The sequence below is a fragment of the Streptomyces sp. NPDC006140 genome (assembly GCF_040628815.1).
Lineage (GTDB): Bacteria > Actinomycetota > Actinomycetes > Streptomycetales > Streptomycetaceae > Streptomyces.
Genome location: NZ_JBEXTS010000001.1, coordinates 743,025 through 856,769, shown reverse-complemented (window position 1 = coordinate 856,769; position 113,745 = coordinate 743,025). Strand labels below are relative to the sequence as shown.

102 protein-coding genes, 1 pseudogene and 2 riboswitches (2 of these 105 running past the window's edge) are annotated in these 113,745 nt (G+C 72.3%); of the genes and pseudogenes, 44 read left to right on the top strand and 59 right to left on the bottom strand.

Annotation, left to right across the window (positions count from 1 at the left end; all coding sequences use genetic code 11):
- The 4 genes from ABZ386_RS03980 to rsmH all read right to left on the bottom strand — a co-directional run.
- Positions 1 to 304, bottom strand: partial view of a UDP-N-acetylmuramoyl-L-alanyl-D-glutamate--2,6-diaminopimelate ligase gene (locus ABZ386_RS03980; protein WP_351331903.1) — the 5' portion only. Its footprint begins 1,217 nt before the window's first position; the window shows 304 of its 1,521 coding nt (coding positions 1-304); it begins with the start codon at positions 302 to 304; its stop codon lies beyond the left edge, outside the window.
- Positions 305 to 486: 182 nt separating this feature from the next.
- Entirely contained in the window at positions 487 to 2,448 is a 1,962-nt protein-coding gene (locus tag ABZ386_RS03975; RefSeq protein WP_351331905.1) for a penicillin-binding protein 2, read from the bottom strand.
- Positions 2,449 to 2,797: 349 nt separating this feature from the next.
- Positions 2,798 to 3,253, bottom strand: a complete 456-nt coding sequence (locus ABZ386_RS03970; protein ID WP_355724843.1) for a septum formation initiator family protein — start codon at positions 3,251 to 3,253, stop codon at positions 2,798 to 2,800.
- Positions 3,254 to 3,284: 31 nt separating this feature from the next.
- Positions 3,285 to 4,241 carry a 16S rRNA (cytosine(1402)-N(4))-methyltransferase RsmH gene (gene rsmH / locus ABZ386_RS03965; protein WP_355724840.1) on the bottom strand — a complete coding sequence of 319 codons (957 nt, stop codon included), beginning with the start codon at positions 4,239 to 4,241 and terminating at the stop codon, positions 3,285 to 3,287.
- Positions 4,242 to 4,616: 375 nt separating this feature from the next.
- On the opposite strand from rsmH, the gene ABZ386_RS03960 reads away from it, so the two are divergent.
- From ABZ386_RS03960 to ABZ386_RS03945, 4 genes are all read left to right on the top strand, one after another.
- Positions 4,617 to 5,168 (top strand): carbonic anhydrase, encoded by a 552-nt coding sequence (locus ABZ386_RS03960; protein ID WP_351331910.1) that lies wholly within the window; start codon positions 4,617 to 4,619, stop codon positions 5,166 to 5,168.
- A 280-nt stretch (positions 5,169 to 5,448) separates the two neighbouring features.
- Positions 5,449 to 6,489: a MoxR family ATPase gene (locus ABZ386_RS03955; RefSeq protein ID WP_351331912.1), complete on the top strand. Its 1,041-nt coding sequence runs from the start codon at positions 5,449 to 5,451 to the stop codon at positions 6,487 to 6,489.
- The gene (locus ABZ386_RS03950) at positions 6,489 to 7,850 is read left to right on the top strand and encodes a DUF58 domain-containing protein (RefSeq protein WP_351331914.1); all 1,362 of its coding nucleotides are present in this window, start codon (positions 6,489 to 6,491) and stop codon (positions 7,848 to 7,850) included. Before ABZ386_RS03955 ends, ABZ386_RS03950 begins: the two co-directional genes overlap by 1 nt.
- Positions 7,850 to 10,243 (top strand): DUF3488 and transglutaminase-like domain-containing protein, encoded by a 2,394-nt coding sequence (locus ABZ386_RS03945; RefSeq protein ID WP_351331916.1) that lies wholly within the window; start codon positions 7,850 to 7,852, stop codon positions 10,241 to 10,243. The genes ABZ386_RS03950 and ABZ386_RS03945 overlap by 1 nt, the downstream gene beginning before the upstream one ends.
- Positions 10,244 to 10,468: 225 nt before the next feature.
- Here ABZ386_RS03945 and ABZ386_RS03940 read toward each other — a convergent pair whose 3' ends face one another.
- The 3 genes from ABZ386_RS03940 to ABZ386_RS03930 all read right to left on the bottom strand — a co-directional run bounded on the left by ABZ386_RS03940 (position 10,469) and on the right by ABZ386_RS03930 (position 12,723).
- On the bottom strand, positions 10,469 to 10,870 hold the full coding sequence (locus ABZ386_RS03940; RefSeq protein ID WP_037765734.1) for a DUF3040 domain-containing protein: 402 nt from the start codon (positions 10,868 to 10,870) through the stop codon (positions 10,469 to 10,471).
- 279 nt (positions 10,871 to 11,149) lie between these two features.
- Positions 11,150 to 11,947, bottom strand: coding sequence for a methyltransferase (locus ABZ386_RS03935; protein WP_355728194.1), 798 nt, complete (start codon positions 11,945 to 11,947; stop codon positions 11,150 to 11,152).
- A 212-nt stretch (positions 11,948 to 12,159) separates the two neighbouring features.
- A complete protein-coding gene (locus tag ABZ386_RS03930) occupies positions 12,160 to 12,723 on the bottom strand; it encodes an SAV_6107 family HEPN domain-containing protein (RefSeq protein WP_351331921.1) in 564 nt (187 codons plus the stop codon).
- A 166-nt stretch (positions 12,724 to 12,889) separates the two neighbouring features.
- Between ABZ386_RS03930 and ABZ386_RS03925 the strand changes: the two genes are divergently transcribed.
- The 4 genes from ABZ386_RS03925 to ABZ386_RS03910 all read left to right on the top strand — a co-directional run bounded on the left by ABZ386_RS03925 (position 12,890) and on the right by ABZ386_RS03910 (position 18,514).
- Positions 12,890 to 13,642, top strand: a complete 753-nt coding sequence (locus ABZ386_RS03925) for an ATP-binding cassette domain-containing protein (protein WP_358963488.1) — start codon at positions 12,890 to 12,892, stop codon at positions 13,640 to 13,642.
- A complete protein-coding gene (locus ABZ386_RS03920; RefSeq protein ID WP_358963485.1) occupies positions 13,614 to 15,698 on the top strand; it encodes a YhgE/Pip domain-containing protein in 2,085 nt (694 codons plus the stop codon). Before ABZ386_RS03925 ends, ABZ386_RS03920 begins: the two co-directional genes overlap by 29 nt.
- A gap of 47 nt (positions 15,699 to 15,745) precedes the next feature.
- Complete coding sequence (locus tag ABZ386_RS03915; protein WP_355727349.1) at positions 15,746 to 16,375, top strand: TetR/AcrR family transcriptional regulator; 630 nt, start codon at positions 15,746 to 15,748, stop codon at positions 16,373 to 16,375.
- A 648-nt stretch (positions 16,376 to 17,023) separates the two neighbouring features.
- Positions 17,024 to 18,514 carry an NAD(P)/FAD-dependent oxidoreductase gene (locus ABZ386_RS03910; protein WP_358963483.1) on the top strand — a complete coding sequence of 497 codons (1,491 nt, stop codon included), beginning with the start codon at positions 17,024 to 17,026 and terminating at the stop codon, positions 18,512 to 18,514.
- A 56-nt stretch (positions 18,515 to 18,570) separates the two neighbouring features.
- Here ABZ386_RS03910 and ABZ386_RS03905 read toward each other — a convergent pair whose 3' ends face one another.
- From ABZ386_RS03905 to ABZ386_RS03885, 5 genes are all read right to left on the bottom strand, one after another.
- Positions 18,571 to 19,533, bottom strand: coding sequence for a hypothetical protein (locus tag ABZ386_RS03905; protein ID WP_355726659.1), 963 nt, complete (start codon positions 19,531 to 19,533; stop codon positions 18,571 to 18,573).
- A gap of 56 nt (positions 19,534 to 19,589) precedes the next feature.
- Positions 19,590 to 20,513 carry a methylenetetrahydrofolate reductase [NAD(P)H] gene (gene metF, locus ABZ386_RS03900; protein WP_114251560.1) on the bottom strand — a complete coding sequence of 308 codons (924 nt, stop codon included), beginning with the start codon at positions 20,511 to 20,513 and terminating at the stop codon, positions 19,590 to 19,592.
- 95 nt (positions 20,514 to 20,608) lie between these two features.
- The gene (gene thiE / locus ABZ386_RS03895) at positions 20,609 to 21,268 is read right to left on the bottom strand and encodes a thiamine phosphate synthase (protein WP_351331932.1); all 660 of its coding nucleotides are present in this window, start codon (positions 21,266 to 21,268) and stop codon (positions 20,609 to 20,611) included.
- Between the two features lie 262 nt (positions 21,269 to 21,530).
- Positions 21,531 to 21,896, bottom strand: a complete 366-nt coding sequence (locus tag ABZ386_RS03890) for an Rv2175c family DNA-binding protein (protein ID WP_086855209.1) — start codon at positions 21,894 to 21,896, stop codon at positions 21,531 to 21,533.
- 90 nt (positions 21,897 to 21,986) lie between these two features.
- The gene (locus ABZ386_RS03885; RefSeq protein ID WP_358963480.1) at positions 21,987 to 23,228 is read right to left on the bottom strand and encodes an FAD-dependent oxidoreductase; all 1,242 of its coding nucleotides are present in this window, start codon (positions 23,226 to 23,228) and stop codon (positions 21,987 to 21,989) included.
- A 193-nt stretch (positions 23,229 to 23,421) separates the two neighbouring features.
- Positions 23,422 to 23,533: riboswitch (TPP riboswitch) on the top strand.
- On the opposite strand from ABZ386_RS03885, the gene thiO reads away from it, so the two are divergent.
- The 5 genes from thiO (at position 23,531) to ABZ386_RS03860 (ending at position 28,662) form a co-directional block, all read left to right on the top strand.
- Positions 23,531 to 24,700: a glycine oxidase ThiO gene (gene thiO / locus ABZ386_RS03880; protein ID WP_355721484.1), complete on the top strand. Its 1,170-nt coding sequence runs from the start codon at positions 23,531 to 23,533 to the stop codon at positions 24,698 to 24,700. Its footprint overlaps the riboswitch before it by 3 nt.
- Positions 24,697 to 24,897, top strand: a complete 201-nt coding sequence (gene thiS / locus ABZ386_RS03875; RefSeq protein WP_355721481.1) for a sulfur carrier protein ThiS — start codon at positions 24,697 to 24,699, stop codon at positions 24,895 to 24,897. The genes thiO and thiS overlap by 4 nt, the downstream gene beginning before the upstream one ends.
- Before the next feature lie 2 nt (positions 24,898 to 24,899).
- Entirely contained in the window at positions 24,900 to 25,697 is a 798-nt protein-coding gene (locus tag ABZ386_RS03870; RefSeq protein ID WP_351331940.1) for a thiazole synthase, read from the top strand.
- Positions 25,698 to 25,791: 94 nt separating this feature from the next.
- The gene (pknB, locus tag ABZ386_RS03865; RefSeq protein ID WP_358963477.1) at positions 25,792 to 27,726 is read left to right on the top strand and encodes a Stk1 family PASTA domain-containing Ser/Thr kinase; all 1,935 of its coding nucleotides are present in this window, start codon (positions 25,792 to 25,794) and stop codon (positions 27,724 to 27,726) included.
- Positions 27,727 to 27,783: 57 nt separating this feature from the next.
- On the top strand, positions 27,784 to 28,662 hold the full coding sequence (locus tag ABZ386_RS03860) for a deoxyribonuclease IV (protein WP_351331944.1): 879 nt from the start codon (positions 27,784 to 27,786) through the stop codon (positions 28,660 to 28,662).
- A gap of 39 nt (positions 28,663 to 28,701) precedes the next feature.
- Here ABZ386_RS03860 and ABZ386_RS03855 read toward each other — a convergent pair whose 3' ends face one another.
- Positions 28,702 to 29,361 (bottom strand): sulfite oxidase-like oxidoreductase, encoded by a 660-nt coding sequence (locus ABZ386_RS03855; RefSeq protein ID WP_114251568.1) that lies wholly within the window; start codon positions 29,359 to 29,361, stop codon positions 28,702 to 28,704.
- Positions 29,362 to 29,535: 174 nt separating this feature from the next.
- On the opposite strand from ABZ386_RS03855, the gene bfr reads away from it, so the two are divergent.
- Positions 29,536 to 30,012, top strand: a complete 477-nt coding sequence (bfr, locus tag ABZ386_RS03850; protein WP_351331947.1) for a bacterioferritin — start codon at positions 29,536 to 29,538, stop codon at positions 30,010 to 30,012.
- Here bfr and ABZ386_RS03845 read toward each other — a convergent pair.
- Together ABZ386_RS03845 and ABZ386_RS03840 are read right to left on the bottom strand one after the other, a co-directional pair.
- Positions 30,009 to 30,242 carry a (2Fe-2S)-binding protein gene (locus ABZ386_RS03845; protein WP_114251570.1) on the bottom strand — a complete coding sequence of 78 codons (234 nt, stop codon included), beginning with the start codon at positions 30,240 to 30,242 and terminating at the stop codon, positions 30,009 to 30,011. The two genes, bfr and ABZ386_RS03845, sit on opposite strands and share 4 nt — an antisense overlap.
- A gap of 149 nt (positions 30,243 to 30,391) precedes the next feature.
- A complete protein-coding gene (locus ABZ386_RS03840) occupies positions 30,392 to 31,744 on the bottom strand; it encodes a class II 3-deoxy-7-phosphoheptulonate synthase (protein WP_351331951.1) in 1,353 nt (450 codons plus the stop codon).
- Between the two features lie 96 nt (positions 31,745 to 31,840).
- On the opposite strand from ABZ386_RS03840, the gene ABZ386_RS03835 reads away from it, so the two are divergent.
- Positions 31,841 to 31,897 (top strand): trp operon leader peptide, encoded by a 57-nt coding sequence (locus ABZ386_RS03835; RefSeq protein WP_078602827.1) that lies wholly within the window; start codon positions 31,841 to 31,843, stop codon positions 31,895 to 31,897.
- Between the two features lie 115 nt (positions 31,898 to 32,012).
- On the top strand, positions 32,013 to 33,878 hold the full coding sequence (locus ABZ386_RS03830) for an anthranilate synthase family protein (protein ID WP_358963475.1): 1,866 nt from the start codon (positions 32,013 to 32,015) through the stop codon (positions 33,876 to 33,878).
- Positions 33,879 to 33,931: 53 nt separating this feature from the next.
- On the opposite strand, the gene ABZ386_RS03825 is transcribed toward ABZ386_RS03830, so the two are convergent.
- The 4 genes from ABZ386_RS03825 to ABZ386_RS03810 are packed head-to-tail and all read right to left on the bottom strand — an operon-like array spanning position 33,932 to position 37,726.
- Entirely contained in the window at positions 33,932 to 34,960 is a 1,029-nt protein-coding gene (locus tag ABZ386_RS03825; protein WP_351331955.1) for a 6-phosphofructokinase, read from the bottom strand.
- Between the two features lie 53 nt (positions 34,961 to 35,013).
- A complete protein-coding gene (locus ABZ386_RS03820) occupies positions 35,014 to 35,703 on the bottom strand; it encodes a response regulator transcription factor (protein WP_351331957.1) in 690 nt (229 codons plus the stop codon).
- Positions 35,700 to 36,926: a DUF5931 domain-containing protein gene (locus ABZ386_RS03815; protein ID WP_351331959.1), complete on the bottom strand. Its 1,227-nt coding sequence runs from the start codon at positions 36,924 to 36,926 to the stop codon at positions 35,700 to 35,702. The genes ABZ386_RS03820 and ABZ386_RS03815 overlap by 4 nt, the downstream gene beginning before the upstream one ends.
- A 23-nt stretch (positions 36,927 to 36,949) precedes the next feature.
- Positions 36,950 to 37,726, bottom strand: a complete 777-nt coding sequence (locus tag ABZ386_RS03810) for a lysophospholipid acyltransferase family protein (protein ID WP_351331961.1) — start codon at positions 37,724 to 37,726, stop codon at positions 36,950 to 36,952.
- Positions 37,727 to 37,928: 202 nt separating this feature from the next.
- Between ABZ386_RS03810 and ABZ386_RS03805 the strand changes: the two genes are divergently transcribed.
- Both ABZ386_RS03805 and ABZ386_RS03800 read left to right on the top strand, forming a co-directional pair.
- Positions 37,929 to 38,726 (top strand): alpha/beta fold hydrolase, encoded by a 798-nt coding sequence (locus ABZ386_RS03805; protein WP_351331963.1) that lies wholly within the window; start codon positions 37,929 to 37,931, stop codon positions 38,724 to 38,726.
- The gene (locus tag ABZ386_RS03800) at positions 38,719 to 39,330 is read left to right on the top strand and encodes a hypothetical protein (protein ID WP_351331966.1); all 612 of its coding nucleotides are present in this window, start codon (positions 38,719 to 38,721) and stop codon (positions 39,328 to 39,330) included. Before ABZ386_RS03805 ends, ABZ386_RS03800 begins: the two co-directional genes overlap by 8 nt.
- Here ABZ386_RS03800 and ABZ386_RS03795 read toward each other — a convergent pair.
- The 6 genes from ABZ386_RS03795 to ABZ386_RS03770 all read right to left on the bottom strand — a co-directional run bounded on the left by ABZ386_RS03795 (position 39,327) and on the right by ABZ386_RS03770 (position 44,477).
- On the bottom strand, positions 39,327 to 40,085 hold the full coding sequence (locus ABZ386_RS03795; protein WP_351331969.1) for an endonuclease/exonuclease/phosphatase family protein: 759 nt from the start codon (positions 40,083 to 40,085) through the stop codon (positions 39,327 to 39,329). The genes ABZ386_RS03800 and ABZ386_RS03795 overlap by 4 nt on opposite strands.
- Before the next feature lie 105 nt (positions 40,086 to 40,190).
- Positions 40,191 to 41,144 (bottom strand): ROK family glucokinase, encoded by a 954-nt coding sequence (locus ABZ386_RS03790; RefSeq protein ID WP_094052469.1) that lies wholly within the window; start codon positions 41,142 to 41,144, stop codon positions 40,191 to 40,193.
- Positions 41,145 to 41,277: 133 nt separating this feature from the next.
- Positions 41,278 to 41,778, bottom strand: coding sequence for a DUF5304 domain-containing protein (locus ABZ386_RS03785; RefSeq protein ID WP_355726007.1), 501 nt, complete (start codon positions 41,776 to 41,778; stop codon positions 41,278 to 41,280).
- Between the two features lie 44 nt (positions 41,779 to 41,822).
- A complete protein-coding gene (locus ABZ386_RS03780; RefSeq protein WP_358963472.1) occupies positions 41,823 to 42,992 on the bottom strand; it encodes an ArsA-related P-loop ATPase in 1,170 nt (389 codons plus the stop codon).
- 135 nt (positions 42,993 to 43,127) lie between these two features.
- Complete coding sequence (locus tag ABZ386_RS03775; protein WP_351331978.1) at positions 43,128 to 43,568, bottom strand: SRPBCC family protein; 441 nt, start codon at positions 43,566 to 43,568, stop codon at positions 43,128 to 43,130.
- Positions 43,569 to 43,679: 111 nt separating this feature from the next.
- On the bottom strand, positions 43,680 to 44,477 hold the full coding sequence (locus ABZ386_RS03770; RefSeq protein WP_351331980.1) for a metallophosphoesterase: 798 nt from the start codon (positions 44,475 to 44,477) through the stop codon (positions 43,680 to 43,682).
- A 296-nt stretch (positions 44,478 to 44,773) separates the two neighbouring features.
- Between ABZ386_RS03770 and ABZ386_RS03765 the strand changes: the two genes are divergently transcribed.
- Complete coding sequence (locus tag ABZ386_RS03765; RefSeq protein WP_351331983.1) at positions 44,774 to 46,570, top strand: AMP-dependent synthetase/ligase; 1,797 nt, start codon at positions 44,774 to 44,776, stop codon at positions 46,568 to 46,570.
- Between the two features lie 13 nt (positions 46,571 to 46,583).
- On the opposite strand, the gene ABZ386_RS03760 is transcribed toward ABZ386_RS03765, so the two are convergent.
- A complete protein-coding gene (locus ABZ386_RS03760; RefSeq protein WP_356501230.1) occupies positions 46,584 to 48,170 on the bottom strand; it encodes a GMC oxidoreductase in 1,587 nt (528 codons plus the stop codon).
- 166 nt (positions 48,171 to 48,336) lie between these two features.
- Positions 48,337 to 49,479, bottom strand: a complete 1,143-nt coding sequence (locus ABZ386_RS03755; protein WP_358963469.1) for a glycosyltransferase family 4 protein — start codon at positions 49,477 to 49,479, stop codon at positions 48,337 to 48,339.
- 118 nt (positions 49,480 to 49,597) lie between these two features.
- Between ABZ386_RS03755 and ABZ386_RS03750 the strand changes: the two genes are divergently transcribed.
- Positions 49,598 to 50,833 carry a glycosyltransferase family 87 protein gene (locus tag ABZ386_RS03750; protein WP_358963467.1) on the top strand — a complete coding sequence of 412 codons (1,236 nt, stop codon included), beginning with the start codon at positions 49,598 to 49,600 and terminating at the stop codon, positions 50,831 to 50,833.
- On the opposite strand, the gene ABZ386_RS03745 is transcribed toward ABZ386_RS03750, so the two are convergent.
- Positions 50,794 to 52,116 carry an MATE family efflux transporter gene (locus ABZ386_RS03745; protein WP_358963465.1) on the bottom strand — a complete coding sequence of 441 codons (1,323 nt, stop codon included), beginning with the start codon at positions 52,114 to 52,116 and terminating at the stop codon, positions 50,794 to 50,796. The two genes, ABZ386_RS03750 and ABZ386_RS03745, sit on opposite strands and share 40 nt — an antisense overlap.
- A gap of 124 nt (positions 52,117 to 52,240) precedes the next feature.
- Here ABZ386_RS03745 and ABZ386_RS03740 point away from each other — a divergent pair.
- A pseudogene (locus ABZ386_RS03740) lies at positions 52,241 to 52,765 on the top strand (PadR family transcriptional regulator); the annotation flags it as partial.
- A 98-nt stretch (positions 52,766 to 52,863) separates the two neighbouring features.
- Here ABZ386_RS03740 and ABZ386_RS03735 read toward each other — a convergent pair.
- The 5 genes from ABZ386_RS03735 to ABZ386_RS03715 all read right to left on the bottom strand — a co-directional run bounded on the left by ABZ386_RS03735 (position 52,864) and on the right by ABZ386_RS03715 (position 58,221).
- Positions 52,864 to 54,048: a hypothetical protein gene (locus ABZ386_RS03735; protein WP_351331997.1), complete on the bottom strand. Its 1,185-nt coding sequence runs from the start codon at positions 54,046 to 54,048 to the stop codon at positions 52,864 to 52,866.
- Positions 54,049 to 54,081: 33 nt separating this feature from the next.
- Positions 54,082 to 55,095: an NlpC/P60 family protein gene (locus ABZ386_RS03730; RefSeq protein WP_351332000.1), complete on the bottom strand. Its 1,014-nt coding sequence runs from the start codon at positions 55,093 to 55,095 to the stop codon at positions 54,082 to 54,084.
- 211 nt (positions 55,096 to 55,306) lie between these two features.
- A complete protein-coding gene (locus tag ABZ386_RS03725; protein WP_351332003.1) occupies positions 55,307 to 56,347 on the bottom strand; it encodes an NlpC/P60 family protein in 1,041 nt (346 codons plus the stop codon).
- Between the two features lie 247 nt (positions 56,348 to 56,594).
- Positions 56,595 to 57,944, bottom strand: a complete 1,350-nt coding sequence (locus ABZ386_RS03720; RefSeq protein WP_351332005.1) for an NYN domain-containing protein — start codon at positions 57,942 to 57,944, stop codon at positions 56,595 to 56,597.
- Between the two features lie 37 nt (positions 57,945 to 57,981).
- On the bottom strand, positions 57,982 to 58,221 hold the full coding sequence (locus tag ABZ386_RS03715) for a hypothetical protein (protein ID WP_003989675.1): 240 nt from the start codon (positions 58,219 to 58,221) through the stop codon (positions 57,982 to 57,984).
- A gap of 160 nt (positions 58,222 to 58,381) precedes the next feature.
- On the opposite strand from ABZ386_RS03715, the gene ABZ386_RS03710 reads away from it, so the two are divergent.
- From ABZ386_RS03710 to ABZ386_RS03680, 7 genes are all read left to right on the top strand, one after another.
- A complete protein-coding gene (locus ABZ386_RS03710) occupies positions 58,382 to 59,134 on the top strand; it encodes a rhomboid family intramembrane serine protease (RefSeq protein WP_358963462.1) in 753 nt (250 codons plus the stop codon).
- Positions 59,131 to 59,412, top strand: a complete 282-nt coding sequence (locus tag ABZ386_RS03705; RefSeq protein WP_351332010.1) for an Lrp/AsnC ligand binding domain-containing protein — start codon at positions 59,131 to 59,133, stop codon at positions 59,410 to 59,412. Before ABZ386_RS03710 ends, ABZ386_RS03705 begins: the two co-directional genes overlap by 4 nt.
- Positions 59,413 to 59,515: 103 nt before the next feature.
- A complete protein-coding gene (locus ABZ386_RS03700) occupies positions 59,516 to 59,839 on the top strand; it encodes a small secreted hydrophilic protein (protein ID WP_358963459.1) in 324 nt (107 codons plus the stop codon).
- A gap of 58 nt (positions 59,840 to 59,897) precedes the next feature.
- A complete protein-coding gene (locus ABZ386_RS03695; protein ID WP_358963681.1) occupies positions 59,898 to 61,280 on the top strand; it encodes an ATP-binding protein in 1,383 nt (460 codons plus the stop codon).
- Positions 61,277 to 61,936, top strand: coding sequence for a response regulator transcription factor (locus ABZ386_RS03690; protein ID WP_020272949.1), 660 nt, complete (start codon positions 61,277 to 61,279; stop codon positions 61,934 to 61,936). The genes ABZ386_RS03695 and ABZ386_RS03690 overlap by 4 nt, the downstream gene beginning before the upstream one ends.
- A gap of 138 nt (positions 61,937 to 62,074) precedes the next feature.
- Complete coding sequence (locus ABZ386_RS03685) at positions 62,075 to 63,490, top strand: SLC13 family permease (RefSeq protein WP_351332014.1); 1,416 nt, start codon at positions 62,075 to 62,077, stop codon at positions 63,488 to 63,490.
- A 10-nt stretch (positions 63,491 to 63,500) separates the two neighbouring features.
- Complete coding sequence (locus tag ABZ386_RS03680) at positions 63,501 to 64,694, top strand: glycerate kinase (protein WP_351332017.1); 1,194 nt, start codon at positions 63,501 to 63,503, stop codon at positions 64,692 to 64,694.
- Here ABZ386_RS03680 and ABZ386_RS03675 read toward each other — a convergent pair.
- The 6 genes from ABZ386_RS03675 to ABZ386_RS03650 form a co-directional block, all read right to left on the bottom strand.
- Positions 64,649 to 66,016 carry an aminotransferase class V-fold PLP-dependent enzyme gene (locus ABZ386_RS03675; protein ID WP_358963457.1) on the bottom strand — a complete coding sequence of 456 codons (1,368 nt, stop codon included), beginning with the start codon at positions 66,014 to 66,016 and terminating at the stop codon, positions 64,649 to 64,651. The two genes, ABZ386_RS03680 and ABZ386_RS03675, sit on opposite strands and share 46 nt — an antisense overlap.
- 145 nt (positions 66,017 to 66,161) lie before the next feature.
- Positions 66,162 to 66,278: riboswitch (SAM riboswitch) on the bottom strand.
- A 73-nt stretch (positions 66,279 to 66,351) separates the two neighbouring features.
- Positions 66,352 to 67,416, bottom strand: coding sequence for an anthranilate phosphoribosyltransferase (trpD, locus tag ABZ386_RS03670; RefSeq protein ID WP_356501221.1), 1,065 nt, complete (start codon positions 67,414 to 67,416; stop codon positions 66,352 to 66,354).
- Positions 67,417 to 67,552: 136 nt separating this feature from the next.
- On the bottom strand, positions 67,553 to 69,175 hold the full coding sequence (locus ABZ386_RS03665) for a cytochrome bc complex cytochrome b subunit (RefSeq protein ID WP_351332025.1): 1,623 nt from the start codon (positions 69,173 to 69,175) through the stop codon (positions 67,553 to 67,555).
- Positions 69,172 to 70,245: a Rieske 2Fe-2S domain-containing protein gene (locus ABZ386_RS03660; RefSeq protein WP_351332027.1), complete on the bottom strand. Its 1,074-nt coding sequence runs from the start codon at positions 70,243 to 70,245 to the stop codon at positions 69,172 to 69,174. Before ABZ386_RS03660 ends, ABZ386_RS03665 begins: the two co-directional genes overlap by 4 nt.
- The gene (locus tag ABZ386_RS03655) at positions 70,242 to 71,054 is read right to left on the bottom strand and encodes a c-type cytochrome (protein WP_351332030.1); all 813 of its coding nucleotides are present in this window, start codon (positions 71,052 to 71,054) and stop codon (positions 70,242 to 70,244) included. Before ABZ386_RS03655 ends, ABZ386_RS03660 begins: the two co-directional genes overlap by 4 nt.
- A gap of 81 nt (positions 71,055 to 71,135) precedes the next feature.
- Complete coding sequence (locus ABZ386_RS03650) at positions 71,136 to 71,756, bottom strand: heme-copper oxidase subunit III (RefSeq protein ID WP_114251608.1); 621 nt, start codon at positions 71,754 to 71,756, stop codon at positions 71,136 to 71,138.
- Positions 71,757 to 71,901: 145 nt separating this feature from the next.
- On the opposite strand from ABZ386_RS03650, the gene ABZ386_RS03645 reads away from it, so the two are divergent.
- Positions 71,902 to 72,303, top strand: a complete 402-nt coding sequence (locus tag ABZ386_RS03645) for a hypothetical protein (protein WP_031115829.1) — start codon at positions 71,902 to 71,904, stop codon at positions 72,301 to 72,303.
- Positions 72,304 to 72,396: 93 nt separating this feature from the next.
- On the opposite strand, the gene ABZ386_RS03640 is transcribed toward ABZ386_RS03645, so the two are convergent.
- From ABZ386_RS03640 to coxB, 4 genes are all read right to left on the bottom strand, one after another.
- Positions 72,397 to 73,653 (bottom strand): Ig-like domain-containing protein, encoded by a 1,257-nt coding sequence (locus ABZ386_RS03640; RefSeq protein WP_358963453.1) that lies wholly within the window; start codon positions 73,651 to 73,653, stop codon positions 72,397 to 72,399.
- 131 nt (positions 73,654 to 73,784) lie between these two features.
- Entirely contained in the window at positions 73,785 to 74,183 is a 399-nt protein-coding gene (locus tag ABZ386_RS03635; RefSeq protein ID WP_114251611.1) for a cytochrome c oxidase subunit 4, read from the bottom strand.
- Positions 74,180 to 75,916, bottom strand: coding sequence for a cytochrome c oxidase subunit I (ctaD, locus tag ABZ386_RS03630; protein ID WP_114251612.1), 1,737 nt, complete (start codon positions 75,914 to 75,916; stop codon positions 74,180 to 74,182). Before ctaD ends, ABZ386_RS03635 begins: the two co-directional genes overlap by 4 nt.
- Positions 75,913 to 76,878, bottom strand: a complete 966-nt coding sequence (coxB, locus tag ABZ386_RS03625) for a cytochrome c oxidase subunit II (protein ID WP_351332041.1) — start codon at positions 76,876 to 76,878, stop codon at positions 75,913 to 75,915. Before coxB ends, ctaD begins: the two co-directional genes overlap by 4 nt.
- 287 nt (positions 76,879 to 77,165) lie before the next feature.
- Between coxB and ABZ386_RS03620 the strand changes: the two genes are divergently transcribed.
- Positions 77,166 to 78,545, top strand: coding sequence for an aminotransferase class V-fold PLP-dependent enzyme (locus ABZ386_RS03620; protein ID WP_358963450.1), 1,380 nt, complete (start codon positions 77,166 to 77,168; stop codon positions 78,543 to 78,545).
- Positions 78,546 to 78,605: 60 nt separating this feature from the next.
- Here the strand turns inward: ABZ386_RS03620 and ABZ386_RS03615 are convergent, their stop codons facing one another.
- On the bottom strand, positions 78,606 to 79,580 hold the full coding sequence (locus ABZ386_RS03615) for a carbohydrate kinase family protein (RefSeq protein WP_114251616.1): 975 nt from the start codon (positions 79,578 to 79,580) through the stop codon (positions 78,606 to 78,608).
- A 132-nt stretch (positions 79,581 to 79,712) separates the two neighbouring features.
- Between ABZ386_RS03615 and ABZ386_RS03610 the strand changes: the two genes are divergently transcribed.
- Positions 79,713 to 79,922: a hypothetical protein gene (locus ABZ386_RS03610; RefSeq protein WP_351332047.1), complete on the top strand. Its 210-nt coding sequence runs from the start codon at positions 79,713 to 79,715 to the stop codon at positions 79,920 to 79,922.
- A gap of 146 nt (positions 79,923 to 80,068) precedes the next feature.
- Positions 80,069 to 82,030, top strand: coding sequence for a hypothetical protein (locus ABZ386_RS03605; RefSeq protein WP_358963448.1), 1,962 nt, complete (start codon positions 80,069 to 80,071; stop codon positions 82,028 to 82,030).
- A gap of 90 nt (positions 82,031 to 82,120) precedes the next feature.
- Here the strand turns inward: ABZ386_RS03605 and ABZ386_RS03600 are convergent, their stop codons facing one another.
- Complete coding sequence (locus ABZ386_RS03600) at positions 82,121 to 82,477, bottom strand: iron-sulfur cluster assembly accessory protein (RefSeq protein ID WP_010037217.1); 357 nt, start codon at positions 82,475 to 82,477, stop codon at positions 82,121 to 82,123.
- 283 nt (positions 82,478 to 82,760) lie between these two features.
- On the opposite strand from ABZ386_RS03600, the gene nadA reads away from it, so the two are divergent.
- The gene (nadA, locus tag ABZ386_RS03595; RefSeq protein ID WP_355720293.1) at positions 82,761 to 83,945 is read left to right on the top strand and encodes a quinolinate synthase NadA; all 1,185 of its coding nucleotides are present in this window, start codon (positions 82,761 to 82,763) and stop codon (positions 83,943 to 83,945) included.
- Positions 83,946 to 83,963: 18 nt separating this feature from the next.
- On the opposite strand, the gene ABZ386_RS03590 is transcribed toward nadA, so the two are convergent.
- From ABZ386_RS03590 to ABZ386_RS03565, 6 genes are all read right to left on the bottom strand, one after another.
- Positions 83,964 to 86,186, bottom strand: a complete 2,223-nt coding sequence (locus ABZ386_RS03590; RefSeq protein ID WP_358963444.1) for a protein kinase — start codon at positions 86,184 to 86,186, stop codon at positions 83,964 to 83,966.
- Positions 86,187 to 86,303: 117 nt separating this feature from the next.
- Positions 86,304 to 89,420, bottom strand: a complete 3,117-nt coding sequence (locus ABZ386_RS03585) for an efflux RND transporter permease subunit (RefSeq protein WP_355720287.1) — start codon at positions 89,418 to 89,420, stop codon at positions 86,304 to 86,306.
- A 160-nt stretch (positions 89,421 to 89,580) separates the two neighbouring features.
- Positions 89,581 to 90,264, bottom strand: coding sequence for a response regulator transcription factor (locus tag ABZ386_RS03580; protein ID WP_356519338.1), 684 nt, complete (start codon positions 90,262 to 90,264; stop codon positions 89,581 to 89,583).
- Positions 90,261 to 91,481, bottom strand: coding sequence for a sensor histidine kinase (locus ABZ386_RS03575; protein WP_351332060.1), 1,221 nt, complete (start codon positions 91,479 to 91,481; stop codon positions 90,261 to 90,263). Before ABZ386_RS03575 ends, ABZ386_RS03580 begins: the two co-directional genes overlap by 4 nt.
- A gap of 59 nt (positions 91,482 to 91,540) precedes the next feature.
- The gene (locus tag ABZ386_RS03570; protein ID WP_351332062.1) at positions 91,541 to 91,819 is read right to left on the bottom strand and encodes a hypothetical protein; all 279 of its coding nucleotides are present in this window, start codon (positions 91,817 to 91,819) and stop codon (positions 91,541 to 91,543) included.
- Between the two features lie 23 nt (positions 91,820 to 91,842).
- A complete protein-coding gene (locus ABZ386_RS03565; protein ID WP_269803199.1) occupies positions 91,843 to 92,628 on the bottom strand; it encodes a PspA/IM30 family protein in 786 nt (261 codons plus the stop codon).
- A 318-nt stretch (positions 92,629 to 92,946) separates the two neighbouring features.
- Here ABZ386_RS03565 and ABZ386_RS03560 point away from each other — a divergent pair, with 318 nt between their 5' ends.
- Both ABZ386_RS03560 and ABZ386_RS03555 read left to right on the top strand, forming a co-directional pair.
- The gene (locus ABZ386_RS03560; protein WP_114251634.1) at positions 92,947 to 93,546 is read left to right on the top strand and encodes a DUF3043 domain-containing protein; all 600 of its coding nucleotides are present in this window, start codon (positions 92,947 to 92,949) and stop codon (positions 93,544 to 93,546) included.
- A gap of 83 nt (positions 93,547 to 93,629) precedes the next feature.
- Positions 93,630 to 94,331 (top strand): methyltransferase domain-containing protein, encoded by a 702-nt coding sequence (locus tag ABZ386_RS03555; protein WP_358963441.1) that lies wholly within the window; start codon positions 93,630 to 93,632, stop codon positions 94,329 to 94,331.
- Positions 94,332 to 94,380: 49 nt separating this feature from the next.
- On the opposite strand, the gene ABZ386_RS03550 is transcribed toward ABZ386_RS03555, so the two are convergent.
- Positions 94,381 to 94,593 (bottom strand): hypothetical protein, encoded by a 213-nt coding sequence (locus ABZ386_RS03550; protein WP_031115848.1) that lies wholly within the window; start codon positions 94,591 to 94,593, stop codon positions 94,381 to 94,383.
- Positions 94,594 to 94,786: 193 nt separating this feature from the next.
- Between ABZ386_RS03550 and ABZ386_RS03545 the strand changes: the two genes are divergently transcribed.
- Positions 94,787 to 95,995, top strand: coding sequence for a bifunctional adenosylcobinamide kinase/adenosylcobinamide-phosphate guanylyltransferase (locus tag ABZ386_RS03545; protein WP_358963438.1), 1,209 nt, complete (start codon positions 94,787 to 94,789; stop codon positions 95,993 to 95,995).
- 84 nt (positions 95,996 to 96,079) lie between these two features.
- Here the strand turns inward: ABZ386_RS03545 and ABZ386_RS03540 are convergent, their stop codons facing one another.
- The gene (locus ABZ386_RS03540; RefSeq protein ID WP_358963435.1) at positions 96,080 to 97,126 is read right to left on the bottom strand and encodes a class I SAM-dependent methyltransferase; all 1,047 of its coding nucleotides are present in this window, start codon (positions 97,124 to 97,126) and stop codon (positions 96,080 to 96,082) included.
- A 177-nt stretch (positions 97,127 to 97,303) separates the two neighbouring features.
- On the opposite strand from ABZ386_RS03540, the gene cobT reads away from it, so the two are divergent.
- Positions 97,304 to 98,413 (top strand): nicotinate-nucleotide--dimethylbenzimidazole phosphoribosyltransferase, encoded by a 1,110-nt coding sequence (cobT, locus tag ABZ386_RS03535; RefSeq protein WP_356501205.1) that lies wholly within the window; start codon positions 97,304 to 97,306, stop codon positions 98,411 to 98,413.
- A 144-nt stretch (positions 98,414 to 98,557) separates the two neighbouring features.
- Positions 98,558 to 99,256, top strand: a complete 699-nt coding sequence (locus ABZ386_RS03530; RefSeq protein WP_358963432.1) for a hypothetical protein — start codon at positions 98,558 to 98,560, stop codon at positions 99,254 to 99,256.
- Here ABZ386_RS03530 and ABZ386_RS03525 read toward each other — a convergent pair.
- The gene (locus ABZ386_RS03525) at positions 99,196 to 99,960 is read right to left on the bottom strand and encodes a hypothetical protein (RefSeq protein ID WP_114251644.1); all 765 of its coding nucleotides are present in this window, start codon (positions 99,958 to 99,960) and stop codon (positions 99,196 to 99,198) included. The genes ABZ386_RS03530 and ABZ386_RS03525 overlap by 61 nt on opposite strands.
- Positions 99,961 to 100,020: 60 nt before the next feature.
- Here ABZ386_RS03525 and ABZ386_RS03520 point away from each other — a divergent pair, with 60 nt between their 5' ends.
- The gene (locus ABZ386_RS03520) at positions 100,021 to 100,803 is read left to right on the top strand and encodes an adenosylcobinamide-GDP ribazoletransferase (protein WP_358963429.1); all 783 of its coding nucleotides are present in this window, start codon (positions 100,021 to 100,023) and stop codon (positions 100,801 to 100,803) included.
- A 51-nt stretch (positions 100,804 to 100,854) separates the two neighbouring features.
- On the opposite strand, the gene ABZ386_RS03515 is transcribed toward ABZ386_RS03520, so the two are convergent.
- The 5 genes from ABZ386_RS03515 to ABZ386_RS03495 form a co-directional block, all read right to left on the bottom strand.
- Positions 100,855 to 101,634, bottom strand: a complete 780-nt coding sequence (locus tag ABZ386_RS03515) for an endo alpha-1,4 polygalactosaminidase (RefSeq protein ID WP_355728110.1) — start codon at positions 101,632 to 101,634, stop codon at positions 100,855 to 100,857.
- A complete protein-coding gene (locus ABZ386_RS03510) occupies positions 101,631 to 102,281 on the bottom strand; it encodes a spherulation-specific family 4 protein (RefSeq protein WP_356616178.1) in 651 nt (216 codons plus the stop codon). Before ABZ386_RS03510 ends, ABZ386_RS03515 begins: the two co-directional genes overlap by 4 nt.
- A complete protein-coding gene (locus tag ABZ386_RS03505; protein WP_356501199.1) occupies positions 102,278 to 103,786 on the bottom strand; it encodes a hypothetical protein in 1,509 nt (502 codons plus the stop codon). Before ABZ386_RS03505 ends, ABZ386_RS03510 begins: the two co-directional genes overlap by 4 nt.
- Positions 103,783 to 105,333 carry a GT4 family glycosyltransferase PelF gene (gene pelF / locus ABZ386_RS03500; RefSeq protein WP_351332092.1) on the bottom strand — a complete coding sequence of 517 codons (1,551 nt, stop codon included), beginning with the start codon at positions 105,331 to 105,333 and terminating at the stop codon, positions 103,783 to 103,785. Before pelF ends, ABZ386_RS03505 begins: the two co-directional genes overlap by 4 nt.
- A 114-nt stretch (positions 105,334 to 105,447) precedes the next feature.
- Complete coding sequence (locus ABZ386_RS03495; protein WP_358963425.1) at positions 105,448 to 107,481, bottom strand: hypothetical protein; 2,034 nt, start codon at positions 107,479 to 107,481, stop codon at positions 105,448 to 105,450.
- A 55-nt stretch (positions 107,482 to 107,536) separates the two neighbouring features.
- On the opposite strand from ABZ386_RS03495, the gene ABZ386_RS03490 reads away from it, so the two are divergent.
- From ABZ386_RS03490 to ABZ386_RS03470, 5 genes are all read left to right on the top strand, one after another.
- Positions 107,537 to 107,662 (top strand): hypothetical protein, encoded by a 126-nt coding sequence (locus ABZ386_RS03490; RefSeq protein WP_351332098.1) that lies wholly within the window; start codon positions 107,537 to 107,539, stop codon positions 107,660 to 107,662.
- Positions 107,663 to 108,001: 339 nt separating this feature from the next.
- Positions 108,002 to 109,528 (top strand): leucyl aminopeptidase, encoded by a 1,527-nt coding sequence (locus tag ABZ386_RS03485; RefSeq protein WP_351332100.1) that lies wholly within the window; start codon positions 108,002 to 108,004, stop codon positions 109,526 to 109,528.
- A gap of 346 nt (positions 109,529 to 109,874) precedes the next feature.
- On the top strand, positions 109,875 to 111,263 hold the full coding sequence (lpdA, locus tag ABZ386_RS03480) for a dihydrolipoyl dehydrogenase (protein ID WP_114251660.1): 1,389 nt from the start codon (positions 109,875 to 109,877) through the stop codon (positions 111,261 to 111,263).
- Between the two features lie 61 nt (positions 111,264 to 111,324).
- Positions 111,325 to 113,133 carry a 2-oxoglutarate dehydrogenase, E2 component, dihydrolipoamide succinyltransferase gene (sucB, locus tag ABZ386_RS03475; RefSeq protein ID WP_351332104.1) on the top strand — a complete coding sequence of 603 codons (1,809 nt, stop codon included), beginning with the start codon at positions 111,325 to 111,327 and terminating at the stop codon, positions 113,131 to 113,133.
- Between the two features lie 233 nt (positions 113,134 to 113,366).
- Positions 113,367 to 113,745 carry the 5' portion of a GntR family transcriptional regulator gene (locus ABZ386_RS03470; protein WP_114251664.1) on the top strand. Its footprint extends 245 nt past the window's final position, so the window shows 379 of its 624 coding nt (coding positions 1-379); it begins with the start codon at positions 113,367 to 113,369; its stop codon lies beyond the right edge, outside the window.

Genomic DNA, 113,745 nt, shown 5'->3' with positions numbered 1-113,745 from the left:
GCCCGCGCGGGTCGTCGACGACCAGGACCGGCAGCCCGGAGGCGGCGGCGCGCTCGGCGCCCGTGGGGTCCGTCAGCACGGCGGCGGCGCCCAGGCCCGCGGCCTGGTCGACGAAGTCGGCGCCGTGCAGCCGGGCGCCCGGGAGGGCGGCGTACAGATCGCCGGGGCGCACGGCGCGGGAGTCATGGGTGATGCCCGTGACCTCGGCGGCGCTCTCCGGCGCGGGAGCACCCAGCTGATCGGCGAGTTCCGCGAGGGATGTGGCGGAGACCTGCACCGGCCTGGGCGGCCCGGGGTATGTCACGGGATGGCCCTTCTGGGTGGTTTGGGACTGATCAGCGTGTGGCACGGCGGTGAGCGTACCGGGCGTACCCGCCTCCGGGCGAAGTGAGGGGCCGGGGGTGCTCTGGTTCCCGGGGTCGGGGGTGATCGTCGTCACGAGGTGGTTCCTGGCTGGTTTCCATGCTGACCTGGGCTTGCGGCCGGTCAGCGCCTGAAGGTGACCGGGAGCTTCGCGGGCTTGGCTCCGGTCGGCGGGACCTGGAGGGACTTCAGTGCGAACTCCATGACCTGCTTGTAGACGGGGCCGCAGATCTGCCCGCCGAAGTAGCTGCCCCGAGTGGCGTTCTGAATGGCGCAGTACACGGTGACGCGGGGCTTGTCGGCGGGCGCGAACCCGGCGAACGACGAGGTGTAGCCACGGTACTTGCCGGTGGCCGGATCCACACGGTTGGCCGTGCCCGTCTTGCCCGCGACGCGGTAGCCGGGGATGCGGGCCTTGGTTCCGGTGCCCTCCTCGTCGTCCACGACGGACTCCAGCATCTGGGCGAGGGTCTTCGCCGTCCTGTCGCTCACGACCCGTGTCTTCTTGGGCTTGGGGGCGGGGGTGAAGCGGCCGTCGGGGCCCTTGGTGCCGCGGACGAGCGTGGGTTCGACGCGGACGCCGCCGTTGGCGATGGTGGAGTACACGGACGCCGCCTGCATGGCGTTGATGGAGACGCCCTGGCCGAAAGGGATCGTGTACTGCTGCGAGGTCGACCACTTGTCGGGCGGGGCGAGGATGCCCGGGGTCTCGCCGGGGAAGCCGAGGCCGGTGTAGTGGCCGAGGCCGAACTTGCGCAGGTAGTCGTAGAGGACCTTGTTGGCCTGGGACTGGGTCTTGCCGAGCTGGCCGGTGGCGAGGATGGTGCCGATGTTGCTGGACTTGGCGAGGACGCCGTTGAGCGTCAGGTACCAGGTCGGGTGGTCGACGTCGTCCTTGAAGAGCCGGTCGCCGCGGTGCAGCCGGTTGGGCACGACGACGTGGGTCATCGGGGTGGCGGCGTCCTCCTCCAGCACGGCCGCCATCGACATGACCTTGGCGGTGGAGCCGGGTTCGAAGGCGTCCTGGAGGGCGGCGTTGCCGAGGGCGGCCGGGTCGGCGTCGGACAGGTCGTTCGGGTCGAAGCCGGGCGAGTTGGCCATGGCCAGGATCTGCCCGGTGCGGGTGTCCTGGACGATGACGTAGCCGCGGTCGGCGGCGGACTCCTTCACCTGGTCGGTGATGGCCTTCTGGGCGGCCCACTGGATGTCGCGGTCGATGGTGAGTTCGACGTCGCTGCCGGGCACGGCGGGGGTCTCGGTGGCGCCCCCGGCGGTGGGGACGAGCCGGCCGCCGGACTGGGCGTAGCGGATCTTGCCGTCCTTGCCGGCGAGCTGCTTGTTCAACTGGAGCTCGATGCCGCCGCCGGGCTTGCCCTCGCCGTTGACCCAGCCCAGTATCCCGGCGGCGAGGTCGCCGTTGGGGTACACGCGCTTGCTGGTGGCGACGGAGAAGACGCCCGCGAGCACGTTGTGCACGGACTTGTCCCTCTCCGCCTTCTTCGCCAGCGCGGACTTCAGGTCCTTGATCTGCTTCCAGACCTGCGGGGTCTGGCGGGAGGCCAGCTTGACGTAGCGCAGGGCCTTGTTCTTCGGCCGCAGCTTCTCGACCAGGGCCTCCTGCTCCTGGCCGAGGATCGGCGCGAGCAGGGCGGCCGCCTGTTCGGGCCCGTCCCCGATCTTCAGCATCTTCGGGGCGAACATCGTGGGATCGGCGGTGATGTCGTAGGCGTCCTCGCTGGTCGCCAGGGCGACACCGCTGCGGTCGGTGATCTCGCCCCGGTCCGCGGCCAGCACCTGCCCGACGTAGCGGTTCTGCTCGGCCTTGGCGGCGTACGTGCTCGCGTCGACGGCCTGCACCTGGAACAGCCGCACGACGAAGGCGATCAGCACGAGCGTCAGCGCGAGCCCGACCAGCCGCAGCCGGGGGCGCGGGCTGCCCAGCCGCAGCGGCCTGGGCGCCGCCGGGCGCCCAGGCCCCGGCCGCCGGGCCGGCCGGGCACCGGGCCCGGGCCGCCGCCGCGCATCGGGCCGCGCGGGCCGCGCGGGTCCGGGCACACGACGGCGCGGGGGTTCCCTGTCGGACACTTCCGTCACCTGCCGGGGGTCGGGGTGGGCTGGGGACTGGCGGACGCGGTGGCGGCCGGACGCGCCCCGGGACGGCTGCCGACCGCAGGGCACACGCCACGGCGGCCCCGGGCCTCGGGACCGGCGACCCTGGCGAAGCCGGGCGCACGGCACGGCAATGGCCCGGCGGGCACCCGGCAGCACGGCGACAGCCCGGGGGGTACCTCCGCCGCCCGGCCGAGCGCCCGGTCCGCCGCGCGCCGGCGAGCGGAAGGAGCGCCGACCGGACGAACGCCGGCTCCAGGAGGGCAGCCGGGCCTGGTGAGGCCCGGTGCGCGACGGCGCGGGGGTTCCCTGTCGGACACTTCCGTCACCTGCCGGGGGTCGGGGTCGGGGCGGGGCCGTTGGGCATGGCTTCGGGGGCGAGGACCAGGGGGATGTGGGCGGTGGTCTGCCGGACGCCGGAGGCGGGGCTGGGGACGCCCTTGACCGTGCCGTCGGGCTGGAGGAAGGCGGGATCGCCGCCGGGGACCATGCCGAGTTCGCGGGCGCGGCGCTGGAGGGCCTCGGGCGCGGAGTAGGCGTCGATGTCCCGCTGGAGGGCCTGTTCCTCGTCGGTGAGGTTCTTCGTCTCGCGCTGGAGGTCGTCGAGCTTGAACGCGCCTTCGCTGAGGGCCGAGTTCAGCACCAGCAGGGCGATGAGACCGCCGCCGAGGAGGAGGACGACCAGGAGGACGAAGGGGGTGCGGGCCGCCTGCCCGGGGCCGGTCGGGAAGAGCCGGGCGAGACGCGCCGCCCTCCCCTTCAGTTCGGGTGTGCTGCTCACTCGCGCTCCCTCGGTCCGGCCTGCACGCGCCTCACTCGACGTCCTCCCTGATGCGCTCGGCCCCGCGCAGCCGCGCCGGCGCCGCCCGCCGGTTCTCGGCGATCTCCTCCTCGGTGGGGAGTTCGGCACCGCGCGTGAGCAGCTTGAGCCGCGGCTGGTAGCGCTCGGGCACGACGGGCAGCCCGGGCGGCGCGGTGGTGGCGGCACCCGCCGCGAACACCTGCTTGACCAGCCGGTCCTCCAGCGAGTGGTACGACAGCACGGCGATCCGCCCGCCCACGTCGAGCGCCTTCACGGCGGCCGGGATCGCCCGCTCCAGGACGGCGAGTTCGCCGTTGACCTCGATGCGCAGGGCCTGGAACGTGCGCTTGGCGGGGTTGCCGCCGGTGCGCTTGGCGGCCTGCGGCAGGGCGTCCCGGATCAGTTCGACCAGCCGCGCGCTGTTGCTGAACGGCTCCTTCTCCCGCTCCCGCACGATCGCGGCCACGATCCGCTTGGCCTGCTTCTCCTCGCCGTACGCCCGGAGGATGCGGACGAGTTCGCCCGGCGGGTACGTGTTGAGGACCTCGGCGGCGCTGACGCCGGTCGTCTGGTCCATGCGCATGTCGAGCGGCGCGTCCTGGGCGTAGGCGAAGCCGCGGTCGGCCTCGTCGAGCTGCATGGAGGAGACGCCCAGGTCGAACAGGACGCCCTGCACGCGCGCGATGCCGAGCCTGCTCAGCACCTCGGGGAGTTCGTCGTAGACGGCGTGGACGAGCGTGGCGCGCTCGCCGTGGGACGCGAGGCGCTCGCCGGACAGGCGCAGCGCCTCCTTGTCGCGGTCCAGGGCGACGAGGCGGACGCCGGGGAACCGCTCCAGGAGCGCCTCGCTGTGGCCGCCGAGCCCGAGGGTGCAGTCGACGACCACCGCGTCCGGCCCTTCCAGGGCGGGTGCCAGCAGGTCCAGGCACCGCTGGAGCATCACCGGGACGTGTCGACTCTGGCTCAAGGGGCCCTCTCAGATCCGGCGGGCCCGTACGCACCGCCGGGTCCCCGCCCGCTCGTGAAGGGGACGGCCTGCCGGCGCCGGAAGCGTCAGCCGACCGGGAGCGGGAGGAGGCCGAGCCGCACGTACGCGCCGCGCACGCGGGGAGATCTCCGGTCGTCGCCGGGGTCTCCGAAGAAATCAGTCCAGCGGGGAGAGTCTCGCCTCCCGCTTCGCGTCACTTTAGTCCACCCTGTCTCCCGGTCAATCAACCGGCCTGCGCGTCGCGACCCCCGGCACACCACCCCTGTGGGTTACCTCACAGCCCCGCCTCGCTGACATTCTTTGTCCAGTCTCACAAGGGGCCAGGACGGGGTGTGACCAGTAACGTCAGTGGTTATGACGACTTCTGCATCGGTTTCCTCAGGTCCGGAGAGCGCCACAGCCGCGGGCGGCACGGTCACGGACCGCATCGTCGAGGCGAACACCCGGTACGCCGCCGCCTTCGGGCATGCCGGGATGGACGCCAAGCCCGCCCTCCACGTAGCCGTCGTGGCCTGCATGGACGCCCGCCTCGACCCGCTCGCCGCGCTCGGTCTGGAGCTCGGCGACTGCCACACCATCCGCAACGCCGGCGGCGTCGTCACCGACGACGTGATCCGCTCCCTCACCATCAGCCAGCGCAAGCTGGGCACGCGCAGCGTCGTCCTCGTCCACCACACCGGCTGCGGTATGGAGACCCTGACCGAGGACTTCCGGGGCGAGCTGGAGGCCGAGGTCGGCCAGCGCCCGGCGTGGGCGGTGGAGTGTTTCTCGGACGTCGACCAGGACGTACGGCAGTCGATGCAGCGCGTGCGGACCTCACCGTTCCTGCTGCACACCGACGACGTGCGGGGGTTCGTCTTCGATGTGAAGTCCGGCCTGCTGCGAGAGGTCGACCCCGCCGCCTGACCTGCTCGCCCACCCCGGAAAACCACCTGCTGTAGCTGTCGAAAGCCTGTCAGTCACGCGTTCGAACAGTCGCAAGACCGACATATCGCGGCCAGTTGTCCCCAGTCGAGTGACACGAATCGGTAACGGCAGCAAGAATGCGGGGAGTGGCGTCACGCTGAACATCTCTCGCGTGGTGTCCGTGGTTCGGGGTGGGCCGGCCCGCGTCGTGGGGCGTCGGCCCGGGAAAATGGGGTATCCCGTGCTTCCTGGGAGCAGGGGAAAGGCCGAGGAGGGCCGGGTGACGACCTATGACGATCGAGCGAGCCTCACTGATCTGACCGCCGTGGTGGAGCGCGTGCGGGAGTCGGTGGAAGGCGTGATCGAGGGAAAGCCCGAGGTCGTACGGCTCTCGCTGACCGTGCTGCTCGCCGAGGGACATCTGCTGATCGAGGACGTCCCGGGAGTCGGCAAGACGATGCTGGCCAAGGCGCTGGCGCGGTCCATCGACTGCTCGGTGCGGCGCATCCAGTTCACGCCCGACCTGCTGCCGTCGGACATCACCGGTGTGTCCATCTGGGACCAGCAGCGCCGTGACTTCGAGTTCAAGCCGGGCGCGATCTTCGCACAGGTGGTGATCGGCGACGAGATCAACCGCGCCTCGCCCAAGACGCAGTCCGCGCTCCTGGAGTCGATGGAGGAGCGCCAGGTCACCATCGACGGCAAGACCTACGAGCTGCCCAGCCCCTTCATGGTGGTGGCGACGCAGAACCCGGTCGAGATGGAGGGCACCTACCCGCTGCCGGAGGCCCAGCGCGACCGCTTCATGGCCCGGGTCTCGGTCGGCTACCCGAGCGCGGAGGCCGAGCTGCAGATGCTGGACGTGCACGGCGGTGTCTCGCCGCTGGAGGACCTCCAGCCCGTGGCGCACGCGCACGAGATCCTCAAGCTGATCGAGGCGGTGCGCGGCGTCCACGTCGCCGAGCCGGTCCGGCGCTACGCGGTCGACCTGGTCGGCGCCACGCGTACGCACCCCGACCTCAGACTGGGCGCCTCGCCGCGCGCGACGCTGCATCTGCTGCGCGCGGCGAAGGCGACCGCGGCCCTCAGCGGCCGGGAGTACGCGCTGCCGGACGACGTGCAGGCCCTCGCCGTCGCCGTCCTGGCCCACCGCCTGCTGCCCACCGCCCAGGCCCAGCTCAACCGCCGCACGGCCGAGCAGGTCGTCGAGGAGATCCTGCAGCGCACCCCGGTGCCGGCGGCGCCCCAGCAGCAGAGCGGCTTCGGCGCCGTGGGCCGCACCGCTCCGGCCTACCCCTCGCACCCGCCGCGGAGGCTGTGATGACCACCGCGGGGACGGGGCACGCGGAGGCCGACCGGGGCGAGAAGGGCGGCATCCGCACCGCCCTGGCCGGTCTGACCACCCGCGGACGCTCCTTCCTGGCCGCCGGCGTCGCGGCCGCCATCTGCTCGTACGTGCTCGGGCAGAGCGACCTGCTGCGCGTCGGCCTGCTGCTGGCGGTGCTGCCGCTGGTGTGCGCCACCGTGCTGTACCGCACGCGCTACCGGGTCGCGGGCAGCCGCCGGCTCTCCCCCGCGCGCGTGCCCGCCGGCAGCGAGGCCCGGGTCCACCTGCGGATGGACAACGTCTCGCGGCTGCCCACGGGCCTGCTGATGCTCCAGGACCGGGTGCCGTACGTGCTCGGCCCCCGGCCCCGCTTCGTGCTCGACCGGATGGAGGCGGGCGGCCGGCGCGAGGTGTCCTACCGGGTCCGTTCCGACCTGCGCGGCCGCTACCCGCTGGGCCCGCTCCAGCTGCGCCTGACCGACCCGTTCGGCATGTGCGAACTCACCCGGTCCTTCTCCACGTACGACACCCTGACGGTGATCCCGCGCGTGGAACCGCTGGCGCCGGTGCGCCTGAGCGGTGAGGCGAAGGGGTACGGCGACGGGCGGCAGCGCTCGCTCGCCCTGGCCGGCGAGGACGACGTCATCCCGCGCGGCTACCGCTACGGCGACGACCTGCGCCGCGTCCACTGGCGCTCCACGGCCCGCTACGGCGAGCTGATGGTGCGCCGCGAGGAGCAGCCCCAGCGCGCCCGCTGCACGGTCCTGCTCGATACCCGGGGCATCGCCTACCGGGGCGCGGGCCCCGACTCGGCCTTCGAGTGGGCCGTCGCCGGCGCCGCCTCCGTGCTGGTGCACATGCTCGAACGCGGCTTCTCGGTACGGCTGCTGACGGACACCGGCAACGCGGTGCCCGGCGAGGGCGGTGACGGCTTCGCGGGCGCGCACCAGGAGTCCGCCGACGCGGCCGGGCTCATGATGGACACCCTCGCGGTGATCGACCACTCCGACGGCGCGGGTCTGTCCCGGGCCTACGACGTGCTGCGCGGCGGGAACGAGGGGCTGCTGGTGGCCTTCCTCGGCGACCTGGACGAGGAGCAGGCGGCGGTGCTGGGCAGGATGCGGCAACGCAGCCCGGGCGCGGTCGCCTTCGTGCTGGACAGCGACACCTGGATGCGGGAACCGAGCGACGTGCCCGGTCCGTTGGACGGGAGCGGGGAGCGGCTGCGCATGCTGCGCGAAGCGGGCTGGACGGCCCTCGGCGTGCCGCGGGACGCCTCGCTGGACGAGCTGTGGCGGCAGGCCGACCGGGAGCGCAGGGGGATGGCCGCCGCGAGCGGCGGGGAGGGGCCGTGATGAGCGGGCGGGTACGACTGACGCTGGGCGCGTGGGCGGCCACGCTGATGGCCGCGTGCGCCCTGCTGCCCCTCGTCCAGCCGGCCACGTGGATCGTGCAGGCGGCCTTCCTGCTGGGCATCCAGTCGGGTGTGGGGGCGGCGGCCCGCCGGGTGCCGCTGGCGCGCCCGCTGACGGTGGCGGCGCAGGCCCTGGTCACCGTGGTGCTGCTGACCTTCGTGTTCGCCCGTGAGCAGGCCCTCGCCGGGCTGATCCCCGGGCCGCAGGCCATCGACCGCTTCGCGCTCCTGCTCCAGCAGGGCGGGGACGACATCGCTCGGTACGCGATTCCCGCCCCCCTGAGCTCCGACGGCATCCGGCTGATGCTCATCGGCGGCGTCCTGGTCATCGGGCTGCTGGTCGACATCCTGGCGGTGACCTTCCGCAGCGCCGCCCCGGCCGGCCTGCCGCTGCTCGCCCTGTACTCGGTGGCCGCGGGGCTGTCCGACGGGGGCACGGACTGGCTGTGGTTCCTGGTCGCGGCGGCCGGCTATCTGATGCTGCTGCTGGCCGAGGGCCGGGACCGGCTCTCCCAGTGGGGCAGGGTCTTCGCCGGGGCCTCGCGCACGGCCGGTGGGGAGCCGAGCGGCGCGGTCGCCCCGATCCGCACCGGCCGGCGCATCGGCGTGGTGGCGCTGGGCATCGCCCTGGTGGTGCCGCTCGGGCTGCCCGCGATGAACGGGGGTCTACTGGACTCCGTGGGAGCGGGCGCGGGCCGCGGCACGGGCGGCGGCGGCACGATCTCCGCCGTGAACCCGCTGGTGTCCCTGCGCGACAGTCTGAACGCGGACGAGGACCAGCAGGTCCTGTCCGTGCGGACCGAGATGCCGGACGTCTCGGACCTGTACCTGCGGATCGTGTCCCTGGACGACTTCGACGGCACCACCTGGAAGCCGTCCCGGCGGTCCATCACCGCCGTCCCCGACGGCACGTTCCCGCCCCCGATCGGCCTCAGCCCCGACGTCAAGCGCGCGGAGGTCGACACCACCATCTCGGCGGCCGACTGGTACGCCCAGGACTGGCTGCCCATGCCGTACCCGCCGAGCGGCGTGACCATCAGCGGCAACTGGCGGTACGAGCCGCTGGGCATGACCCTGGTCGGCGACCACGGCCAGAACACGCGCGGGCTGAAGTACCAGGTCAAGAGCCTGGACGTGGAGCCGACGGCGGAGCAGCTGGCCTCGGCGGGGCCGCCGCCCGCGGCCATCAAGCGGGACTTCACGGAGCTGCCCGACTCCCTGCCGGCGATCGTGGCCCGCACCGCCCGCCAGGTCACCGCGGGCGCCACCAACCCGTACGACCAGGCGGTCAAGCTCCAGGACTGGTTCGCCGTGACCGGCGGCTTCGAGTACGACACGCAGGTGCAGGTCGGCAGCGGCTCGCAGGCGATCGCCCGCTTCCTGAAGGACAAGCAGGGCTTCTGCGTGCACTTCTCCTTCGCGATGGCGGCGATGGCCCGCTCCCTGGGCATACCGGCCCGGGTCGCGGTGGGTTTCGCGCCCGGCTCCCCGCAGGCGGACGGCTCGGTGTCGGTGGGGCTGCGGGACGCGCACGCCTGGCCCGAGCTGTACTTCGAGGGCGTGGGCTGGACCCGCTTCGAGCCGACGCCGAACCGCGGCTCGATGCCCTCGTACACCCTGCCGGACACCCCGGGCAGCTCCGTGCCGGACCCGGCGCGCCCGACCCAGTCCACGTCGGCGGCGCCCTCCCCGACGCCCTCGGCGCGTGAGTCCTGCACGCCGGAGCAGAGGAGGCTGGACGGCGGCTGCGCGAGCGAGACCCCGGCGGCGGCGCTGCCCACGGACGACAACGGCCCGAAGTGGTACGCGATCCTGGCCTGGGCCCTCGCCGGCCTCGCGGTCCTGGTCCTCCCGCTGGCACCGATGCTGTGGCGCATGCGGACCCGCTCGGTACGGCTGGGGGCACACGGCCGCGGCGACGCTGACGCGGTGCCGCACACGCTGGCCGTCTGGCAGGAGCTGACGGACACCGCGTGGGACTTCGGCATCGTGCCGGACGAGTCGCAGACGCCGCGCAAGGCGGCCGCCCGCATCGTCCGGCTGGGCAGCCTCGACGCGACGGCCGCGGCCTCGGTGCACCGAGTGGCGAACGCGGTGGAGCAGGTCCTGTACGCGCCGCACCCCCGCCCGACGGCGGGCCTCACGGACGACGTCCACCGTGCGACAGCGGGCCTGAGCGCCGCGGTCGGCCGCCCCACCCGACTCCGCGCACTGGTGGCCCCGCGCTCCACCGTCCGCGTGCTGTGGGCGGGATCGGCCTGGTGGTCGGGGGTCCGGGAACGGGCTCTGGCGCTGCGGCCGACGTGGCGGAAGGCATCGGGGCAGCAGGGCTGACGACAGAGACGGCCGGGGCCGGCCGGCCGCGGGGTGCGTGCGGCTGCCCGCGGCTCGGTCGGCCGCGCTGCCCCTGCACCCGCCCCTGCCCAGTCTCTTCTCCCGGCAGCCGTCCAGGGACGTGGGCATACCGCCGCACAGGCATGCGTCAGGGGGTGACCACCTGGTCGGTGGTCACCCCCTGACGTACGTGTTCACGTAGTCCTGGCGAGCTGTGGGGGCTGGCTAATGGCCGCCCTGCTCGTCGCGGCGCTTCTGCCAGCGCTGCTCGATGCGGTCCATCATGGAGCGGCGTTGCCTGCCCTGACGGCGGGCCTGCGGCCCTCCGGCGGCACCGGCGGCCTGTTCGCCCGGCTTGGGGGCCTTGCGCCAGCCGGTCACGGCGAGCACCGCACAGCCCAGCATGACGAGGAAGCCCACGACGCTGAGCCAGACCTGCTTGGCGACCATACCGGCCATGAGGAGCGCAATACCTACGAGGAAGCCCGCGACCGCCTGGTAGACCCGCCGCCGGGTGTACGTACGCAGCCCGCTTCCCTCGAGCGCCGACGCGAACTTGGGATCTTCGGCGTACAGCGCTCGCTCCATCTGCTCGAGCATGCGCTGCTCGTGCTCCGAGAGCGGCACGGAGTCCTCCTCATCGTGCAGTCGCCGGGGCGACCCGGGGGGTCTCTTCAGGATAGGCAGGGAATCGCCCCCGTGAAACCCGCCCCTCTGCGCCAATTGGCCAACCGGAATCCGCCATGGACGTCCCGGCTCGCTGAGGCTTCCATTCCCCGGCGGCCGACCCGTCATGCCGGAACGGTCTCCCTCGATCATACGGCGCTCAGCCGCCATTCGGGGGGCCTGTGGCGTACTCCATCCACAGCCCAGGCGCTGATCAGCGGCGGTGACTCAGGAAGCGGCTCAGGCCCCGGCGGCCCCACTGGCCTCATCGGTCTCGATCGCCGCCTGCGTCTCACCGAGCACATGAAGCTGCGTGGCCACCGAGTGGAAGGCCGGCAGCTCGGCCGCGGCCTCCTCCAGCTTCAGCAGCGCTTCCAAAGCTCCGGGCTCGGTGTCGACGAGGACGCCGGGCACGAGGTCGGCGAAGACCCGCACGCCGTGCACGGCGCCGACCCGCAGGCCCGCGGCCTCGACCAGCGTCGTGAGCTGCTCGGCGGTGAAGCGGCGCGGCACGGGGTCACCCGCGCCCCATCGTCCGTTCGGGTCGTCGAGCGCCTGCCGGGCCTCCTTGAAGTGGCCGGCGAGGGCGCGGGCCAGCACGGCACCGCCGAGTCCGGCGGCGAGCAGGCTGAGGACACCCTCGGGGCGCAGGGCGGCCACCGCGTTGCGGACGCCCTCGGCCGGGTCGTCCACGTACTCCAGGACGCCGTGGCACAGCACCGCGTCGTAGCCGCCGCGCTCGGCGACGTCGAAGAGGCCGTGGGCGTCGCCCTGCACGCCCTTGACCCGGTCGGCGACGCCGGCCTCGGCGGCGCGGCGCTCCAGGGCGAACAGCGCGTTCGGGCTCGGGTCGACGACGGTGACCCGGTGGCCGAGGCGGGCGACGGGCACCGCGAAGTTGCCGCTGCCGCCTCCGGTGTCGAGGACGTCCAGCGACTCCCGACCCGTGGCCTTGACCCGGCGGTCGAGGGCGTCCTGGAGGACCTCCCAGACCACGGCGGTACGGAGTGAGGCGCGGGGGCGCATCGGGTCCGACACGTCAGTTGACTCCTCGGCGCGGCACCGCCTCTTGCGCGGCGGAGCGGAACGGGGTGCCTTCCCGGCCCCGGCCACGGGGAGGGAAGACTTCAGGCGTCCCCCACCCTATTGCCTCGGGCGCGGCGGCCGGCATGACCCGGTGCCGTAACCATGACCAGCCGGTCAGGTGCTCTAGCCACCAGCCGGCAGGTGCCATGACCGTGCCCGGCCGGTCAGCCCGCGTCCGGCATGTCCCTCCCCGGCCCGGGGTCCTCCGGCCGCTCCTGGTCGGGGCGCGGCTGCGGGAGGACGGGCTGGAGGACGAGCATGCGCTCGACGAGCCGGAGGAACATCGCCACGTCCCGTATGAGGTCGTCGGCGTCCCGGCCGGTGGCCGCGCCCTGGATGCCTGCCTCCGCGCGGGCGCGGCGCCGGGCGCCGGAGGCGAACAGCGCGCTCCACTCGGTCAGTTCGGGCGCGATCTCGGGGAGCACTTCCCAGGCGCTCCGGATCTTGGCCCGGGCCCGGGGCGAGGTCTCCGGCCGCCCCCGGGCGGCGAGCACGGCGGCGGCCGTGCGCAGGGCGGCGAGGTGGGCGGTCGCGTAGCGCTCGTTCGGGGTTTCCAGGGCGTCGGCCTCGTCCAGTCCGGCGCGGGCCTGGGCGAGCAGGTCGAGGGCGGCGGGCGGGGCCGTGGCCCGGCGCAGGACGGGGTGCACGTCGCTCGCCGGGCCGGTCAGTGAGGGGGCAGGGCCGGTGGCACGGCGCCGGCGGGCGGCTGCTGCGTGGTAGCTGGCCATGACGAACCTCCTGTCGTCTGTGTGACGGCACGTCCGTCAGGAGTGCCGTATGTGACCCATCGTGAGGTATGGCACTGACAATCCGTTCTGACCTGCGGTTTTGCCTCGATCGTAGGTTCGGAGTAGTTTTTGCACTGACCAGTCAGTTCAAATTCAGGGGAGACTCGTGGGGGAAGGGACGGCAGGGGTGCGGATCGCCGCCGAAGGCCTGGGGATCAAGGGGCCGAGGGGATGGGCGGTCCGCGGGATCTCCGTCGACGCCGAGCCGGGGTCGCTCATCGCGGTCGAGGGCCCGTCCGGGTCCGGCCGGACGTGCCTGCTGCTCGCGCTGACGGGGCGGATGAAGGTCACGGAGGGCACGGCGGTGGTGGGCGACGCCCGGCTGCCCAAGCAGCTGTCGGCGGTGCGCCGGGTCAGTGCCCTGGCGCACGTCCCGGGGGTCACCGACCTCGATCCGGCCCTGACCGTCGGGGAGCACCTGCGGGAACGGGCGCTGCTCCAGCGGCGCTTCGGTGACTCCCTGCGCGGGCTGCTGCGGCCCCGGAGCGAGCGGGCGGCCGAGGCCGGACAGCGCACCGACGCGGCGCTCGCCGCCGCCGGTCTCGACCTGGAGGCGCTGCCCAAGGGTCCGCGTACCGCCGTCCGCGATCTGGAGCGCCTGGAGGCCTTGCGGCTGTCGGTCGCCCTGGCCCTCGTCGGCCGGCCCCGGCTGCTCGGCGTCGACGACACCGACCTCAAGCTCTCGGACGGCGAGCGGGCGGAGGCCTGGGGCCTCCTCAGGTCCCTCGCCGACGCCGGGACGACGGTCCTGGCGGTGTGCAGCGAGGCCCCGGAGGGCGCCCTCCGGGTGTCCACTCACGAGAACCCCGACCAGGGAGAGGAGAAGGCCGATGCGCTCGCCGAGACTGGCCGCGCTTGAGCTCCGCCGCTTCGGCCGGGGGAAGCTGCCGCGCGCCGCGCTGGTCGCGCTGCTGGTGCTGCCGCTGCTGTACGGCGCGCTGTACCTGTGGTCGTTCTGGGACCCGTACGGCCGGCTGGACCGGATCCCCGTGGCGCTCGTGAACGACGACAAGGGGGCCACCGCCGACGGGAGGAGGATCACCGCCGGCGACGACATCACCAAGGGCCTGCGCGACAGCAAGACCTTCGACTGGCGCGAGGTGAGCGCCGCCGAGGCCCGCAGGGGCGTCGAGGACGGCAGCTACTACCTGTCGCTCACCATGCCCGCCGACTTCAGCGAGCGGATCGCCTCCAGTTCCGGGAACTCCCCGGAGACCGGCGCCCTCCAGGTGCGTACCAACGACGCGAACAACTACATCGTCGGCCAGATCTCCCGGACGGTGTTCGGCGAGGTGCGGCAGGCCGCGTCCACGAAGACCTCGCGGTCCTTCCTGGACCGGATCTTCGTCTCGTTCTCCGACATCCACGGCCGGACGGTGAAGGCGGCGAAGGGCGCCGACCAGCTCAAGGGCGGCATCGGCAAGGCCGAGAAGGGCTCCAAGGACCTCGCCGACGGCCTGAAGGACGCCAAGGGCGGCAGCGGGAAGCTGGCCAAGGGCCTGAAGAAGCTCCACACGGGCGCGGGCGACCTGGAGGACGGCTCGAAGCGGGTCGCCGACGGCACGCGGGCGCTCGCCGACAAGGTCAACCGGACCGCCGGGAAGGTGGGCCCGTTCCTCAAGGACAACGAGAAGACCATCGGCGACACGGCCCGGCTCGTCGCCGACTCCTCCGGCGTGATCCGCAAGCACCTGGACACCCTGGTGAAGACGGCCCCGACCGCCGCCAAGGGCGCCCGCGCCGCGTCCGGCACGCTGAGCGACGTCTACGCCAGGCGCTGCACGGATCCCGTCCTGCCCGACGCCGCCTGCGCCGACCTGAAGAAGGCCAAGGACGCGGCCGCCGACGTCACCCTCATCGCGGACGACCTCAACACGCTGATCGCGGACCAGGACGGCGACCTGGCGAAGCTCGACAAGAACCTCGCCACCCTGCAGAAGCAGTCCCAGGCCCTCGCCGACCGCGCGCCGCACCTCTCCGAGGACCTCGATGACGCCGTCAAGAAGATCAACAAGCTGAACGACGGGGCGGCCGAGGTCGCCGCCGGGGCGAAGAAGCTGCACCAGGGCATCGGCACGGCCAGGACGGGCGCCGTCGACCTGGACAAGGGCGTCGGCGAGCTGAAGACGGGCGCCGACGATCTCAACGGCGGCATCTACAAGCTCGTCGGCGGCTCCGGGAAGCTCGCCGGCGGTCTGCACGACGGGGCGGAGAAGATCCCCGACTACGACGAGCAGGACCGCGACCGGCGCACGGAGGTCATGGCCGACCCGGTCCGGCTCGCCTCCCACGACCTGCACAAGGCCCCCAACTACGGCACCGGCTTCGCGCCGTACTTCATCCCGCTGTCCCTGTGGGTGGGCGCGATGGTGGCGTACATGCTGATCGCGCCGATGAACCGGCGGGCGCTCGCCGCGGGCGCCTCCGCCTGGCGGATCGCGCTGGCGGGCTGGCTGCCGGTGGTGGCGATCGGGGTGCTGCAGACGACGGCGCTGATGTCGGTGCTGCACTGGGCGATCGGCCTGGAGATGGCCCGGGCGGCCGGGACGGTCGGCTTCCTGTTCCTGGTGACGGCGTGCTTCGCGGCGATCGTGCAGTGGCTGAACGCGCGCTTCGGGGCGGCGGGCCGGATCCTCGTCCTCGCCCTGCTGATGCTCCAGCTGACCTCGGCGGGCGGCACGTACCCCGTGCAGACCAGCCCCGGCTTCTTCAACGCCCTGCACCCCTTCCTGCCGATGAGCTACGTCGTGGAGGCCCTGCGCAGGCTCATCACGGGCGGTGGTCTCGAACCGGTGTGGCACGCGTGCGTGGTGCTGACGGCGTTCACCGCCGGTGCCCTCGCGCTGACCGCCGTGGCGGCCCGCCGGCGCCAGGTGTGGACGCTGGACCGGCTGCATCCGGAGCTGAGCCTGTGAGTCCTTCCGTCACGTCTCCCGGAAAGGTTCCTGTGACAATCAGGGCCATGGAAAGCAGCAGTGCCGCGTCGGGCGGCAGCACGCGCCGCGAGGCCACCCGGCAGAAGCTCTACGAGGCGGCCGTCACGCTCATCGCCGAGCAGGGGTTCTCCGCCACGACCGTGGACGAGATCGCCGAGCGTGCCGGAGTCGCGAAGGGCACCGTCTACTACAACTTCGCGAGCAAGTCCGTCCTCTTCGAGGAACTGCTGCGGCACGGGGTGGGGCTCCTCACCGCCTCCCTCCGGGAAGCGGCCGAGCGGACCGCCCGGGAGGGCGGCGGCAAGGTCGACGCCCTGGACGCGATGATCCGCGCCGGGCTGGTCTTCATCGACCGCTACCCGGCCTTCACCCAGCTGTACGTGGCCGAGCTGTGGCGCACCAACCGGGCCTGGCAGTCCACGCTGATGGTGGTCCGGCAGCAGGCCGTGGCGGTCGTGGAGGGTGTGCTGCGCGACGGCGTGGCGGGCGGTGAGTTCAGCGCGGAGATCGACATCTCGCTGACGGCGTCCGCGCTGGTCGGCATGGTCCTGGTGGCCGCGCTCGACTGGAAGTCCTTCCAGCCGGAGCGTTCCCTGGACGACGTCCACGCGGCGCTGTCCCGGTTGCTTCAGGGGCGAGTGAGCGGCTGCCGCTGACAGCGCGGCTGGTGCCGTCGGCCGGTGCGAGCGCAGCCCATGCCTGCGCGGTCGGTGCGAGCGCGGCCGATGCCAGGCGCAGCCCATGCCTGCCCGGCCGATGCCTGCGCGGCCCATGCCAGGCGCAGCCCACGCCCGCGCGGCCCATGCCAGGCGCAGCCCACGCCCGCGCGGCCCATGCCAGGCGCAGCCGATGCCGGCGCGGCCGATGCAGACGTGAAAGCGCCGGTCCGACGTGGCCGCATCCCCCGCGGGCCACCTCGAACCGGCGCCTTCCGTGCTCCCCCGTTTTCCTGCTCCCCCGTACGTCCCCCCGCAGGACCCCCGTTGCGGTCGTCCCCCGGTTCTCCCCCGTGCCTCGCTCCCGCCGACACCGTCGGCGGAAGGAGCGGATCGTGGGCCGGCCCCGTTCCGGCGCCCCGTGTCGCCGGTGCCGGAGCCGTGCCCCTCTCCGTGTCTCCACTCTCTCGTTTTCGCAGGTCGGCCCCCATCCGCGCGCGTACTCAACTCCCCCACTAGGTACGAATACTCAGTGCTGCGCACCCGGCCCCAGAGCGCTCCCCGGGCCACTGGTCACGATCGCCTCCGCGCCCGTACTCGGACGGTGGCCGGCGAGGGCTGTCGGTGGGGGCGGATAAAGTCCCTGGCATGGCACGGATTGCGGTGATCGGCGCCGGGATGGGCGCGCTGTCGGCCGCCGCCCGGCTGGCCGTCGCGGGCCACCGGGTGGCGGTGTACGAGCGGACGGACACGTACGGCGGGGCGCTGCGCCGCTTCGAGCGGGACGGGTTCTCCTTCGACACGGGCCCCGGCCTGCTCCCGCTGCCCGCCGTCTACCGCGACCTGTTCGTCAAGACCGGCAGGGAACCGCTGGAGGCGTGCGTCGAGCTGGTCCAGGTGGACCCGTCGTCCCGGCACGTGTTCGCGGACGGCACGCGGGTGTCCCTGCCCAACGCCTCGCGCGCGGGCGTCGTCGCCGCCTTGGACGAGGCCCTCGGCTCGGGCGCGGGGAAGCGCTGGGGCGACTTCCTGGTCCGGGCCCGCGAGGCCTGGGACCGGACCCGCCGGCCCCTCCTGGAGGAGCCGCTCTGGCCGAACTGGCAGGTGCTGGCGGAGCGCGAGCCCTATCCGGCGGTGCCCCACAAGCGACTGCTGCGCACCCGCCGGGCGGGCACGCTGGCCGAGGTCGGCGCCTGGGAGCTGCGCGACCCCCGGCTCGCCGCGCTGCTCGAGGGGTACGCCCTCGCGCAGGGCCTGGACCCCCGGGTCACCCCGGCGAGCGCGGCCGTACTGCCGTACATGGAGCACGCCTTCGGCACCTGGTACGTGCGCGGGGGCATGCGCGAGCTGGCGCGCGCGGTGTACGAGCGATGCCTGGCCCGGAAGGTCGAGTTCCGTTTCGGCGCCGAGGTCACCGGCGTGCTGGAGAAGGACGGCCGGGCCTCGGGGGTGGAACTCGCGGGCGGGACGGTCGCGGAGGCCGACTTCGTGGTGGCCGGAGTCGCGCCCGGCGTGCTGGACCGGCTCACGGCGGGCTATGCGGTGCGGGGCGACGGCGAGGTGCCCGCGCAGCGGACGGCGGCCGGCCGGCTGACGGTCCTGCTCGCCCTGCGCGGCGGCCGCCCCGAGGGCACGGCCCACCGCACGGTGGTCCATGCCCGGGACCGCGAGGCCGAGTTGGACGCCCTGTTCGGTGCGGCGGCGCAGCCCGGGCATCCGACGGTGACGGTCCTGCGGCCCGACGACCCGGGGTCGGCCCCGGAGGACCACGAGGCGGTCACCCTCACGGCGGTGGTGCCCGCGCGGCCCGACCGGTCCTGCGACGACCTCGCCGCACGCATGATCACGGTCGCCGAACAGGCCGTCCCCGACCTGCGCGACCGCCTCCTCTGGCACGAGGTGCGCACCCCGGCCGACATCGCGGACGCGACGGGCGCGGAGGACGGGTCGGTGCCCGTACCGGCGCTGGCGGCGGTCGGCGGGCGCCTGCTGCACCCGTCCAACAACACTCGGATGCCCGGCCTGTTCGCGGTCGGCGGCTGGGCCCACCCCGGCGGCGGACTGCCGCACGCGGGCATGTCGGGCGCGCTCGTCGCGGGACTGATCGTGGAGGGACCGGACTTCCGGGGCTCACAGTGACGGCCTCGCCGTGACGGGCCTCGCGGTAACCGGCCTCGGCCGCACAACCAGAGGCTTCAGAAACGGTACTGCTCGTCGAAGCCGTTCCCGTGCGTCTGCTGCTGCCCGCCGCTCTGGTACGGGTACGGCTGCTCCGGCGGCAGTTCCTGCCCGTACTCGTCGGTGTTGCGCTGCTGCGGGACCCAGACGCCGCCGGGCGGGGTCTCGCCGCCGTAGGTGCCGGCGTACTGGTCCTGCGCGTAGCCCTGCTGCTGGCCGTAGTACTGCTGGTCGCCGTAGCCACTGTCGTACTCGCCCGAGCCGTAGGTCGACGAGCCGATGTAGGGGTCGGAGTAGGCGGCGTACTGCTGCTGGCCGGTGGCGTCGTAGCCCTGCTGCTGGCCGTAGCCCGAGTAGTCGTAGGCGTAGGACTGGTCGGTGGCCTGCGCGGCGTACTGGTCGTGGGGCTGGTCGTGGGACTGGCCGTGGTACCCGGTGTCGCCGTAGACGCCGTAGGAGCCGGTGTCGTCCGGCACGGGCTGCGGCTCGTAGACGGCGGTGGTCTCGGCGTCAGCCGGCCGGACCGGCCGCGACGGCGTGAAGACGTCGTCGCGGTCGTAGTCGTCGCCGTCGTAGTCGTCGCCCTGGCCGTAGGCGACGCTGTCGCGGCCGTGGTCGGCGCCCTCGTCGCCGTAGCCGCCGTCGGCCGCCTCCAGGCCGGAGACCTCCAGGGTCGGCTCCTGGCGGCCGCGCTCACCGCGGCGGCGCTTGCTGCCGCCCAGCATCGGGGCGTTCATCGCCCAGCCGGACGCGAAGCCGCTGCGGAACGACAGGGTGACGTATGTCTGGCCGACCGCGAAGGCGGCCGCGCCCAGCCCGATCACGACGACCGACGGGATCAGGACACCGACCACGACACCGAGGAAGCCGACGAAGGCGAGCAGTCGCCAGCGCAGCCGCGCCTTGTACTGCAGCAGCACCTCGCCCAGCAGCCACAGCGCGACGACGCCGAACGCGATGTAGAGGACCGCCCAGCCCATGTACGCCCCTCTCCCAGTGGCCGCTACGCAGTGTGTCGTATACCGGTGCGAACGGTCTAGGCCTGCGCCGGGTGGTGCAGGCCCAGGTTCTCGTAGATTTCCAGTGTCGCGGTGGAGTTGTTGAGCGTGATGAAGTGCAAGCCGGGCACGCCCTCGGCGAGCAGCCGCGCACAGAACTCCGTGGCGAATTCGATCCCAATGGAGCGTACAGCGGCCGGATCGTCTTTTGCTGTGAGGATCCGCTCTTTCAGGGCGGCCGGGAACGCGGCGTTGGTGAGGGACCCGATCCGCTCCAGCGTCTTCACGCTGGCGATCGGCATGACCTCGGGGATGATCGGGGTGTCGCAGCCGGCGGCCGAGACCCGGTCGCGCAGCCGGAGGTAGTCCTCCGGGTGGAAGAACATCTGCGTGATGGCGTAGTCCGCGCCGGCGCGGCACTTGTCGACGAAGTGGCGGACGTCGGTGTCCCAGTCGGTGGAGCGCGGGTGCATCGCCGGGAAGGCGGCGACGCCCACGCAGAAGTCGCCGGACGCCTTGATCAGCTCGACGAGTTCGGCGGCGTAGGCCAGGCCCCGGGGGTGCGGCACCCACTCGCCCATCGGGTCGCCGGGCGGGTCGCCGCGCAGGGCGAGCATGTTGCGGATCCCGGCGTCGGCGTACTGCCCGATGATGTTGCGCAGGTCGGCCACCGAGTGGTCGACGGCGGTGAGGTGGGCGATCGGCGTGAGGGTGGTGTCGGAGGCGATCGCCTCGGTCGCCTTGACCGTGCCCGCGCGGGTGGAGCCGCCGGCGCCGTAGGTCACGGAGACGAAGTCGGGGGCCACCGCCTCGACCCGGCGCAGCGCGTTCCACAGGTTCCGCTCGCCCTTCGGGGTCTTGGGGGCGTAGAACTCGAACGAGTACGTCGTCTTGCCGGTCGCGAGCATGTCGCGGACGGTGCGCGCGTGGTCCGATCTGATGGATGCGGTGCCGAGGGCCATACCGGCAGGTTAGCCAGGGGCGGTCGCTCTCCCAACCGAACGCGGATATTTGACCTATTTGTCTACTTGCTGTCCACCCCTTGGACAGTCCGGCGTCACTCCGTCTCGCGCAGCCGTTTCGCGAACTGGGATGCCGCCGCGCCCGGGTCGTCGGCCTCGGTGATCGCCCGTACGACGACCACGCGCCGGGCCCCGGCTTCCAGGACCTGGTCGAGGTTGCCGAGGTCGATGCCGCCGATGGCGAACCAGGGCCGGTCGGTGCCAAGGGCCGCGGTGGACCGGACGAGGTCCAGGCCGGGGGCGTGGCGGCCGGGCTTGGTGGGGGTCGGCCAGCACGGCCCGGTGCAGAAGTAGTCCACGCCGTCCTGGACGGCGGCCGCGGCGGCCTCGGACTCGGCGTGGGTGGAGCGGCCGATCAGGACGTCCTCGCCGAGGATCGCCCGGGCCGCGGGGACCGGGAGGTCGCCCTGGCCGAGATGCAGCACGTCGGAGCCGGCGGCGTGGGCGACGTCCGCCCGGTCGTTGACCGCGAGGAGCTTGCCGTGCCGGGCGCAGGCGTCGGCGAAGACGGCCAGGTGCTCCAGCTCCTCGGCGGCCTCCATGCCCTTGTCCCGCAACTGCACGATGTCGACCCCGCCGGCCAGCACGGCATCGAGGAACTCCGCGAGGTCGCCCTGCCGCTTGCGGGCGTCGGTGCACAGGTAGACCCGGGCGTCGGCGAGCTGGGCCCGTGCGGTGGTGGCGGTGCCGGACATGCGTGTCCCCCCTGGGTGTCGGTGGCGCGGGCGGGCCCGCGGGTACGTCGGTGCCGTACGGGTGCGGGAGCGCCCCTGTCCCGCCACGACACCTCGGGCACCCTACGCCCACCCCGGGCCGGTCGGCCGGGGCGCTCACGGCCTCGGACGGGCGCGGCCCACCCTTGGGCCGTGACCCCCACGGGCCACGGCCCACACCGGGCGGTTGTCCAGGCCCGGCCCCGCTCGCACGGCGCCGGACGGTTGTTCGGTCGCGGTCGGGTCAGACCGCGAGCGCCTGGGCGCGGCGCTTCACCTCCGTGCCGCGATTCTCGCTGAGCGCCTGCGCCGGTGTGCCGGGCAGGCTGGGGTCGGGGGTGAAGAGCCACTCCAGCATCTCTTCGTCCGTGAAGCCGTCGTCCCGCAGGAGCGTCAAGGTGCCGGACAGGCCCTTGACGACCTTGTCCCCGTCGATGAAGGCGGCGGGGACGTGCAGCGCGCGGTTCTCACCACGGCGTACGGCGATGAGCTGGCCGTCCTTGACCAGCTGCCGCACACGCGTCACCTCGACGCCGAGCTGTTCGGCGATGTCGGGGAGGGTGAGCCAGGCGGGGACGAGAGCATCGATCTTCGCGTCAATCTCGGTCACGGAAACCAGCCTGCCATCCCCCACTGACAGTCGGAAGTCAGCCCCGTCCACCTGGGCGGACGCGCCGGGCCGGGCCGGGCCCCCAGGCCCTCAAGCCGTGGCCGCTTTCAAGGGTCTCGCCGGGTCCTGGAGCAGCGCCGGGTTCATCGGCGTGCCCGCCTCGATCAGGCGGCGGCCCTGCGCCAGGTCCCGGGGGCGGCCCACGGCCAGCAGCGCCACCAGCCGGTCCCCGCGCAGCCAGCAGACCGTCCAGGCGGGGCCGGACGGATCGCCCCGCCACAGCAGGGTGTCGGCGGCCGCGTGGTGCCCGGCGTACTGCACGAACCGCCCGAACTGCTCCGACCAGAAGTACGGCACCGGGTCGTAGACCGCGGGGGTCTCGCCGGTGGTCCGGCCGATGATGTTCACCGCGACCGTGCGCGGCCCCTGGAGGGCGTTGTCCCAGTGGTGCACGAGCAGGCGCTCGCCGTAGCGGCCCGAGGGGAAGGAGGCGCAGTCGCCGACCGCGTAGACGTCCGGCGCGGAGGTGCGCAGGTGCTCGTCGGCCACGATCTCGCCGTGTGCGCCGAGCTCGACCCCGGAGCCGGCCAGCCAGGCCGTCGCCGGGCGGGCGCCGATGCCGACGACGACCGCGCCGGCGGGCAGCCGGGAGCCGTCGTCGAGGAGCACCGCGCCGGGCTCGACGCCCGCCACGCGCGCGTGGGTGCGCAGCACGGCCCCCGCGTCGGCGTACCAGCGGGCCATCGGGGCGGCGACCTCGGCGGGCAGCGCCCCGGCGAGCGGCCGCTCGGCGGCCTCCACGACGGTCACCGCGCAGCCCGCCTCGCGCGCGGCCGTGGCGAACTCCGCGCCGATCCAGCCGGCGCCGACGACCACGATCTCGTGCCGGCGGGCCAGCACCGGGCGCAGCCGCTCGGCGTCGTCCAGGGTGCGCAGCAGATGCACGCCGGGCACGCCCTCCGCGCCGGGCAGCCGGACGGGTTCGGCGCCGGTCGCGACGACCAGGACGTCGTACGGCACGGGCCCGTCCTCGGTGTCCAGCTCGTGGTCTTGCGGGCGCAGGCCGAGCACCTCGCAGCCGAGTCGCAGCTCGATGCCGAGGGCCTCGAAGTCGACGTCGAAGGCGGAGCCCTCCGCCTTGCCGAGGAGGACGGCCTTGGACAACGGGGGCCGGTCGTACGGCTGGTGGGGCTCTGCGCCGATCAGGAGCACGGTGCCGGTGAAGCCCTGCTCGCGCAGGGCGACGGCGGTCTGCACACCGGCCATGCCCGCGCCCGCCACGACCACGCGCCGCGGCGCGGACGAACCTGGTTCCTGCGTCTGCTCGCTCACCTGATCACCATAGACAACTGACATTTCGTCAGTCAGTGCTCATGCGCCGTGACCTGCTGCACAGCGCCTCTCCCGCCGCCCGTTCCTGCCTTTCCGGGTACCCGCGAACGGCCCGGGTACGACCCCGCCACGCCCGGGCGGGGACGGAGGCTCCCTTACTGCGGCACACGGCCTCCGGCTAGGCTGGCCGACGTAGAGCACTCGCGGGAGCCCGGACGCACCGGGCTGAGAGGGAGGCTGGCGGCCTCCGACCGTACGAACCTGATCCGGGTCATGCCGGCGAAGGGAGGGGCTGGACGCCCATGTCGCGTACGCGCACGTCAGACGTCCTCGTCGTCGGGGGCGGGATCATCGGGCTGGTCACCGCGTGGCGGGCCGCGCAGCGCGGGTTCGCCACGGCCGTGGCGGACCCCGAGCCGGGCGGCGGGGCCGCGCAGGTCGCGGCCGGGATGCTGGCCGCCGTCACGGAACTGCACTACGGCGAGCAGACCCTGCTCGGCCTGAACCTCGCCTCGGCCCGGCGCTACCCGGACTTCGCGGCCGAGCTCACCGAGCTGACCGGCCACGACCTCGGCTACCGGCGCTGCGGCACGCTCGCCGTGGCGCTGGACGCCGACGACCGGGCCCACCTGCGCGAACTGCACGCCCTGCAGCAGCAGTCGGGCCTGGACTCGCAGTGGCTGTCGGGGCGGGAGTGCCGCCGCCTGGAGCCGATGCTCGCGCCGGGCGTGCGCGGCGGGCTGCGGGTCGACGGCGACCACCAGATCGACCCGCGGCGGCTGGCCGGGGCGCTGGTGGCCGCGTGCGAGCGGGCGGGCGTGGTCTTCCACCACGCGTGGGCCGAGCGGCTGACCGTCGCGGGTGACCGGGCCACCGGTGTGGTCACCGCCGACGGGACCGAGCTGGGCGCCGGGCAGGTCGTGCTGGCCGGGGGCAGCCTGAGCGGGCGGCTCGCGGGCGTCCCGGAGGAGGTGCTGCCGCCCGTGCGGCCGGTGAAGGGGCAGGTCGTACGGCTGACCATGCCGGAGCGGCACGGGCCGTTCCTCAGCCGGACCGTGCGCGCGGTCGTGCGCGGCAGCCACGTCTACCTGGTGCCGCGCGAGAGCGGCGAGCTGGTGATCGGGGCGACCAGCGAGGAACTGGGCTGGGACACCACCGTCACCGCGGGCGGCGTCTACGAGCTGCTGCGCGACGCCCACGAGCTGGTCCCGGGCATCACCGAGCTGCCGCTCACCGAGACCCGGGCCGGACTGCGCCCCGGCTCGCCCGACAACGCGCCGCTGCTCGGCCCGACCGGCCTCGACGGACTGCTGCTGGCCACCGGGCACTACCGCAACGGCGTCCTGCTCACGCCGGTCACCGGCGACGCCCTGGCGCACGCCCTGGCGACGGGCGAACTCCCCGAGGAAGCCCGCCCCTTCACGCCGAAGCGCTTCAGTACCGCCACCGCACTCACGGAGCAGCCCGCATGAACATCTCCGTCAACGGAGAGCCCCGGGACGTCCGGCCCGGCACGGCTCTCGACACCGTCGTGAAGTCGCTGACCACCTCACCCTCGGGAGTGGCCGCCGCCCTCAACGAAACCGTCGTCCCGCGCACGCAGTGGCCGTCCACACCCCTGACCGAGGGGGACCGCGTGGAAGTCCTCACCGCCGTCCAAGGAGGCTGACCATGGCCGACGATCCGTTCGTCCTCGGGGGTACGTCCTTCACGTCCCGCCTGATCATGGGCACGGGCGGGGCGCCCAGCCTCGACGTGCTGGAGCGGTCGCTGGTCGCCTCCGGGACGGAGCTGACGACCGTCGCGATGCGCCGCGTGAACCCCTCGGTGCACGGCTCGGTGCTGTCCGTCCTGGACAAGCTCGGCATCCGCGTCCTGCCCAACACGGCGGGCTGCTTCACCGCCGGTGAGGCCGTCCTCACGGCCCGGCTCGCGCGCGAGGCCCTCGGCACCGACCTGATCAAGCTGGAGGTCATCGCCGACGAGCGCACGCTGCTGCCGGACCCGATCGAGCTGCTGGAGGCGGCCGAGACGCTCGTCGACGACGGCTTCACGGTGCTGCCGTACACCAACGACGACCCGGTGCTGGCGCGCAAGCTGGAGGACGTGGGCTGCGCGGCGGTCATGCCGCTCGGCTCGCCCATCGGCTCCGGGCTCGGCATCCGCAACCCGCACAACTTCCAGCTGATCGTCGAGCACGCGCGCGTGCCGGTGATCCTGGACGCGGGCGCGGGGACGGCGTCGGACGCGGCGCTGGCGATGGAGCTGGGCTGCGCGGGTGTGATGCTCGCCTCGGCGGTGACGCGGGCACAGGAGCCGGTGCTGATGGCCGACGCCATGCGGCATGCCGTGGAGGCCGGGCGGCTGGCGTACCGGGCGGGGCGGATCCCGCGGCGGCACTTCGCGGAGGCGTCGTCGCCCGCGGAGGGCATGGCGGAGCTGGACCCGGAGCGGCCCGCCTTCCGGTGAGGGTGCGGCGGGCACGTCACAGGTCGGCTGCAGTACCGGTGCGATCTTCGGCGGGCTGCGCGGGGTGACAGTGGTGGCTCGTACACTCGCCTGCGTGGACACGACCCTTCAGGACCCCTTGGTCGGGCAGGTGCTCGACGGCCGGTACCGCATCGACGCGCGGATCGCGGTCGGCGGGATGGCCACGGTCTACCGGGCCGTGGACACCCGGCTCGACCGGGTCCTCGCGCTCAAGGTGATGCACCCCTCGCTCGCGGTCGACGGCTCGTTCGTCGAGCGGTTCATCCGCGAGGCGAAGTCGGTGGCCCGGCTGGCCCATCCGAACGTGGTGCAGGTCTTCGACCAGGGCACCGACGGCTCCTACGTCTACCTCGCCATGGAGTACGTGGCGGGCTGCACCCTGCGGGACGTGCTGCGCGAGCGCGGCGCCCTGCAGCCGCGTGCCGCCCTGGACATCCTGGAGCCGGTGCTGGCCGCCCTGGGCGCCGCCCACCGCGCCGGGTTCGTGCACCGGGACATGAAGCCCGAGAACGTCCTGATAGGGGACGACGGCCGGGTCAAGGTCGCCGACTTCGGACTCGTCCGGGCCGTGGACACGGTGACGAACACCACCGGCACGGTCCTCGGCACGGTCTCGTACCTCGCCCCCGAGCAGATAGAGAACGGCACCGCCGACCCCCGCGTCGACGTGTACGCGTGCGGCGTGATGCTCTACGAGATGCTGACCGGCGACAAGCCGCACGACGGGGACTCCCCCGCCGTCATCCTCTACAAGCACCTGCACGAGGACGTCCCGCCGCCCTCGGCCGCCGTGCCCGGCCTGGCGTACGAGCTGGACGAGATGGTCGCCTCGGCGACCGCCCGCACCCCGGAGATCCGCCCGTACGACGCGGTGGCGCTGCTCGGGCAGGTCCGCGACGGCCGCAGCCGGCTGAGCGCGGACCAGCTGGACGTGGTCCCGCCGCAGGCGCTCACCGCGGAGCACGACAACGCCGACGACCGGACGAGCGTGATCCCGCGCGCGCTGACGATGCCCCGCCCGCTGCCGGTGAACGAGGACGACGAGGCCGCCGGGGCGGCGCTCAACCGCACCAGCCGCTTCCAGTCCCCGCCGCCCCCGCCGCCCCGGCGCCGCTCCGGGCCCCGGCGCGGTCCGATGGCGATCGTCGTCGCCGTCCTGCTCGCGCTCGGCCTCGGCACGGGCGTCTGGTACATCAACTCGGGCCAGTTCACCGAGGTCCCCCCGCTGCTGTCGAAGACGCAGGACCAGGCCGAGGACCGGCTGCGGGACGCGGGGCTGGAGCTCGGCAAGGTGGAGCACGCCTACAGCGACACGGTGGAGCGCGGCCAGGTCATCAGCAGCGACCCGAAGGCCGGCACGCGCATCCGCGGCAACGACGCGGTGAGCATCACCCTCTCCGACGGCCCGGAGACCGTGCGGGTGCCCGCGCTGGAGGGCCAGAAGCTGGACAAGGCGCGGGCCCAGCTGAAGGAGGACGGGCTGGAGCCGGGCATGGTCACCCGCGCGTTCAGCGAGGACGTCCCGCGCGGCTCGGTGATCTCCGCGCGGCCGGCGGACGGCACGCAGGTGCGCGCGGGCACGGCCGTCGCGCTGGTGGTCAGCAAGGGCAGCCCCGTCGACATCCCCGACGTCACCGGTGACGACCTGGCCGACGCCCGGGCCGAGCTGCAGGACGCCGGCCTCAAGGTGAAGATCGCCACCGAGCGGGTCACCTCCTCCGAGTTCGACAAGGGCCAGGTCGCCCGGCAGAGCCCGAACCCCGGCGGCCGGGCCGCCGAGGGCGACACGATCACGCTGACGCTGTCCAAGGGCCCCGAGATGATCGAGGTCCCGGACGTGGTCGGCGACAGCGTCGACGACGCCCGGCAGGCGCTGGAGGGCGCCGGGTTCCAGGTCGAGGAGGACCGCGGTCTGCTCGGCCTGTTCGGCGACACCGTCAAGGGCCAGTCGGTCGAGGGCGGCGAGACGGCGCCCAAGGGCTCGACGATCACGATCAAGATCAGGTGACGGCCGGGCACGGAGCCCGTGGGCAGGGCACGGTCGGGCGCATGACACCCTGAACGGGTGAACAAGCAGCTGTCCGGCCCGTCCCGCAACCCCGTGGGCGGCCACGTCCCCGTGGCCGGCGGGCTCCACTCCGTCGGCGTGTCGTACGCCCGTGACCTGAAGGCGGAGACCGTGCAGGTCTTCGTCGCCAACCCGCGCGGCTGGGCCACGCCGGCCGGGAACCCGAAGCAGGACGAGGCGTTCCGCGCCGCGTGCGAGGCCGAGTCGATCCCCGCTTACGTGCACGCCCCCTACCTGATCAACTTCGGCTCGCACACCGAGGCCACCGTGGAGCGGTCGGTGGAGTCGCTGCGGCACTCGCTGCGGCGCGGGCGGGAGATCGGGGCGCTGGGCGTGGTCGTGCACACGGGCAGCGCGACCGGCGGCCGGGAGCGGTCCGTGGCGCTGAAGCAGGTCCGCGAGCACCTGCTGCCGCTGCTCGACGAGCTGACCCACGACGACGACCCGTACCTGCTGCTGGAGTCGACCGCCGGCCAGGGCGCCTCCCTGTGCTCACGGACGTGGGACTTCGGCCCGTACTTCGAGGCGCTGGAGGCCCACCCGATGCTGGGCGTGTGCCTGGACACCTGCCACATCTTCGCGGCGGGGCACGACCTCACGGGCCCGAGCGGCATGCACCAGACGCTGGACCTGCTGGTGGACACGGTCGGCGAGGGCCGGCTGAAGCTGATCCACGCCAACGACTCCAAGGACGTGGTGGGCGCCCACAAGGACCGGCACGAGAACATCGGCGTCGGCCACATCGGCGAGGACCCGTTCCGGGCGCTGATGACGCACCCCGCGACCGAGGGCGTGCCGCTGATCATCGAGACGCCGGGCGGCAAGGAGGGGCACGCGGCCGACGTGGAGCGGCTGAAGAAGCTGCGCGACGGCTGACGGCCTCGAAGACCCGGAGGCGTCGAAACCCCCAAGGCCTCAGAGGTCGGGGCCGTCCCCCGGTCCCTCCTGGTACGAGTAGCGCTGCTCCCGCCAGGGGTCGCCGATGTTGTGGTAGCCGCGCTCCTCCCAGAAGCCCCGCCGGTCGGCGGTCATGTACTCCACGCCGCGCACCCACTTGGGGCCCTTCCAGGCGTACAGGTGGGGCACGATCAGGCGCAGCGGGAAGCCGTGCTCGGCGGTGAGCAGCTCGCCGTCCTTGTGGGTGGCGAACAGGACGTGCTCGTCGGCGAAGTCGGACAGGCGGAGGTTGGAGCTGAATCCGTACTCGGCCCACACCATCACATGGGTGACGTCGTCGGCGGGCGGCGCGAGGTCGAGGATCGTGCGGGCGGGGATGCCACCCCACTCGGCGCCCAGCATGCTGAACTTCGTGACGCAGTGCAGGTCGGCCACGACGCTGGTGTGCGGCAGGGCCGTGAACTCCTCGTGGGACCAGCAGTGCTTGCCGCCGTCGGCGGTGGCGCCGAAGACCCGGAACTCCCAGCGGTCGGGCCGGAACTTGGGGACGGGCCCGTAGTGCGTGACCGGCCAGCCGCGCTGCACCCGCTGTCCCGGCGGCAGACCGGGCTGCGTCGCTCCCGCTGCTCCTGCTGAGTCGCGCCCTTCTCCCGATTCGTGTTCCAGCGGCTGACCCATGACTCCATCCTGACAGACCCCGGGTGATGCCCCCGACCGGGGCCCCTCCAAAACGGGGCAAACAGAACTAAGCATGCCCTTACTTACTAAGTGAAGACTTACTGGACGATCTTCGTCGCCGGTGGAATCATGCGGCGCATCCTGCCAGTTCCCCCCATGGAAGGAGCCTCTGCGATGCAGGGCGACCCCGAGGTCCTCGAATTCCTCAACGAGCAGCTGACCGGCGAGCTGACGGCGATCAACCAGTACTGGCTGCACTACCGGATCCAGGACAACAAAGGCTGGACCAAGCTCGCCAAGTACACGCGTGAAGAGTCCATCGACGAGATGAAGCACGCGGACAAGATCACCGAGCGCATCCTCATGCTGGACGGTCTGCCCAACTACCAGCGGCTCTTCCACGTACGGGTCGGCCAGACGGTCACCGAGATGTTCCAGGCCGACCGGCAGATCGAGGTCGAGGCGATCGACCGCCTCAAGCGCGGCGTCGAGGTGATGCGCAGCAAGGGCGACATCACGTCCGCGAACCTCTTCGAGGAGATCCTCGCCGACGAGGAGCACCACATCGACTACCTGGACACGCAGCTGGAGCTGATCGACAAGCTCGGCGAGGCCCTGTACCTCGCGCAGCAGATCGAGCAGCCGAGCTAGGCGGCGTCTTCCAGCTCCGCGAGCACCGGCTGGCCCCGGTCGGCCAGTTCACGGCGAGGGCACGCACCCCTGCCCAGGATCGCCTGAATGCGACGTACGCACGACCCGCAGTCCGTACCCGCCTTGCATGCGGAGGCTATCTGCCGAGGGGTGCAGGCGCCGCCGTCCGCGTGTTGCTTGACCTGCTGCTCGGTGATCCCGAAGCAACTGCACACGTACACGCGGTCCACCTCCCGACAGGTCGTTCCAAGGCGCCATCCCCGTTGATCGGTGAGGCTAACCTAACCTTACCCGCCGGGTCGGAGACGCAAAAGTCGACTGGGGCGCGGATCGTATGTGATCCGCGCCCCAGTCGCTGTCGGTGTAACAGGCGAAACCGTTACTGGTCCCTGTACATCTCGGCCACGAGGAACGCCAGGTCCAGCGACTGGCTGCGGTTGAGCCGCGGGTCGCAGGCCGTCTCGTAGCGCTGGTGCAGATCGTCGACGAAGATCTCGTCGCCGCCGCCCACGCACTCGGTGACGTCGTCGCCGGTCAGCTCCACGTGGATGCCGCCCGGGTGCGTGCCCAGCTCCTTGTGGACCTCGAAGAAGCCCTTGACCTCGTCGAGCACGTCGTCGAAGCGGCGGGTCTTGTGCCCGGAGGCCGCCTCGAAGGTGTTGCCGTGCATCGGGTCGGTCACCCAGGCCACGGTCGCGCCGGAGGCGGTGACCTTCTCGACCAGCTCGGGGAGCTTGTCGCGGACCTTGTCGGCGCCCATGCGGACGATGAACGTCAGCCGGCCCGGCTCCCGCTCCGGGTCGAGGCGCTCGATGTACTGCAGCGCGTCCTCGGCCGTGGTCGTCGGGCCCAGCTTGATGCCGATCGGGTTGCGGATCTGCGAGGCGAACTCGATGTGCGCGTGGTCCAGCTGCCGGGTGCGCTCGCCGATCCACACCATGTGCGCGGAGACGTCGTACAGCTGCCCGGTGCGCGAGTCGACCCTGGTCAGGGCGGACTCGTAGTCGAGCAGCAGCGCCTCGTGCGAGGAGTAGAACTCGACCGTCTTGAACTCCTCCGGGTCGGCCCCGCAGGCGTGCATGAAGTTCAGCGCGTTGTCGATCTCGCGGGCGAGCTGCTCGTAGCGCTGCCCCGACGGGGACGACTTCACGAAGTCCTGGTTCCAGGCGTGCACCTGGCGCAGGTCGGCGTAGCCGCCGGTGGTGAAGGCGCGCACCAGGTTCAGCGTGGAGGCCGAGGCGTGGTACATCCGCTTCAGCCGCTCGGGGTCCGGGATCCGGGCCTCTTCGGTGAAGTCGAAGCCGTTGACGGAGTCGCCGCGGTAGGTCGGCAGTGTCACGCCGTCGCGGGTCTCGGTCGGCTTGGAGCGCGGCTTGGAGTACTGGCCGGCGATGCGGCCGACCTTCACGACCGGCACGGACGCGGCGTACGTGAGCACGGCGCCCATCTGGAGCAGGGTCTTCAGCTTGTTGCGGATGTGGTCCGCGGACACCGCGTCGAAGGCCTCGGCGCAGTCGCCGCCCTGGAGGAGGAACGCCTCTCCCTTGGCGACGGCCGCCATCCGGGCGCGCAGCTGGTCGCACTCGCCCGCGAAGACGAGCGGCGGATACGACTCGAGGTCCGCAACGACTGCGCGCAGAGCCTCGGGGTCGGGGTACTCGGGCTGCTGCGCCGCGGGCAGGTCTCGCCAGGTGTTGCCAGCACTCGCGCTGGTCTTAGCGTTCACGGTCACGACCTCAACATTACGGGGTCGTGTCGGGCGTCCTGACCCATGCCCAGTAATTGAGACACCGGGTACACCCCTCGGACATGGGGTAGGGTGCGTCGCATGTTCGCGCACTCGATCCAGACCTGGTGGTGGACCGCTCATCCGGCGGCCCGCTGACTGCGCGTACTCAAGACTTCGCGAAGGCCGCCCGAGGGGCGGCCTTCGGTGTTTCCCGGGTCGTTCCTCACCGACATCGACGTGATTCACGACGTGATTCGACGGAAGAGGAACCATGGACCTGGCACAGCTGCTGGACGACCCCCGTCCCTTCGCCCTGCTCCGCCGCCGCACGCCCGGCCACGACCACGATCTGGTCGAGGTCCTGATCGGCCCGGTCGCCGCGTACGACCGGCTCGCCGGCCTCCCCGAGGAGAGCCTCGCGCTCGTCCCCTTCCGGCAGATCCGCGAACGCGGCTTCGACGTCCGCGACGACGGCACGCCCCTGCTGGCGCTCACGCCCCAGGAGTCGTACGGCGTCCCGCTGGCTGACGCCCTGGAGCAGCTCCCGGCGCATGACGTGCGCGTCGACGGCGAGGGCTTCGACGTGGACGACGAGGAGTACGCGCGGATCGTCGGGCGGGTGCTGGAGGAGGAGATCGGCCGGGGCGAGGGCGCCAACTTCGTGATCCGCCGGACGTACGAGGGTGAGATCCCCGGCTTCGGGCGGGCCGACGCCCTCGCGCTGCTCCGGCGGCTGCTGGTGGGCGAGCGGGGCGCGTACTGGACGTTCGTCGTGCACACCGGGGACCGCACGCTGGTCGGGGCGAGCCCCGAGGTGCATGTGCGGATGTCCGGCGGCACGGTCGTCATGAACCCGATCAGCGGCACCTACCGCTATCCCGCCGAGGGGCCGACGCCCGAGCACCTGCTGGACTTCCTCGCCGACGGCAAGGAGATCGAGGAGCTGTCGATGGTCGTCGACGAGGAGCTCAAGATGATGTGCACCGTCGGGGACATGGGCGGGGTCGTGATCGGCCCCCGGCTGAAGGAGATGGCGCATCTCGCGCACACCGAGTACGAACTGCGCGGCAGGTCCTCGCTCGACGTGCGGGAGGTGCTCAAGGAGACCATGTTCGCGGCGACCGTCACCGGCTCGCCGGTGCAGAACGCCTGCCGGGTCATCGAGCGGCACGAGACCGGCGGGCGCGGGTACTACGCCGGTGCCCTGGCCCTGATCGGCCGGGACTCGGGCGGGGCTCAGACCCTCGACTCCCCCATCCTGATCCGCACCGCCGACATCGCCTCGGACGGCCGCCTGCGGGTTCCGGTCGGCGCCACGCTGGTGCGGGGTTCGGATCCGGCGAGCGAGGTGGCCGAGACCCACGCGAAGGCGGCAGGGGTGCTGGCGGCCCTGGGCGTCCGTCCGGCCCGGCCGCGCGCGGAGGCCGCACGGCCGAGGCTGGCTGAGGACCCGCGGGTCCGGGCCGCGCTGGACGGACGCCGGGCCTCCCTCGCCCCGTTCTGGCTGCGGATGCAGGAGCGGTCCGCGGAACTCGCCGGGCACGCCCTGGTCGTCGACGGGGAGGACACCTTCACGGCGATGCTCGCGCACGTGCTGCGCGCCGGTGGCCTGGAGGTGACCGTGCGGCGGTACGACGAGCCGGGGCTGCGGGAGGCGGTGCTCGGGCACGAGGGGCCGGTGGTGCTCGGGCCCGGGCCGGGCGACCCGTCCGACCTGGCGGATCCGAAGATGCGGTTCCTGCGTGCCCTGACCGCCGAGGTGCTCCGGGGCGAACGGCAGGGCGTGCTGGGCGTCTGCCTCGGGCACGAGCTGATCGCGGCCGAGCTGGGGCTGGACATCGTACGGAAGGAAGTGCCCTACCAGGGGGCGCAGACGGAGATCGAGCTGTTCGGGCGGCGGGAGACCGTCGGGTTCTACAACAGCTTCGTGGCGCGCTGCGACGACGAGGCGGCGGCCGAGCTGGCGGCCCACGGCGTCGAGGTCTCCCGCGCCGCGAACGGGGAGGTGCACGCCCTGCGCGGGCCCGGGTTCGCGGGGCTGCAGTTCCACCCGGAGTCGGTGCTGACGCTGAACGGGGCGCGGGTGGTGCGGGAGTTGGTGGGGCAGCTGCGGGGCACGAGCGCGCCCTCGGTCTGACACCGGTGCCGGTCGGGGCCGCGCGGCCCCGGCCGGCAGCGGAGGCGGAGCGGTCAGCCGAAGAACACCCCGACCTCCTCGTACAGCTTCGGGTCCACCGTCTTCAGGCGGGCCGTCGCCTCCGCGATGGGGACGCGGACGATGTCGGTGCCGCGCAGGGCGACCATCGTGCCGAAGGCGCCGTCCCGGACGCAGTCGATGGCGTGCAGGCCGAAGCGGGTGGCGAGCCAGCGGTCGAAGGCGCTGGGGGTGCCGCCGCGCTGGACATGGCCGAGGACCGTGGTGCGGGCCTCCTTGCCCGTGCGCTTCTCGATCTCCTTGGCCAGCCACTCGCCCACGCCGGACAGCCGGACGTGCCCGAAGGAGTCCAGGGACTGGTCCTTGAGGACCATGTCGCCGTCCTTCGGCATCGCCCCCTCGGCGACGACGACGATCGGCGCGTACGACGCCCGGAAGCGGGAGGTCACCCAGGCGCAGACCTGCTCGACGTCGAAGCGCTGCTCGGGGATGAGGATGACGTTGGCGCCGCCGGCCAGGCCCGAGTGCAGGGCGATCCAGCCGGCGTGCCGGCCCATCACCTCGACGACCAGGACGCGCATATGGGACTCGGCGGTGGTGTGCAGCCGGTCGATGGCCTCGGTGGCGATGCCGACGGCGGTGTCGAAGCCGAAGGTGTAGTCGGTGGCGGACAGGTCGTTGTCGATGGTCTTGGGGACGCCCACGCAGGGCACGCCGTGTTCGCCGGACAGGCGGGCGGCCACGCCCAGGGTGTCCTCGCCGCCGATGGTGATGAGCGCCTCGACCTCCAGCGCGGCGAGGTTCTCCTTGATCCGGCGGATGCCGTCCCGTTCCTTCAGCGGGTTGGTCCGCGAGGAGCCGAGGATGGTGCCGCCGCGGGGCAGGATGCCGCGCACGGCGGGGATGTCGAGCCGGACGGTGTCGTTCTCCAGGGGCCCTCGCCAGCCGTCCCGGAAGCCGGTGAAGTCGTAGCCGTACTCCTGCACGCCCTTGCGGACGACGGCCCGGATGACGGCGTTGAGGCCGGGGCAGTCGCCGCCTCCGGTCAGTACTCCGACGCGCATGGAACAGTCCCTTCGCCGCAGGTGCCTGACGAAGGGTCAGTGTGACGTGCGCCTCACTCGTCGTCGAGGCCGCGCTCTATCGCGTACCTGACGAGTTCCACGCGGTTGTGCAACTGGAGCTTGCCGAGGGTGTTCTGGACGTGGTTCTGCACCGTGCGGTGGGAGATGACCAGGCGTTCGGCGATCTGCTTGTAGCTCAGGCCCTTGGCGACCAGGCGCAGCACCTCGGTCTCGCGGTCGGTGAGCCGGGGCGCCTTCGGTTCGTCGGTGTCCTGGGCGGGGGCGGGTTCGGAGGCCAGGCGGCGGTACTCGCCGAGGACCAGTCCGGCGAGGCCGGGCGTGAAGACGGGGTCGCCGACGGCCGTGCTGCGGACCGCGTCCTGGAGTTCCTCCGTGGAGGCCGACTTCAGCAGGTAGCCCGTCGCGCCGGACTTCACCGCCTCCAGGACGTCGGCGTGCTCACCGCTCGCGGACAGCACCAGGACGCGCAGCGCCGGGTTGGCGGCCACGACCTCCTTGCAGACCTGGACGCCGGGCTTGCCGGGCAGGTTCAGGTCGAGCACCAGGACGTCCGGGACGGCGGCCTTGGCGCGGCGCACGGCCTGCTCGCCGTCGCCCGCGGTCGCCACCACCTCGAAGCCCGACTCGGCCAGGTCCCGGGCGACCGCGTCGCGCCACATGGGGTGGTCGTCGACCACCATGACCTTGATCGGGTCCCGCCGGTCCCCGCCGCTGTCCGTCATCGCCGCTCCGCCTTCCCCCGGGTGTCCTTCACGTCCTTCGGTACCTTCAGCTCGACCTCCGTGCCCTGCCCGGGCACCGAGATCAGGTCCGCGCTGCCGCCGAGGTCGCGCAGCCGCCCGCGGATCGACAGGGCGACACCGAGCCGGCCTTCGCCCTCGGCCTGGGCGAGCCGCCCCTCCGGGATGCCGGGCCCGTCGTCCCGGACGGTGACGATCACCTCGTCCGGCTCGTCCTCGACCAGGATCCAGGCGCGCGCCTGCTCCCCGGCGTGCTTGCGGACGTTGTCCAGGGCGGCCCCGACCGCGGCGGCCACCTCCCGGGCGGCGGCCGGCGCCAGCGGCACGGGCGCGCCCGGCTCGGCGAGGCTGACCCTGGCCCCGGCGTACGGCGCGAGCAGGGCGCGCAGGTCGACGGGGCCGCTCTCCTCGGGCTCCTCCTCGACGGCGCGGACGAGCGCGCCCTCGGCGGCGTCCTCCGAGACCCGGGAGACGGGCACCAGTCCGCCGGAGACCAGGGTGCGCAGCGCGACCTCCTGCTCGCCGGCCATCCGGCCCAGCTCGGCCGCCTCGCCGCCGATCACCGCTCCGCGGCGCTGCACCATCGCCAGCACCTGGAGCACGCTGTCGTGGATGTCCCGGGCCAGGCGCTCCCGCTCGCGCGTCGCGGCCTCGATCTCCAGGGCGCGGGCGAGGGTGCGCTCGGAGGCGCGGGCGACCTCCACGACGTAGCCGATGGCGATGGAGGCGATGCAGACCAGGATGACGTTGTGGACGGTGTCGCGGGCCGGGCTGCCGCGCTCGACCAGATTGGCGGCGGCCACCAGGCTGGAGGCGAGGGCCGCCCAGCGCCAGCCGCCCTTGAGAGCGAAGGCCAGGACGGAACCGGCGGTCCATATCGACGGCAGTGTCGGGCCGCCGGCCTGGACCCGCTCGTGCGCGTCGGCGACCGGCGTGAGCAGGATGCCGGTGAGGGCGATGGTGAGGTCGGCGGTGAGGAACCGCTTGGTGCAGCGGGCGGCGTTCGCGACCCTGGGCAGGGTGGCCAGCGTCCACACCCCGAGCACGGCGTAGTAGGCGACGGCGACCCAGGGGCGGGGGAACTCGTCGTGGGCGGTGGCGAACAGGCCGACCGCGTACAGCATCGTGAGCACCCGGTAGGCGGTCAGCGCACGCCACAGCGGCTGCTCGACCGACATCCTCATGACCCGCTCGCGCTTCGCCATCTCCCCCGCCCCTGGCTCGAGCCCTAGGGCTCGGTCCGCCGCTCCGACTGCTTTTCCTTCTCGGCCTGTTCCTTCTCCGCCTTCGCGAGCGCGGCCCTGGCCGCCTTCTCGGCTTCCTTCTCCGCCTTCGCCGCGTCCGCGAGCTGCCGCTTCATGGCCGTCGCGTACATGTCGACGTACTCCTGGCCGGAGAGCTTCATGATCTCGTACATGACCTCGTCGGTCACCGCGCGCAGCACGAAGCGGTCGTGCTCCATGCCCTGGTAGCGGCTGAAGTCCAGCGGCTCGCCGATGCGGATGCCGGGCCGCATCAGCTTCGGCATGATCTTCCCGGGCGGCTGGATCTTCTCCGTGTCGATCATGGCGACCGGGAGGACGGGCGCGCCGGTCGCGAGCGCCACGCGCGCGAGGCCGCCCGGCTTGCCGCGGTAGAGCCGCCCGTCGGGCGAGCGCGTCCCCTCCGGGTAGATCCCGAACAACTCGCCGCGCTCCAGCACCTCGATGCCGCTCTTGATGGCGGCCTCGCCGGCGCCGCGCGCACCGGAGCGGTCCACGGGCAGCTGGCCGACACCCTTGAAGAAGGCGGCCGTCAGCCGGCCCTTCACGCCGGGCGTGGTGAAGTACTCGGCCTTCGCGATGAAGGTGACCTTGCGGTCGAGGACGGCGGGCAGGAAGAACGAGTCGGAGAACGACAGGTGATTGCTCGCCAGGATCGCCGGGCCCTCGGCGGGTACGTTCTCCAGGCCCTCCACCCAGGGTCTGAAGGCGAGCTTCAGCGGACCCCCGACGGTGACCTTCATCGCGCCGTACAACAACCGAGTGCCTCCCGTATGTGTCGTTCAGACCTTAACCCGGAGCGCTGTCAAAGGCGCCGACGGCCCTGGTCGGTGTCAGTGCGGTCGCGTACGGTGAAGGTCCCGCGAACGACGTGCGACGCCTTCCATGACGTTCCGTGACTATCCGTGATCGTGTCAGTCCCTTCTCACGACCAGGAGGCCGAAGGTGCCGGTCCTTGCCGGAGCCGAGCCGTTCCACCACGAGGGCGGGGAGGTCGCCGTCCTCCTCTGCCACGGCTTCACCGGATCACCGCAGTCGCTGCGCCCCTGGGCGGAGCACCTCGCCGAGCACGGCCTGACCGTCTCCCTGCCGCTGCTGCCCGGGCACGGCACGCGCTGGGAGGACCTGCGGATCACCGGCTGGCAGGACTGGTACGCGGAGGTGGACCGCGAGCTGCGCCTGCTGTGCGAGCGCCGCGAGAAGGTCTTCGTGGCCGGCCTGTCCATGGGCGGCGCCCTGGCCCTGCGGCTGGCCGGGAAGCACGGCGACGCCGTCAGCGGCGTCCTGCTCGTCAACCCGGCGAACAAGGTGCACGGCCTGGCCGCGCACGCCCTCCCGGTGCTTCGCCATGTCGTCCCGGCGACGAAGGGCATCGCCAGCGACATCGCCAAGCCGGACAGCAGGGAGCTGGGCTACGACCGGGTGCCGCTGCACGCGGCGCACTCCCTGCGGCAGTTCTTCCAGGCCGCCGACCGCGAGTTGCCGCAGGTCACGCAGCCGGTGCTGCTGATGCGCAGCCCCCAGGACCATGTGGTGCCGCCCGCCGACTCGGCCCGCATCCTCAGCCGCATCTCGTCGACCGACGTGAAAGAGGTCATCCTGGAACAGAGCTACCACGTGGCCACGTTGGACCATGACGCGGACCGGATCCACGAGGAGAGCCTCGCGTTCATCGACCGGCTCGCACCCGGCCTCGTCAAGGAGCCCGGTCTCGGCAAGGAAGGGACGACCGCAGGTGGCTGAGCACGACTCCGACCGCGAGGGCCGGGAGCCGGACGAGAAGGGCGTCCCGTTGGACGAGGAGGCCGCCTGGGCGGCGATCGTCGCCGGGTACGGCGAGGAGCCGCCGGACCCGCCGGGCGCCAAGCCGTTCAAGTCCGTCGAGGACCTGGCGCTGCTGGAGCCCGCGACCAACGACGACCGGGTGGACACGGCCGGGGAGGCCGCGAAGCCCGCCGAGCCCGAGGGCCCGGAGGCCAAGGAGCCCGGGGAGAAGCCGGCCAGGCCGCTGGGCGGCTCCGTCTCCTTCGCGCCCGGCGTCGGCCCGCGTGACTACTCGACGCCGGAGCCCACCGAGGACGACTTCGACGAGGACGACGAGGGCCATTTCGTGCCGCCGGAGCCGCCCCCGCTGCCGACCGCCGATGTCACCGCGAAGTTCGCCTGGCTCGGGGTGCTCGGCGGGCCGGTGCTGCTCCTGCTGGCCGTGCTGCTCGGCTGGGACATGACCTGGTGGCTGGCCACGCTGGGGATCGGCGGCTTCGTCGGCGGTTTCGCGACGCTGGTGACGCGGATGCGGACGGACGACGAGGAGGACGACGACCCGGGGCGCGGGGCGGTCGTCTAGGAAACCCCCTGCTCTGCGGGAACCCTGAGGGCAGCCAGGACCGGGAGGTGGTCCGTGGCCGCCCTCAGGTCTGCCTCGGTCACCCCGGGCTGCCCGAGCGGTACGCCGCAGCCCAGTACCTCGATGCCCTTGGTCGCGAAGATCGCGTCGATGCGCTGGTAGGGGTCGGCGGGGGTCCAGGTGTGCTCGCCGCCCCAGGGTGCGGCGGCCCGGCAGTCGGTCAGGCTGTCGGCCAGCAGACGGAAGGCCGGGCCGTCGGGGCGTTCGTTCAGGTCGCCGCCGGCGATGGCGTGTTCCACGCCCAGGCCGGCCAGGCGGTCCAGGAGCACGCCGGCCTGGTCGTGGCGCTCGTCCTTCTGGAGCGACAGGTGGCAGCTCAGGACGCCGAGGCGGGTGCCGGCGATGCGGACGACCGCGGTGGCGAAGCCGCGGCGGTGCAGGCCGGGGGTGCGCGGCAGGAGGACGTCCTCCGTGCGTTCGACGCTCGCCCGGAGCGAGCTGAGGATCGCCGGGCCCGTGGTGGTGGCGCCCCCGGTGACGACGACCAGGTCGGAGGTGCGGGCCAGGCGGGCGAGTTTCTTGCGCCAGCGGAAGAAGCGGGGGGCTTCCTGGATCAGGACCAGGTCGGGGGCGCAGGCGCGGATGACACGGGCCAGGGCGTCGGTGTCGTCGCGCATGGAGCGGATGTTGTAGCTGAGGACCCTGATGACCGCGGAACCGTCGGGTTCTGTACGGGAGTTGGGGAGCAGGGGCATGTGATCAATTTACGCCCAAGGGGTCGGGGCGCGGGGTTCGTGCGCGAGTGCCGGTTGTTCGTGGTTGTTCGCGCAGTTCCCCGCGCCCCTGAACATCAAGGGCGCTTACATGATCGGGTCGGGCTCCCGCGCCAGGTCGGCCGCGCCCACCAGGCCCGCCTTGTTGCCCAGTTCCGCGGCGCGGACCTCGGCGACCGGGCGCCAGTTGCCGCCGACCAGCCAGCGCTTGTAGGACTTGCGGATGGGGCCCAGGACCAGTTCGCCCTCGTCGGAGAGGCCGCCGCCGACGATGAACGCCGAGGGGTCGAAGAGGGAGGCGAGGTCGGCGAGGCCCGCGCCGACCCAGCGGGCCAGCTCGCGGTAGGAGTCGACGGCCACGCGGTCGCCCTGGCGGGCGGCCATGGAGATGTGCTTGCCCTCGATGCCGTCGGGCGTGCCGTTGCCGAGGCCGAGCAGGATCTCGGCGTTCTCGGGGGTGGCGTTGGCGCGCTGCTTGGCGTACCGGACGAGGGCGCGGCCGGAGGCGTACTGCTCCCAGCAGCCCTGCGAGCCGCAGCCGCAGAGCAGGCCGTCCGGCACCATGCGGATGTGGCCGAACTCGGCGGCCACGCCGAAGTGCCCGCGGCGCAGCTTGTTGCCGATGATGATGCCGCCGCCGAGGCCCGTGCCGAGCGTGATGCAGATGACGTTGCGGTGGCCCTTGCCGGCGCCGAACTTGTACTCGCCCCACGCCGCGGCGTTCGCGTCGTTCTCGACGACCACCGGGAGGCCCACGCGGGCCTCGACCTTCTCCTTGAGCGGCTCGTTGCGCCAGTGGATGTTGGGCGCGAAGTAGACCTCGGAGCGCTGCCGGTTCACGTAGCCGGCGGCGCCGATGCCCACACCGACGATGTCGTGTCCGACGCGTGCGCCGTCCACCGCCGAGGCGATGGCGTCCACGATGCCCTCGGGCGTGCCCGGGGTCGGCACCTTGTGGGTCGAGAGGATGTTGCCTTCCTCATCGACCACGCCGGCCGCGATCTTCGTGCCGCCGATGTCGACGCCGATGGTGAGTCCCATGAATCCCTCAGTTTCGGTCGAGCCCCGCTACGGCCAACGGTACCCGAGGCCCCGCCGTCGGGTTCGCCGTCGTCCGCACGCTGGGCACACCGGGCGGCGTCGCGCTGTCCGCCGCCTCGCCGGGGGCCGGGGCTCAGTCCAGGTCGATGCGCTCCCCGGGGCCGCCCTCGTCACCTTTGTCACGGCGTTCGTCCAGGTCACGGGGGTCGTCGCGGTCGTCGCGGCCGGTCCAGCGCCGTTCCTGGGCCTGGACGGCGGAGCGGTAGGCGGCGAGCAGTTCGTTCCCGGCGGCGGCCAGGTGGTCGAAGACGTCCGGGTTGCGTTCGATGACGGGTTCCACGGCGTCCTTGGCCTGCTGGACGACCTGGCGTACGACCTGCTGGGCGGCGGGTCCCGCGACCGCGCCGAACAGGGGGGACTGGATGCCGGACAGCTTGTCCGCGACGGCGTCGACGAGCTTCTTCAGTTCCTCGGCGGCCGAGCCGGGGGGCGGGCCGTACTGGGTGCGGCGGCGGGCCTTCTCCGCCTCGAGGTCCTCGGCGCACGCGGTGGCCCAGGCGTCGGCGTCGGTCGCCCGCTCCTCGTCCACGGCGTCTTCGCGGGCCTCGCCAGGCGGGGGGAGCTCTTCGCTCATGACGGACTCCTGACTACGGTTCGTCCCTACGACGTTACCCCCTCTCACCGCGTCTGCGGCCAGAGCTCCGGGTCGGGTGCGAAGCGGATGCGCAGCTCGCCCTCGCGCAGGGCGGCGCCGTCGACGGTGCAGCGGCGCAGCGCCGAGGGCAGCGGGACGACACGGCGGAACCGGCCCGCCGTGACGGCGAGTTCGTCGCCGCGCCGGACGAGGTCCAGTTCGTCGCGTATGGCGCCGGGCAGCGGGATGTGCCAGACGAGCACGCCGTCCGCGCCGAGCCGGTCGGTCACGGGCCAGTCGACGGCGGGGGCGTCCGCGCCGGGGCCGGGCACGGCCAGGGCGGTGAGGTCGTCGGTGCCGCGCGGGTCGCGGCCGAGGTGGGCGACGGTGCGGACGTCGTACGACTCGCGCCACTCCTCCAGCGTCTTGCGCTGCTGGGCGACCGGGCCGGCCAGCCAGGTGTCCGGGGACGCCTCGGGCAGGACGCGGTTGGCGACCACGAAGTCGGTGCGCAGGCCGCGCAGGGCGAGGCCGAGGCCGGCGGTGCGGACGGCGTCGGCACCGGCCGGGCCGGGTTCGGCGACGAGGCGGACGACGGTGTCGCGGTCGGCGACGACGGCCTCCACGGCGGCCAGCTCCAGGTCCCAGCGGGCCGCCGTCTCGTACAGCCACTCCGCGGGCATCGGGACGCCGGCGAGCCGGCCGAGGACGGGGCGCAGGGCGCGGGCCGCCTGCCGTTCGGGCGGGAGCAGCCGGCGCAGACAGCGGCGGAGTTCCTCGGGCAGGGCGAGCAGGGCGAGGGCCTGCGGGGCCGGGGGCAGGTCGACGACGAGGAGGCCGTGCTTCTCCGACAGCGCGGCGTCGCGCAGGGCGCGCAGCAGGGCGAGTTCCTCCGCGCCGGGCAGCGGGGTGAGTTCCTCCGGGTCGAGGCGGGAGGCGCCGAGGAGGTCCAGTGCGGAGGAGGCGCGCTCCTGGAGGGCGGTGAGGTCCCGGCGGAAGTCCTGGGCGGGGTCGGGGCGCCAGGCGGTGAGGTGCGGGGCGGCTTCGACCGGGGCCGGGCCGGTCGGGACGCCGAGGGCGGCACCGAGGGTGTCCGTGGGGTCGGCGGACAGGACGAGGGTGTCCGTGCCGCCGGCCGCCGCGGCCAGGGCGGTGGCGGCCGCGAGGGTGGTACGACCGCTGCCGCCGGGGCCGGTGATCAGGAGGGTGCGCATGGGGTTGAACGTACCCCGGGGTGGCCGACGCAGGGGCGCGGGGAACTGCGCGGCCGGCCATGACGGGCCCGCACCCGGCACGACGCGGGCACCGCTACGGCGTCCGGGACGAACCGGAGCGCCGCTTCGAGACCCCTACTTGCCCGATTCCACGCGCTTCTTCAGCCCGGCCAGCGCCCGGTCGATGATGACCTTCTCCGCCTTGCGCTTGATCATGCCGAGCATGGGGATCTTGACGTCGACGGTCAGCGCGTACGTGACCTCCGTGCCCCCCGCCCCGGCCGGCTTCAACAGGTACGTACCGTCGAGGGACCGCAGCATCTGGGACTTCACCAGCGTCCAGGAGACCTCGTGTTCACCGGTCCAGGTGTACGCCAGCACCTGGTCGTCCTTGATCGCACCGGCGTCCATGACGAGCCGGACCTGCTCGGCGCGGCCCTGCTCGTCGGTCTTGAGGACCTCCGCCTCCTTCACCTCGCCCGTCCAGTCCGGGTAGCGGGCGAAATCGGCGATGACCGTCATGACGTCGGCCGGGGCCGCCTCGATGGTGATGCTCGAGCTGGTGTGTTCCGCCATCGCCGTGGCTCCTCCAGATACGGGCCGGTAAGAGGTCGTCCTGCGCACGTGTGTGCAGCGTGAAGGCTACCGCGCACGGGACCCGCCGATCTCACCCGACCTGGGCGGCCCTCACCATTCCAGCGCCCACGGTGTCCCGGTCCCCGCGAAGTGCCCCACATTCACACACTCGGTTGCCCCGATCCGCATCCTGCGCACCAGCGGCTGGTGCACGTGACCGAAGAGGGAGTAGCGGGGCCGGGTGCGGCGGATGGCGTCCAGCAGGGCCCGGCTGCCGCGCTCGAAGCGGCGCGCGACGGTGTCGTAGACCAGCTCGGGGACCTCGGGCGGGATGTGCGTGCACAGCACGTCGACCTCGCCGACCGCCTCGATCTTCGCCGCGTACTCCTCGTCGCTGATCTCGTACGGCGTCCGCATCGGTGTGCGCAGGCCGCCGCCGACGAAGCCGAAGACCCGGCCGCCGATCTCCACGCGCTGGCCGTCGAGGACGGTCGTGCCGGGGCCGGCGTACTCCTGCCACAGGGGTGGCATGTCGACGTTGCCGTAGGTGGCGTACGTCGGTGTGGGGAACGCGGCGAACATCTCCGCGTACTGCTTGCGCACCGCCTTCTCGATCACCGCGGCCCGGTCCCCGCCGATGCCGGCCCACAGCCGCGCCCCGAACTCCCTGGCCTCCTCGAAGCGCCGGGCGGTGCGCAGCGCGACGATGCGGTCGGCGTTCTCGACGCCGAACAGGTCGGGGAAGATGCCGCGCGAGTGGTCGGCGTAGTCGAGGAAGAGGACGAGGTCGCCCAGGCAGATCAGCGCGTCGGCGCCCTCGCCGGCTCTGGCCAGGTCACGGGCGTTGCCGTGCACGTCGCTGACCACGTGCACACGTGTCCTTCTGTCTGCGGCGGGTGTGGGTGCCATGACGATCAAGCGTAAGCGTGTGCGGCATACGTGAACAGTGGCGGCCCTACCTGCGGTTACTGGCCAGTCATTTAGTCCGTGGACTACTGTGCGCGAAGGAATACCCAACTGTGTGACGCAGCGAACATCTCGACGGGCCCCCCTGTCGGAGACGCCATACCGGCGGGTAACGTCCGGGCAGTCCAGTCGTGCTCTGCATTTCAACAAGTGAATGCCCGAGCACCCGCCCGAGCCTTGGACCGCACCGTCGCAGCACACACCGTCGTGGCGCCGGCGCCCTATGAGGAGCAGCAGTCTTGCGCGAGTTCAGCCTTCCGGCCTTGTACGAGGTCCCCGCGGACGGGAACCTGACCGACATCGTCCGCAGAAACGCCGCGCAGCACCCGGACGTCGCCGTGATCGCCCGCAAGGTCGGGGGCACCTGGCAGGACGTCTCGGCCACCGCCTTCCTCGCCGAGGTGCGCACGGTCGCGAAGGGCCTGATCGCCGCCGGGGTCCAGCCGGGCGACCGGGTGGGCCTGATGTCCCGCACCCGGTACGAGTGGACGCTGCTGGACTTCGCGATCTGGAGCGCGGGCGCGGTGACCGTGCCGGTGTACGAGACCAGTTCGCCGGAGCAGGTGCGGTGGATCCTCGGCGACTCGGGGGCGACCGCCTGCGTCGTGGAGACCGACGCCCACGCGACCGCCGTCGAGTCGGTGCGCGACGGGCTGCCGGCGCTCAAGCACGTGTGGCAGATCGAGGGCGGCGGCCTCGACGAGCTGGGCCGGCTCGGCCAGGACGTCACGGACGAGACGGTCGAGGAGCGCAGCTCGATCGCCAAGGCGGACGACCCGGCGACCATCGTCTACACCTCGGGCACCACCGGCCGCCCCAAGGGCTGTGTGCTCACCCACCGCAGCTTCTTCGCCGAGTGCGGCAACATCGTGGAGCGGCTGCGTCCGCTGTTCCGCACGGGCGAGTGCTCGGTGCTGCTCTTCCTGCCGCTCGCGCACGTCTTCGGGCGGCTGGTGCAGATCGCGCCGATGATGGCGCCGATCAAGCTCGGCTGCGTCCCGGACATCAAGAACCTCACCGACGAGCTGGCCGCGTTCCGCCCGACGCTGATCCTCGGTGTGCCGCGCGTCTTCGAGAAGGTCTACAACTCGGCGCGCGCCAAGGCGCAGGCCGACGGCAAGGGCAAGATCTTCGACAAGGCCGCCGACACGGCGATCGCGTACAGCAAGGCGCTGGACACCCCCTCGGGCCCGTCGTTCGGCCTGAAGATCAAACACAAGACGTTCGACAAGCTCGTCTACAGCAAGCTCCGCGCGGTCCTCGGCGGCCGGGGCGAGTACGCCATCTCCGGCGGCGCCCCGCTGGGCGAGCGCCTCGGCCACTTCTTCCGCGGCATCGGCTTCACGGTCCTGGAGGGCTACGGCCTGACCGAGTCCTGCGCGGCCACCGCGTTCAACCCCTGGGACCGGCAGAAGATCGGCACGGTCGGCCAGCCGCTGCCCGGCTCGGTGGTCCGGATCGCCGACGACGGCGAGGTGCTGCTGCACGGCGAGCACCTGTTCAAGGAGTACTGGAACAACCCCGGCGCGACCGCGGAGGCGCTGGCCGACGGCTGGTTCCACACCGGTGACATCGGCACCCTCGACGAGGACGGCTACCTCCGGATCACCGGCCGCAAGAAGGAGATCATCGTCACCGCGGGCGGCAAGAACGTCGCCCCGGCCGTGATCGAGGACCGCATCCGGGCGCACGCGCTGGTCGCGGAGTGCATGGTGGTGGGCGACGGGCGGCCGTTCGTGGGCGCGCTGGTCACCATCGACGAGGAGTTCCTGGGCCGCTGGTGCGCGGACCACGGCAAGCCGGCGGGTTCCACCGCGGCGTCGCTGTGCGAGGACCCGGACCTGCTGGCCGCGATCCAGGCGGCGGTCGACGACGGCAACGCCGCGGTGTCGAAGGCGGAATCGGTGCGGAAGTTCCGCATTCTGTCCTCCCAGTTCACGGAGGAGTCGGGCCACCTGACGCCCTCGCTGAAGCTGAAGCGGAACGTGGTGGCGAAGGACTACGCGGACGAGATCGAGGCGATCTACGCGAAGTAGCGCGCGGGCGGAGTCATGGCGCGGTGTCCTCGGCGAGGACCCGCGCCATCGTGCGTTCGGCGAGCGCCGTGATGGTCACGAAGGGGTTGACCCCGAGCGACCCGGGCACGAGCGAGCCGTCCGTGACGTAGAGCCGGGAGTACCCCTTCACCCGGCCGTAGTTGTCCGTCGCCCGGCCCAGTACGCAGCCGCCCAGCGGGTGGTAGGTGAAGTCGTCGGCGAAGACCTTGCTGCCCGGTCCGAAGAGGTCGTAGCGGTAGATCGTCGAGTTGGCCGCGTTGATCCGGTCGAACAGCTTCCTGGCCATGGCGACGGAGACGGCGCTGTGGGCGGCGGTCCAGCCGAGGCGCAGTTCGCCCGAGCCGGTGTCGTAGGAGAACGACGCCCGCTCCGGGTTCCCGGTGATCGCCAGGTAGAGGCTGACCCAGTGCTCCAGGCCGGTCGGCAGCGGGGCGATCTCGGCGAACACGCGGTTGGCGGTGTTGGCCCAGTCGTCGATGCCCATGACCGGCATGGTCGACTGGTTCGCGCCGACCGTGTCCCACAGGTGGTTGGCCCGGCCGAGCATCACGTTGCCGTTGGTGCCCCAGCCGGTGCCGACGCTCGCCGGGAGGTCGGGCAGGGTGCCCGTCTCCCGGGCGCGCAGCAGCAGTTCGGTGGTGCCGAGGCTGCCGCCGCCGAGGAAGAGGTAGGTGCAGCCGTACTCCTTGGTCTCGACGACCCGGCCGGTGGCGTCGATGCGGTCGGCGGTCAGGACGTAGCCGCCGTCCGGCGCCCTGCTGATCGCGCGCACCTTCTCCAGGGTGTGGACGGTGACCTTGCCGGTGCCGAGGGCGGCGGCCAGGTAGGTCTTGTCGAGGCTGCGCTTGCCGTGGTTGTTGCCGTAGATGACCTCCCCGGCGAGCGCGGACTTCGGGGCGGAGCCTGCCGCCTCGCGCTCCATGTGGCCGAAGTCGTAGACGCTCGGCACGAAGGTCGTCCGCAGGCCGGCCTTCTCGGCGTGCTTGCGGGAGACGCGGGTGAAGCGGTACCAGTCCGTCGACTCGAACCAGGCCGGGTCGACGGTGTTGACGCCGAGGGCGGCGCGGGCGCGCGGGAAGTACGTTCCGTACATCTCGCCGGCGTCGACGCTGGGGAACTGCTCGGCGAAGTACGCGCGGGGCGGGGTGACCGCCATGCTGCCGTTGACCAGGGAGCCGCCGCCGACGCCCCGGCCGACGTACACCGACATCTCCGCGAAGTGGACGCGGTCCAGGACACCCGGGTAGCGGCTGATGTCGCGGTTGACGACGTCCAGCCAGAGGAAGGTGCCGAGGGGCGCCTCGGTGCGGGTGCGGAACCACATGGAGCGCTGGTCCGGGGTGCGGGTGGAGCAGAAGACGTTGCCGTCGGGGCCGGGGGTGTTCCAGAGGCGGCCCATCTCCAGGACCAGGGTGCGGATGCCGGCCTGGGCGAGACGGAGGGCGGCGACCGCGCCGCCGTAGCCGGAGCCGACGACGATGGCGGGGGCGGTGTCGACTGCGTCGGGCTGGGCGGCTCGGGCGCTTTCGAGGCCTATGCGGGTGAAGCCGAGGGTGGCTGCGGTTTGCAGAGCTGCCATGCCTAGGATTTGACGTCTTGTCAGGTGACGATGCATCAGGTTTGATGTCATGGGCGCAGCATCGGCGGTATCCGGGGTTCCGCCTAGTGGGGTGCCGCTTGATCCTTGACGGCGGGTGCGGGTTCGCTGTGGCCGGTCGCGCAGTTCCCCGCGCCCCTGAGGGCACTTACAGCAAGTCCCTCAGTTGCTCCGCCAGCAGGTCCCAGCGCCACTTCTCCTCGACCCACTCTCGGCCTCGCTCTCCCATCCTGCGGCGCAGCTCCGGGTCGCCGAGGAGGGTGGTGACGCGGTCGGCCGTCTCCTCGGGGGAGGCGCCGCGTACCACCCAGCCGGTTTCGCCGTCCAGGACCGCGTCGGGGGCGCCGCCCGAGTCGCCGGCGACGACCGGGAGGCCCGTCGCGGAGGCCTCCAGGTAGACGATGCCGAGGCCCTCGACGTCCAGGCCGCCGCGGCGGGTGCGGCAGGGCATCGCGAAGACGTCGCCGGCGCCGTAGTGGGCGGGCAGCTCGGACCAGGGGACCGAGCCGGTGAAGCGTACGGCGGAGGCGACGCCGGTCTCGTGGGCGAGGCGGCGCAGGTCCTTCTCGTAGGGGCCGCCCCCGACGATGAGCAGCACCGTGTCCGGCTCGGCGGCGAGGATCCGGGGCATGGCCCGGATGAGGGTGTCCTGGCCCTTGCGGCGGACCAGGCGGGAGACGCAGACCACGACCGGGCGGTCCGTGAGGCCGAGGCGGGCCCGGATCTCGTCGCCGCCCGAGCCGGGGTGGAAGGTCTTCTCGTCGACGCCCGGCGGCAGCTGGACCATGCGCGCGGCCGCCTCGGGCGTCAGGGCGGTGGCGATCCGTGAGCGCGTGTACTCGCCGAGGTAGGTGATCGTGTCGGTGGAGTCCCCGATGCGGCGCAGCAGCTGCCGGGCGGCGGGCAGCTGCGCCCAGCCGGCCTCGTGGCCGTGCGTGGTGGCGACCAGCCGCTCGGCGCCCGCGGCGCGCAGGGCCGGCGCCATCAGGCCGAGGGGGGCCGCCGCCCCGAACCACACCGACGTGCACCCGAGTTCCCGCAGCAGCCCGACGGCCCGCCGGGTGGCGCCCGGCGTCGGCAGCAGCATGGTCGTACGGTCGCGTACGACGGTGAAGGGCTGCTCGGCGTCGAAGGCGCGGGTCGCCTCGACGCCCTCCCGGCTCCGCTTCCAGGTCGACGCGTAGACGACCAGTTGCCGGGGGTCGAGCCGCAGCGCCATGTTGTGCAGGAACGCCTGGATGCCGCCGGGCCGGGGCGGGAAGTCGTTGGTCACGATCAGGGTCTTGCGCACGCCGCCGACCCTACCGAACCGCCCCTCGCGGCCCTGCGCGGCGGCACGTATGGCACGCTCACAGCCGGCGGGCCCATCATGGCCCCCTCGACACGGCACGCGGACAGGCAGGGATCACGTGAAGACGACGGGCGCGAGGCGGTCCCTGGCATGGCTCCCGGTGATCTGGTGTCTCACGAGAACGGTGCTGCTGCTGTTCGTGCTGAAGGTGTACGTCTTCCCGGGCCCGGACGTCACGAGCGACGTGCACGTGATCTACCAGGGCTGGTACGGCGTCCTGCGCACCGGAACGTTCCCTCTGGAGGACGTCACCTGGCAGTACCCGCCCGCCGCCACCCTGGCGATCCTCTCCCCCGCTCTGCTGCCCTTCCTGGAGTACGCGACCTCCTTCTTCGTCCTGGTCTGCGTGACCGACCTGGCCGTGCTGGCCCTGCTGACGTACGCGGGGCGCCGCCCGGGCCGGTCCCTGCGCGGCGCCTGGGTGTGGGTGATCGGCGTGCCGCTGCTCGGGCCGACGGTGTACGCCCGTTACGACGTGATGGTCACGGCGGTGGCGGTGGCCGCGCTGCTCGCGGGTGCCCGGCACCCGAGGGCGATGGGGGCCCTGGCCGCCTTCGGCGCGCTGCTGAAGGTGTGGCCGGCGATGCTGCTGCTGGCCGCACGGCGGCGCAGCGCCTGGGTGTCGGCCCTGGTGACCGGTGTCGCGGTGACGGGCGTGTTCGCCCTGGCGATGCCGGGCGCGTTCGCCTTCCTGACGTTCCAGCGCGACCGGGGCACCGAGGTGGAGTCGCTGGGCGCGCTGGTCTTCCATGTCGCCCGGCACTTCGGCTGGCGGGGCGAGGTGAAGCTGAACTACGGCTCGATCGAGTTCCTCGGGCCGTATGTGAGCGAGGTGAGCATCGGCGCGCTGTTCCTGACGGGTGCGGCCTTCGGCTGGCTGGTGCTGTGGCGGCTGCTGGCCCGGCGCTTCGAGGAGCACACGCTGGCCGACGCGGCGTTCGTGGCGGTGCTGATGTTCACCACCACCAGCCGGGTGATCAGCCCGCAGTACATGGTGTGGCTGGTCGGGCTGGCGGCGGTGTGCCTGTACTTCCCGGGGAGCCGGATGCGGCTGCCCGTCCTCCTCGTCCTCGTGGCGTGCTTCGTGACGGTGCTGGAGTTCCCGCTGTACTTCGCCAATGTGGTGGCCAGCGACGGCCTCGGGATCACCCTGCTGTTCCTGCGCAACGGCCTGCTGGTGGCCGCGACGCTCCTCGCGGCGCGTGCCCTGTGGCGCGCGACGGTGCCGCGCACCCTCACCGCTCCCGCACCGGCTCAGCCCGTCCGCGCCGGCGAGACGCCCGTCTCCTCCTGAACCGGGGCCCGCCGGAACAGCAGCCCCGCCGACGCGCACTGCACGGCCGTCGCGAGCGCCATCGCGAGACACACCCCGGGCAGCCCCAGCCCCGTCAGGGCGTACGCGAGTCCCAGCTGGACGGCCGTCCCGAGCACGGTCACCCGCAGCAGCGTCGAGGCTCGCCCGCTGCCCTCGAAGACCCCGCCGAGCGCGATGAGGCACCCCAGCAGCACCAGATAGGGCCCGACGCAGCGCAGGAACAGCACGCCCTCGCCCGCGATCCGGGGCCCGGCGCCGAAGGCGGCCATGATCCAGGGGGCGGTGACGGCCAGGAGCACGGCCGCGCCGAGCCCGAGGGCGCCGGAGAGCAGTACGGCCTGCCGCCCGATCGCCCGCCGGGCGTCCTGACCGGCGCCCCGCGTGTGCGCGGTGTGGATGGAGGCGGCCTGACGGACCGCGTAGAACGCCATGGTCGCCACGTACAGGGACTTGTAGGCGATGGCGTACGCGGCCACCGCCGTCACCCCGAGCCGTGCCACGACCGCGACCAGGACCAGGGCGCCCGTCTGCCGCACGGTGAAGTCGGCCGACATGGGCAGGCCGGTCGTCAGCGTCCGGCGCCGGGAGCCGGCCAGGGGCTCCCCCGGCGCCGTCCCGCGGGCCGTCCGGAGCAGTGCGTCGCGCCGGAGCGCGACCAGTCCGGCCGCGAGCGCCACGCAGCGGGACAGCACCGTCGAGACGGCGGCGCCCTGGACGCCGCAGAGGTGGATGAGGAACGGGTCGAGGACCAGGATCAGGCCGTTGGACAGCAGGGCGAGGCGCATCGGGGTGCGGGTGTCACCGGTGCCCTTGAGGATGCCGTCGACGAGCTGCTGGGCGAAGAAGACGGCCGTGCCGGGCATGGCGAGCGTGAAGTAGGCGACGGCGAGCGGGAGGGCGGCGCTGTCGGCCCCGCCCAGCACCAGCCGGGCCAGCGGTTCGCGCCACATCAGGCCGCAGACCACCACCACCGGCGTCACCACCGCCCACAGCGCCCATCCGCCGCGCACGGCGGCCCGGACGGCGGCGGGGTCGCGGGCGCCCCGGGCGTGGGCGACCAGCACGGTCGTGCCGGAGCCGAAGACCAGGGCGATGCCGAGCAGCACGTTCTCGGTGGTGGTCGCCACGGCCACGGCGGCCACGGCCGGGCCGCCCAGCCGGGCGACCCAGACGGTGTTGACGATCCCCGCGGCGACGGAGGCAAGGAGCGAGAAGTAGACGGGGCGGGCGAGCAGGACGAGCTGCTCGCGGTGGGCGTTCACGGTGGCTGTTCCCCCCGAGTCACGGTGACCCTCGATACGAGTGGTGACCCTCGATGCGAGCTACCTCGGTTAGAGGTAGCTCGTTAAGAGGTAGCATGCGCTGTACGCGTCCGCAAGGAGGACCATGCTGGAGCTGTCGATCCTGGGCTTCCTGGCCGAGGAGCCCCTGCACGGCTATGAGCTGAAGGAGCGCATCAAGGCGCTGACCGGCCATGTCCGGCCGGTGAGCGACGGCGCGCTCTACCCGGCGATCACGCGCCTGGTCGGGGCCGGCCTGCTCGACCAGCGCACCGAGCCGGGTGCGAGCGCGGCCCCCCGCCGGATCCTGGCCCTCACCCACCAGGGCCGCGCGGAGCTGCTGGAGCGGCTGCGCCACCCGAAGCAGACCGAGATCACCGACCAGGTCCGCTTCAACACGGTCCTGGCGTTTCTGCGCCACCTGCCCGACCGGCACGAGCAGGCCGCGGTGCTGCGCCGCCGGCTGGACTTCCTGGAGACACCGAGCAGCTTCTTCTACGACTCCGGCAAGCCGGTCCGGGCCGAGGAGGCGGACGACCTGTTCCGCCAGGGCATGCTGCGGGTCGCCCGCGCGACGGGCGAGGCGGAACGGACCTGGCTGCGGGAGGCGATCGCGCTGCTGGACGAATCCGGCCGGGATCAGGCCGACCGAGACCAGCCCAGCCGGAATCCGGCAGGCCGGGATCCGGCAGGCCGGGATCAGGCAGGCCGGGATCAGGCAGGCCGGAATCAGCCCAGCTGACCCCGCAGATACTCCCGCCACTGCGCCGTGAAGGCCTCCGGTGTCGTCCCCAGCACCTCGCGCATCGCCTCCTCCACCGCCCCGGCCCGTTCCCGGTGCTCGCCGACGGCACGGTAGAACTCGCGCAGCCGCGACTCGCCCCAGCGCTCGGCGATCAGCCGGCACGCCGTCCAGCCGCTCTCGTAGGCCCGGGCCAGCCTGCTCGCGTCACCGGTGAAGCCGAAGTCCTCGTCGTCCGGGAGCCCCTCCGGGACCCGCCCCGCGCTCACCGCCCGGGACAGCTCGGGCGCGGCGTCGACGGGGCTGCGCCCGACGGCGCGGTAGCCGACCCAGTCGGCGTAGCCCTCGGACAGCCACAGGGGCGTCGCGGGGGTGGTGGCGGCCCGGGTGGCCACATGGGTGGTCTCGTGGGTGAGGACGACCTGCTCGCCGAGGCCGCCGAGGAGGGCGAACGCCTCCGGGTTGACGATGATCCGGTCCGCCGGCGCCCGGGCGGGCGCGCCCGTCTCGCCGGTGGTGACGGCCGCGATCCCGCGGTAGGAGGAGGCGGGCGAGCCGAGCAGCCCCGCCATCCCCTCCAGCGACTTCGGTACGAGCACGACGACGCGGCGGCTCCAGTCGGCGCCCCACGCGTCCGACACGGCGGGCACGGCCCGGTCGGCCAGATCGGCGAAGTCGCGCAGCGACCGGCCCGACTGCCCGACGCCGAGGACGAGGCTGTGGGCGCCCCGGACGGCCTGCACCGCCCCCTGGTCCCAGAGTTGCTGGGCGGACTTCTTCGCGGGCCGGTCGGCGTCGACGGACCACCGCCCGTCCGCGTCCCGGCCGAGCCGCAGGGTGCGCCCGGCGGTCACCGGCGCCCGGTCGTGCCCCGCGAGGCGGTAGCGCAGTTCGACGTCGGCGGTGGCCGTGTCGCCGGTGCGGTGCACTCCGGTCACGCGGTACGACCAGTCGGACAGGGGCACCGCCCGCAGTGCGGCGAAATCGCCCCCGGTGCCCGTCCGTTCCCAGGCCCGCTCGTCGTGGTCGAGGACCGCCGCGGCCCGCCGGTCCAGGAGCCGCTGGACGTCGGCCGTGGCGCTGTCGGCCGCGGTGGGCCCGCCGCACCCCACCAGGGCGACGAGCAGCAGAACGAGCGCCACCACCGCGGACCCCGACCTTCGACCAGCCACGCTCCTGATCGTACGGGCGCGGGGCCGAGCCGGTCAGACCCTGGTGACCGACGAGACGGGCATCATCCCGACCGGGTCGTAGCGCACGGGCGCGCCGGGGTAGGGCGCGTGGATGACCTGCCCGTTGCCCATGTACATCCCGACATGGCTGGCGTCGGACCGGTAGACGACCAGGTCGCCGGGGCGCGCCTCGGAGAGCGGGACCTGCCGGCCGGCGAACCGCTGGGCCTGCGAGGTGCGCGGCAGGGAGACCCCGGCCTGCGCGTACGACCACTGCATGAGGCCGGAACAGTCGAAGCCGGTGGGCCCGTTGGCGCCCCAGACGTAGGGCTTGCCGAGCGCGCTGCGGGCGGCGGCCACGGCGGCGGCCCCGCGTCCCGAGGCGGCGGTGGCGCTCCCGAGGTCGGGCATGCCGGTGCGGCCGGAGCGGGAGGCGCGGTCGTAGGCGGCGCGCTCGTCGTCCGGCAGGGAGTCGAGCAGCCGCCGGGCCGCGGCGAGCTTCTGCTCGACGGTCTTCTTGTGGGCGGCGACGGCCTTGCGGCTCTGTTCCAGTTCGCGCAGCTTGCCGGTGGCTTCCTCGCGGTCCTGGGCGAGTTCGCGCATGGCGTCCTGGAGGTCCTTCAGCTCGCCGGCCTGGTGGGCGGTGATGCGGTCCAGCCGGGAGGCCTTGTCGAGGTAGTCGTCCGGATCCTCGGAGAACAGCAGGGCGAGGGAGGGGTCGATGCCGCCCGAGCGGTACTGGGCGCCGGCGAGCGAACCGAGCGAGTCCCGCATGGAGTTGATGCGCTGCTGCTGCCGGGCGATCCGGTCCCGGGCGGTGCCGACCTCGGCGCGCAGCTCGTCGGCGCGCTCGTCGGCCTCGTTGTACGCCTCGGTCGCCTTCTCGGCCTGCGCGTAGAGCCGGTCCACCTTGGCCCGGGTGTCGTCGTACGGTGCGGCGCCGGCCGGTACCGCGCCCAGGGCGGCGGCCGCGACGGACAGGAAGCCGACCGCGACACGGGCGCCGCGGTCGAACCCGGACGGTGCAAGGCGGTGTTGGGACCCCACGGGAAGCCGCTCTCCTTCCGCTGGCGGACTTGGAACGCGGCAGACAGTAGCCCCGTGGCAGGGGGCCGCCAACGACCATCCGTGGGAACGCGGCACGACGCCCCGCCGCTGACGCAGGTCACCGGCGGGGCGTGGGCTCACTCGGGGCGGTCGCGATTCGCCCGAACGGCGGACACGGCGTCCTGATCTTGGAGACGCCGGGGGGACGGGGTCAGACGCGGACGCCGAACATGAAGGGGCCGCCGATGGTGTCCATCGACTCGTAGCGGACGACCGTGCCGGTGCGCGGGGCGTGGATGACCGTGTTGTTGCCGGCGTAGAGGGCGACGTGGTGCAGGTCGTTGAAGAAGAAGACGAGGTCGCCGACCTTGAGCTGGCTGACCGAGTAGATCTTCGTGCCGATCTGGGCCTGCTGCTCGGAGGTGCGCGGGATCTGCACGCCGGCCGCCGCGTAGGCCCGGGAGGTGAGGCCGGAGCAGTCGTAGGAGCTCATGCCGGTGGCGCCGTAGACGTAGGGCTTGCCGAGCTGGCTCTGGGCGAAGGCGAAGGCGGCGGCGGCGCGGCCGGAGCCGGGCGGGACGTCGGCGCTGAGGGCCTCGCGCTCGCTGGCCCGGCTGGCGCGGTTCTGCTCGGCGGCGAGTTCGGCCTTCTCGGCGGCGGTGAGGCTGTTGAGCAGCTTCTGCGCGGAGGCGAGCTTGCCCTGGACCTCCTTCTTCTTCTTGCCGAGTTCGGCGCGGGTGGAGGCGAGGTCCTTGAGCTTCTCGGAGGCCTCGGCGCGCTCCTGGGCGAGTTCGCGCTGCTTCTCCTGGACCTTCTTCAGGGCCTCGACCTGCTGGCTGCTCAGCTGGTCGAGCGTGGAGGCCTTGTCGAGGTAGTCGTCCGGGTCCGAGGAGAGGAAGAGCTGGACGGAGGGGTCGATGGAGCCGGTGCGGTACTGCGAGGCGGCGGCGAGGCCCAGGCTGTCGCGCAGCTCGTTGAGCTCTTCCTGGCCGCGGGCGACGTTGTCCTGGATGGTGGAGATCTCCTTCTGGAGCTTCTCCTGCTTCTCCTTGGCGCCGTTGAACTTCTCGGTGGCCTGCTCGGCCTCCTCGTAGAGCTTGTCGACCTTGGCCTTGACCTCGTCCTTGCTCGGCTTCTCGCTGGGGGCGGCGTTGGCGGCCTGCGAGCTGAAGGCGACGGCAGCGGCGGCGGCGGTGGTCAGCACGGTCACACGTGCGCGGCTCGGCTGCTTCGGACGACGGTGGGACGCCACGGGTGAAAAGCTCCTTCTGGCCCCTCCGCCGTCTCTCCCGATGAGTGATCACCCGAGCGGAGGTTCGGGGCCTGACCCTAGTGACCTTCCTGTGATCAGTTCAAATCCTCAGCTGAAAAATTGCGCCACAGCAAGCCATCTTTTCATCTGGATTCACAGGCGGTGAGACCCACTTGACTTAACGTGCCCCACAGGTCCCATCAATTCGGGCATCACGCCCGGAGGTTACGGAGCGGACGTACGCCCCCTACGACCGCGAAAGGCGCTTGAGGAGCATCGCCGAGGCCACGGGACGGGCGCCCGCGCGGGCCACTCCGTCGGCGACCTCGCGGTCGGTGGAGGCCACGATGACCGGGCGGCCCGGGGGTTCGGCGCGGACCAGCTGGCGGATCAGCTCGTCGGCGGTGACGCCCGGCTTCGAGAACAGCACGCGGACGCCGCGCGGTGGCGCGAGCAGCACCGGCGCGGCCAGTTCGGCCCCGTCGAAGACGCAGGTCACCTCGGCGCCGCTCTGCGCCGCCAGTTGGGAGAGCTGCCCGAGCAGCCGCAGGCGCTGCTTCTCCAGCGGCATCTGCGGATAGCCCGTTTTGGTGACGTTGTAGCCGTCGACGACGAGGTGGGCCTGCGGCAGCGCGAGCAGCTGGTCGAGGACCTGCGGGTCGTTCTCCGACAGGGCGCGGGCGGCGATGTCCTTCGGGGTCATCCGGCCCGGCTCGACGGCGTCGACGGTCTCGGCGGGCCGCACCGACACCGGCGGCAGGGCCAGTTCGCGGCGGAGCCCCTGGGTCGCGTCCAGCAGGGTGTCCAGCAGCAGCCGCACCCGCATGTCCTCGACGCTGCGGCCTTCGCGGGCGGCCCGGCGCGCGGCCTCCAGGGCGGCCTCGGTCTCGCCCAGCCGCGCCTTGAGGCGCCGGGTCTCGCTCTCGGCGGCGGACACCTGGGCCTGCCCCTCGGCGCGCACGGCCTCGATCTCGCCGTGCGCCTTGCGCAGGGCGGCCTCGCCGCGCTTGACGTCGCTGAGGGCGGCGCGGAGCTTGCGGTGCAGCGACTCAGTTTCCTTCTTGGCGGATTCCAGCTCCGCGCGCAGCCGCTCGGTCTCGGCCCGGGTGTGGTCGCGGGCCCGGTCGAGCTCGGCGCGCAGCCGCTCCAGCTCGGCCCGGTTCTCCTCGTCGGCGCGCTCGGCGTCGGCCCGCTGGGCCTCCTCGCCGGCGGCGGTCACCAGTTTCACCCAGCCGAGGGGCCGCAGTACGTAGGCCGCGGCCGCCACGTCGAGCGGGTCCGCGGCCGGGGGCGGGGAGCCTGAGTCGAGGGCGCCGGTCAGTTCCGGCTGGGCCTCTCTGAGCTTCTCCCCGATGCGCTGCCGGAACAGCGGGTCGGTCTCCAGCGCCGCGGCCATGGCGTTGCCGGCGAACTTGGCCCGGCGGTTCGGGGCGAACCGGGCGTACTGCCTGAGCTGCGCGGGCAGCTCACCGACCGTCAGCGAGCCGAAGCCGTCGGAGACGATCTGCACGACCCTGCGGCGCACGCCGTCGGGCAGGGGACGGTCGAGCACCTCGGCGGCGCCGTCGCCCGGCCCCCCGCCCGTGGTCTCCACCATCCGTCACACCCCAATGCCTGTGCGGGGGCCGCTCCTGTCAGGAGCCGGCACCCGGCCTGTCCACGAGTTCCACCTGGTCCACCGCGTTGCACCAGCGGCAGCGCACCGACTCGATGGTCTCACTGAGCACCTCGCGCTCCTCGACCTTCGGCTCTCCGGCCAGGTCCAGGTGGACGTACTCCACGACCTTCGACGAGCGGGTCACGTCGAACCGCGTGAGGTTGCCGCAGAGGGTGCAGCGCCACCGCGTCTCGGCGGTCGGCAGGGGAACCGTCATCGTGACCTGTTCTCTTTCCTTCTAGTGTCCGTGACGCCACCGGGCTTCCCCGGTGCGTGTGGCTCGTAACCCTACGGCCTGGTGGCTCCCCGTGGCCCACGCGTCCACGGCGGCGAGGCGGTCTGTGCGGTTGCGTCCGGTTACGTCATGCTCTGTATTCATGATCAGAACGTGGAGCGCGTCGATCGTCCGGGCGGCCCGATCGGTCCAGGGGGCGTCGGCGCCGGTGACGTACTCACTGATCGCCCTGTGCTGCCTGCTCTTCCTGGCAGGGCCCGCCTCGGGCCTGAATCCGGCGTACGGCGCGGGCGACGGCCTCCTCGCCGAGCAGCGGGCCTACTTCCGGCGCTGGGGCGTGATCCCCGCAGAACTGTTCGACGGGTCGGCCGGATCGGCCCTGACCCCCCTGACGGCCCTGTTCGTCCACGGCAGCTGGGTGCACCTGCTCGGCAACATGCTCTTCCTCTACGTCTTCGGGGCGATGACCGAGGAACGGATGGGCCGGGTGCAGTTCACCCTGTTCTACGTCGGCTGCGGCTACCTGGCCCTGCTGGGCTACGCCGTCGCCAACGCGGACAGCGAGCAGTCCCTGGTCGGCGCCTCGGGGGCGATCTCGGCGGTCCTCGGCGCGTTCCTGTACCTGTTCCCCCGGGCCCGGGTGACCAGTCTCCTGCCGTTCCTCTTCTTCCTGCCGGTGCGCTTCCCGGCGTGGATCGTCCTGCCGTTCTGGGCGGCCCTGCAGTGGCTGGCGGCGGGGCGGGCCTCGGACGGGCCGGGGGTGGCCTACCTCGCCCACCTGATCGGCTTCGGGCTCGGCTTCGGCTACGCATCGGTCCGCTACGGCCGCCCGACCGGCCCCACTAGAGTGAAGGCCGCCCCTGCTCCGGCCCCCGAGGGAGAGAACCAGCCGTGATCACCGCGATCGTCCTCATCAAGACCAGCGTGGACCGGATTCCCGAGATCGCGGAGTCGATCGCGGCGCTGGACAACGTCAGCGAGGTCTTCTCCGTGACCGGCACCTACGACCTGATCGCGATGGTCCGGGTGAAGCGGCACGAGGACCTGGCGGAGGTCATCCCGGGGCGGATCAGCAAGATCCCCGGTGTGGAGGGGACGGACACGCACGTGGCGTTCCGCACCTACTCGCAGCACGACCTGGAGGCGGCGTTCTCGATCGGCCTGGACAACTAGGCCCGTCCGGCACGCCCTGGGGCCGGGCCCCCGACTCCCGGATGAAGAGTTCTTCATCCGGGGTTCATCGTCCGCTCCGGGTTCCGTCCGCAGGATCGGGCGCATGGCTTTCTCCCGTCGTATGGCGGCCCTGTCCGCCGTCGTGCTGATCCCGCTGGGCATCGCCGCGACCAGCTACGCCTTCGCCGACCGCCCCGAGTCGCCCAAGGTGCCCGCCCAGCAGGTGGAGCTGGACCGCGGCACGCCCACGCCCACCTCCACCCTGGAGCCGACCCCGAAGCCCTCACCCGAGTCCACGCCGGGCGACGAGGTCGTCTCGCGGCCTCCGGTGACCGACAGCTCAGCGAGTGACGATGACGACGACGACCGCGGCCGGGGCACCGGAGACGACGGGCCGCGCGACGACGACGCCGGAAACGACAACTGACACGGGCCGCCGGCGGATCTCCGCCCGGGTCCGCATCCTGCTGTGGCTGCTGCTCGTGATGGCGGTCGCGCTCGCCTCGGTGGCCATGACCACCCGTTCGTTCCTGATGCGGGACGTCGACAACCGGATCAACCGGCTGCTCACCCAGGAGACCGGCGAGTTCGCCAACTTCGAGGAGCGCGGCGGGGATCCGCAGACCGGCCGGCCGTTCACCGACGCGGACCGGCTGCTCACGGTCTTCCTGGAACGGCAGTACCCGGACGCGGACGAGGAGCTGATCGGCCTGGTCGGCCGGGCGGACCGCGGCCCCCGGCAGATCCGCCAGCCGCACGACCTGCCCGTCGCCCTGCCCCTGCACCGGGACCCGGAGGCGCGGCGCCGCATCTTCGACTCCCCCGAGTCCTCCGGTGTGCTGCACCGGCCGCACGGCGAGATCCGCTGGGCCAAGGTCACCGTGGCCCAGCCGGGCCGGGCGCCGGACGCCGCGTTCGTCGTCGCCTTCCACCCGGAGCGGGAGCAGACCCGCGTGAACACCGTGTTCCGCACGCTGCTCGTCATCTCCGGGGTTGCCCTGCTGCTGACCGTCGGCATCGCCTGGGCGGTCGCCGGGCGGATCCTCAAGCCGGTGCGGGTGGTGCGCACCGCGGCCGCGCAGCTCACCGAGCAGGACCTCACGCGCCGGATCCCGGTGCACGGCCACGACGACATAGCGGCCCTCGCCGAGACGTTCAACGGCATGCTCGACCGGCTGGAGCGGGCCTTCGCCGCGCAGCGCGAGTTCGTCGACGACGCCGGCCACGAGCTGCGCACGCCCATCACCATCGTGCGCGGCCATCTGGAGGTCATGGGCGACGACCCGGCCGAGCGCGAGGAGACGGTCCGGCTGGTCACCGACGAGCTGGACCGGATGAGCCGCATCGTCGAGGACCTGCTGCTGCTCGCCAAGGCCGAACGCCCCGACTTCGTCACGCCCGAGCCGGTCCAGGTCGCCGAACTGACCGCCGACGTCTACGTCAAGGCCCGCACCCTCGGCGAACGCGACTGGCAGCTGGACGGGGTCGCCGACCTGGAGGCCGAGCTGGACCCGCAGCGGATCACCCAGGCCATGGTGCAGCTCGCGCAGAACGCCGTGCAGCACACCACGACCGGCCAGACCATCCGCATCGGCTCCCGCGCCGACGGCCCGGACCTGGAGCTGTACGTCGCCGATTCCGGGCCCGGGGTGCAGCCCCAGGACCGGGAGGTGATCTTCGAGCGTTTCCGGCGCGGCACGGCCCGCCGCGGCGCCCGGGGCTCCGGCGCCGGACTCGGGCTGTCCATCGTCAAGGCGATCGCCGAGGGCCACCGGGGCCGGGTACGGCTCCACGACACACCCGGGGGCGGCGCCACCTTCGCCCTCGTCCTGCACGCGCACCGGGTACCGGAAGGGGACCTGCCGTGAACCGCATCCTCATCGTCGAGGACGAGGAGCGCATCGCCTCCTTCGTGGAGAAGGGCCTGCGCTCCAACGGCTTCACCACCACCGTCGTCACCGACGGCGACGCGGGGTACGAGTACGCCCTGACCGGCGGCTTCGACCTCGTCGTCCTGGACATCGGGCTGCCCGGCCGGGACGGCTTCACGATCCTGCGCGAGCTGCGCGAGGCGCGGGTGACGGTGCCGGTGATCGTACTGACCGCGCGGGACTCCGTCCGGGACACCGTGGCCGGTCTTGAGGGCGGCGCCGACGACTGGATGACCAAGCCGTTCCGGTTCGAGGAACTGCTCGCCCGGGTGCGGCTCAGGCTCCGCACGGCGGCGCGGGCGCCGGAGGTGACGGTGCTCAGGTCGGGCTCCCTCAGCCTCGATCTGCGCACGCGGCGCGCCCGGTCCGGGGAACGGACGGTCGATCTGACAGCGCGTGAGTTCGTGCTGCTGGAGCTGTTCCTGCGGCATCCCGGGCAGGTGCTGTCCCGGGAGCAGATCCTGTCCCATGTGTGGGGGTACGACTTCGACCCGGGGTCCAACATCGTGGACGTGTACGTGCGGACGCTGCGGAAGAAGCTGGGGGCGGAGCGCGTGGAGACGGTGCGGGGGATGGGGTACCGGCTGCCGTAGTGCCGCTCGGGTGCCGTTGCCGGGTGCGGGACGTCGTGGGCTGATCGCGCCGTTCCCCGCGCCCCTGGGGCACTGTGGTGAAAGTTCCTTCATGAAGGACTCATCGACGGCTCACCGCCCGGGCGAATCCTCGACGGTGTGACGCTGAACCTCCGAACCACCACCGCCCTGTGCATCGCGCTGTCGTTGTGCGCACTGCTCGCCGTCCCCGCGAACTTCCCGGGGCTCGGCGGCGACGCCCGGTTCACTCTCGCCGTGTTCGCGCTCGCGACCTGCGCCTGGATCGGGACGTCGATCGACGACACCTACATCGCGCTGGGCGCCGGGCTCGCGCTCACGGTGACCGGGGTGATCAGCAGCGACACCCTGTTCGGCACGCTCGGCGATGCCACGGTCTGGCTGCTGATCTGCGCGTTCGTGCTGGCCGCCGCGGTGAGCCGGACCGGGCTCGCGGGCCGGGCGGCGGTGTTCCTGGTCAGCGGGGCGCGCACCGTACGGCAGCTGGTGCACCTGACGACCGCCGCCCTGGTCGTCACGGCGTTCGCGGTGCCCGCCACCTCGGGCCGGGCCGCGCTCGCGCTGCCGGTGTTCCTCGCCTTGGCGAAGGTCCTCGCCGACCGGAAACGACTGGTCGTGATGCTGGCGCTGCTGTTCCCGACCGTGATCCTTCTGTCGGCGGTGGCGACCCTGATCGGCGCGGGCGCGCATCTGATCACCGTGTCGGTGCTGTGGGAGACGACCGGGCAGCACATCGGCTTCACGGAGTGGCTGCTGCTGGGGCTGCCGCTGGCCGTGGTCTCCTCGCACCTGGCCGCCGAGGTGGTCCTGCTGACGACGACCCGGCGCGCGGACCGCCGCGGCCCGGTCCGGATCACCCCCGAGCAGATCCAGGAGCACAGCGAGCAGCCGGTCACCGGCCCCTGGAGCCAGGCCGAGAAGCGCTGCGCCCTGCTCCTCGCCACGGTGGTGCTCCTGTGGTGCAGCGAGCCGCTGCACCGGGTGCCGCCGGCCCTGGTCGCGCTGATCGGCGCCGTCATCGCCTCCTCGCCCGCCCTGGGCACCGTGCGCCTGAAGGACGCGCTGAAGACCGTCCCCTGGTCGCTGCTGCTGTTCATGGCGGCGACGATGGCGATGGGCGTCGCGCTCGCCGACTCCGGGGCGGCGAAGTGGCTGGTCTCCGGGCTGCCGGCGAACGAGTCCCCGGTGGTGTTCCTGGCGATCGTGATCGCCGTCAGCACGGCGGCCCATCTGGTCCTGCAGTCCCGCTCGGCCCGCTCCTCGGTCCTGGTGCCGCTGGTCGTGGCCGCCTCCGTCGGCGTCGGCGTCAACCCGGTCGCCGCCGCGCTCGCCTCCACCGCCGCCGCGGGCTTCTGCCACACCCTGCCCGCCTCCGCCAAGCCGGTCACGCTCTTCGCGCAGCTCCCCGGCACCCCCACCTACACCCCGCGCGACCTGCTGCGGCTGTCCGCCTTCCTGGCCCCGCTGACCGCCGCCCTCGTGCTGCTCTTCGCCGTCGCCGTGTGGCCGCTGCTCGGCGTGTCCGTCACCCGTTAAGGAGCCCTCCATGCTGACCCGTGTCGTCGTAGCCCCCAGCGGCTTCAAGGAGTCCCTGTCCGCGGAGGCCGCCGCCGACGCCATCGCGGCCGGCGTACGCCGTGTCCTGCCCGACGCCGAGCTCGACCTCGTCCCGCTGGTGGACGGCGGCGAGGGCACGGCCCTCACCCTGGCCGCCGCGACCGGCGGCAGGATCGTCACCGTGCCCGCGACCGGCCCGGTCGGGGAGACCATCGCCGCCCATTTCGCCCTCCTGGGCGACGGGGACACCGCGGTGGTGGAGATGGCGGCGGTCGCCGGCCTCTCCCTCGTCCCGGGCGATCTGCGCGACCCGGGCGCCACCACCACCTACGGCGTCGGCGAACTGCTCCGCGCCGCGCTCGACTCCGGCGTACGGCGGATCCTCGTCGGCTGCGGCGACTCGGGCACCTCGGACGGGGGCGCGGGCGCGCTCCAGGCGCTGGGCGCCCGACTCCTGGACGACAACGGCAGGGAACTCCCGCACGGCGGCCGCGCGTTGGCCCGCCTGCACCGCATCGACCCGAGGGGCCTCGACCCCCGTCTCGCGGAGGTGGAACTGCTCGTCGCCTGCAACCCGTACAACGTGCTGTGCGGCGAGCGCGGTGTGGCCCGGGTCTTCGGGCCGCAGAAGGGGGCGACGCCCGAGCAGGTCGAGGAGTTGTCGGCCGCGCTGGAGAACTGGGCCTTCGTCCTCACCCGGGACGTCGCCGTACCGGACACCGACCTCCGCCACGGCCCCGGAACCGGAGCCTCCGGCGGCCTGGGAGCCGGTCTCGCCGCGCTCGGCGCCCGCCTCCTGCCCCGCTTCGACGTGCTGCTGGACCACCTCGACCTGGACGCCCGCCTGGCCCGGGCCGACCTGGTCGTCACCGCCGAGGGCGCCCTGGACCACCAGACGCCCCGCGGCAAGGTCCCGGCCGAGGTGGCCCGCCGGGCCAAGCTGTACGGCCGCCCGGTCCTGGCCCTGGCGGGCACGCTCGGCGAGGGCGCGCACGAGGTGCCGGGCGTGGACGCCTGCCACGGCATCCTGCCCGCCCCGATGGAGCTGGCGGAGGCGCTGCTGCGGGCGAGCGAGCTGCTCACCGACGCCACCGAGCGGGCCCTGCGGATGATCGTCCTGGGCGCCCGGCTACCGGCTCACGCCGAGGTGTCCGGGACGCAACGCCCGTCCTCCGTGCGGTAGTTCCACTTGGCGCCGTCCGTCACGAGCTCCTTCACCGCGCTCACGAACCGCTCGACGTGCTCGTCCGGCGTGCCGGCCCCGAAGCTCACGCGGATGGCGTTGAGGGACTTCTCCCCGGGCGCCGCCTCGGGCGCCCCGCACTCGCCCTGCGTCTGCGGGTCGCTGCCGAGCAGCGTGCGCAGCAGCGGGTGGGCGCAGAACAGCCCGTCCCGGACGCCGATGCCGTACTCGGCGGAGAGGGCGGCGGCGAAGTGGGAGCTGTTCCAGCCGTCGACGACGAAGGAGATCACCCCGACGCGCGGGGCGTCGGCCCCGAAGAGGGAGAGGATCCGGACCTGAGGCACCTCGGCGAGCCCCGCGCGCACCTTCTCGATCAGGTACTGCTCACGGGCGACGAGGGTGTCGAATCCGGCCTCGGTGAGGGCCTTGCAGGCGGAGGCGACGGCGTAGGCGCCGATGACGTTCGGGGAGCCGGCCTCGTGGCGGGCGGCGCTCTCGTGCCACTCCACGTCCACTCCCCCGTCCGTGCGCCGCGCGACCTTGCGGGAGGCGCCGCCACCCGCGAGGTACGGCTCGGCCTCGCGCAGCCAGTCGGCCCGCCCGGCCAGGACGCCGGAGCCGAAGGGCGCGTACAGCTTGTGCCCGGAGAAGGCGACCCAGTCGACGTCGAGGTCCGTGACGGACACCGGGTGGTGCGGGGCCAGTTGGGCGGCGTCCAGCACGATCCGCGCGCCCTGGGCGTGCGCGGCCGCCGCCAGCTCCCGTACGGGCCACAGCTCGCCGGTGACGTTCGAGGCGCCGGTGACGCAGACCAGGGCCGGGCCGTGGGGGTCGCGGTCGGCGAGGGCGCTCTCCAGGGTCTCGACGGCCTGGCGGGGGCTGCTCGGCGCGTCGAGGTAGGTGACGCGGGCGCCCCGCCAGGGCAGCAGGGAGGCGTGGTGCTCGGTCTCGAAGACGTAGACCTGGCAGCCCTCCGGCAGGGCCGCGGCGAGGAGGTTGAGGGAGTCGGTGGTGGACCGGGTGAACACCACCTGGTCGCCGGCACGGCAGTCGAGGAACTCCGCGACGGTCCGGCGGGCGGTCTCGAACAGGTCGGTCGACAGCTGGGACAGGTACCCGGCACCGCGGTGGACGCTGCCGTAGTACGGCGCGTAGGCGGCGACGTCGTCCCAGACCCGCTGGAGCGCCGGGGCGCTGGCGGCGTAGTCGAGCGCGGCGTAGGTGACCTCACCGCCGGTCACGAGCGGCACGGTGACATCCCGGCCCAGAACGGGCAGCGGGGCACAAACGGAACGGTCGGCGGCAACGGTGGAGACGGACATGGTGAACTCCCGTGAGAGACAGGGGTGAAGAGAGAGAAAGGGTGTGCGGAGGCGGGGCTCTGCGGCCCTATCGCATTCGCTGACTCACGGAAGGCTCCTCGTCGACCAGGACCCCTGGTCCCACACTTTCCAAAAGCGTGCGAGGGGTCCGCGCTTGCCGCAGACCTCGCTGCCTGCGGCCTGGTCTTCACCCGGGGCACCCCGCCACGGACGGAGGGTTGCCGGACAGTCGGCCGGGGCCTCATGACTGTCACTCATGACCTGGTACGGGAACGTACGTGAAGTGATCGGCGTCCCGCAACCCGAGTCCGGATCGCGGGACGCCGAGTCGCGCGCTACTTGTTGCTGGCGGCCACCCACCGCTCCAGGGTCCGCTTGGCGGCCCCGGAGTCGATCGACTCGGCGGCCTTCGCCAGCCCGGCGCGGATCTGCTCGGCCAGCGTGCCCGTGCCCGGCTCCAGCGCCACCAGGGCCGCGGCCGAGTTCAGCAGCACCGCGTCCCGGACCGGGCCGGTCTCGCCGTCCAGCAGGCGGCGGGCGACCTCGGCGTTGTAGGAGGCGTCCGCGCCGCGCAGCGCCTCCACGGGGACCAGCTCGATGCCCACCTCGCGCGGGTCGAAGGCCTCCTCGGTCACCTTGCCGTCCCGGACGACCCACACCCGGGAGGTGGCCGTGGTGGTCAGCTCGTCGAGGCCGTCGTCGCCGCGGAAGACCAGGGAGGAGTGGCCGCGCTCGGCGAAGACGCCCGCGACGATCGGCGCCATGCGCGGGTCCGCCACGCCGACCGCCTGGGACCGGACCTTCGCCGGGTTGGTCAGCGGTCCGAGGACGTTGAAGATCGTCCGGATGCCCAACTGGCCGCGTGCCGCGCCCGCGTACCGCATCGACGGGTGGAACTTCGCCGCGAAGCAGAAGGTGATCCCGGCCTCCTCGGCCACCCCGGCCACCCGGTGCGTCGGCAGCTCCAGGTTGACGCCGAGCTTCTCCAGGACGTCCGAGGCGCCGGACGCCGAGGACGCGGCGCGGTTGCCGTGCTTGACGACCTTCGCACCCGCGCCGGCGACGACGATCGCCGACATGGTGGAGATGTTGACGGTCTTCGCCCCGTCGCCGCCGGTGCCGACGATGTCGACCGCCGGGCCCGGCACCTCGATGACGTTCGCGTGCTCGTACATCGCCCGGACGAACCCGGCGATCTCCTCGACGGTCTCGCCCTTGGCGCGCAGCGCCACCACGAACCCGGCGATCTGCGCGTCCGTCGCCTCGCCGCGCATGATCAGGTCCATCGCCCACGCGGTGTCGTCGGCCGTCAGGTCCCGGCCCTCCAGCAGGCCGTTCAACAGCAGGGGCCAGGAGCGGCCCGCCGCGGTGTCGCCTCCAGCGGGGGTCACAGCGCTCATAAGCCGCTCCAGGGTCAGGCGTCCCGCACTACGGGACGAGAGTCTCAACGAGGTCCACCCTATCCAGCCCACGGCACCGCGAAGGGCCCCGTCCGAACACCGGACGGGGCCCTTCTGTGGCGTGGCGAAGCAGTGATCAGTGGTGGCCGTGGCCGCTCGTGATCTCCCGGTACTCCTCGGCGGTGGGCTTCGGGATCTGGGCGCCCTCGCCGTAATAGGCGTCGCTGAGCTTGGCGCGCAGCTTCTCGGAGCCCTTCACCTTGCGCTCGACACCGTTCTCGTCGACCGTCGGGCCGAGCTCGACCGGCTGGTACTGCTCGTGCGCGGTGAGCGTGTACAGCTGCTCCTGGCTGAGCGGCTCGTGCACCTCGATGAACTCACCGTGCGGCAGGCGCTTGATGATGCCCGACTCGCGGCCGTGCAGCACCTTGTCCTTGTCCCGGCGCTGCAGGCCGAGGCAGATCCGCTTGGTGATGATGAAGGCGATGACCGGTCCGACGAAGAACCCGATCCGGACGAACCAGGTGACCGCGTTGATCGACAGGTGGAAGTGCGTGGCGACGATGTCGTTGCCACCGCCGATCAGCATGATCATGTAGCCGGTGACCCAGGCGACACCGAAGGCGGTGCGCGTCGGGGCGTTGCGCGGCCGGTCCAGGATGTGGTGCTCGCGCTTGTCGCCGGTGACCCACGACTCGATGAACGGGTACAGGGCGATGATCGCGAGGAACAGGCCGAAGAGGACCAGCGGGATGAACACGCCCAGGACGAGCGTGTGACCCCAGAAGTTGATCTCCCAGCCGGGCATGGCGCGGACCAGACCCTCGGCGAAGCCCATGTACCAGTCGGGCTGGGCACCGGTCGACACCTGGTCGGGACGGTAGGGGCCGAGGACCCAGATCGGGTTGACGGTCGCGATGCCGGCGAGGGCCGCGATGACACCGAAGACCAGGAAGAAGAAGCCTCCGGCCTTGGCCATGTAGACCGGCAGCAGCGGCATGCCGACGACGTTCTTGTTGGTGCGGCCGGGACCCGCGAACTGGGTGTGCTTGTGGTAGAAGACCAGGATCAGGTGGCCGACCACGAGCCCGAGCATGATGCCCGGCAGCAGCAGGATGTGGATCGAGTAGAACCGGGCGACGAAGTCGGTGCCCGGGAACTCCCCGCCGAACAGGAACATCGAGATGTACGTGCCGACGATCGGCACGGACAGGATCGCGCCCTGCGTGAAGCGGACACCGGTGCCGGAGAGCAGGTCGTCCGGGAGCGAGTAGCCGGTGAAACCGGTGAACATGCCCAGGACGAACAGCAGGAAGCCGAACAGCCAGTTGATCTCGCGCGGCTTGCGGAACGCGCCGGTGAAGAAGACGCGCATCATGTGCACGAACATGCCGGCGAGGAAGATGATCGCCGCCCAGTGGTGGATCTGCCGGATGAGCAGACCGCCGCGGACGTCGAAGCTGATGTCCAGCGTGGAGGCGAACGCCTCCGACATCAGCTGCCCCTGGAGCGGGACGTAACTGCCGTGGTACTCCACCTCGTTCATCGACGGGTGGAAGAACAGCGTCAGGTACACACCCGTGAGGATGATGATGATGAAGCTGTAGAGGCAGATCTCGCCCAGCATGAAGGACCAGTGGTCCGGGAAGATCTTGCGCATGTTGGCCTTGGCCAGGGAGTAGATCCCCAGACGGCCGTCGGCCCAGTCGGCCACCCGCTCACCCGCGGGCGCCTTGCGACGTTCTTGTGCAGTGCTCATCCGCGCTCCCAGAAAGCAGGGCCGACGGGCTCTTCGAAGTCGCCGAGCGCCTCGAGGTAGCCCTCGTCGTTCACGCCGATGCGGAGCTGCGGCAGGGCGTGACCGGCGGGACCGAAGATCACTCGGGCACCGTCGGAGAGGTCGAAGGTGGACTGGTGGCAGGGGCAGAGCACGTGGTGCGTCTGCTGCTCGTACAGGGAGATCGGGCAGCCGACGTGGGTGCAGATCTTCGAGTACGCGACGATGCCCTCGTGCGACCACTCGAGCTCGCGCTTGTCCTTGATGTTCTCCGGCTGGATCCGGACGATCATCAGGGCGGCCTTGGCGATCTCGTTCTGGAACTCGTGGTCGTGCTCCTCCAGGCCCTCGGGCTTGGCGAAGGTCAGCGAACCGACCGCGACGTCCGAGGGACGCAGCGGCTGGTTCGTGTTCATGTTCACGAGCAGCTTGCCCTTGGACCACAGCGTGTGGCGGAGCTTGGTGCCGGGCAGCGGGCCGAGGTCGCGCAGCAGCACGACGCCGGAGAGCGGCACCAGCGTGAGCGCGCCGAGCATGGTGTTGCGGATCAGCTTGCGGCGGCCGAGCGCCGACTCCTTGGTGCCCTGCTTGAAGTCCGCGAAGACCTTCTCGCGGACCTCGGGCTCCGCCTCGATCGGGTGCCGCTCGTCGGCGATCTCCACGTCCGACATCAGGGTGCGGGACCAGTGGACCGCGCCCGCGCCGATGCAGAACAGCGCGATGCCGAGCGTCATGCCCAGCGCGAAGTTCAGGGCGCTGATGTGGCCGAGCGGGAAGATGTAGACCGACTTGTCGACCGGGATCGCCACGAACGCGGCGATGAAGCCGATGGTCGCCAGCATCGACACCGTGAACATCAGGGCGACCGAGCGCTCGGACCGCTTGGCGGCCCGCTCGTCGATGTCCTGGATCCGGTGCTCGTGGGGAGGCAGACCCGGGTCGGCGAACGGGTGCTTCTCGTCCGCGACGCTCACCGCGCCGTGCCCGTGCTCGTCATGCCCTGCGGCCTGCTCGGCAGGCAGGTTCTCTTCTGGAATGTCTTGGCTACTCATGACTTCTTGGCCTTTGCGGTCCGGGCGGCGACCCACACGGCGACGGCGATCAGTCCGCCGAGACCGAAGATCCAGCCGAAGAGGCCCTCACTGACCGGTCCCAGACCGCCCAGTTCGAGGCCGCCGGGGCTCTCGGTCTTCTCGCTGTTGACCGCGTCGAGGTACGCGATGATGTCCTTCTTGTTCTTCTCCGACAGCGTGGTGTCGGGGAAGGACGGCATGTTCTGCGGGCCGGTCTGCATGGCCTCGTAGATGTGCTTCGGCTCGACGCCCTCCAGGGTGGGAGCGAACTTGCCGTGCGTCAGGGCGCCACCCTTGCCCGTGAAGTTGTGGCACTGCGCGCAGTTGGTCCGGAAGAGCTCACCGCCCTTGGCGATGTCGGCGCCCTCGGGGCTGTACTGGTCCTCCGTCGGGATGGACGGACCAGCGCCCAGCGAGGCGATGAACGCCGCCAGCTGGTCGATCTCGGCCTGGGTGTAGATGTTCTTCTTCTTCGGGACCTGCGGGCCCTGGGAGGTGGCGGCCGGCATACGGCCGGTGCCCACCTGGAAGTCGACGGACGCGGCGCCCACACCCACCAGGCTCGGGCCGTCGGAGGTGCCCTGACCGCCGGTGCCGTGGCAACTGGCGCAGCCGACCGAGTAGAGCTTCTTGCCCTCCTCGATGGCGAGGGACTGGGCGGTTGTGTCGGCCTCGGCCTTGCTCGTGGGTGCGAACACGGCGTACAGCCCCCCGCTGAAGACCAGCGCGAGGAGTAGGACGACGAGCGCCGCCATCGGATGGCGTCGTCGTGCGGAGAGCTTTTTCACGGATTACCCCGGTGTCAGGATCTTCTGCGTCGATGCTTCTGGGATGCGCGCCTCGTCGGGCGCCGGCGGATGCTGGCCCTGCTACTTGATCATGTAGATCGTGGCGAAGAGGCCGATCCAGACGACATCGACGAAGTGCCAGTAGTAGGACACGACGATCGCGGCGGTCGCCTGCTCGTGGGTGAACCTCCGGGCCGCGTACGTCCGGCCCAGGACCAGCAGGAAGGCGATGAGTCCGCCCGTCACGTGCAGGCCGTGGAAGCCGGTGGTCAGGTAGAAGACCGAGCCGTACGGGTCGGAGGAGAGGGACAGGCCCGCCTCCTTGACCAGCTCCGTGTACTCGAAGACCTGACCGCCGATGAAGATCGCGCCCATGATGAAGGTGACGATGAACCACATCCGCAGCTTCTTCACGTCACCGCGCTCGGCGGCGAAGACGCCGAGCTGGCAGGTGAGGGAGGAGAGCACCAGGATGGTGGTGTTCGTCGCCGAGAACGGGAAGTTGAGATGGCTCGCCATCTCCTTCCAGTGATCGGGACCCGTCACCGATCGCAGGGTGAAGTACATCGCGAAGAGGGCCGCGAAGAACATCAGCTCGGAACTCAGCCAGATGATGGTTCCGACGCTGGTGAGGTTCGGCCGGTTGACCGACGGGTGCGCGTGCCCGGTTTCTACTGTCGTTGCTGTCGCCACGACCGACATTATGTCGGTCGCTTATCCCGCCCTCACTCCGGGGGGTGCCGTTCGGAGTGTCTAAGCCGGTCGTACCGCTGTTGACGTGGTGTTCAAGGGAGTAGCATCCGGCCCAACGGGCCTGTCCTTACGACGCTGACGTCACGGAGGAACAATGCAGCCGACCGCCACGGTGCTGGTCTACAGCGACGACTCCAACACCCGCGAGCAGGTGCGGCTCGCGACCGGCCGACGGCCGGCTCCGGACGTCCCGGTGGTGGAGTTCGTGGAGTGCGCGACCCCGGCGGCGGTGATCAAGGAGCTGGACCGGGGCGGGATCGACGTCTGTGTGCTGGACGGGGAGGCCGTGCCGATGGGCGGCATGGGGGTCTGCCGGCAGATCAAGGACGAGATCTTCGACTGTCCTCCGGTGCTGTTGCTGATCGGGCGGCCGCAGGATGCGTGGCTGGCGACGTGGAGCCGTGCGGAGGCGGCGGTGACGTTGCCGGTGGAGCCGGTGGAGTTCGCCGCGGCGTTGGCTTCGCTGTTGCGGGAGAGGGCGGCTTTGAACGCCTAGGAGCCCGGGATTGCCTGTTCGTGGGCGGGTGCGGGTGGTCTGTGGCTTGTCGCGCAGTTCCCCGCGCCCCTGAGGACGTGACCCTGAGGGCGGTCAGACGCTCTGCGGTCTCAGCCGGGCTCTGTCCGCTGGTGTGGGGCCCTCGGGGGTGCCGCCCATGAGGGCGCTGCCGGTGCGCCACTTGCTCCAGTCGAGGTTCCAGTCGCCGAAGCCGTTGCCGAAGGGGGCCATCGTGTCGCCGGCGGAGTTGATGACCTTGACGATGTCGCCCTCGCGGACGTTCTCGTAGAACCACGCGGCGTTCTCGGTGCTCATGCCGGTGCAGCCGTGGCTGACGTTGGCGTAGCCCTGGGAGCCCACGGACCAGGGGGCCGCGTGGACGTACTCGCCGCTGTTGGTGACGCGCACCGAGTGGTGCACGATCAGGTCGTAGAAGTCCGAGGCGCCGATGCTGGCGCTGGTCATGCGGACGGTGCCCTCCTTGGCCAGGACGACCTTGACGCCGTTGCGCGTGTCGTAGCCGGGCATGCCGGTGGTGACCGGTATCTGCCGGACGATCTCGTCGTTCTTGTAGACGGTCATCTGGTGGGCGGCGGCGTCCGTGACGGCGATGACCTTGTCGGCCGTGGTGATGGTCAGGGGTTTGGCCTTGCCGCCCCACATGCGGTCGCCGATCTTGATGCCCGGCAGGTTGCTGCGGACCTGGATGGTGGCCTGCGCGGGCCAGTACTCCTTCGGGCGGTAGTGGAGCTTCTTGTCGTCCACCCAGTGCCAGGCACCGTCCGTGGCGGGCGTGGAGGAGACCTTGAGGGCGCGTTCGACGACGGCCCGCTGGGCGCGGTCCTTGACGGGCTGGCTCAGCTCGGCCGTGATGGGCTGGCCGACGCCGTAGGTGCCCTTCTTGGGGCCGAAGGTGACGTCCAGGCGCTTCTTGGTGGTGGGCCTGCCCGTGTCGAAGGTGAGGACCTTGCGGCCGGGCGCCCCGTCCTCGTCCTCGGTGCTCACGCGGACCGTGTAGCTGGCGTTGGCGGCGAGCGGTGAGATGCTGTGCCAGCGGCCTCCGTCGGCGGCGAGTTCGCCGGCCACGTGGCGTCCGGCGGCGTCGTAGGCCGTGACGTCCGTGATGCGCCCGTCGGAGTCCTCGGCGACCACTTCCAGGGGCTTGTCCGGGTCGGCCTTCTTGCGGCCCCCGGAGGGGGCGTTGACGGAGATCTGGTCCGCCGCGTCGTAGGGGCGGGCGGAGAGCGGGTTGCCGTCGGAGCCGCAGGCGGTGACGCCCGCGCAGAGGGTTATCACCAGCAGCGTGCAGCTGACGACGGTGCGGGGGCGGGAGATCACTGTGAGGCTCATGACCTCACGCTAGGAAGCCGCGTCAACGGCGGCACGCCGAGCGACTCGTACGAGTGACATGGATTGCGGCAGAAGCAGGGGCCCGGACGCTCCTCTCGGAGTGTCCGGGCCCCTGAAGCGCTCGGCGCGTGTTACTGGGTGCGGTTCTCACCGCGGTAGTACTCGAAGACCCAGCCCCAGATGCCGATCAGGATGATCGGCAGCGAGAAGTACATCAGCCACCAGCCGATCGCGATCGACAGGAAGGCCAGGGCGCCGCCGATGGCCAGGGAGAGCGGCTGCCAGCTGTGCGGGCTGAAGAACCCGACCTCGCCGGCGTCGTCCGCGACGTCCGCCTCCTTGTTGTCCTGGGGACCCACGTCGACCCGCTTGGCCGTGAAGCCGAGGTAGAAGCCGATCATGATGCACAGGCCGAAGGTCAGGAAGAGGGCCGTGGTGCCGGCCGGCTCCTTCGACCACACGCCATAGACGACCGCCATGACGAGCACGAAGGCGCTCAGCCACATGAACATCTTGCCCTGGATCTTCACTTGCCGGCCTCCTTGCCGCCAGCCAGAGCCTTGTCGCCGTGGCCCACGTTCTCGAGCTGGTCGAGGGCGGCGATCTCCGGGTGGTGCAGGTCGAACGCCGGGGATTCACTGCGGATCCGCGGCATGGTGATGAAGTTGTGCCGCGGCGGCGGGCAGGAGGTGGCCCACTCCAGGGAGCGGCCGTAGCCCCACGGGTCGTCGACGCCGACCGGCTTGCCGTACTTGGCCGTCTTCCACACGTTGTAGAAGAACGGCAGGATCGACATGCCGAGCAGGAACGAGCTGATCGTCGAGATCGTGTTCAGCGCGGTGAAGCCGTCGGCCGCCAGGTAGTCGGCGTACCGGCGCGGCATGCCCTCGGCGCCCAGCCAGTGCTGGACCAGGAACGTGCCGTGGAAGCCGATGAACAGCGTCCAGAACGTGATCTTGCCGAGGCGCTCGTCGAGCATCTTGCCGGTCCACTTCGGCCACCAGAAGTGGAAGCCGGAGAACATCGCGAAGACCACGGTGCCGAAGACGACGTAGTGGAAGTGGGCCACCACGAAGTACGAGTCGGAGACGTGGAAGTCCATCGGCGGCGAGGCCAGGATGACACCGGTCAGACCACCGAAGGTGAAGGTGATCAGGAAGCCGGTCGCCCAGAGCATCGGCGTCTCGAAGGACAGCGAGCCCTTCCACATCGTGCCGATCCAGTTGAAGAACTTCACACCGGTCGGGACCGCGATGAGGAACGTCATGAAGGAGAAGAACGGCAGCAGCACACCGCCGGTGACGTACATGTGGTGCGCCCACACCGTCACGGACAGGCCCGCGATCGCGATGGTCGCGCCGATCAGACCCGTGTAACCGAACATCGGCTTGCGGGAGAAGACCGGAATGACCTCGGAAATGATCCCGAAGAACGGTAGGGCGATGATGTACACCTCTGGATGGCCGAAGAACCAGAAGAGGTGTTGCCACAGCAACGCGCCGCCGTTGGCGGAGTCGAAGACGTGGGCGCCGAACTTGCGGTCCGCCTCCAGGGCGAACAGGGCCGCGGCCAGGACCGGGAAGGCGAGCAGGACCAGCACACCGGTCAGCAGCACGTTCCAGGTGAAGATCGGCATGCGGAACATCGTCATGCCCGGGGCGCGCATGCAGATGATCGTGGTGATGAAGTTGACCGAGCCGAGGATGGTGCCGAAGCCGGAGAAGGCCAGACCCATGATCCACATGTCGGCGCCGATGCCCGGGGAGCGGACCGCGTCCGAGAGCGGGCTGTAGGCGAACCAGCCGAAGTCGGCCGCGCCCTGCGGCGTGAGGAAGCCGCCCACCGCGATCAGCGAGCCGAACAGGTACAGCCAGTAGGCGAACATGTTCAGCCGCGGGAACGCCACGTCCGGCGCGCCGATCTGCAGCGGCATGATCCAGTTCGCGAAGCCGGCGAACAGCGGCGTCGCGAACATCAGCAGCATGATCGTGCCGTGCATCGTGAACGCCTGGTTGAACTGCTCGTTCGACATGATCTGCAGACCAGGCCGGGCGAGTTCGGCGCGCATGAACAGCGCCATCACGCCACCGATGACGAAGAACGCGAACGACGTCGCCAGGTACAGCGTGCCGATCGTCTTGTGGTCCGTCGTCGTCAGCCACTTGACCACGACACTGCCGCGGTTCTGGCGCCGGACCGGCAACTCGTCCTCGTAGTGGGACCCTGCTGCCGCGGCACCCTGGGGTTCGTTGAGGATGCTCACAGGTTGTTCGTCTCCCGGTTCTTCTCGTGGCTCGTCTGCGCGATGCCGGCGGGAACGTAACCGGTCTGCTGCTTGTCCACGAGGTCCTTGAGGTGCTGCTCGTAGCGCTCGGGGGAGACCACCTTCACGTTGAACAGCATCCGAGAGTGGTCGACGCCGCAGAGCTCGGCGCACTTGCCCAGGAAGGTGCCCTCCTTGTTGGGGGTCACCTCGAAGGCGTTGGTGTGGCCCGGGATGACGTCCTGCTTCATCAGGAACGGCACCACCCAGAAGGAGTGGATGACGTCACGCGAGGTCAGCACGAAGCGGACCGTCTTGCCCTTGGGCAGCCACAGCGTCGGGCCCGGGTTGTTGGTCTGCGGGTTCCGGGTGCCGGGGGTACCGCAGTCGTAGACGCCGCCGGCGCCTGCCGGGAAGTCGTCCTTGAACCGGTCGGGGATCGCGTCGAGCTCCGGGGACTTCTTGGCGTCACCCGTGGAACCGGCGACCGGCTCGATGTAGTTGAAGCACCAGCTCCACTGGAAGCCGACCACGTTCACCGTGACGTCGGGCTTCTTCTTGAGGCTGAGCAGCTCGGACTCGTCGCGGGCGGTGAAGTAGAACAGCACCGAGACGATGATGAGCGGGACGACCGTGTACAGCGCCTCGATGGGCATGTTGTACCGGGTCTGCGGAGGAACCTCGACCTTGGTGCGGCTGCGCCGGTGGAAGAAAGCACTCCACAGGATCAGACCCCACACCAGCACGCCGACGGCGAGCGCAGCCGCCCAGGACCCCTGCCACAGGGAGAGGATCCGCGGAGCCTCTTCCGTGGTCGGGGTGGGCATACCAAGGCGGGGGAAGTCTTCCCAGTTGTACGAGCAACCGGTGGCTGTCGCCAAGACCAGGCCCGCGGTCAGTGCCTGCAGCAGCTTCCGCCGCATCGGGCGCCGCGGCGAGCGGTCGGAGCCGTTGGGACTCACGTAGCGCCTTCCCGAGAGTCTCGCCCGCGCGGATCGGCTGCGGCCTGGCCTTCTCGCTGGTCGGTCGCCGCCCTGCGTCGGGCAGGGGTTTGGATGTTTATGCGGACCAAACCCTAGCCGACGCCCTCCGGGGGTTCTCGGGGAGGGGTGCCTACTCACCCGGGGGGTTCGCTGAATTGGCGGCTGCGGGTTGTTTGCGGTTGTTCGCGCCCCGCGGCGGAGCCGCATATGTCACAGCCCCGCGCCCCTTGGGGACGCTGACCCGCTCGGCGTTCTAGCGTTGCTGTGTGGCCTACTTCGATGCTGCTTCCGCTGCTCCGCTTCATCCTGTTGCCCGGCAGGCCCTGCTGGCCTCGCTCGACGAGGGGTGGGCGGATCCCGCGCGGCTGTACAGGGAGGGGCGGCGGGCCCGGGTGCTGCTGGACGCGGCGCGGGAGGCCGCCGCCGAGGCGGTGGGGTGCCGGCCGGACGAGCTGGCCTTCACCTCGTCCGGAACCCGTGCCGTGCATACGGGCATTGCGGGGGCCCTGGCCGGGCGGCGGCGGGTCGGGCGCCACCTGATCGTGTCAGCGGTCGAACACTCCTCGGTACTGCATTCGGCGGAGCTCCTCGAGGCGGAGGGCGGGACCGTCACCCAGGTCGGGGTGAATCGCGCCGGCCTGGTGGACCCGGCGGCCTATGGCGAAGCCCTGCGCGCGGACACCGCGCTGGCGTGTCTGCAGTCGGCCAACCACGAGGTGGGGACCGAGCAGCCGGTCGCCGAGGTGGCCGGGCTGTGCCGGGAGGCCGGGGTGCCGCTGCTGGTGGACGCGGCGCAGTCGCTGGGGTGGGGGCCGGTGGACGGGGACTGGTCGTTGCTGACGGGGAGCGCCCACAAGTGGGGCGGGCCGTCCGGGGTCGGATTGCTCGTCGTCCGCAAGGGTGTGCGATTCGCCCCGCAAGGTCCGGCGGACGAGCGGGAGTCGGGTCGGGCGGCCGGTTTCGAGAACATCCCGGCGATCGTGGCGGCGGCGGCCTCCCTGCGGGCGGTGCGGGCCGAGGCGGCGGCGGAGGCCGTGCGGCTGCGGGAGCTGACGGAGCGGATCCGGGCTCGGGTGCCGCGGCTGGTGCCCGACGTGGAGGTGGTCGGCGATCCGGTGCGCCGGCTGCCCGGGGTGGTCACCTTCTCCTGTCTCTATGTCGACGGGGAGGCGCTGCTGCACGAGCTGGACCGGGAGGGTTTCTCCGTCTCGTCCGGTTCGTCCTGCACGAGCAGCACGCTGACGCCGAGCCATGTGCTGCGGGCGATGGGCGTGCTGAGTGAGGGGAATGTGCGGGTTTCGCTACCGGCGGGGGTGGCCGGGGAGGACGTGGAGAGGTTCCTGGAGGTGCTGCCCGGGGCGGTGGCGGCGGTGCGGGAGAAGTTGGGCGCGCCGGTTTCGGATGCGGTGGTGCGGGAGGCCGACGTGCTGGTCGTGGACTCCCTCGGCAAGCGCTGCCCGATTCCGGTGATCGAGCTGGCGAAGGTCATCGGCGATGTGCCGGTGGGCGGCCTGGTCCGGGTGCTGTCGGACGACGAGGCGGCCCGCCTGGACATTCCGGCGTGGTGCGAGATGAGGAACCAGGAGTACGTGGGGGAAGAGCCGGCGGACCAAGGAACCGCATATTTGATCCGCCGAGCGACCTGAGTAACTCAGGGGCGCGGGGAACTGCGCGACCAGCCCCCACGCACCCGCACACGACGACGGTCAGGACAGGTGCGCCTGAACCTCCGCCGCCGCCTCGTCCCCGTACGCCTTGGTGAACCGCTCCATGAAATGCCCGCGCCGCAACTGGTACTCCTGCGTCCCCACCGTCTCGATGACGAGCGTCGCCAGCATGCAGCCGACCTGCGCGGCCCGCTCCAGGGAGACGCCCCAGGCCAGACCCGAGAGGAACCCGGCGCGGAAGGCGTCGCCGACACCGGTCGGGTCGGCCTTGCGCTCCTCGTCCGGCGTGCCGACCTCGATCGGGTCCTCGCCGGCCCGCTCGATGCGCACGCCGCGCGCGCCGAGCGTGGTCACGCGGTGGCCGACCCGGGAGAGGATCTCGGCGTCGCTCCAGCCGGTCTTGGACTCGATGAGGCCCTTCTCGTACTCGTTGGAGAAGAGGTACGTCGCCCCGTCCAGCAGGATGCGGATCTCCTCGCCGTCCATACGGGCGATCTGCTGGGAGAAGTCGGCGGCGAACGGGATGGACCGGGAGCGGCACTCCTCGGTGTGGCGGAGCATGGCCTCCGGGTCGTCCGCGCCGATGGAGACCAGGTCGAGGCCGCCGACCCGGTCGGCGACGGTCTTCAGCTCGATGAGGCGAGCCTCGCTCATGGCGCCCGTGTAGAACGAGCCGATCTGGTTGTGGTCGGCGTCGGTCGTGCACACGAAGCGGGCCGTGTGCAGCGTGTCGGAGATGCGGACGGAGTCGGTGTCGACGCCGTGCCGCTCCAGCCAGGCGCGGTACTCGTCGAAGTCCGCGCCGGCGGCGCCGACCAGGATCGGCCGGGTGCCGAGCTGTCCCATGCCGAACGCGATGTTCGCGGCGACGCCGCCGCGGCGGACGTCGAGCTTGTCGACCAGGAACGACAGCGAGACCGTGTGCAGCTGGTCCGCTACGAGCTGGTCGGCGAAGCGGCCGGGGAAGGTCATGAGGTGGTCGGTGGCGATGGAGCCGGTGACTGCGATGCGCACGGCGTGGATTCTCCTGAGGGAGGCGGACCTTGACACTTCACGCTATCGGGTGGGCGGGGCCGCTCTGAAGGCAACGAAACTACCCGATAGTAGATCTTTCTCCGTCGGCTCGACCGTGCATACGGTGCCGTTATGACGAACCTCGAGGTCCAGGCCCCCGTTCCCGTCGATTTCGAAGGCGACCTCGTGTCGCTGCCGGGTGACGGGGCCCGGATGGCTCCGCACTGGGCGGTTCCCGACCGGGGCGCCGCCCGGCCGGTCTCCCCCGCCCTGATCCACGGCGTGACCGTACCCCCGGCGTCGGCCCGGCTGCTGGACGCCATGTCGGACTACGGCGACTGAGCGGCGCACGCCCGGGAACCGTGTGCTCCCCCGCTGCGTCCCATCGCTGTCCCCCGTAAAGGGGAGGCGGGATACGACCCACCAGCGGCCCGAATCCGACCGGGCCGGGTCCCATGGGACAGCTGTGCAGCCGAAGGAGCGATGCGGTGAACACCGAGCGACCCGACAACGACGACGAGGCCACGGAATCGGGCGGCGCCGGCACGGCCGACGCCCCGGAGGCCGGGGCGCGGGGCTCGGCCGACGCCGGGGCTTCGGCGAAGGCCGGGGCGTCGGCGGGGGCCGCGGAGTCTGCCGGGGCTGACAAGGCCGGGGATTCGGAGGAGGCCGGTGGTGCTGCCGAGGCTCGCGGTTCTGAAGAGGCCGACAAGTCCGACGAAGCCGGCAGTGAAGGATCCAGCCACGCCGACGAGACCGCAGACGCTTCCGACAAAGCAGAGGTTTCCGGCACAGCCGCAGACGTTTCCGACAAAGCAGAGGTTTCCGACACAGCCGCAGACGCTTCCGACAAGGCCGTAGAAGGCTCCAAGCCCGCAGCGGCTTCCGCCACCTCGCCTGACGGCACGCCGGTCTCGCAGGCGGAGCCGACGGAGGACGGCACGGCCGGGGACGACGCGGCCCCGGACAATCCTCCCGCGTCGGACAGCGACCTCCCCCGCGACCACGAGGTCCTGGTCGGTCACGGTGGCGGGCGTTCCCGGACCCCCGCGATCATCGCCTCCGTCGCCGCCGCCGTGCTGCTGATCGGCGGTGGCGGGGCCTGGCTCGCCGCCAACGCGTCCGGTGGGTCGGGCGGGGGGACGACGTCCGGCGCGCCCGGCGGGGACGGCACTCCCCCGCCGCTCGCGCTCGACGGCTACTCCGAGGGCGGCGGCAACGGCATCGCACCCGGTGAGCCCAACCCCTACGGCGCCACCTACCGGGTCGACGGCACGCTGCCGGGCGGTCCCGGCGAGGCCCCGGTGTACCGGGTGCGGGGCGAGGTCACCAAGGAGGCCGTGGCCCGGCTGGCGAAGGCCCTCGGGGTCGAGGGGACGCCGGTGGTCCAGGGCGAGGCCTGGAAGGTCGGGGCCGGCCGGGACGGTTCGGGCCCGAGTCTCTCCGTGAACAGGGAGGCGCCGGGGACCTGGACGTTCAGCCGGTACGCGCCGGGCACGGACAACTGCAAGGGCACGGACGCCTGCACCGCTCCGGGGAGCGGCGGCACCCCGGTGAGCGAGGCGGCGGCGAAGCAGGCCGCGGCGCCCGTACTGAAGGCGGTGGGTCAGGATGACGCGAAGCTGGACGCGAGCCAGGTCATGGGCGCCCAGCGGGTGGTGAACGCCGCTCCCGAGGTCGGCGGTCTGCCCACGCACGGCTGGACGACCGGCGTCACGGTCGGTTCCGACGGCGAGGTCGTCGGCGGCAGCGGCCAGCTCGCGGCCCCCGTGAAGGGGGACACGTACCCCGTGGTCAGCGCCCGGAAGGCGCTGGAGCTGATGAACGAGCGGCCGAAGGCCGACCACCGCATGGGCATAGGCGGCTGCGCCAGCGCCGTGCCGCACAAGGACCGGCTGGAGCAGCCCTGCGGATCGTCGCCGAGCGGCGCTCCGGCACAGGACACCGTCACCGTCGAGAACGCGGTGTTCGGGCTGGCCGCGCACTTCGTGGACGGCCGTCAGGCGCTGGTGCCGTCGTGGCTGTTCGAGGTGACGGCGCCGGGCGCGAAGGACCCGTTCACGGTGACGTACCCGGCGGTCGACCCGAAGTTCCTGGCCTCCCCCACGCCGAGCGGGCCGGGTGACAAGCCGACGTCGGCTCCCGAGCCGCGTGACGTCAAGGTGGACGGCTACCGGGCCGAGGGCTCGGAGCTGACCGTGACCTTCGGGGGCGGGGTGTGCGCCGACTACGACGTGAAGGCGAGCGAGCGGGGCGACGAGGTGACGGTCACGGTGACGTCGACGCCGTGGCCGGACAAGGTCTGCATCATGATCGCCAAGCAGTTCCAGGAGACCGTGCGGCTGGACGAGCCGCTCGGTGACCGGAAGGTCGTCGGCGAGGACGGCAAGGCGGTTCCGCTGGCCAAGGAGGGCGCGCGGCTGCCGGCTCCCCCGACGCGCTCGCGGTAACGCCACCGGGTACGGCGAAGGCGGCGGCCCCGTCGGAGGGGGTCGCCGCCTTCGTCATGTCCGCTGCCGCCCGAAGGCGGCCCGGCGGGCTCAGCTGAAGGAGTCGCCGCAGGCGCAGGAGCCGGTCGCGTTCGGGTTGTCGATCGTGAAGCCCTGCTTCTCGATGGTGTCCACGAAGTCGATCGTGGCGCCGCCCAGGTACGGGGCGCTCATGCGGTCGGTGACCACCTTCACACCGCCGAAGTCCTTCTCGACGTCGCCGTCGAGGGAACGCTCGTCGAAGAAGAGCTGGTAGCGCAGGCCGGAGCAGCCGCCGGGCTGGACGGCGACGCGCAGCGCGAGGTCGTCGCGGCCTTCCTGGTCGAGCAGCGCCTTGACCTTGGACGCGGCGGCGTCGGTCAGGATGATGCCGTCGGTGACGGTGCTGGTCTCGTCCGATACGGACATCTACATCTCTCCCGGGTTGTACGGAGACTGCTTGCCGACGGTTGCAACCGGCGGGGCCGCGGATTCATTCCGGGCCGGGCGCTCGATCTCGGCTCCTTTTCATGCTCGCACACGCGCCGCGAACCGGAAAACGACTCATTCCCGGTCTTGGCGGGAATGAACGGCGGCCCGCCGGGATTCACGTCACACCGACGCTATGGCCATCGTCAAAGTGACGTGAAGCGGTTATGATAGATAGCGTCAAATCGACGAAAAGTCGCCGGAAACAGAAAGGGTGCGTGTCGTGACCACCGCCCAGACCCAGGAGCTCGACGTACAGCCGACGCCCCTCGCCCTGCTGCTCCTCGGCCGTGAGGCCGACCCGAGGAGCGAGCGTGGCGTGGAGTGTCCCGGCGACCTGCCCTCGCCGTCCGACCCGGACCTGGTGGAGCGCGCCCGCAAGGCGAAGGAGAAGCTCGGGAACAAGGTCTTCGTGCTCGGCCACCACTACCAGCGCGACGAGGTCATCCAGTTCGCCGACGTGACGGGTGACTCGTTCAAGCTGGCCCGGGACGCGGCGGCGCGTCCGGAGGCCGAGTACATCGTCTTCTGCGGTGTGCACTTCATGGCGGAGTCCGCGGACATCCTGACGTCCGACGACCAGAAGGTCGTCCTGCCCGACCTCGCCGCCGGCTGCTCGATGGCCGACATGGCGACGGCCGAGCAGGTCGCCGAGTGCTGGGACGTGCTGACCGAGGCCGGCATAGCCGAGCAGGTCGTGCCCGTCTCGTACATGAACTCGTCCGCCGACATCAAGGCGTTCACGGGCAAGCACGGCGGCACGATCTGCACCTCCTCCAACGCCAAGCGCGCCCTGGACTGGGCCTTCGAGCAGGGCGAGAAGGTGCTGTTCCTGCCCGACCAGCACCTCGGGCGGAACACCGCGGTCCGGGACATGGGCATGTCTCTGGAGGACTGCGTCGTCTACAACCCGCACAAGCCGAACGGCGGGCTGACCGCCGACGAGCTGCGCGCGGCGAAGATGATCCTGTGGCGGGGCCACTGCTCGGTGCACGGCCGCTTCAGCCTGGACTCGGTGAACGACGTGCGCGAGCGCATCCCCGGCGTGAACGTCCTGGTGCACCCCGAGTGCAAGCACGAGGTCGTGGCCGCGGCCGACTACGTCGGTTCGACGGAGTACATCATCAAGGCCCTGGAGGCCGCGCCGGCCGGCTCCAAGTGGGCCATCGGCACGGAGCTGAACCTGGTCCGCCGCCTGGCGAACCGTTTCGCGCCCGAGGGCAAGGAGATCGTCTTCCTCGACAAGACGGTCTGCTTCTGCTCGACCATGAACCGCATCGACCTCCCCCACCTGGTCTGGGCCCTGGAGTCGCTGGCCGAGGGCAACCTCGTCAACCGCATCGAGGTGGACAAGGAGACGGAGGCCTTCGCGAAGCTGGCGCTGGAGCGGATGCTGGCCCTGCCGTAGCCGCCGCCCTGCCCGTCGTCACCCCGAGTGCGGTTTCCGCTCGGGGTGCGCGGGGTCGAGGCTGAAGACGGTGCCGTCGGGGGTGGCCGCGACCAGGGCGCCTGCGACGCGCCGCACCCTGGCCGCGCCCCAGTCCGTGTCGTTGCGTTCGGCTCTCGGCAGCGTCTCCCACAACAGCGTGCCCTTCTTCGCGTCGAGCGCCCCGACGCGGCCGCTGGCACTGGCGAGGTACACGGCCCGGGCCCGCGGGTCGTAGGTCGCCTCGCTCGGCTGCTCCAGGCTGGTCGGGGTCTGCCACAGTGGTCTGCCCGTGCGGGCCGACACGGCGGTGACCCGTCCGCTGGAGGTGGCGAACCACAGGGTGCCGTCCGCCAGCGTCACCTGCCCCCCGTACTCCTCGGCCAGCTTCGTCGTGCTCTCCGCACCGGTGGCGGGGTCCACCGACCGGATCGACGCATACGGCGCGTCCTGCCCGACGATGGTGTTTCCGTCCTCGTCCTGGGTCAGGTCCAGGAACAGGAGCCGGCCGTCGAAGGCGCCGAAGCAGACGGCCTGGTCCGGTACGGTCAGCCGGCGTGCCGGGCCGTCGGCCGGGTGCAGTTCCCTCACGAGGCTGTCCCCGGATGTCTCCTCCGGCGTGCAGTTCAGGTACAGCCTGTCGGCGGCCTCCGTGATCCCGCAGGCGTGCCGCGCGGGCAGCGGTTCCGTCCAGCGCGCGGTGCCGGTGCGGGCCGAGCGGGCCGTCACCGAAGTGCCGTCGCCCTCCGGGAGCACGACGGTGTCGCCCGAGAGGGCCACGTCCACCCACTCGTCGTTCACCGCCCGGTCCCAGAGCCGGTCGCCGGTCCCGGTGTCGAAGGCGAACACCCGGGTGGCCCCTTCGCCCGGGGGCTCCTGCTGGACCAGCACCGCGTCGTCCCGGACCCCGAGGATCTCGAACCTGGAGAAGTCGTCGCCGGTGACGGCCGACGGCGGGCCGGCGCGCCAGAGGGTCTCGCCCGTCTTGCCGTCCAGGCGCACGGGCAGGATCCCGTCGCCCGCGCAGTAGACGGCACCCTCGTACGCCTGGCAGGCCGGCCCGCCCCGGGTCCCGCCGGTCTGCGGCCGCTGCGCCTGCCGTACGCCGCGTCGAGCCGGCTCGTACACGGTCGTCTGCCACGGCGTCCAGCCGGCCGGCGGCGCCGACCACCGGGAGGTCGCGGACGGCGAGGGGCCGGGCCGGTCCGCGCTCTGCGCCCAGCCGGGACCGAGCGTCAGATAGGCCGTCAGGCCGAGGACGGCGGCGCCGACCGTACCGGTCGCGGCCAGCAGCGGCCGCCGGCGCGGACGCGGGGTGTCCGGCGGGTCGGCGAGGGTCGCGGCGCGGGTGGCCTCGACGGCGGGGACACTGTGGGCGCGCAGGGCCAGGGTGGCCGGATCGCCGTCCGCCGCCTCGGGCAGGACGGCGGCGAACTCCCGGGCCAGTTCCTCAAGTCCGGGCCGGTCGGCGGCGTCCTTGGCCAGGCAGCGCTCCAGCAGCCCGCGCAGCGGCTGCCCGACGCCCTCCAGCACGGGCGTGTCGTGGACCACCCGGTAGGCCGTCAGATAGGGGCTGTCCGCGTCGAAGGGGCCGCGGCCGGTGACGGCGTACACCAGCAGGGAACCGAGGGAGAAGACGTCCGAGGCGGGGCCGACGGTGCGGGCGTCGACGAGCTGTTCCGGGGACATGAAGGGCGGGGTGCCGATCATCTGGCCGGTCTCGGTCAGCGTCTGGTGGTTCTCCGCCGCGCGGGCGATGCCGAAGTCGATGACGCGGGGACCGTCCTCGGCCAGCAGGACGTTGGCCGGCTTCAGGTCCCGGTGCACCACCCCCGCCTGGTGGATGTCGCGCAGCGCCTCGACCAGGCCCAGGGCCAGCCGGCGCAGTTCGGCCTCCGGGAGGGCGCCCCGGTCGCGGATCCGCCGGGCGAGCGAGGGGCCGGGCACGTACTGCGTCGCCATCCAGGGCCGCGCGGCCTCGGGATCCGCGTCCAGGACCGGAGCGGTGAAGGCTCCGCTGACCTTGCGGACGGCGGCGATCTCCTGCCGGAACCGGGTGCGGAAGACGGCGTCCGCCGCGTACTGGGCGTGCACCACCTTGAGGGCGACGTCACGGCCCGAGCGCGCCCTGGCCCGGTAGACGACGCCCATGCCACCGGCTCCGAGCCGGTCGACGAGCTGGTAGCCGCCGACCGACTTCGGGTCGTCCCTGTGCAGCGGCACGCCCGAATCCCCTTCCCCCGTAAAGCAGTTCGAGGCCACAGGATACGGAACGGGACAACGGAGCGGCCGGGCACCGACCGTTCGGGTGCGGTGCCCGGCCGCCGCCGGGTCGGGGCGTCACACGCCCGCGGGCTCCGGCTCCGCCGCGTCCGTCCGCTGGGCCGGGAGGCCCTTCTTCGCCGCGCGCTTCTTCGCCCGGCGCTCCTTGCGGAGTTCGAGCATCGCGTACAGCGTCGGCACCAGCAGCAGGGTGAGCAGGGTCGACGTCACCAGGCCGCCGATCACGACCACGGCCAGCGGCTGGGCGATGAAGCCGCCCTCGCCGGTGATGCCGAGGGCCATCGGGAGCAGGGCGAAGATCGTCGCCAGGGCCGTCATGAGGATGGGCCGCAGACGGTGCCGGCCGCCCTCGACCACGGCCTCGACGACGCCGTAGCCCTGCTTGCGGTACTGGTTGATCAGGTCGATCAGCACGATCGCGTTCGTCACCACGATGCCGATCAGCATCAGCATGCCGATCATCGCCGGGACGCCCATCGGGGTGCCGGTCGCGACCAGCAGGCCGATCGCGCCGGTGGCCGCGAACGGGATGGAGACCAGCAGGATCAGCGGCTGGACCAGGGACCGGAAGGTGCCGACCAGCAGCATGAAGACGATCGCGATGGCCGCCAGCATGGCCAGGCCCAGGTTGGCGAACGCCTCGTCCTGGTCCTCGGAGACACCGCCGATCGACGCCGTGGCGCCGTCGGGGAGCTTCAGTCCGTTGATCTTGGACTGGAGCTGGGTGCTGACCGCGCCGGTGTTGTCGCCGGTCGGCTTCGCGGTGATGGTGGCGGCGCGCTGGCCGTCGATGCGGGTCATGGACACCGGGCCGTCGACCAGCTTCACGGTCGCGATGTCACCCAGCTTCGCCGCGCCGACGCGCAGGTCCTGGAGCTGCTTCAGGGTCTGCGCGGGCTTCGCCGAGCGGATGACGACGTCGCGCTCGGTGTCGTCCAGGACGGCCTTGGCCGCCGGGGTGCCGCGCACGGCCTGGGCGACGACGGCGCCGAGGCTCTGGTCGTCGAAGCCGGCCGCGGCCGCCTTGTCGTTGGCCTTGACCGAGATGCGCGGGACGCTCTGCGACAGGTCGCTGGTGACGTCGGTGACGTCGTCGAGCGAGGCGACCGTCTTGCGGACCTCCTCGGCGGCCGTCCGCAGCACCTCGGCGTCGGCGGCCTTCACGACCACGCTGAGGTCCTGGGCGCCGAACCCGTCGCCGGCGGCGATGGTGGTGGTGCCGATGCCCTTCAGCCCGGCCAGGCCCTTCTCGATGCGGTCCTGGACGTCCTCGGCCGACGCCGAGTCGTCGAGCATCACCTGGTAGGAGGCCTGGTTGGTGTCCGTGCCGCCGCCGAAGGCGGCCATGAAGCCGGACGAGCCGACCGTGACCTGGTAGTCCTTCACGCCCTTGGTGCCGGAGAGCAGCTCCTCGACCTTCTTCGCCTGGGCGTCGGTCGCCGCCAGGCTGGTGCCGGGCTTCAGCTCCTGCTTGACGGTGAGGACCTCGACCTCGCCCTGGTCGAAGAAGTTCGTCTTCAGCAGCGGTGCCATGCCGAACGTGCCGACGAGGACGACGATCGCGATGGCCACGCTGGTGAGGCGGCGGCGGGTCGCGAAGCGCAGGACCGGGACGTAGATGCGCTGCAGGCGGCTCTTGGCCTCCTTCTCCTCGGCCAGCCGGCGGGCCTCGTCCGCGTCCTCCGGGGTGCCCTTCGGGGGCCGCAGGAACCAGTACGACAGGACCGGCACGACCGTCAGGGAGACCAGCAGGGACGCCAGCAGCGCCGCCGTCACGGTGAGGCTGAACGAGCCGAACAGCTCGCCGACCATGCCGCCGACCAGGCCGATCGGCAGGAACACGGCGACGGTGGTGAGCGTGGAGGACGTCACCGCGCCCGCGACCTCGCGCACCGCGTTGAGGATGGCCGAGTGGCGCTCCTCGCCGTAGCCGAGGTGGCGCTTGATGTTCTCCAGGACCACGATCGAGTCGTCGACGACCCGGCCGATGGCGATGGTCAGGGCGCCCAGCGTGAGGACGTTCAGCGACAGGTCACGGGTCCACAGCACGATCAGGGCGAGGACCACGGACAGCGGGATGGACACCGCCGTCACGAGGGTCGAGCGGATCGAGGCCAGGAAGACCAGGATCACCAGGACCGCGAAGAGCAGACCGAGCGCGCCCTCGGTGGTGAGGCCCTTGATGGACTTCGACACGGCCGGGCCCTGGTCGCTGACGACCGTGAGGCCGGCGCCGGAGCCGAGGTCCTTGCGCAGGTCGGGCAGCTTGTCCCGGACGGCGTCGGAGATCGCGACCGCGCTGCCGTCACGGTCCATGGTGACGGCGACGGAGAGGCTGGGCCTGCCGTCGGTGCGGGTGATGGAGTCGGCCGGGGCCTCCTGCTGCTTCACGGTGGCGACATCGCCGAGGCGCACCGGCTTGCCCTTGCCGGGCTCGCCCGTGACCATCAGGTCCTGGATCTGCCGCAGCGAGGTGAAGCCGCCGCCGACCTGGACGGTGCGGTTGGCGCCGCCCTCGTCGAAGGAGCCGGCCGGGACGGTCGCGCCGCCGGCCTGGAGCGCCTGGGAGAGGGACTGCGAGGTCAGCCCGGCCTTCGCCAGCTTCGCGTCGTCGGGCGTGACGGTGACCTGGAGGTCGCGCACCCCGTCGACGGTGACCTGGCCGACGCCGTCGATGCTCTTCAGGTCCGGCACGACGGTCGTGTCGAGCTGGTCGGCCAGGGCCTGCTGGTCCCGGTCGGAGGTGACGGCGAGGACGACGGTCGGCATGTCGTCCGTCGAACCGGCGACGACCTGCGGGTCCACGTCGTCCGGGAGCTGGGCGCGGGCCCGGTTGACGGCCTGCTGGACGTCGGCGATCAGCTGCTCGGTGCCGTTGCCGTAGTCGAAGGACGCCATGATCACGGCGTTGCCCTCGCTGGCGGTGGAGGTGACGCCGCTGATGCCGTCGACGGCTTCGAGGCTGTCCTCGATGGGTTCGACGACCTGCTTCTCGACCACGTCCGGGGACGCGCCCTGGTACGGCGCCAGAACGGACACCATGGGCAGTTCGATGGTGGGCAGCAGTTGCTGCTTGAGCTGGGGTATCGCGATCGCTCCGAAGACGAGCGCGATGATCGACATCAGCCCTATCAGGGCCCGTTGCGCGAGGCTGAATCTCGACAGCCAGGACATGGGTCAGGGTCTCTCTTCTGTTTAACGGCAGAAGCGGCAGCGGGCGCACAGATGAGCGCCCGCCCTTACACCCTGAGCCATGGCAGGGGGCCGTTTCGTAGGCCCCAGGTCCATTTCCTTATGCGACGCATACTCCCGCCGCAGTACGACCGGCTTGAAGTCACTCCACCCTTGGACGGACCAGGCCGGATTCGTACGCCATCACCACGAGCTGGGCCCGGTCCCGGGCGCCCAGCTTGGCCATGGCCCGGTTGACGTGCGTCTTCACCGTCAGCGGGCTGACCTCCAGCCGTTCGGCGATCTCGTCGTTGGAGTGGCCACCGGCGACCTGGACCAGCACTTCCCGCTCGCGTCCGGTGAGCGAGTCGAGCCGCTCGCCGCCGGCCGGATCGCGGTCGCCGTCGGCCGGGTCCGCCTGGGCGAGGAACCGGGCGATCAGGCCGGTGGTGGCCGCCGGGGACAGCAGGGCCTGCCCGCCGGCCGCGATCCGGATGGCGTTCAGCAGTTCCTCGGGCTCGGCCCCCTTCCCGAGGAAGCCGGAGGCGCCGGCGCGCAGCGACTGCACGACGTAGTCGTCGACCTCGAAGGTCGTCAGGATGACCACGCGGACGTCGGCGAGTTCCGGGTCGGCGCTGATCATGCGGGTCGCCGCGAGGCCGTCGGTGCCGGGCATGCGGATGTCCATGAGGACGACGTCGGCGCGCCGCTCCTTCGTCAGCCGGACCGCCTCCGCGCCGTCGGACGCCTCGCCGACCACCTCCATGTCGGGCTCGGAGTCGACGAGCACGCGAAAGGCGCTGCGCAGCAGCGCCTGGTCGTCGGCGAGCAGGACACGGATCGTCATGCGGGGTCCTCCCCGGTCGGTGTGCGGTTCTTGACGGGCAGGATCGCATGGACGCGGAAGCCGCCTCCGTAGCGGGGACCGGTGGTGAGGGTGCCGCGCAGGGCGGTGACCCGCTCGCGCATGCCGAGCAGTCCGTGGCCGCCGCCGCTGTCCGGGTCGGTGTCCTCGCCGCTGCCGTCGTCGAGGACGGTGATCTCGATGTTCGGTCCGACCCGTACGACGCTGACCTCGGCCTTGGCCTGCGGTCCCGCGTGCTTCTGCACGTTCGTCAGGGCCTCCTGGATGATCCGGTAGGCGGCCAGGTCGACGGCTGCGGGAAGGGTGGTGCCCTGGTCGGCGCGGGCGACCTCGATGTGCAGCCCGGCGCTGCGGAAGGTGCCGGTGAGTTCGTCGAGGCGGTCCAGGCCGGGGGCGGGTTCGGTGGGGGCCTCCGGGTCGCCGGACTGGCGGAGCAGGCCGACCGTGGCGCGGAGTTCGTTGAGCGCGGAGCGGCTGGCCTCGCGGACGTGGGCGAGGGCCTCCTTGGCCTGGTCGGGGCGCTTGTCCATGACGTGGGCGGCGACGCCGGCCTGGACGTTGACCAGGGCGATGTGGTGGGCGACGACGTCGTGCAGGTCGCGGGCGATGCGCAGGCGCTCCTCGGCGACCCGGCGGCGGGCCTCCTCCTCGCGGGTGCGTTCGGCGCGCTCGGCGCGTTCGCGGATGGCCTGGACGAAGGCGCGGCGGCTGCGGACGGCGTCGCCGGCGCTGGCGCCGATGCCGGTCCAGGCGAAGATCGCGAGGTTCTCCTGGGCGTACCAGGGCAGCGGCCCGGCGGACATGGCCGCCCCGGTCAGCACGGTCATGGTGAGCAGGCCGACGCGCCAGGTGGTGGGGCGGTCGGTGGTGGAGGCGACGGTGTACAGGGCGATGACCGCGGACATGGCGACCGGGGCTCGGGGGTCACCGGTGACGGACTCGACGACGGAGAGGGTGCCGGTGAGGGCGAGGACCGCCATGGGGGCGCGGCGGCGGAAGGCCAGGGCGGCGGCGCCGAGGGCCATGAGGAGGAGGCTGAGGGAGTCGGGGGTGCGCAGGGACCAGCTGACGCTGTGGGGGTGGCGGGGTTCCACGAAGGAGGCGGCGACCATGCAGACCAGGACGGCAGCGGCCAGTGCCGCGTCCATGGCCAGGGGGTGTGCCTTGGCCTGACATCTGGCCCGCTGGAGGGTGCTCACGGGGACTCACCGTAGCCGGGCCGGGGGCTGGGCCCCAGCCCCCGGCCCGAAGGGCCTCGTCAGCCCGGGATCAGGCCGTCGTCGCTCAGGAACTCCCTGACTTCCTCCAGCGTCGCGTCCGGGGACGGCAGGATCAGCTCGGACGGCTCCAGGGAGTCGTCCGGGAGGGGTTCGCCCAGTTCGCGGACCCTGGTCAGCAGGGCCTGGAGGGTGCGGCGGAAGCCGGGGCCGTCGCCGTTCTCCATTTCCGCGAGGAGTTCGTCGTCCAGCCTGTTCAGTTCGGTGAGGTGGCCGTCGGCCAGCCTCACCTGGCCCTCCCCCATGATCCGTACGATCATGTCGCCCTCCTAGGCGTGGGCCCCTACTGCTTGTCGAAGCGCGGGGTGTCCTGCGGCTGCTGCTGGGACTGCTGCTGGCTCGTGCCACCTTCGATGGCCTGCTTCCCGCCGCTCGGACCACCGGCGAGCTCGGCCTTCATGCGCTGCAGTTCCAGCTCTACATCCGTACCACCGGAGAGCCGGTCCAGCTCGGCCTGGATGTCGTCCTTGTGCATGCCGGACTGGTCGTCGAGGGCGCCGGAGGCGAGCAGTTCGTCGATCGCGCCGGCGCGGGCCTGGAGCTGGGCCGTCTTGTCCTCGGCGCGCTGGATCGCCAGGCCGACGTCGCCCATCTCCTCGGAGATGCCGGAGAAGGCCTCGCCGATCCGGGTCTGCGCCTGGGCCGCCGTGTAGGTCGCCTTGATCGTCTCCTTCTTCGTGCGGAAGGCGTCGACCTTGGCCTGGAGCCGCTGGGCCGCGAGGGTGAGCTTCTCCTCCTCGCCCTGGAGCGTGGCGTGCTGGGTCTCCAGGTCGGTCACCTGCTGCTGGAGGGCGGCCCGGCGGGAGAGCGCCTCGCGGGCCAGGTCCTCCCGGCCCAGCGCGAGCGCCTTGCGGCCCTGGTCCTCCAGCTTGGTGGACTGCTGCTGCAGCTGGTTCAGCTGGAGCTCCAGGCGCTTGCGGCTGGTCGCCACGTCGGCGACGCCGCGGCGGACCTTCTGGAGCAGCTCCAGCTGCTTCTGGTACGAGTAATCGAGGGTCTCGCGCGGGTCCTCGGCCCGGTCAAGGGCCTTGTTCGCCTTCGCGCGGAAGATCATCCCCATACGCTTCATGACACCGCTCATGGGCTTCGCGCGCCCCCTTCTGACCGACTCCGGCTCCAGCTCCTGCGACAGAACCCACAGTACGGGCCCTGCATCCATTACCGCACTGTTCGGGGACGGATGCGCTCATCCCCAAGGACGACTGCGTGCGCTCCCGCTCCGGCGTAGGGAGTAGGTGATCCCCGGGGTTACCGGAGCCGTACACCCCGGGAAACATCCGGAGGCGTACACAACGTCCCCTCTGTCCCCTTACAGACGACTGGTGTTGCCGGATCGTTCCCCACCGGGCTGGGGTCCATGCCCGGGAAGCCCTTACCCTTGGGTTTTGTGTTCCGTAGCCGTGCGAAGGATGAGAAGGCCCAGGCAGCCGACAAGGCGCCGGTGACCGACTCCAGTCAGCCCCGTCACCCCGAGGCCCCCAAGGGCCGTCCCACGCCCAAGCGCAGCCAGGCCCAGTCCCAGCGCCGCAGCGTGGCCAACACGTCGATGACGCGCAAGGAGGCCGCCAAGCGGCAGCGGGAGGAGCGCCGTGCCGCGCTGGAGCGCCAGCGCCAGGCGCTGGCGAGCGGCGACGAGCGGTACCTGCCCGCGCGGGACAAGGGACCGGTCCGCCGTTTCGCGCGCGACTTCATCGACTCGCGGTTCAACATCGCGGAGTTCTTCCTGCCGATGGCCGTCGTCATCCTCGTGCTGAGCATGGTGCGGGTGGCCGCGCTGCAGAACATCGCGCTGCTGCTGTGGCTCGTGGTGATCGTGCTGATCGTGCTCGACTCGTTCGTCACCGGCTTCCGTCTGAAGAAGCAGCTGAACGAGCGCTTCGCGGGTGAGAACAGGCGCGGCGCGGTCGCCTACGCCCTGATGCGCTCCCTGCAGATGCGCCGGCTCCGGCTGCCGAAGCCGCAGGTCAAGCGCGGAGAGCGGCCCTGACCGCGACGCCGTTCTCCGGGGGTGCGGCCGAGGCCTGGCTGGACAAGCTGGGCGGGCTGCGCGATGTCGTCCGGCAGGAGCTGGTGGCCCGCCAGCTGGACGAGCAGATAGTCGGGCGGTTCCCGGTCGGGCGGCGGCTGCGGGTGCTCGACGTGGGCATGGGCCAGGGCACGCAGGCGCTGCGGCTGGCCCGGGCCGGGCACCAGGTGACCGGTCTGGAGCAGGACCCGACGATGATCGCCGCGGCCCGGGAGTCCCTCGCCGGGGAACCGGAGGGCATCCGGGAGCGGATGCGGATCATCGAGGGCGACGGCCGGGACACCGGCGTGCACTTCCTGCCGGGCAGCTTCGACGTGGTGCTCTGCCACGGCGTCCTGATGTACGTCGAGGAACCCGACCCGCTGCTGGCGGGGCTGGCCCGGATGCTCGCGCAGGGCGGGCTGCTGTCCCTGCTCGTGCGCAACGGGGACGCGCTCGCGATACGGCCGGGGCTGTCCGGCGACTGGGCGGGCGCGCTGGCCGCGTTCGACACGACCGCCTACCGGAACCGGCTGGGGCTCGACGTACGGGCCGACCGGCTGAAGGACCTGACGGCGACGCTCGCCGGTATCGGGGCGCCGCTGCACGCCTGGTACGGGGTGCGGGTGTTCACGGACACGGCGGCGGACGGCGCCGAGATCCCGGCCGACGTGGAGACGCTGCTCGCGGTGGAGGAGAAGGCCGGGCGGACGGATCCCTACCGCGGGGTGGCGGCGCTGCTGCACCTGTGCGGCGTACGGGGCTGACGCCCAGGACACGGCGGGTGGGCGGGGGCCGACGGCCCCCGCCCCCGGCTCACGCCTCGGCCGCGTGCAGGCTCATCGGCCCGTAGATCTCCGTGGCGTCCTCGAACAGCCGCACCTGGTCGGCCCCGCCCTCCTTCAGCGCCTTCCAGTGCTCCCCGATCCAGGACTCGGCGTCCCCCTGGGTGGGGAACTCCTCCGGCGGCACCGCGGGCTCGACCTCCGTCCCGTCGGTCTTCTCGAACCGCCACGTCCATGCCGCCATGTACGCCTCCCATGTGTGTGAGCACACTGCAGAGCGAAAGCCTATGCGCTCCGCCGGGTGGGGTGTCATGGGCCTTGCGGGGGGTGCGGGTCGTGGGGCGTGTGCGGGTCGTGGGGTGTTCGCGCAGTTCCCCGGGCCCCTATAGGGGCGTCTCCGTCACGCGTGTTCCATGCCCAGGGGTGAGAATCGGGGCGTGGAACTGACTCTGCTCGGCACCGGTGCTCCCGCGGGGCTGCCCCGCCCCGACTGTCCCTGCGCGGCCTGCGCGGCCTGTGCGGCCGCCCTCGGCCCGGACGCGCGGGCGGCGACCGCGCTGCTCCTGGACGGGGTGCTGCTGCTCGACCTGACGCCCGGGGCGGCGTTCGCGGCGGCCCGGGCGGGCCGCTCCCTGACCGGCGTACGTCAAGTGCTGCTGTCCCATCCGCACGACGGGCCCGTGGTGGAGGTGCCGGCCGGGGTGCCGCAGGCCGGGCGGGTGCCGGACGGGCGGGAGTTGACGCTGCTGACGGGGCACCGGGTGCGGGCGGTGGCCCTGGACGCGCCGGGCACGGGGTACGCGGTGACCGGGCCGGAGGGGCAGCGGCTGCTGTACCTGCCGCCGGGCGGGGCGCCGGCGGGTCTTGAGGAGCCGGCCGAGTCGTACGACATGGTGCTCGCGGACGTCGTGGGGCGGCCGGACGCGCTGGCGAAGCTGCGGGCGGTGGGGGCGGTGGGGCCGACGACCGACGTGGTCGCAGTCCATCTGGACCACGACGTGCCGCCGGGCCCGGAGCTCGGGCGGCGGCTCGCGGCGGCCGGGGCGCGGGCCGTGCCCGACGGGGTGACGCTCGCGGTGGGGGCGTACGAGGACGTGCCGGACGTGCCGCGGCGGACGCTGGTGCTGGGCGGGGCACGGTCGGGCAAGTCGGTGGAGGCCGAGCGGCGGCTGGAGGCCTTTCCGGACGTGCTGTACGTGGCGACGGGCGGGTCACGCAACGGGGACACGGAGTGGTCGGCGCGGGTGTCCGCGCACCGGGAGCGGCGGCCGGGGTCGTGGCAGACGGTCGAGACCTGCGATCTGGTGCCGCTGCTGGAGGCGGAGGGGCCGCCGCTGCTCATCGACTGCCTGTCGTTGTGGCTGACGGACGCGATGGACGCGGCCGGGGCGTGGGACGACGCGGTGTGGGCGGAGCGGGGGGAGAAGGCGCTGCGGGAGCGGGTGCGGGAGCTGACGGATGCCGTGCGCGCGACCCGGCGGACCGTCGTCGCCGTGTCGAACGAGGTGGGGTCGGGGATCGTGCCGTCGACCGCGTCGGGGCGGCGCTACCGGGACGAACTCGGGCGGTTGAACGCGGGGTTCGCGGACGAGTGCGAGCACGTGCTGCTGGTGGTGGCGGGGCAGGCCGTGGTGCTGCGCGGCTGAGCGGCGGTGTGTCGTGGCTGAGGGCTGGGCATCGCGCGGCTCGGCCCGGCGAGGCGCCTCCCCCAAGGTCCCGGCTGCCCGCCGCTAGGTCGGCTTGCGGGCGATGACCCGGTACGCGTTCGCGAAGCTGGTGCGACGGGCCATCGGTGCGATGAGGTGGTCCGTCACCGCCGCCAGGGCCACCAGGGGGATGCCCGCCCGGAGCAGCGCGGCGCGGGCGTGCTGGTGGGCCTGGGGCGGGGGGATGGCTCGCCACGGGGTGTCCGGGGCGGGGAGGGCGTGGGAGAGGGCCAGGGCCGTGGCACCGGCGAGGTCGTGGGGGACGTGGGCGGGGCGGTGGTCCAGGGTGAGGATCGTGCAGCCCGCCGCCTCCAGTTCGGCTCTGAGGTTCTGCGGTGGGAGCAGGTGGAGGTGGCGGGGCTGGTCGTAGGCGAGCCACCGGCGGCCCAGCAGGGCGGCGAAGGCGCTGCGGGGGTTCAGGGTCTCCACCAGGAGATGGCCGCCGGGGCGCAGCACGGAGAGGGCCGCCCGGAGTTCCGCCCGGGGGTCCGCCGTGCCCTCCAGGTGGTGCAGCATGCTGACCACGTCGTAGCGGGCGCGCAGCGCGGTCGCCATGCGCGGGTCGGTCAGCCGGCCCACGTGGGCCTCCTCGACGCGGTCGGCCGAGCGGGCCCGGACCACGCGGGGGGTCGGGTCCAGGCCGTCGAACGCGGTGTAGGGGAAGAACTCCCGGGCCGTCGCCGGGAAGCGCGCGTGGCCCGTGCCCACGTCCAGCCAGCTCTCCGGCTCCCCGAAGCGCCGCATCGCGCGGGCGGCCGAGCGGTGCCGGTGCCGGCTGCCGCGCAGCGCGAGCAGGGCGTCGGCCACCTGGTCCCTGGGCGCTCCGCGCACGGTCCGGTGGTAGAGGGCGAGCCCCTCCACGGTGAGGCGGGGGTTCTGGAAGGTGTGGCCGCAGTCCCGGCACTCGTCGACGGTGAAGCTGCCCGGCTTGTACCGCCGCAGGTCACCGGTGCGCAGCCGGTTCTTCAGGCGGGCCGAGCCGCACCAGGGGCAGTCCTCGCGGCGCGGTTCGTGGACGCGTGCGGTGGCTTGGGGGGCGGGGAGTGCGGAGGGGGCGGGATGGGCGGACATGGGCGGCTCCCGGGCGCGAGGGCGTACAGCGGGGACGTACGGCGATCCGGTACCGCGTACGACAATCCGCTGCAAAACGGAACGTATGGGATGCCGATCTTGGGTGCAACGACGCCGTCCCGGCGGAGTCGCGATGTGCCGCCGTGGTGTTCGACCGGGGCCGGTACTGTTCGGCGAATGAGCTCGCTTAATCTCGACGACTTCTCCGATCTGATCGAGCGTCCGGACGGCGGGATCCGCCGTGACGCCGAGGCGCGCCGGGAGCGACAGATCGTGCCGCCCGGGGCGCTGGGCCGCCTCGACGACCTGGGTGAGTGGCTGGCGGCGGCGCAGTCCGCCGTGCCGGTGCGGCCGATCGAACGGCCGCGGGTGGTGCTCTTCGCCGGTGACCACGGCGTCGCCGGGCTCGGCGTCTCGGCCCGGCCCGCGGGCAGCGCCGGGGAGTTGGTGCGCGAGGTGCTGGAGGGCGGCCGGCCGGTGTCGGTGCTCGCCCGGCGGCTGGGCGTGCCGGTGCGGATCGTCGACATGGCTCTGGACTGCGACCCCGAGGCCCTGCCCGAGGACGTCGTACGGCACCGGGTGCGGCGCGGCAGCGGCCGGATCGACGTCGAGGACGCGCTGACGCCCCAGGAGGCCGAGGCGGCGTTCCGGGCCGGGGTCGCGCTGGCCGACGAGGAGGCCGACTCGGGGACGGATCTGGTCGTGCTCGGCGATGTGAGCGTCGGCGGGACGACGGCGGCGGGCGTGCTGGTCGCGGCGCTGTGCGGGGTCGACGCCTCGGTCGTCACCGGGCGGGGCGGGCTGGCCATCGACGACCTGGCGTGGATGCGCAAGTGCGCGGCGATCCGCGACGCGCTGCGCCGGGCCCGGCCGGTGCTCGGGGACCAGTTGCAGCTGCTGGCGACGGTGGGCGGGGCCGACCTGACGGCGATGACGGGCTTCCTGCTGCAGAGCGCGGTGCGGAAGACGCCGGTGGTGCTCGACGGGGTGGTGACGGCCGCGTGCGCGCTGGTCGCGCAGCGGATCGCGTTCCGGGCGCCGGACTGGTGGCTGGCCGCGCACGACAGCGGGGAGCCCGGGCAGGCCAAGGCGCTGGACCGGATGGCCCTGGAGCCGCTGCTCACCCACGGGGTGACCGTCGGGGAGGGCGCCGGGGGCCTGCTGGCGCTGCCCCTGGTGCAGGCGGCGGCCGCGCTGGCGGCGGAGCTGCCCGAGAAGCCGAAGGAGTCGGAGGCCCCGGCGGAGTCGGTGGCCCCGGAGGTTCCGGAGGCTCCCGCCGAGCAGTGACGCGGGCAGGAGCGCCCGGGAGAGCCAGGTCACTCGGGCCCGGCTCAACTACGTCCCCGTTCCGGTCGGTCTTGGAACGTGGTGCCGGCTCGACCGAGTCGCCGGCACCCCGGACCTGTCGACGCACGGACGAGGACGACCTGGATGACCACGCTCGCCCGCTGGGCCCGCGCCGAATGGGGCCCGCTGTACGCCGCGGTGCGCGGGCCGCTGCGGGAGCGGCGGTGGCGGGCCGTGCCGCTGGCTCTCGCGGCCGTGTGCCTCACGGCCGTGCTGCACGTCGTGCACCAGCAGGCGTGGGGCTACGGGTTCGTGCAGGACGTCGGTGCCGTGCGCGCCGAGGATCCGCTGTGGCTCGCGCTGCTGCGGACCCCGCTGTCGCTGTTCGTGCCCGCGCTGGATCTGCCGGCGTGGGGCGCGCTGGCGCAGATCCTGCTGGTGTTCGGCATCGCGGAGCTGTGCCTGGGCTGGTGGCGGGCCCTGGCGATCGCCTATCTCGCCACGCTCGCGGGCACGCTGTACGCGCGGCTGGGCATCTGGCTGGGGCCCGACTCCCCACTCGGCATGCCCGCCTCGGACGCGTGGGTCGTGGACACCGGGCCGTCCGCTGCGGTGGTGGGCCTGGCCGTCTTCCTGGGCCGGCGCTACCGGGCGTATGTCACGGCGGGCGCGGTGATCGTGGCGATGGTGGTCGAGGTCGCGCTGAAGGAGAACCTCGCCGGCAAGGAGCACCTCGCGGCGATCGCGGCCGTGCTGGTGCTGTGCGCGGGCGCCGAGTGGCGTCAGCGGCGTTCGAGGGTGCGGGCCGGTTCGGGGTCGGGCGCGCCGCCGAGCCAGTCCTGAAAGGCGCGTCTGGGGCCCGCCCAGCGGCGGTCGTGGTGGTAGGCGCGCAGCCCGGACCTGGCCCGGGCGCGGGGGCGGCGCCGGTAGAAGCGCTTGGCCCACGGGGAGCCCGGGCGGGCCAGCCGTACGGCGGCGACCAGGGCGACGAGGGGCACGATCACGCCGACGACCGCGAGGCGGACCTTGCCCTTGAACAGGGCGATGAGGGCGAACGCGAAGTTCACGACGACGTTGACGATGACGGCGGCGCGGTTCTCCTGCTGGTCCTCGGACAGGTCGTTGACGCCGAGGGGCGAGAAGCCGATCAGGAGCAGGCCGACGAGGGCGGCGGTGAGGACGACCATCTCGACGCTCTTGCGCCCGGCCGGGGTCCAGTAGACGTCGGCGAGGTGCAGGACCAGGGCGAACTCGTCGAGGACGAGGCCCGCGCCGATGCCGAAGACCACCGCGGCCAGCGCCGAGCCGAAGCCGTGCTGTCCGCCCGCCACCGCGCCGAAGCCGCCGACGATCGTCAGGACGACCCCGGGGACGACGTGGTGGACGTGGACGCCGCCGCTGCCGCTGATGTTGCGGAAGGGGCCCTTGCCCGCCCGGATGAGGCGGGTGATCGTCCGGGTGATCAGGAACGTCAGCACGAAGGAGACGAGAGCGAGGAGCAGCGGCAGTTTGCCGGGTTCGATGATGTTCCGCTCCAGCCATTCCATATGTGAACTTTATCCTCGGGTGCCGTCTGCGCTCTCCTGACCGGCCGGTAGCCTGCGCCGGTGCCCAGTTCCTCGCCCCTCGACGGTGTCCGCTTCGCCTTCGGCACGCTCACGGTGATCCCGGTCCGGGTGACCCGGTGGGACCGGGAGGCGGCGCGCGGCGGCATGCTGTGCGCTCCGCTGGCCGGGCTGGCGGTCGGCGCCGCCGCCGCCGCTGCCGGGCTGGTGCTGCTGTTTCTCGGCGCGGGCCCGCTGCTCGCCGCCGTGGCCGGCGTCGCCGTGCCGGCCGTCCTCACCCGGGGGCTGCACCTCGACGGGCTCGCGGACACCGCCGACGGGCTGGGCAGCGGCAAGCCCGCCGAGGACGCGCTGCGGATCATGAAGCAGTCGGACATCGGCCCGTTCGGGGTCATCACCCTCGTCCTGGTCCTGCTCGCGCAGGTCGCCGCGCTCGCCCAGGCCTACGAGGCCTCCTGGGCCCGGGGCGCCCTCGCCGCCGTCGTCTCCGCGGCCCTGGCCCGGCTGGCCCTGACCCTGGCGGCCCGGAGCGGGGTGCCGGCCGCGCGGCCGGAAGGGCTGGGAGCGGCCGTCGCCGGTGCGGTGCCGGTGCGGGCGGCGCTCGTCGCCGCGGGCGCCGTGACGGCGGTGGCGGCGGCGGCCGGCGCCCTGCTCGGGCCGTACGACGTGGTCCGTACCGCGCTCGCGGCGTTGCTCTCCCTGGCCGCCGCCGAGGCACTGCTGCGGCACTGCACGCGCCGCTTCGGCGGGGTCACCGGGGATGTGTTCGGGGGGCTCGCGGAGACGGCCGCGACGACGGCGCTGGTCGTTCTCTCACTGGGCTGAGACGCTTCCTGACCCGGACACCGGCGAGGACGACGGTCACGGGGATCGGGCTCAGCACTGCTGTCGCCACGCCCCCAGTTCGTACTTCTTGAGCAGCGAACTCAAGCGCAGCCGGCGGGACTCGGCGCAGAAGCGGCCGGTGGGCACCTCGTACTCGACGTGGAAGACGGCCTTGCCCGCGTCGACGAACGGCTTCAGGGCCCCGCACTCGCCGTACTGGGCGCACTGCTCGTTGACCGCGAAGTCGAAGTCGCCGACCAGTTCCGGGATCTGGTCCAGGTCGTTCTTCAGCCCGACGGCCAGGCCCCGGTCGTGGGCCAGGCGGGCGATGAGGCGGTTGTAGCGGAGCTGGTCGGTGGCGGTCAGCGGGAAGCCCGTGTCGTTGCGGTAGCCGTCCATGTTGTCGGGCTCCACCGCGTCGAAGCCCTTGTCGCGGCACATGTCGAGGCGGGCCGCCATGAGCGGCTCCAGGACGTCGGTGCGGCGGATGTCGAGCCAGCGCTCGCCCCGCCAGCCGTTGCCCCGGCCGAGGACGGACTTCGGGAACTTCTCCGCGTCCGGACGGAACTCCTCCCAGGCGCCGGTGGACAGGTAGCAGATGACCTTCCGTCCGTCGTCGTGCAGCCGGGAGACCGTCTCCTCGGGGTGGTCGAAGCCGTCGATGTCGTAGACCGGCACGTCGACGGAGGTGTCCAGGCGCCCGCTGAGCTGCCACTGCCAGGCGGTGCCGGGGCGGGGCTGCCAGCGGGGGCCGGGCTTGTCGTCGGGGGCCTGGGTGCAGCCCGCGAGCAGCAGGAGCAGCAGGGCGGCGGGCAACAGCGGACGTCTCACGAAGTGTTCTCCAGGGTGTACGGCAGCGTGCCCCAAGGATGATCTCCGGTTCCGGGCACCGCGCAGTGCACCGCCGCGCCCCGCGCCCGGGCCAGGGCCTCCGGGTCGGCGTCGGGCGGCACGTCGTACACCAGGTGGCACAGCCGTACGTCCGGGCCGCCGGGCCAGGGCTGGGGGTGCTGGGCGCGGTAGGACGCCCAGGTGCCCTCGAAGGTGACGAGGACGTCGGCGATGCGGGCGTAGCAGGGGTGCGGTGCCGTGCCGTGGTTGAGGACGAGGGTGCCGCAGCCGACGCCCCAGGCCGCGACCGCCAGCTTCTGGTAGTGCTCGAACTGCTCGGGCCCCGACGGGACCTGGTCGAGGAAGGCGCCGTCGGTGCCGTACCAGTCGCGGTACCGGGTGAGGTCGCGGACGACGTCGTCGGCGGCGCGGCGGCCGTAGTCGGTGTCGGCGTACCCGAGGACCCGGACGCCCACCGCCCGCAGCCGGGCGGCGACCTCGGCGAAGGCCGCGTCGGGCCGGTCGCCGGGGCCGCTGGCCGGGTTGAGGACCACCCCGTAGAGGCGGGGCGCCGCCGCGACGATCGCGTCCCATTCGGCGGGGCGGGCGGACGGGTGCTCGTAGTACGGGACCAGGAGAGTGCTCATCGGTGGGCGGTTGCCCTCCCCAGCAGGGCGCACACCAGCGCGGCCTGGACGGCGGCCGCCGTGCCGTGGACGGCCACGCCGGTCAGGTGCGGATCACCGGTGCGGGTGACGAGGAGCAGGGTCTGGGCGAGGGCGGCGGCGCAGCACACCGCCGTCGCGCCGGTCACCGCGCCGAACGACTGGAGCAGCAGGCCCGTCCACAGGACCACGCCCAGCAGGAGCAGCCCGGCCAGCCGGACGCCGCCGGGGACCGGGGCGTGCGGCCACAGGGCGGAGGCGGTCAGGCTCAGGACGAGCAGGGCGGCGAGGTAGGCGGCCAGGCACTGCACGACGGTCAGGACGGTGGTCCGCCAGAAGTCCCGGGCGGTGCCGCTGGAGCGCAGTCCGGCGAGGCTGTCGCTGCGGAAGCGGTACAGCAGCCACTCGGCGGGCCCCATGCTGAGGGTGAGCGCCACCGCGGCGGGCGCGGCCACCGCGCCCTGCTCGTCGCCGGCGAGGACGTCGCCGAGCGCCGCGTACAGCACCAGGACGCCGGTGGCGAGCCCGAACAGGGCGTAGGGCAGGGAACCTGTGAGCCGGGGGCCGGCGGGCCGGGGCCGCGCGGGGCCGGTGACCGGCCCGCCGAACGGGAGCAGGGCGGCGAGGCCCGCCGTCCAGCCGCCCTCCCCCTTCAGGGCGGGCGCCACCTCGCGCAGTCCCAGCACCGCCACGGCCGCCAGGGAGCCCAGCAGCAGCGCCAGGCTCGCGGCCCGGGGCAGCGGGTCGACGAGAGAGAGGACCGCGCCCATGGCCATCGGCGCGAGGGCGATGAGCAGGTGCCGTTCGCGGCCCATCACCAGCAGGACGGTCGCCGCCGCCAGGTAGCAGGACTGTCCGGCGGCGAAGGCGACCACGGCCGGGGCGGCGCTTCCGGCGAAGGCCAGGGAGACCAGGGAGCCGAGCAGCGCGCCCGCCGGGGCCCCGAGCAGCAGGGCGCGCCGGGCGGCCGTCCGGTCACCCAGCCCCAGCCAGGCGTACGCCCGGTGGGCGAGACCCTGGTTCCACGTCCAGCCGCACAGGGCGCCGGCCAGCAGCGGGACCGTGCCCGCGGGGAGTCCGAGGTCGCCCGGGCCGGTGAACAGGGGCGCCCCGAGGACGTAGGCGAGGCCGGGGAGGGCGAAGACGACGCCGCGCAGCAGGCAGCCGAGCAGGCCGATCCGCCAGGGGTCGGGGGCCGGACCGTCGGGTTCGGGGTAGCGGCGTTCGACGCGTTCGTAGAGGGTCTCGGCGAGCGCGAAGGAGTTCTTGACGCCGTACCGCTCGCGTATCTGGTCGTCGGAGAGGCCGTCGGACTCCAGCAGGGCGGCTATCTCGTCCGGGTGGACGGCCGCGGCTATGAAGTCCTCCAGGCGGCCGGCGAGTTCGTCGACCGGGTCGGGCTGGGCCCAACTGGGGGTGCGCTGCCGGGGAATGCCCGGGAGGGTGTCCGGGCGGGAGCCCGGGGGCAGCCAGACGCTTCCGCTCACCAGCCCGCTCCTCCCCCAGACTCCGTCTGGGGGGACCCCCAGACCGCTGTGGACGCGTACCAGGGGTCGCGCAGTTCCAGGGTCCAGTCGGCCACGGTCTCCAGCGTCGGCTCGTACACCTCGTCCTCGCCCGCGAGTTCCTTGTAGATGGTGCGGAAGGCGTCCACCGAGCGGCGCAGCGTGAACCGGTCGATGACGCGCTGGCGCGACAACGCGCCCAGTTCGAGGCGCCGTTCGTCGTCCTTGAGCAGGGTCAGCGCGGCGGCGGCCATCTTCTCCGGCTCGCGCGGCGGCACCACCAGACCGGTGTCGCCGACGGCCTCGCGCACTCCCCCGACGTCCGTGGACACCGTCGTACGGCCGCACGACATGGCCTCGATGATGGAGAACGGGAAGCCCTCCGAGATCGACGACAGCATGACGAGGTGCCCGGCCGCGTAGGCCCGCCAGACCTCGCTGATGCGGCCCTCGAAGGTCAGGCCGTCGGTGACGCCCAGTTCGGCGGCGAGCTTCTCCAGGCGGGTGCGGTAGGCCTCGCCGCCGGGCGGGACCGGGCCGAAGAGCCTCAGCCGGGTCGCCGGGATCTCGGCGCGCACCAGGGCGTAGGCGCGGATCAGGGTCTCCAGGTCCTTGATGGGGTCGATGCGGCCGCACCAGGACAGGGTGGGGACCTCGGGCTCGGGGCCGGCGTGCGGGAAGGCGGCCGGGTCGACGCCGTTGTAGACCGTGCGGATCTTGTCGGCGTCGGCGCCGCCGCGCTCCTCCCAGCGGCGGTTGTACTGGTTGCACGGGGTGATCAGGTCGGCGGCGCGGTAGCCGTAGGAGTTCAGCTCCCGGTAGAAGCCGAGCATGAACGCCTTCACGGGCCAGCGCTGGGCGCCCTGGCGGTAGCCGAGGTAGCGCTCGCGCAGGTAGATGCCGTGCTCGGTGAGGAGGAACGGCACGCCGTCCAGGTGGCGGGCGGCGAGCGCGGGCAGGGTCGCCAGGCCGCTGCTGACGGCGTGCGCGACGGAGTCCTCGGGTATGCGGACGCCGAGCGGGCGCAGGGCGTGCTCCAGCAGGTCGGTCGCGGTGAGCGCGTCGTGCACGGTCGGGCGGGCGGCGGCCGTCGGCAGGTGCGGCATGGTCCAGATCCACATCAGCGAGCGCAGTGCCGACTCGGTGCGCAGGGCGGCCGGCAGGCGTCCGTCGCGGGCGAGTTCGGCCAGCTCGTTCAGGGACTCGCCGAAGTCGGCGTGCGAATCGGGTTCGAGGAAGGAGAGCAGGAAACGCTCGTAGGTCTCCGTGAAACGGCGGCGGGCCCTGCCGTACGGGGGCCTGCCGCGGCCGGGGCGCGGGCCCCAGGTCGGGACCGAGGTGTGCCGGCAGACGTTGGGCGGCAGGTCCCAGGTGACGGGTTCGCGGCCGCTGCCGGTGAGCGAGACGAGGTGGAAGTCGACCTCGGGCATGCCCTTGACGAGCTGGTCGCACCAGGTGCTGACGCCGCCGTGGACGTGCGGGTAGGTGCCTTCGGTGAGCATGGTGACATGACGGCCTGTGCGCCTCATGCGGTGATTCCCCCTGTGGTGCGGATGGTGTGCGGGGAACTGCTGCCGGATTCCGGGTGCGGGCCCGGTGTGGCTGGTCGCGCAGTTCCCCGCGCCCCTGAAGGGCGTTGCCCTCTACGGCAACTTGAGTGTGAGAGCCGACTGGAGTGCTGCCGGGGTCGTCCAGGCCGAGCGGGCTCCCGCGTAGGGGGTGCCGAACTCGCCGGCGCCCAGCAGGCTTTCCTTCTTGGTGCCCTCCGGTGCCGTCACCGGGATCTGCGTGCCGGACGGGGCCGTGACCGTGACCGTGTTGCCGATGCGGTACGCCGTGACACGGCCGTCGGCCAGGGCGGTCTGCCAGGCGGCGCGGCGCTGCACCTCGGTGCCGATGGCGCTGTGCCGGGGGTTCTCCAGCGGGGTGTCGTCGGTGAACAGCGCCCGGTAGTCGGTGAGCACCTTCTCCATGACCGGGTAGAGCAGCCGGTCCTCCGCCAGGTTGGACTGGTGCGCGTAGTGCGGCCGGGGGTCGCCGGCGAGGACGTGCCCGAGGGCGGTGCGGGCCTCCTGCGGGACGATGTGCTCGGCGTAGCCCGTGTCGGGGTCGAGCGGCTCGTCCAGGCAGGTCGAGGTGGGGTTGTCCTCGCAGACGCCGCTGCCGCCGTCGGCCCGCGAGGTGTAGACCCAGTTGTACTCGTCGGCCATCTCGGCCGCCGTGCCCACGTTGTAGTACACGTTCATCGGGTGGCGCGGCACGGTCAGCGCGGTGCCGATCGCGCGCTGCTCGGGCTCGCGCGAGTTGTCCGAGGCGATCCACCTCACGCCGGTGTCGGCGAGGGCACCGGCCAGGTTCGGGTTGTCGGCGGGCTGCTGGGGCAGGGTCTTCAGGCCCGAGTGCTCACCGGTGACCAGTTCGGTGCGGTCGACGGGGAGGCCCTTGTTCACCGCCCAGGTGTGGTTGTCGCGGATCTGCGCGGCGATCTCGGCGCGGCTCATGTACTTCGTCGAGCCGTCGGCGTTCTTCGCGCAGCTCCACGGCACGGTGGAGGTGTCCTGGACGCAGCCGAGGAAGGGGTGCGTGTAGGTGTGGTTGACCCAGCGGTACTGCGCCTTGTCGGCGAGGAGCCGGTCGGTGAGCGGGTCGGTGCCGCCGTGCTCGGTCTTCCACTCCTCGCCGGAGCCGGCGTTGTAGACCATGTCCATGGTGAAGCCGTGCTCGCGCTGCCACTGGGCGGCGTAGGCGGCGTCGGCGGCGGTCATGCGGATCGGCGTCGTGCCCTCGCCGTCGCCGCCCGCGCAGTCGAAGTCGCCCGGGGTGCAGTTGCGTGCGGTGTCCCAGCGGCTGTCCGGGGCGAAGACGTCGTCGACGTGGACCGCGAAGGAGTTGCGGGTCTGCCCCAGATGCACGCCCTGGGTCAGCCACTCGACTATGCCCCGGGCCAGCAGCCGGAACTGCTGCTGGTTGCCGTTGTAGGCGAAGGTCACCACGAGTTCGCGCCGGCCGTCGTGGACGTACTCGCCGACGAGGCTGCCCCGGCCGGTGCCGCCGGGCACGGGGATGTCGACGTAGCTGGTGAAGCCGGTGCGCGGCCGGGCGACGTAGCCGTAACTCTCCTGGACGCCCGGGGCGTTGTCCTCGAACCGGAACGCGCCGTCGAGGTAGCCGAACCAGCCGGCCTTCCCGGCCGCGGTGACGGACGCCTCGCGCCCGTCGAGGGTGCCCGCCCAGCCGCCCTCGCTCGTGTAGTCGAGGCCGACCTGCGGGTGCGCCCAGGTGTAGGCGTCGACCTGCGGGATGCCGAACGTCTTCTCGTAGGTCTCCAGGGCGGTCTGCTCGGCGGAGCCGGCGCCGAACGGGGCCTCGTACGGCAGGACGACGCCCTGGTACTTGGCGCGGGGCCGGCCGTTCACGGTGTCGCTCAGGAACGACTCGGTGATCTTGGGGCGGCCGGTGTCGTTCAGGTCGACGGTCGTGTACGGGATGCCCGTGCTCTTCAGCTGGGCGGTGACGGCCCGGACGGGGCTGTCACCGTTGTCCACCACCAGCACCTTCAGATCGATGCGCGGGTCTTCGGCGGCCGCCGCCCCGGGGGCCACCGCCCCGGCCGTGATCATGCCCGCCGCCGTCACCGCGGCGGCCGTGTCTCTCCATCTGCGCGCACGCTGCGCCATGGTTCCTCCCCCAGAAGATCCCGGAATCCCCTTGCGGTCGAACAGAGGAGGATCCGTGGAAATCATGCAAAGCGGCGAGCAGGGCGCTCACCGGATCCCGATGAGTGTGACTCAGTTCACCGACATAGAGGATCAAGAAATGGCCACTACGCCACCGACAGGTGAACGCCCGCAGGAATGAGCGAACGGGGCCACGCGCGTAGTCTCGTCGTCGAGTGTTCGCCGCACCGGGGAAGGCCCCGTGATACCCGAACCCTGAGGTCGGAATAGGGTCGGTCGGCGATCTCCCGTCGTCCGCCCGAAGGGCGGGCCCGGCGGCGTCTGGCACGTGCAGATGCAGGGCGGAGGAGGGAGTCGACGCGGAGCGTCGGCGACCGACGACAACGCCGCAGATGCGCGTGCCAGACGCCGCCGGGCAGGCGGGAGATCGCCGACCGACCCTCAGGGTCGGCTGTCGGGCCCGGTCGACCCACACCGTTCGACCACAGCAACTTCACATCGGAAGCGAGATTTCACCACCGTGACTGCTCTCACTCTCAGCACCGCCGCGGCGCCCGGTCTGCGGGCCGACGCGATCGTGATCGGTGTCGCCAAGGGTGCCAAGGGGCCGGTCGTCGCACCGGGCGCCGAGGCCGTGGACAAGGCGTACGACGGCAAGCTCGCCGGCGTCCTGGAGACTCTCGGCGCCTCCGGTGCCGAGGGCGAGCTGACGAAGCTGCCCGCTCCGGCCGGCTTCAAGGCACCGCTCGTCCTGGCGGTGGGCCTGGGCGCGGTCCCGGAGAAGGACGCCGACTACGACACGGAGGCCCTGCGCAAGGCCGCCGGTGTCGCCGCCCGCGCCCTGGCCGGGTCCAAGAAGGCCGCCTTCGCCCTGCCGCTGACCGACGCCGCCGACGCCGCCGCGATCGGGGAGGGCGCGCTGCTCGGCGCGTATTCCTTCGACGCGTACAAGGAGAACGGCAAGGACCCCAAGGCGAAGAACGGCAAGGCCCCGCTCGCCGAGGTGGCCCTGCTGGGCGGCAAGCCCCGCGACAAGGCGTACAAGGCGGCGGTCGAGCGCGCCGTCGCCGTGTCCGAGGAGCTCAACCGCGCCCGTGACCTGGTCAACACCCCGCCGAACGACCTGAACCCCGAGTCGTTCGCCGCGATCGCCCAGGCCGCGGCCAAGGAGCACGGCATCAAGGTGCAGGTGCTCGACGAGAAGGCCCTGGTCAAGGGCGGCTACGGCGGCATCCTCGGCGTCGGGGCCGGCTCGGCGGCGGGCCCGCGCCTGGTGAAGCTGTCGTACACCTCCTCGAAGGCGAAGAAGCACCTCGCCTTCGTCGGCAAGGGCATCACGTACGACTCGGGCGGCATCTCGCTGAAGCCGGCCGGTCACAACGAGACGATGAAGTGCGACATGGCCGGTGCGGCCTCGGTGTTCGCCGCGGTCGTCGCCGCCGCGCGGCTCGGCCTGGAGGTCAACGTCACCGGCTGGCTCGCCCTGGCCGAGAACATGCCCTCCGGCTCCGCGACCCGTCCGGGTGACGTGCTGCGGATGTACAGCGGCAAGACGGTGGAGGTGCTCAACACCGACGCCGAGGGCCGGCTGGTGCTGGCGGACGCGCTGTGGGCGGCGTCGCAGGAGAAGCCCGACGCGATCGTGGACGTGGCGACGCTGACCGGGGCGATGGTGCTGGCGCTCGGCAGCCGGACATTCGGCGTCATGGGCAACGACGACGCGTTCCGCGCGGCGCTGTGCGAGGCCGCCGAGGAGGCCGGGGAGCCGGCGTGGCCGATGCCGCTGCCGGAGCACCTGCGCAAGGGGATGGACTCGGCCACGGCCGACATCGCGAACATGGGCGAGCGGATGGGCGGCGGGCTGGTCGCCGGTCTGTTCCTGCGCGAGTTCGTGGGCGAGGGCATCACCTGGGCGCACCTCGACATCGCGGGTCCGGCGTTCAACGAGGGCGGGCCGTTCGGGTACACGCCGAAGGGTGGCACGGGGTCCGCTGTGCGGACTCTGGTGAGGCTGGCGGAGCTGACGGCCGCCGGGGATCTGGGCTGACCGTCGCCCAATAGCCCGGTCTCGCCGGTTGTGTGGCGAGTGCGGGGGCGTGGGGGCTGTTCGCGCTGTTCCCCGCGCCCCTTTCGGGGCGCTGGTCGCGCCCGCGCGGCGGAGCCGCAGATCAGACACAGCCCCGCGCCCCTATCGGGGCGCCTCCGGACGGGGCTCATGTGAACGTGGGGCGTCTCACACCGCAGCCCGGCGTCTCCTTGTGTGCTGACAAGTGCGAAGATGGGGCTCGGCAGGACAGGGCCCCACCGAAGGGCCGAAGAACGAGCGGCCGGACACCAGCCGCCTGCCGGTCACTGAAGACCGGCTCACGGCGCACATGCATGGAGGACGTGACGTGGCGAACGACGCCAGCACCGTTTTCGACCTAGTGATCCTCGGCGGTGGCAGCGGTGGTTACGCCGCGGCCCTGCGCGGGGCGCAGCTGGGCCTGGACGTCGCCCTGATCGAGAAGGACAAGGTCGGCGGCACCTGCCTGCACCGGGGTTGCATCCCCACCAAGGCCCTGCTGCACGCGGGCGAGATCGCCGACCAGGCCCGCGAGAGCGAGCAGTTCGGTGTGAAGGCCACCCTCGAGGGCATCGACATCGCCGGGGTCCACAAGTACAAGGACGGCGTGGTCGCCGGCCTGTACAAGGGTCTCCAGGGCCTCGTCGCCTCCCGCAAGGTGACCTACATCGAGGGTGAGGGCCGCCTGTCCTCCCCCACGTCCGTCGACGTGAACGGCCGGCGCGTCGAGGGCCGTCACGTGCTGCTGGCGACCGGCTCCGTGCCGAAGTCGCTGCCGGGCCTGAACATCGACGGCGACCGGATCATCTCCTCCGACCACGCCCTCGTCCTGGACCGCGTGCCGAAGTCCGCGATCATCCTGGGCGGCGGTGTCATCGGCGTCGAGTTCGCCTCCGCGTGGAAGTCCTTCGGTACCGACGTCACGATCGTCGAGGGCCTGAAGCACCTCGTCCCGGTCGAGGACGAGAACAGCTCGAAGCTGCTGGAGCGCGCCTTCCGCAAGCGCGGCATCAAGTTCAACCTGGGCACCTTCTTCGAGAAGGCCGAGTACACCCAGGACGGCGTCAAGGTCACCCTCGCCGACGGCAAGGAGTTCGAGGCCGAGATCCTGCTCGTCGCCATCGGCCGCGGCCCGGTCTCGCAGGGCCTGGGCTACGAGGAGCAGGGCGTCGCCATGGACCGCGGCTACGTCCTGGTCGACGAGTACATGCGCACGAACGTGCCGACCATCTCCGCCGTCGGTGACCTGGTCCCGACCCTCCAGCTCGCGCACGTCGGCTTCGCCGAGGGCATCCTGGTGGCGGAGCGTCTGGCCGGTCTGAAGACCGTTCCGATCGACTACGACGGCGTCCCGCGGGTGACGTACTGCCACCCGGAGGTCGCCTCCGTCGGCATCACCGAGGCCAAGGCCAAGGAGATCTACGGCGCGGACAAGGTCGTCGCTCTGAAGTACAACCTCGCGGGCAACGGCAGGAGCAAGATCCTCAACACCTCGGGCGAGATCAAGCTCGTCCAGGTCAAGGACGGTGCCGTCGTCGGCGTCCACATGGTCGGCGACCGCATGGGCGAGCAGGTCGGCGAAGCCCAGCTGATCTACAACTGGGAGGCGCTGCCCGCCGAGGTCGCGCAGCTGATCCACGCCCACCCGACGCAGAACGAGGCGCTCGGCGAGGCCCACCTGGCCCTGGCCGGCAAGCCCCTCCACGCGCACGACTGACCCCTCGGTCGACGAACGCGACGACAGACTTCCGCACTTTCCGTAAGGAGCAACCGAAACCATGGCGGTTTCCGTAACCCTTCCGGCGCTCGGCGAGAGCGTCACCGAGGGCACTGTCACCCGCTGGCTGAAGGCCGAGGGTGAGCGCGTCGAGGCCGACGAGCCGCTGCTCGAGGTCTCCACCGACAAGGTCGACACCGAGATCCCCTCGCCCGCCGCCGGTGTCCTGGCGTCCATCAAGGTCGCCGAGGACGAGACGGTCGAGGTCGGCGCCGAGCTGGCCGTGATCGACGACGGCACGGGCGCGCCCGCTGCCGCCCCGGCCCCGGCCGCCGAGCAGGTCGCCGAGCCCGCTCCCGAGCCGGCCCCGGCCGCCCCGTCCACCGAGCAGGCCGCTCCGGCGCCCGCTCCCACCGCCGAGGCCGCCACCGGCGGCGGCTCCGCCGAGGGCACGGACGTCGTCCTGCCCGCGCTCGGCGAGTCCGTCACCGAGGGCACCGTCACCCGCTGGCTGAAGTCGGTCGGTGACACGGTCGAGGCCGACGAACCGCTGCTGGAGGTGTCGACGGACAAGGTCGACACCGAGATCCCCGCCCCGGCCTCCGGCACGCTGCTGGAGATCGTGGTCGGCGAGGACGAGACCGCCGAGGTCGGCGCCAAGCTGGCCGTCATCGGCGAGGCGGGTGCCGCTCCGGCCGCCGCCCCGGCGCAGGAGGCCCCGGCCGCCCCGGCCCAGCCCGAGCCCACCCCGGCTCCGGCCCCGGCCGCCGCTCCGGCTCCGGCGCAGCCCGCCCCGGCCCCGCAGGCGCCGTCGGCCCCGGCCCCGCAGCAGCAGGTCACCCCGGCTCCCGAGCCGGCCCCGGCCGCTCCGGCGCCCGCCCCGGCTCCGGCGCAGGCCCCGGCCGCTCCGGCCGCCGCCAAGCCGGCCGACGACGGCGCCTACGTCACCCCGCTGGTGCGCAAGCTCGCCGCCGAGCAGGGCGTCGACCTGTCCACCGTCAAGGGCACGGGCGTCGGCGGCCGCATCCGCAAGCAGGACGTCGTCGCCGCCGCCGAGGCCGCGAAGGCCGCCGCCGCTGCCCCGGCTCCGGCCGCGGCCGCTCCGGCTGCCGCCGCCGCGAAGAAGGCGCCGGTCCTGGAGGCGTCCCCGCTGCGCGGCCAGACCATCAAGATGCCGCGGATCCGCAAGGTCATCGGCGACAACATGGTCAAGGCCCTGCACGAGCAGGCCCAGCTGTCCTCGGTCGTCGAGGTCGACGTCACCCGCCTGATGAAGCTGCGCGGCCGGGCCAAGGACGCGTTCGCGGCCCGTGAGGGCGTCAAGCTCTCCCCGATGCCGTTCTTCGTCAAGGCCGCGGCCCAGGCGCTGAAGGCCCACCCGGCCATCAACGCCAAGATCAACGAGGCCGAGGGGACCATCACCTACTTCGACACCGAGAACATCGGTATCGCGGTGGACTCCGAGAAGGGCCTGATGACCCCGGTCATCAAGAACGCCGGCGACCTCAACCTGGCCGGCATCGCCAAGGCCACGGCGGAGCTGGCGGGCAAGGTCCGCGCCAACAAGATCACCCCGGACGAGCTGTCCGGCGCGACCTTCACCATCTCCAACACCGGGTCGCGCGGCGCGCTCTTCGACACGATCATCGTGCCGCCGGGCCAGGTCGCGATCCTCGGCATCGGCGCCACGGTCAAGCGACCCGCCGTCATCGAGACGGAGGAGGGCACGGTCATCGGCGTCCGCGACATGACGTACCTGACCCTGTCCTACGACCACCGCCTGGTGGACGGCGCCGACGCCGCCCGCTACCTGACGGCGGTCAAGGCCATCCTGGAGGCGGGCGAGTTCGAGGTCGAGCTGGGCCTCTGACCTCCATCGCCGGTACGGCTGTACGGTGCCCCCGCTCGGTTCATCTCCGGGCGGGGGCATTTGCTTGGGGGCGCGGGGAACTGCGCGAGCAACCCCCCACAACCGTCAGCCGAACGGCAACCCCGCTCCCCGTGTAAGTCTCGTCTCACCTGCACCAAGACACCCCCACCCGCCCCACCCGCGGAGCGAACCGGCCGTATTGTCTAAACGTCAATCCCGACCGAGGAGCCCTCATGACCGCGCCCGTCATCCACTCGCTGCGCGAGCAGATCCGCGAGCACATCCTGGAGGGCATCATCAGCGGCCGCTGGCAGCCGGGCGAGCGGATCGTCGAGCGACGGATCGCCACGGAGCTGGAGGTCAGCCAGACCCCGGTCCGCGAGGCCCTGCGCGAACTGGAGTCCCTGCGGCTCATCGAGTCCGCCCCGAACAAGGGCGTCCGCGTCCGGAACCTCACCGCGGCCGACCTGGAGGAGAGCTACCCGGTCCGGGCCGGCCTGGAGGCCATCGCGGCGGAACTGGCCGCACAGACCCTGGCCGAGGACTGCTCGGCGCTGGAACCCCACGTCAGCGCCCTGTACGAGGCGGACCGCATGTCCGACGGCACGGCCC

Coding starts and splice junctions, on each gene's coding strand:
- ABZ386_RS03665 (WP_351332025.1), bottom strand. CDS start 69,175: ATGAGCACTGCACAAGAACGTCGCAAGGCGCCCGCGGGTGAGCGGGTG.
- ABZ386_RS03610 (WP_351332047.1), top strand. CDS start 79,713: ATGACGAACCTCGAGGTCCAGGCCCCCGTTCCCGTCGATTTCGAAGGC.
- ABZ386_RS03540 (WP_358963435.1), bottom strand. CDS start 97,126: ATGTCCGCCCATCCCGCCCCCTCCGCACTCCCCGCCCCCCAAGCCACC.
- metF (WP_114251560.1), bottom strand. CDS start 20,513: ATGGCCCTCGGCACCGCATCCATCAGATCGGACCACGCGCGCACCGTC.
- ABZ386_RS03530 (WP_358963432.1), top strand. CDS start 98,558: ATGACCACGCTCGCCCGCTGGGCCCGCGCCGAATGGGGCCCGCTGTAC.
- ABZ386_RS03905 (WP_355726659.1), bottom strand. CDS start 19,533: ATGGGCTGGGCGGTCCTCTACATCGCGTTCGGCGTCGTCGCGCTGTGG.
- ABZ386_RS03675 (WP_358963457.1), bottom strand. CDS start 66,016: ATGTCCGTCTCCACCGTTGCCGCCGACCGTTCCGTTTGTGCCCCGCTG.
- ABZ386_RS03825 (WP_351331955.1), bottom strand. CDS start 34,960: ATGCGCGTCGGAGTACTGACCGGAGGCGGCGACTGCCCCGGCCTCAAC.
- ABZ386_RS03870 (WP_351331940.1), top strand. CDS start 24,900: ATGGCCGACGATCCGTTCGTCCTCGGGGGTACGTCCTTCACGTCCCGC.
- ABZ386_RS03580 (WP_356519338.1), bottom strand. CDS start 90,264: ATGACGATCCGTGTCCTGCTCGCCGACGACCAGGCGCTGCTGCGCAGC.
- ABZ386_RS03510 (WP_356616178.1), bottom strand. CDS start 102,281: ATGAGCACTCTCCTGGTCCCGTACTACGAGCACCCGTCCGCCCGCCCC.
- ABZ386_RS03795 (WP_351331969.1), bottom strand. CDS start 40,085: ATGCCCCTGCTCCCCAACTCCCGTACAGAACCCGACGGTTCCGCGGTC.
- ABZ386_RS03565 (WP_269803199.1), bottom strand. CDS start 92,628: ATGAAGCGTATGGGGATGATCTTCCGCGCGAAGGCGAACAAGGCCCTT.
- ABZ386_RS03945 (WP_351331916.1), top strand. CDS start 7,850: ATGAGCGGGCGGGTACGACTGACGCTGGGCGCGTGGGCGGCCACGCTG.
- sucB (WP_351332104.1), top strand. CDS start 111,325: ATGGCGGTTTCCGTAACCCTTCCGGCGCTCGGCGAGAGCGTCACCGAG.
- ABZ386_RS03640 (WP_358963453.1), bottom strand. CDS start 73,653: ATGAGCCTCACAGTGATCTCCCGCCCCCGCACCGTCGTCAGCTGCACG.
- ABZ386_RS03720 (WP_351332005.1), bottom strand. CDS start 57,944: ATGGTGGAGACCACGGGCGGGGGGCCGGGCGACGGCGCCGCCGAGGTG.
- ABZ386_RS03760 (WP_356501230.1), bottom strand. CDS start 48,170: ATGGCAGCTCTGCAAACCGCAGCCACCCTCGGCTTCACCCGCATAGGC.
- ABZ386_RS03960 (WP_351331910.1), top strand. CDS start 4,617: ATGACGACTTCTGCATCGGTTTCCTCAGGTCCGGAGAGCGCCACAGCC.
- ABZ386_RS03645 (WP_031115829.1), top strand. CDS start 71,902: ATGCAGCCGACCGCCACGGTGCTGGTCTACAGCGACGACTCCAACACC.
- ABZ386_RS03820 (WP_351331957.1), bottom strand. CDS start 35,703: ATGACGGACAGCGGCGGGGACCGGCGGGACCCGATCAAGGTCATGGTG.
- ABZ386_RS03550 (WP_031115848.1), bottom strand. CDS start 94,593: ATGGCGGCATGGACGTGGCGGTTCGAGAAGACCGACGGGACGGAGGTC.
- ABZ386_RS03495 (WP_358963425.1), bottom strand. CDS start 107,481: ATGGCGCAGCGTGCGCGCAGATGGAGAGACACGGCCGCCGCGGTGACG.
- cobT (WP_356501205.1), top strand. CDS start 97,304: ATGAGCTCGCTTAATCTCGACGACTTCTCCGATCTGATCGAGCGTCCG.
- ABZ386_RS03815 (WP_351331959.1), bottom strand. CDS start 36,926: ATGGCGAAGCGCGAGCGGGTCATGAGGATGTCGGTCGAGCAGCCGCTG.
- ABZ386_RS03585 (WP_355720287.1), bottom strand. CDS start 89,420: ATGTCCTGGCTGTCGAGATTCAGCCTCGCGCAACGGGCCCTGATAGGG.
- ABZ386_RS03950 (WP_351331914.1), top strand. CDS start 6,489: ATGACCACCGCGGGGACGGGGCACGCGGAGGCCGACCGGGGCGAGAAG.
- ABZ386_RS03775 (WP_351331978.1), bottom strand. CDS start 43,568: ATGGCGGAACACACCAGCTCGAGCATCACCATCGAGGCGGCCCCGGCC.
- ABZ386_RS03810 (WP_351331961.1), bottom strand. CDS start 37,726: ATGAAGGTCACCGTCGGGGGTCCGCTGAAGCTCGCCTTCAGACCCTGG.
- ABZ386_RS03680 (WP_351332017.1), top strand. CDS start 63,501: ATGCTGACCCGTGTCGTCGTAGCCCCCAGCGGCTTCAAGGAGTCCCTG.
- ABZ386_RS03695 (WP_358963681.1), top strand. CDS start 59,898: ATGGCGGTCGCGCTCGCCTCGGTGGCCATGACCACCCGTTCGTTCCTG.
- ABZ386_RS03855 (WP_114251568.1), bottom strand. CDS start 29,361: ATGGGTCAGCCGCTGGAACACGAATCGGGAGAAGGGCGCGACTCAGCA.
- ABZ386_RS03790 (WP_094052469.1), bottom strand. CDS start 41,144: ATGGGACTCACCATCGGCGTCGACATCGGCGGCACGAAGATCGCGGCC.
- pelF (WP_351332092.1), bottom strand. CDS start 105,333: ATGAGGCGCACAGGCCGTCATGTCACCATGCTCACCGAAGGCACCTAC.
- ABZ386_RS03600 (WP_010037217.1), bottom strand. CDS start 82,477: ATGTCCGTATCGGACGAGACCAGCACCGTCACCGACGGCATCATCCTG.
- thiO (WP_355721484.1), top strand. CDS start 23,531: ATGTCGCGTACGCGCACGTCAGACGTCCTCGTCGTCGGGGGCGGGATC.
- ABZ386_RS03710 (WP_358963462.1), top strand. CDS start 58,382: ATGATCAGAACGTGGAGCGCGTCGATCGTCCGGGCGGCCCGATCGGTC.
- ABZ386_RS03650 (WP_114251608.1), bottom strand. CDS start 71,756: ATGTCGGTCGTGGCGACAGCAACGACAGTAGAAACCGGGCACGCGCAC.
- ABZ386_RS03915 (WP_355727349.1), top strand. CDS start 15,746: ATGGAAAGCAGCAGTGCCGCGTCGGGCGGCAGCACGCGCCGCGAGGCC.
- ABZ386_RS03715 (WP_003989675.1), bottom strand. CDS start 58,221: ATGACGGTTCCCCTGCCGACCGCCGAGACGCGGTGGCGCTGCACCCTC.
- ABZ386_RS03910 (WP_358963483.1), top strand. CDS start 17,024: ATGGCACGGATTGCGGTGATCGGCGCCGGGATGGGCGCGCTGTCGGCC.
- ABZ386_RS03770 (WP_351331980.1), bottom strand. CDS start 44,477: ATGGCACCCACACCCGCCGCAGACAGAAGGACACGTGTGCACGTGGTC.
- ABZ386_RS03700 (WP_358963459.1), top strand. CDS start 59,516: ATGGCTTTCTCCCGTCGTATGGCGGCCCTGTCCGCCGTCGTGCTGATC.
- trpD (WP_356501221.1), bottom strand. CDS start 67,416: ATGAGCGCTGTGACCCCCGCTGGAGGCGACACCGCGGCGGGCCGCTCC.
- ABZ386_RS03830 (WP_358963475.1), top strand. CDS start 32,013: ATGGACCTGGCACAGCTGCTGGACGACCCCCGTCCCTTCGCCCTGCTC.
- ABZ386_RS03930 (WP_351331921.1), bottom strand. CDS start 12,723: ATGGCCAGCTACCACGCAGCAGCCGCCCGCCGGCGCCGTGCCACCGGC.
- ABZ386_RS03525 (WP_114251644.1), bottom strand. CDS start 99,960: ATGGAATGGCTGGAGCGGAACATCATCGAACCCGGCAAACTGCCGCTG.
- thiE (WP_351331932.1), bottom strand. CDS start 21,268: ATGTCCGGCACCGCCACCACCGCACGGGCCCAGCTCGCCGACGCCCGG.
- ABZ386_RS03785 (WP_355726007.1), bottom strand. CDS start 41,778: ATGAGCGAAGAGCTCCCCCCGCCTGGCGAGGCCCGCGAAGACGCCGTG.
- bfr (WP_351331947.1), top strand. CDS start 29,536: ATGCAGGGCGACCCCGAGGTCCTCGAATTCCTCAACGAGCAGCTGACC.
- ABZ386_RS03920 (WP_358963485.1), top strand. CDS start 13,614: ATGCGCTCGCCGAGACTGGCCGCGCTTGAGCTCCGCCGCTTCGGCCGG.
- ABZ386_RS03570 (WP_351332062.1), bottom strand. CDS start 91,819: ATGATCGTACGGATCATGGGGGAGGGCCAGGTGAGGCTGGCCGACGGC.
- ABZ386_RS03660 (WP_351332027.1), bottom strand. CDS start 70,245: ATGAGTAGCCAAGACATTCCAGAAGAGAACCTGCCTGCCGAGCAGGCC.
- thiS (WP_355721481.1), top strand. CDS start 24,697: ATGAACATCTCCGTCAACGGAGAGCCCCGGGACGTCCGGCCCGGCACG.
- ABZ386_RS03780 (WP_358963472.1), bottom strand. CDS start 42,992: ATGCGCACCCTCCTGATCACCGGCCCCGGCGGCAGCGGTCGTACCACC.